This is a genomic window from Curvivirga sp. (genome assembly GCF_965219885.1).
Lineage (GTDB): Bacteria > Pseudomonadota > Alphaproteobacteria > UBA8366 > Aestuariispiraceae > Curvivirga.
Window position 1 is genome coordinate 62,672 of sequence record NZ_CBDCOT010000009.1, and the last position, 115,343, is coordinate 178,014.

109 protein-coding genes, 1 tRNA gene and 1 riboswitch (2 of these 111 running past the window's edge) are annotated in these 115,343 nt (G+C 41.0%); of the genes, 43 read left to right on the plus strand and 67 right to left on the minus strand.

What is annotated here, in order from left to right:
• On the plus strand, positions 1-2,220 hold the 3' portion of the coding sequence (locus ACOQOA_RS05835) for an NAD-glutamate dehydrogenase (protein WP_420547708.1). The gene continues 2,607 nt to the left of window position 1, outside the view; 2,220 of the gene's 4,827 nt are visible here — the last part of the coding sequence; its start codon lies beyond the left edge, outside the window; the stop codon is at positions 2,218-2,220.
• A gap of 58 nt (positions 2,221-2,278) precedes the next feature.
• Here the strand turns inward: ACOQOA_RS05835 and ACOQOA_RS05840 are convergent, their stop codons facing one another.
• Both ACOQOA_RS05840 and ACOQOA_RS05845 read right to left on the minus strand, forming a co-directional pair.
• On the minus strand, positions 2,279-2,959 hold the full coding sequence (locus ACOQOA_RS05840; protein ID WP_420547709.1) for a hypothetical protein: 681 nt from the start codon (positions 2,957-2,959) through the stop codon (positions 2,279-2,281).
• 113 nt (positions 2,960-3,072) lie between these two features.
• The gene (locus ACOQOA_RS05845; protein ID WP_420547710.1) at positions 3,073-4,728 is read right to left on the minus strand and encodes an electron transfer flavoprotein-ubiquinone oxidoreductase; all 1,656 of its coding nucleotides are present in this window, start codon (positions 4,726-4,728) and stop codon (positions 3,073-3,075) included.
• A gap of 295 nt (positions 4,729-5,023) precedes the next feature.
• On the opposite strand from ACOQOA_RS05845, the gene ACOQOA_RS05850 reads away from it, so the two are divergent.
• The 3 genes from ACOQOA_RS05850 to moaB all read left to right on the plus strand — a co-directional run bounded on the left by ACOQOA_RS05850 (position 5,024) and on the right by moaB (position 8,538).
• Positions 5,024-5,884 (plus strand): uracil-DNA glycosylase, encoded by an 861-nt coding sequence (locus ACOQOA_RS05850; RefSeq protein ID WP_420547711.1) that lies wholly within the window; start codon positions 5,024-5,026, stop codon positions 5,882-5,884.
• Positions 5,885-6,108: 224 nt separating this feature from the next.
• Entirely contained in the window at positions 6,109-7,971 is a 1,863-nt protein-coding gene (locus tag ACOQOA_RS05855) for a lytic transglycosylase domain-containing protein (protein ID WP_420547712.1), read from the plus strand.
• Positions 7,972-8,004: 33 nt separating this feature from the next.
• Complete coding sequence (moaB, locus tag ACOQOA_RS05860) at positions 8,005-8,538, plus strand: molybdenum cofactor biosynthesis protein B (RefSeq protein WP_420547713.1); 534 nt, start codon at positions 8,005-8,007, stop codon at positions 8,536-8,538.
• A 31-nt stretch (positions 8,539-8,569) separates the two neighbouring features.
• Here moaB and ACOQOA_RS05865 read toward each other — a convergent pair whose 3' ends face one another.
• The 4 genes from ACOQOA_RS05865 to ACOQOA_RS05880 form a co-directional block, all read right to left on the minus strand.
• Entirely contained in the window at positions 8,570-9,166 is a 597-nt protein-coding gene (locus tag ACOQOA_RS05865) for a hypothetical protein (RefSeq protein WP_420547714.1), read from the minus strand.
• A 4-nt stretch (positions 9,167-9,170) separates the two neighbouring features.
• Positions 9,171-10,142 (minus strand): zinc metalloprotease, encoded by a 972-nt coding sequence (locus ACOQOA_RS05870; RefSeq protein WP_420547715.1) that lies wholly within the window; start codon positions 10,140-10,142, stop codon positions 9,171-9,173.
• 88 nt (positions 10,143-10,230) lie between these two features.
• Positions 10,231-11,211 (minus strand): nickel/cobalt transporter, encoded by a 981-nt coding sequence (locus ACOQOA_RS05875; RefSeq protein WP_420547716.1) that lies wholly within the window; start codon positions 11,209-11,211, stop codon positions 10,231-10,233.
• Positions 11,202-11,786 (minus strand): DUF1007 family protein, encoded by a 585-nt coding sequence (locus tag ACOQOA_RS05880; RefSeq protein ID WP_420547717.1) that lies wholly within the window; start codon positions 11,784-11,786, stop codon positions 11,202-11,204. The genes ACOQOA_RS05875 and ACOQOA_RS05880 overlap by 10 nt, the downstream gene beginning before the upstream one ends.
• A gap of 173 nt (positions 11,787-11,959) precedes the next feature.
• Between ACOQOA_RS05880 and ACOQOA_RS05885 the strand changes: the two genes are divergently transcribed.
• Entirely contained in the window at positions 11,960-13,111 is a 1,152-nt protein-coding gene (locus tag ACOQOA_RS05885; protein ID WP_420547718.1) for a PA0069 family radical SAM protein, read from the plus strand.
• Positions 13,112-13,126: 15 nt separating this feature from the next.
• Here ACOQOA_RS05885 and ACOQOA_RS05890 read toward each other — a convergent pair whose 3' ends face one another.
• On the minus strand, positions 13,127-14,371 hold the full coding sequence (locus tag ACOQOA_RS05890) for an MFS transporter (RefSeq protein WP_420547719.1): 1,245 nt from the start codon (positions 14,369-14,371) through the stop codon (positions 13,127-13,129).
• Positions 14,372-14,773: 402 nt separating this feature from the next.
• Between ACOQOA_RS05890 and sdhC the strand changes: the two genes are divergently transcribed.
• The 4 genes from sdhC to ACOQOA_RS05910 are packed head-to-tail and all read left to right on the plus strand — an operon-like array spanning position 14,774 to position 18,184.
• The gene (sdhC, locus tag ACOQOA_RS05895) at positions 14,774-15,157 is read left to right on the plus strand and encodes a succinate dehydrogenase, cytochrome b556 subunit (RefSeq protein WP_420547720.1); all 384 of its coding nucleotides are present in this window, start codon (positions 14,774-14,776) and stop codon (positions 15,155-15,157) included.
• A gap of 11 nt (positions 15,158-15,168) precedes the next feature.
• Complete coding sequence (sdhD, locus tag ACOQOA_RS05900; protein WP_420547721.1) at positions 15,169-15,573, plus strand: succinate dehydrogenase, hydrophobic membrane anchor protein; 405 nt, start codon at positions 15,169-15,171, stop codon at positions 15,571-15,573.
• 12 nt (positions 15,574-15,585) lie between these two features.
• Positions 15,586-17,379 (plus strand): succinate dehydrogenase flavoprotein subunit, encoded by a 1,794-nt coding sequence (gene sdhA / locus ACOQOA_RS05905; protein WP_420547722.1) that lies wholly within the window; start codon positions 15,586-15,588, stop codon positions 17,377-17,379.
• A 22-nt stretch (positions 17,380-17,401) separates the two neighbouring features.
• Entirely contained in the window at positions 17,402-18,184 is a 783-nt protein-coding gene (locus tag ACOQOA_RS05910) for a succinate dehydrogenase iron-sulfur subunit (protein ID WP_420547723.1), read from the plus strand.
• 150 nt (positions 18,185-18,334) lie between these two features.
• Here the strand turns inward: ACOQOA_RS05910 and ACOQOA_RS05915 are convergent, their stop codons facing one another.
• Positions 18,335-18,505 carry a hypothetical protein gene (locus tag ACOQOA_RS05915; protein WP_420547724.1) on the minus strand — a complete coding sequence of 57 codons (171 nt, stop codon included), beginning with the start codon at positions 18,503-18,505 and terminating at the stop codon, positions 18,335-18,337.
• A gap of 49 nt (positions 18,506-18,554) precedes the next feature.
• Between ACOQOA_RS05915 and ACOQOA_RS05920 the strand changes: the two genes are divergently transcribed.
• Complete coding sequence (locus ACOQOA_RS05920; protein ID WP_420547725.1) at positions 18,555-19,679, plus strand: dihydroorotase; 1,125 nt, start codon at positions 18,555-18,557, stop codon at positions 19,677-19,679.
• Positions 19,680-19,989: 310 nt separating this feature from the next.
• Complete coding sequence (locus tag ACOQOA_RS05925) at positions 19,990-22,149, plus strand: methyl-accepting chemotaxis protein (RefSeq protein ID WP_420547726.1); 2,160 nt, start codon at positions 19,990-19,992, stop codon at positions 22,147-22,149.
• Between the two features lie 59 nt (positions 22,150-22,208).
• Here ACOQOA_RS05925 and ACOQOA_RS05930 read toward each other — a convergent pair whose 3' ends face one another.
• The 3 genes from ACOQOA_RS05930 to ACOQOA_RS05940 all read right to left on the minus strand — a co-directional run bounded on the left by ACOQOA_RS05930 (position 22,209) and on the right by ACOQOA_RS05940 (position 27,280).
• Positions 22,209-25,865 (minus strand): chromosome partitioning protein ParA, encoded by a 3,657-nt coding sequence (locus tag ACOQOA_RS05930; RefSeq protein WP_420547727.1) that lies wholly within the window; start codon positions 25,863-25,865, stop codon positions 22,209-22,211.
• Positions 25,866-25,932: 67 nt separating this feature from the next.
• Entirely contained in the window at positions 25,933-26,634 is a 702-nt protein-coding gene (locus ACOQOA_RS05935; RefSeq protein ID WP_420547728.1) for a DsbA family protein, read from the minus strand.
• Positions 26,635-26,737: 103 nt separating this feature from the next.
• Positions 26,738-27,280: a DUF721 domain-containing protein gene (locus tag ACOQOA_RS05940; RefSeq protein WP_420547729.1), complete on the minus strand. Its 543-nt coding sequence runs from the start codon at positions 27,278-27,280 to the stop codon at positions 26,738-26,740.
• 99 nt (positions 27,281-27,379) lie between these two features.
• On the opposite strand from ACOQOA_RS05940, the gene mutY reads away from it, so the two are divergent.
• Complete coding sequence (mutY, locus tag ACOQOA_RS05945; protein ID WP_420547730.1) at positions 27,380-28,459, plus strand: A/G-specific adenine glycosylase; 1,080 nt, start codon at positions 27,380-27,382, stop codon at positions 28,457-28,459.
• Between the two features lie 52 nt (positions 28,460-28,511).
• Positions 28,512-29,687 (plus strand): mechanosensitive ion channel family protein, encoded by a 1,176-nt coding sequence (locus tag ACOQOA_RS05950; protein ID WP_420547731.1) that lies wholly within the window; start codon positions 28,512-28,514, stop codon positions 29,685-29,687.
• An 11-nt stretch (positions 29,688-29,698) separates the two neighbouring features.
• On the opposite strand, the gene ACOQOA_RS05955 is transcribed toward ACOQOA_RS05950, so the two are convergent.
• Together ACOQOA_RS05955 and ACOQOA_RS05960 are read right to left on the minus strand one after the other, a co-directional pair.
• Positions 29,699-31,090 (minus strand): multicopper oxidase family protein, encoded by a 1,392-nt coding sequence (locus ACOQOA_RS05955; protein WP_420547732.1) that lies wholly within the window; start codon positions 31,088-31,090, stop codon positions 29,699-29,701.
• A gap of 192 nt (positions 31,091-31,282) precedes the next feature.
• Positions 31,283-32,464 (minus strand): site-specific DNA-methyltransferase, encoded by a 1,182-nt coding sequence (locus tag ACOQOA_RS05960; protein WP_420547733.1) that lies wholly within the window; start codon positions 32,462-32,464, stop codon positions 31,283-31,285.
• A 342-nt stretch (positions 32,465-32,806) separates the two neighbouring features.
• Here ACOQOA_RS05960 and ACOQOA_RS05965 point away from each other — a divergent pair, with 342 nt between their 5' ends.
• Together ACOQOA_RS05965 and ACOQOA_RS05970 are read left to right on the plus strand one after the other, a co-directional pair.
• Positions 32,807-33,820: a hypothetical protein gene (locus tag ACOQOA_RS05965; protein WP_420547734.1), complete on the plus strand. Its 1,014-nt coding sequence runs from the start codon at positions 32,807-32,809 to the stop codon at positions 33,818-33,820.
• A gap of 3 nt (positions 33,821-33,823) precedes the next feature.
• The gene (locus ACOQOA_RS05970; protein WP_420547735.1) at positions 33,824-34,132 is read left to right on the plus strand and encodes a transcriptional regulator; all 309 of its coding nucleotides are present in this window, start codon (positions 33,824-33,826) and stop codon (positions 34,130-34,132) included.
• Here ACOQOA_RS05970 and pdxY read toward each other — a convergent pair.
• A complete protein-coding gene (gene pdxY, locus ACOQOA_RS05975; RefSeq protein WP_420547736.1) occupies positions 34,111-34,974 on the minus strand; it encodes a pyridoxal kinase PdxY in 864 nt (287 codons plus the stop codon). The two genes, ACOQOA_RS05970 and pdxY, sit on opposite strands and share 22 nt — an antisense overlap.
• A gap of 150 nt (positions 34,975-35,124) precedes the next feature.
• On the opposite strand from pdxY, the gene ACOQOA_RS05980 reads away from it, so the two are divergent.
• A complete protein-coding gene (locus tag ACOQOA_RS05980; RefSeq protein ID WP_420547737.1) occupies positions 35,125-36,000 on the plus strand; it encodes an HpcH/HpaI aldolase/citrate lyase family protein in 876 nt (291 codons plus the stop codon).
• On the opposite strand, the gene ACOQOA_RS05985 is transcribed toward ACOQOA_RS05980, so the two are convergent.
• Complete coding sequence (locus ACOQOA_RS05985; RefSeq protein ID WP_420547738.1) at positions 35,989-36,438, minus strand: hypothetical protein; 450 nt, start codon at positions 36,436-36,438, stop codon at positions 35,989-35,991. The genes ACOQOA_RS05980 and ACOQOA_RS05985 overlap by 12 nt on opposite strands.
• Positions 36,439-36,443: 5 nt before the next feature.
• On the minus strand, positions 36,444-37,433 hold the full coding sequence (locus ACOQOA_RS05990; RefSeq protein ID WP_420547739.1) for an ABC transporter ATP-binding protein: 990 nt from the start codon (positions 37,431-37,433) through the stop codon (positions 36,444-36,446).
• A 230-nt stretch (positions 37,434-37,663) separates the two neighbouring features.
• Here ACOQOA_RS05990 and ACOQOA_RS05995 point away from each other — a divergent pair, with 230 nt between their 5' ends.
• From ACOQOA_RS05995 to ACOQOA_RS06005, 3 genes are all read left to right on the plus strand, one after another.
• Positions 37,664-37,864, plus strand: a complete 201-nt coding sequence (locus ACOQOA_RS05995; protein ID WP_155157170.1) for a zinc-finger domain-containing protein — start codon at positions 37,664-37,666, stop codon at positions 37,862-37,864.
• 145 nt (positions 37,865-38,009) lie between these two features.
• Positions 38,010-40,784: a DNA polymerase I gene (gene polA / locus ACOQOA_RS06000; RefSeq protein WP_420547740.1), complete on the plus strand. Its 2,775-nt coding sequence runs from the start codon at positions 38,010-38,012 to the stop codon at positions 40,782-40,784.
• Between the two features lies 1 nt (position 40,785).
• Entirely contained in the window at positions 40,786-41,424 is a 639-nt protein-coding gene (locus ACOQOA_RS06005) for a dimethylsulfonioproprionate lyase family protein (RefSeq protein WP_420547741.1), read from the plus strand.
• Positions 41,425-41,433: 9 nt separating this feature from the next.
• On the opposite strand, the gene ACOQOA_RS06010 is transcribed toward ACOQOA_RS06005, so the two are convergent.
• Complete coding sequence (locus tag ACOQOA_RS06010) at positions 41,434-42,360, minus strand: DUF805 domain-containing protein (protein WP_420547742.1); 927 nt, start codon at positions 42,358-42,360, stop codon at positions 41,434-41,436.
• A 146-nt stretch (positions 42,361-42,506) separates the two neighbouring features.
• Here ACOQOA_RS06010 and ACOQOA_RS06015 point away from each other — a divergent pair, with 146 nt between their 5' ends.
• A complete protein-coding gene (locus ACOQOA_RS06015; protein ID WP_420547743.1) occupies positions 42,507-43,535 on the plus strand; it encodes a helix-turn-helix domain-containing protein in 1,029 nt (342 codons plus the stop codon).
• Here the strand turns inward: ACOQOA_RS06015 and ACOQOA_RS06020 are convergent.
• The 4 genes from ACOQOA_RS06020 to ihfB form a co-directional block, all read right to left on the minus strand.
• On the minus strand, positions 43,514-44,224 hold the full coding sequence (locus tag ACOQOA_RS06020) for an NRDE family protein (RefSeq protein ID WP_420547744.1): 711 nt from the start codon (positions 44,222-44,224) through the stop codon (positions 43,514-43,516). The genes ACOQOA_RS06015 and ACOQOA_RS06020 overlap by 22 nt on opposite strands.
• A gap of 49 nt (positions 44,225-44,273) precedes the next feature.
• On the minus strand, positions 44,274-44,774 hold the full coding sequence (locus ACOQOA_RS06025) for a hypothetical protein (RefSeq protein WP_420547745.1): 501 nt from the start codon (positions 44,772-44,774) through the stop codon (positions 44,274-44,276).
• Positions 44,775-44,878: 104 nt separating this feature from the next.
• Positions 44,879-45,262, minus strand: coding sequence for a LapA family protein (locus ACOQOA_RS06030; protein ID WP_420547746.1), 384 nt, complete (start codon positions 45,260-45,262; stop codon positions 44,879-44,881).
• A 97-nt stretch (positions 45,263-45,359) separates the two neighbouring features.
• Positions 45,360-45,647, minus strand: coding sequence for an integration host factor subunit beta (gene ihfB, locus ACOQOA_RS06035; RefSeq protein WP_420547747.1), 288 nt, complete (start codon positions 45,645-45,647; stop codon positions 45,360-45,362).
• 314 nt (positions 45,648-45,961) lie between these two features.
• Positions 45,962-46,177, plus strand: a riboswitch (cobalamin riboswitch).
• A gap of 165 nt (positions 46,178-46,342) precedes the next feature.
• Between ihfB and ACOQOA_RS06040 the strand changes: the two genes are divergently transcribed.
• The 4 genes from ACOQOA_RS06040 to ACOQOA_RS06055 are packed head-to-tail and all read left to right on the plus strand — an operon-like array spanning position 46,343 to position 49,518.
• Entirely contained in the window at positions 46,343-46,708 is a 366-nt protein-coding gene (locus ACOQOA_RS06040; RefSeq protein WP_420547748.1) for a DUF1636 family protein, read from the plus strand.
• Positions 46,705-47,526 (plus strand): ABC transporter ATP-binding protein, encoded by an 822-nt coding sequence (locus ACOQOA_RS06045; RefSeq protein ID WP_420547749.1) that lies wholly within the window; start codon positions 46,705-46,707, stop codon positions 47,524-47,526. Before ACOQOA_RS06040 ends, ACOQOA_RS06045 begins: the two co-directional genes overlap by 4 nt.
• Positions 47,519-48,487 (plus strand): ABC transporter substrate-binding protein, encoded by a 969-nt coding sequence (locus ACOQOA_RS06050; RefSeq protein WP_420547750.1) that lies wholly within the window; start codon positions 47,519-47,521, stop codon positions 48,485-48,487. The genes ACOQOA_RS06045 and ACOQOA_RS06050 overlap by 8 nt, the downstream gene beginning before the upstream one ends.
• A complete protein-coding gene (locus ACOQOA_RS06055; RefSeq protein ID WP_420547751.1) occupies positions 48,487-49,518 on the plus strand; it encodes a FecCD family ABC transporter permease in 1,032 nt (343 codons plus the stop codon). The genes ACOQOA_RS06050 and ACOQOA_RS06055 overlap by 1 nt, the downstream gene beginning before the upstream one ends.
• Positions 49,519-49,621: 103 nt before the next feature.
• On the opposite strand, the gene rpsA is transcribed toward ACOQOA_RS06055, so the two are convergent.
• The 3 genes from rpsA to aroA form a co-directional block, all read right to left on the minus strand.
• Positions 49,622-51,301 (minus strand): 30S ribosomal protein S1, encoded by a 1,680-nt coding sequence (gene rpsA / locus ACOQOA_RS06060; protein ID WP_420547752.1) that lies wholly within the window; start codon positions 51,299-51,301, stop codon positions 49,622-49,624.
• A 153-nt stretch (positions 51,302-51,454) separates the two neighbouring features.
• Positions 51,455-52,096, minus strand: coding sequence for a (d)CMP kinase (gene cmk / locus ACOQOA_RS06065; RefSeq protein ID WP_420547753.1), 642 nt, complete (start codon positions 52,094-52,096; stop codon positions 51,455-51,457).
• Between the two features lie 23 nt (positions 52,097-52,119).
• Positions 52,120-53,457: a 3-phosphoshikimate 1-carboxyvinyltransferase gene (aroA, locus tag ACOQOA_RS06070; RefSeq protein ID WP_420547754.1), complete on the minus strand. Its 1,338-nt coding sequence runs from the start codon at positions 53,455-53,457 to the stop codon at positions 52,120-52,122.
• A 203-nt stretch (positions 53,458-53,660) separates the two neighbouring features.
• On the opposite strand from aroA, the gene ACOQOA_RS06075 reads away from it, so the two are divergent.
• The 6 genes from ACOQOA_RS06075 to ACOQOA_RS06100 all read left to right on the plus strand — a co-directional run bounded on the left by ACOQOA_RS06075 (position 53,661) and on the right by ACOQOA_RS06100 (position 59,421).
• Positions 53,661-54,362 (plus strand): hypothetical protein, encoded by a 702-nt coding sequence (locus ACOQOA_RS06075; protein WP_420547755.1) that lies wholly within the window; start codon positions 53,661-53,663, stop codon positions 54,360-54,362.
• A gap of 226 nt (positions 54,363-54,588) precedes the next feature.
• Entirely contained in the window at positions 54,589-54,939 is a 351-nt protein-coding gene (locus ACOQOA_RS06080) for a TIGR02300 family protein (RefSeq protein WP_420547756.1), read from the plus strand.
• Positions 54,940-55,069: 130 nt separating this feature from the next.
• Positions 55,070-55,846 (plus strand): substrate-binding periplasmic protein, encoded by a 777-nt coding sequence (locus ACOQOA_RS06085; protein WP_420547757.1) that lies wholly within the window; start codon positions 55,070-55,072, stop codon positions 55,844-55,846.
• 115 nt (positions 55,847-55,961) lie between these two features.
• Positions 55,962-56,037 (plus strand) — tRNA-Ala (locus ACOQOA_RS06090).
• 300 nt (positions 56,038-56,337) lie between these two features.
• Positions 56,338-57,198 carry a class I SAM-dependent methyltransferase gene (locus ACOQOA_RS06095; RefSeq protein WP_420547758.1) on the plus strand — a complete coding sequence of 287 codons (861 nt, stop codon included), beginning with the start codon at positions 56,338-56,340 and terminating at the stop codon, positions 57,196-57,198.
• Between the two features lie 291 nt (positions 57,199-57,489).
• Positions 57,490-59,421: an acyltransferase family protein gene (locus ACOQOA_RS06100; protein ID WP_420547759.1), complete on the plus strand. Its 1,932-nt coding sequence runs from the start codon at positions 57,490-57,492 to the stop codon at positions 59,419-59,421.
• An 80-nt stretch (positions 59,422-59,501) separates the two neighbouring features.
• Here the strand turns inward: ACOQOA_RS06100 and ACOQOA_RS06105 are convergent, their stop codons facing one another.
• The 35 genes from ACOQOA_RS06105 to ACOQOA_RS06275 form a co-directional block, all read right to left on the minus strand.
• Positions 59,502-60,656: a glycosyltransferase gene (locus ACOQOA_RS06105; protein ID WP_420547760.1), complete on the minus strand. Its 1,155-nt coding sequence runs from the start codon at positions 60,654-60,656 to the stop codon at positions 59,502-59,504.
• Complete coding sequence (locus ACOQOA_RS06110; protein WP_420547761.1) at positions 60,646-61,866, minus strand: glycosyltransferase; 1,221 nt, start codon at positions 61,864-61,866, stop codon at positions 60,646-60,648. Before ACOQOA_RS06110 ends, ACOQOA_RS06105 begins: the two co-directional genes overlap by 11 nt.
• The gene (locus ACOQOA_RS06115; protein WP_420547762.1) at positions 61,823-62,638 is read right to left on the minus strand and encodes a class I SAM-dependent methyltransferase; all 816 of its coding nucleotides are present in this window, start codon (positions 62,636-62,638) and stop codon (positions 61,823-61,825) included. The genes ACOQOA_RS06110 and ACOQOA_RS06115 overlap by 44 nt, the downstream gene beginning before the upstream one ends.
• Positions 62,639-62,671: 33 nt before the next feature.
• Entirely contained in the window at positions 62,672-63,580 is a 909-nt protein-coding gene (locus tag ACOQOA_RS06120) for a phytanoyl-CoA dioxygenase family protein (RefSeq protein ID WP_420547763.1), read from the minus strand.
• 18 nt (positions 63,581-63,598) lie between these two features.
• Positions 63,599-65,239 (minus strand): hypothetical protein, encoded by a 1,641-nt coding sequence (locus ACOQOA_RS06125; RefSeq protein ID WP_420547764.1) that lies wholly within the window; start codon positions 65,237-65,239, stop codon positions 63,599-63,601.
• 24 nt (positions 65,240-65,263) lie between these two features.
• A complete protein-coding gene (locus tag ACOQOA_RS06130) occupies positions 65,264-66,253 on the minus strand; it encodes a radical SAM/SPASM domain-containing protein (protein WP_420547765.1) in 990 nt (329 codons plus the stop codon).
• Positions 66,254-66,267: 14 nt separating this feature from the next.
• Complete coding sequence (gene pseI, locus ACOQOA_RS06135; protein ID WP_420547766.1) at positions 66,268-67,329, minus strand: pseudaminic acid synthase; 1,062 nt, start codon at positions 67,327-67,329, stop codon at positions 66,268-66,270.
• The gene (locus ACOQOA_RS06140) at positions 67,329-67,967 is read right to left on the minus strand and encodes a formyltransferase family protein (RefSeq protein WP_420547767.1); all 639 of its coding nucleotides are present in this window, start codon (positions 67,965-67,967) and stop codon (positions 67,329-67,331) included. Before ACOQOA_RS06140 ends, pseI begins: the two co-directional genes overlap by 1 nt.
• 4 nt (positions 67,968-67,971) lie before the next feature.
• Positions 67,972-69,003 carry a UDP-2,4-diacetamido-2,4,6-trideoxy-beta-L-altropyranose hydrolase gene (pseG, locus tag ACOQOA_RS06145; RefSeq protein ID WP_420547768.1) on the minus strand — a complete coding sequence of 344 codons (1,032 nt, stop codon included), beginning with the start codon at positions 69,001-69,003 and terminating at the stop codon, positions 67,972-67,974.
• 4 nt (positions 69,004-69,007) lie between these two features.
• Positions 69,008-69,787 carry an imidazole glycerol phosphate synthase subunit HisF gene (gene hisF, locus ACOQOA_RS06150; protein ID WP_420547769.1) on the minus strand — a complete coding sequence of 260 codons (780 nt, stop codon included), beginning with the start codon at positions 69,785-69,787 and terminating at the stop codon, positions 69,008-69,010.
• 12 nt (positions 69,788-69,799) lie between these two features.
• Entirely contained in the window at positions 69,800-70,426 is a 627-nt protein-coding gene (gene hisH / locus ACOQOA_RS06155; RefSeq protein ID WP_420547770.1) for an imidazole glycerol phosphate synthase subunit HisH, read from the minus strand.
• Between the two features lie 9 nt (positions 70,427-70,435).
• Positions 70,436-71,590: an N-acetyl sugar amidotransferase gene (locus ACOQOA_RS06160; RefSeq protein ID WP_420547771.1), complete on the minus strand. Its 1,155-nt coding sequence runs from the start codon at positions 71,588-71,590 to the stop codon at positions 70,436-70,438.
• Positions 71,591-71,598: 8 nt separating this feature from the next.
• Entirely contained in the window at positions 71,599-72,219 is a 621-nt protein-coding gene (locus tag ACOQOA_RS06165) for a pseudaminic acid biosynthesis-associated methylase (protein WP_420547772.1), read from the minus strand.
• Between the two features lie 23 nt (positions 72,220-72,242).
• Positions 72,243-73,001, minus strand: coding sequence for a cytidylyltransferase domain-containing protein (locus ACOQOA_RS06170; RefSeq protein ID WP_420547773.1), 759 nt, complete (start codon positions 72,999-73,001; stop codon positions 72,243-72,245).
• Positions 72,998-73,699, minus strand: coding sequence for a cytidylyltransferase domain-containing protein (locus tag ACOQOA_RS06175; protein WP_420547774.1), 702 nt, complete (start codon positions 73,697-73,699; stop codon positions 72,998-73,000). The genes ACOQOA_RS06170 and ACOQOA_RS06175 overlap by 4 nt, the downstream gene beginning before the upstream one ends.
• Positions 73,689-74,747, minus strand: coding sequence for an N-acetylneuraminate synthase family protein (locus tag ACOQOA_RS06180; protein ID WP_420547775.1), 1,059 nt, complete (start codon positions 74,745-74,747; stop codon positions 73,689-73,691). The genes ACOQOA_RS06175 and ACOQOA_RS06180 overlap by 11 nt, the downstream gene beginning before the upstream one ends.
• A 15-nt stretch (positions 74,748-74,762) precedes the next feature.
• Positions 74,763-75,593, minus strand: coding sequence for a sugar phosphate isomerase/epimerase family protein (locus tag ACOQOA_RS06185; protein ID WP_420547776.1), 831 nt, complete (start codon positions 75,591-75,593; stop codon positions 74,763-74,765).
• Positions 75,594-75,616: 23 nt separating this feature from the next.
• Positions 75,617-76,648, minus strand: a complete 1,032-nt coding sequence (gene pseB, locus ACOQOA_RS06190; protein WP_420547777.1) for a UDP-N-acetylglucosamine 4,6-dehydratase (inverting) — start codon at positions 76,646-76,648, stop codon at positions 75,617-75,619.
• A 54-nt stretch (positions 76,649-76,702) separates the two neighbouring features.
• The gene (locus tag ACOQOA_RS06195) at positions 76,703-78,391 is read right to left on the minus strand and encodes an ABC transporter ATP-binding protein (RefSeq protein WP_420547778.1); all 1,689 of its coding nucleotides are present in this window, start codon (positions 78,389-78,391) and stop codon (positions 76,703-76,705) included.
• Positions 78,392-78,534: 143 nt separating this feature from the next.
• Positions 78,535-79,764 (minus strand): hypothetical protein, encoded by a 1,230-nt coding sequence (locus ACOQOA_RS06200; RefSeq protein WP_420547779.1) that lies wholly within the window; start codon positions 79,762-79,764, stop codon positions 78,535-78,537.
• Entirely contained in the window at positions 79,740-81,626 is a 1,887-nt protein-coding gene (asnB, locus tag ACOQOA_RS06205) for an asparagine synthase (glutamine-hydrolyzing) (protein ID WP_420547780.1), read from the minus strand. The genes ACOQOA_RS06200 and asnB (ACOQOA_RS06205) overlap by 25 nt, the downstream gene beginning before the upstream one ends.
• Positions 81,627-81,659: 33 nt before the next feature.
• On the minus strand, positions 81,660-82,520 hold the full coding sequence (locus ACOQOA_RS06210) for a class I SAM-dependent methyltransferase (RefSeq protein ID WP_420547781.1): 861 nt from the start codon (positions 82,518-82,520) through the stop codon (positions 81,660-81,662).
• Positions 82,521-82,529: 9 nt separating this feature from the next.
• Positions 82,530-83,027: a hypothetical protein gene (locus tag ACOQOA_RS06215; RefSeq protein WP_420547782.1), complete on the minus strand. Its 498-nt coding sequence runs from the start codon at positions 83,025-83,027 to the stop codon at positions 82,530-82,532.
• 3 nt (positions 83,028-83,030) lie between these two features.
• Positions 83,031-83,915: a hypothetical protein gene (locus tag ACOQOA_RS06220; RefSeq protein WP_420547783.1), complete on the minus strand. Its 885-nt coding sequence runs from the start codon at positions 83,913-83,915 to the stop codon at positions 83,031-83,033.
• Positions 83,915-85,021 (minus strand): non-hydrolyzing UDP-N-acetylglucosamine 2-epimerase, encoded by a 1,107-nt coding sequence (wecB, locus tag ACOQOA_RS06225; RefSeq protein ID WP_420547784.1) that lies wholly within the window; start codon positions 85,019-85,021, stop codon positions 83,915-83,917. Before wecB ends, ACOQOA_RS06220 begins: the two co-directional genes overlap by 1 nt.
• Entirely contained in the window at positions 85,018-86,211 is a 1,194-nt protein-coding gene (locus ACOQOA_RS06230; RefSeq protein WP_420547785.1) for a glycosyltransferase family 4 protein, read from the minus strand. Before ACOQOA_RS06230 ends, wecB begins: the two co-directional genes overlap by 4 nt.
• Entirely contained in the window at positions 86,198-87,082 is an 885-nt protein-coding gene (locus ACOQOA_RS06235; RefSeq protein ID WP_420547786.1) for a class I SAM-dependent methyltransferase, read from the minus strand. The genes ACOQOA_RS06230 and ACOQOA_RS06235 overlap by 14 nt, the downstream gene beginning before the upstream one ends.
• A 74-nt stretch (positions 87,083-87,156) precedes the next feature.
• A complete protein-coding gene (locus tag ACOQOA_RS06240; RefSeq protein ID WP_420547787.1) occupies positions 87,157-88,302 on the minus strand; it encodes a glycosyltransferase family protein in 1,146 nt (381 codons plus the stop codon).
• Positions 88,303-88,511: 209 nt separating this feature from the next.
• A complete protein-coding gene (locus tag ACOQOA_RS06245; RefSeq protein WP_420547788.1) occupies positions 88,512-89,090 on the minus strand; it encodes an acyltransferase in 579 nt (192 codons plus the stop codon).
• 17 nt (positions 89,091-89,107) lie between these two features.
• Positions 89,108-90,976, minus strand: a complete 1,869-nt coding sequence (gene asnB, locus ACOQOA_RS06250; protein WP_420547789.1) for an asparagine synthase (glutamine-hydrolyzing) — start codon at positions 90,974-90,976, stop codon at positions 89,108-89,110.
• 9 nt (positions 90,977-90,985) lie between these two features.
• Positions 90,986-92,137, minus strand: a complete 1,152-nt coding sequence (locus ACOQOA_RS06255; RefSeq protein WP_420547790.1) for a DegT/DnrJ/EryC1/StrS family aminotransferase — start codon at positions 92,135-92,137, stop codon at positions 90,986-90,988.
• The gene (locus ACOQOA_RS06260; protein WP_420547791.1) at positions 92,138-93,136 is read right to left on the minus strand and encodes an NAD-dependent epimerase/dehydratase family protein; all 999 of its coding nucleotides are present in this window, start codon (positions 93,134-93,136) and stop codon (positions 92,138-92,140) included.
• 9 nt (positions 93,137-93,145) lie between these two features.
• A complete protein-coding gene (locus ACOQOA_RS06265) occupies positions 93,146-94,264 on the minus strand; it encodes a DegT/DnrJ/EryC1/StrS family aminotransferase (RefSeq protein ID WP_420547792.1) in 1,119 nt (372 codons plus the stop codon).
• Entirely contained in the window at positions 94,261-94,842 is a 582-nt protein-coding gene (locus ACOQOA_RS06270) for an acyltransferase (protein WP_420547793.1), read from the minus strand. The genes ACOQOA_RS06265 and ACOQOA_RS06270 overlap by 4 nt, the downstream gene beginning before the upstream one ends.
• A complete protein-coding gene (locus tag ACOQOA_RS06275; RefSeq protein ID WP_420547794.1) occupies positions 94,839-95,777 on the minus strand; it encodes a Gfo/Idh/MocA family oxidoreductase in 939 nt (312 codons plus the stop codon). Before ACOQOA_RS06275 ends, ACOQOA_RS06270 begins: the two co-directional genes overlap by 4 nt.
• 421 nt (positions 95,778-96,198) lie before the next feature.
• On the opposite strand from ACOQOA_RS06275, the gene asnB (ACOQOA_RS06280) reads away from it, so the two are divergent.
• Both asnB (ACOQOA_RS06280) and ACOQOA_RS06285 read left to right on the plus strand, forming a co-directional pair.
• Positions 96,199-98,145 carry an asparagine synthase (glutamine-hydrolyzing) gene (gene asnB, locus ACOQOA_RS06280; protein ID WP_420547795.1) on the plus strand — a complete coding sequence of 649 codons (1,947 nt, stop codon included), beginning with the start codon at positions 96,199-96,201 and terminating at the stop codon, positions 98,143-98,145.
• A gap of 66 nt (positions 98,146-98,211) precedes the next feature.
• The gene (locus tag ACOQOA_RS06285; protein ID WP_420547796.1) at positions 98,212-98,862 is read left to right on the plus strand and encodes a glutathione S-transferase family protein; all 651 of its coding nucleotides are present in this window, start codon (positions 98,212-98,214) and stop codon (positions 98,860-98,862) included.
• Here ACOQOA_RS06285 and ACOQOA_RS06290 read toward each other — a convergent pair.
• The 3 genes from ACOQOA_RS06290 to pseC are packed head-to-tail and all read right to left on the minus strand — an operon-like array spanning position 98,859 to position 101,832.
• Positions 98,859-99,170 (minus strand): HlyU family transcriptional regulator, encoded by a 312-nt coding sequence (locus ACOQOA_RS06290; RefSeq protein ID WP_420547797.1) that lies wholly within the window; start codon positions 99,168-99,170, stop codon positions 98,859-98,861. The genes ACOQOA_RS06285 and ACOQOA_RS06290 overlap by 4 nt on opposite strands.
• 14 nt (positions 99,171-99,184) lie before the next feature.
• On the minus strand, positions 99,185-100,615 hold the full coding sequence (locus ACOQOA_RS06295; protein WP_420547798.1) for a mannose-1-phosphate guanylyltransferase/mannose-6-phosphate isomerase: 1,431 nt from the start codon (positions 100,613-100,615) through the stop codon (positions 99,185-99,187).
• Positions 100,616-100,632: 17 nt separating this feature from the next.
• Complete coding sequence (gene pseC / locus ACOQOA_RS06300; protein ID WP_420547799.1) at positions 100,633-101,832, minus strand: UDP-4-amino-4,6-dideoxy-N-acetyl-beta-L-altrosamine transaminase; 1,200 nt, start codon at positions 101,830-101,832, stop codon at positions 100,633-100,635.
• Positions 101,833-102,006: 174 nt separating this feature from the next.
• Between pseC and ACOQOA_RS06305 the strand changes: the two genes are divergently transcribed.
• The 5 genes from ACOQOA_RS06305 to ACOQOA_RS06325 all read left to right on the plus strand — a co-directional run bounded on the left by ACOQOA_RS06305 (position 102,007) and on the right by ACOQOA_RS06325 (position 107,204).
• Positions 102,007-102,861 carry an OmpA family protein gene (locus ACOQOA_RS06305; protein ID WP_420547800.1) on the plus strand — a complete coding sequence of 285 codons (855 nt, stop codon included), beginning with the start codon at positions 102,007-102,009 and terminating at the stop codon, positions 102,859-102,861.
• Between the two features lie 190 nt (positions 102,862-103,051).
• On the plus strand, positions 103,052-103,444 hold the full coding sequence (apaG, locus tag ACOQOA_RS06310; protein ID WP_420550093.1) for a Co2+/Mg2+ efflux protein ApaG: 393 nt from the start codon (positions 103,052-103,054) through the stop codon (positions 103,442-103,444).
• A 195-nt stretch (positions 103,445-103,639) separates the two neighbouring features.
• Positions 103,640-104,257, plus strand: a complete 618-nt coding sequence (gene folE / locus ACOQOA_RS06315) for a GTP cyclohydrolase I FolE (protein WP_420547801.1) — start codon at positions 103,640-103,642, stop codon at positions 104,255-104,257.
• Positions 104,258-104,381: 124 nt separating this feature from the next.
• Positions 104,382-105,836, plus strand: a complete 1,455-nt coding sequence (locus ACOQOA_RS06320; protein ID WP_420547802.1) for a TrkH family potassium uptake protein — start codon at positions 104,382-104,384, stop codon at positions 105,834-105,836.
• Between the two features lie 24 nt (positions 105,837-105,860).
• Positions 105,861-107,204, plus strand: a complete 1,344-nt coding sequence (locus ACOQOA_RS06325; protein ID WP_420547803.1) for a deoxyguanosinetriphosphate triphosphohydrolase — start codon at positions 105,861-105,863, stop codon at positions 107,202-107,204.
• Positions 107,205-107,263: 59 nt separating this feature from the next.
• On the opposite strand, the gene ACOQOA_RS06330 is transcribed toward ACOQOA_RS06325, so the two are convergent.
• Together ACOQOA_RS06330 and ACOQOA_RS06335 are read right to left on the minus strand one after the other, a co-directional pair.
• Positions 107,264-108,628, minus strand: a complete 1,365-nt coding sequence (locus tag ACOQOA_RS06330) for a glutamate--cysteine ligase (RefSeq protein WP_420547804.1) — start codon at positions 108,626-108,628, stop codon at positions 107,264-107,266.
• 52 nt (positions 108,629-108,680) lie between these two features.
• Complete coding sequence (locus tag ACOQOA_RS06335) at positions 108,681-109,436, minus strand: 16S rRNA (uracil(1498)-N(3))-methyltransferase (protein ID WP_420547805.1); 756 nt, start codon at positions 109,434-109,436, stop codon at positions 108,681-108,683.
• A gap of 143 nt (positions 109,437-109,579) precedes the next feature.
• Between ACOQOA_RS06335 and ubiA the strand changes: the two genes are divergently transcribed.
• Together ubiA and ACOQOA_RS06345 are read left to right on the plus strand one after the other, a co-directional pair.
• Positions 109,580-110,533 (plus strand): 4-hydroxybenzoate octaprenyltransferase, encoded by a 954-nt coding sequence (ubiA, locus tag ACOQOA_RS06340; RefSeq protein ID WP_420547806.1) that lies wholly within the window; start codon positions 109,580-109,582, stop codon positions 110,531-110,533.
• Entirely contained in the window at positions 110,523-111,230 is a 708-nt protein-coding gene (locus ACOQOA_RS06345; RefSeq protein WP_420547807.1) for a class I SAM-dependent methyltransferase, read from the plus strand. The genes ubiA and ACOQOA_RS06345 overlap by 11 nt, the downstream gene beginning before the upstream one ends.
• Here the strand turns inward: ACOQOA_RS06345 and ACOQOA_RS06350 are convergent.
• Positions 111,227-111,979, minus strand: a complete 753-nt coding sequence (locus tag ACOQOA_RS06350) for a substrate-binding periplasmic protein (protein WP_420547808.1) — start codon at positions 111,977-111,979, stop codon at positions 111,227-111,229. The genes ACOQOA_RS06345 and ACOQOA_RS06350 overlap by 4 nt on opposite strands.
• Before the next feature lie 175 nt (positions 111,980-112,154).
• On the opposite strand from ACOQOA_RS06350, the gene ACOQOA_RS06355 reads away from it, so the two are divergent.
• A complete protein-coding gene (locus ACOQOA_RS06355; RefSeq protein WP_420547809.1) occupies positions 112,155-112,400 on the plus strand; it encodes a hypothetical protein in 246 nt (81 codons plus the stop codon).
• A 100-nt stretch (positions 112,401-112,500) separates the two neighbouring features.
• Here the strand turns inward: ACOQOA_RS06355 and ACOQOA_RS06360 are convergent, their stop codons facing one another.
• Positions 112,501-113,391, minus strand: coding sequence for a LysR family transcriptional regulator (locus ACOQOA_RS06360; RefSeq protein WP_420547810.1), 891 nt, complete (start codon positions 113,389-113,391; stop codon positions 112,501-112,503).
• A 122-nt stretch (positions 113,392-113,513) separates the two neighbouring features.
• Between ACOQOA_RS06360 and gstA the strand changes: the two genes are divergently transcribed.
• From gstA to ACOQOA_RS06375, 3 genes are read left to right on the plus strand one after another with little or no spacing between them, the layout of a single operon-like run.
• Complete coding sequence (gstA, locus tag ACOQOA_RS06365; RefSeq protein WP_420547811.1) at positions 113,514-114,125, plus strand: glutathione transferase GstA; 612 nt, start codon at positions 113,514-113,516, stop codon at positions 114,123-114,125.
• A complete protein-coding gene (locus tag ACOQOA_RS06370) occupies positions 114,122-114,517 on the plus strand; it encodes a nuclear transport factor 2 family protein (RefSeq protein ID WP_420547812.1) in 396 nt (131 codons plus the stop codon). Before gstA ends, ACOQOA_RS06370 begins: the two co-directional genes overlap by 4 nt.
• Positions 114,517-114,738: a tautomerase family protein gene (locus ACOQOA_RS06375; RefSeq protein ID WP_420547813.1), complete on the plus strand. Its 222-nt coding sequence runs from the start codon at positions 114,517-114,519 to the stop codon at positions 114,736-114,738. The genes ACOQOA_RS06370 and ACOQOA_RS06375 overlap by 1 nt, the downstream gene beginning before the upstream one ends.
• Positions 114,739-114,792: 54 nt before the next feature.
• Here the strand turns inward: ACOQOA_RS06375 and ACOQOA_RS06380 are convergent, their stop codons facing one another.
• Positions 114,793-115,343, minus strand: the 3' end of a protein-coding gene (locus ACOQOA_RS06380) for an ABC transporter substrate-binding protein (protein WP_420547814.1). The gene runs 1,030 nt beyond the window's last position; only the last 551 of its 1,581 coding nucleotides appear in the window; its start codon lies beyond the right edge, outside the window — the gene reads right to left on this strand; the stop codon is at positions 114,793-114,795.

The window sequence follows — 115,343 nt, forward strand, 5'->3', positions numbered from 1 at the left end:
ATGGAAGAAGGTATCACCTGCTATAAAACCTTTATTCAAGGAATGCTGGATATCACCGATAATCTAGAGGGGGATACAGTTGTGCCACCATTAAATGTGGTACGAAAAGATCAAGATGACCCTTACTTAGTGGTGGCTGCAGATAAAGGAACCGCAACCTTCTCTGATTATTCAAACGAAGTCTCCGTGAAAAATGGCTTCTGGTTAGGGGATGCCTTTGCATCTGGTGGATCAGCCGGCTATGACCATAAGAAAATGGGTATTACTGCCCGTGGTGCTTGGGAATCTGTAAAACGTCATTTCCGTGAAATGGGCCATGACACACAATCTCAAGATTTTTCCGTGATTGGTGTAGGTGATATGGGAGGTGATGTATTCGGTAACGGTATGTTGCTTTCTGAACATATATGTTTGAAAGCTGCGTTTAACCATCTCCATATCTTTATTGACCCAACCCCTGATTCAGCGAAAACGTTCAAAGAACGTAAGCGTTTGTTTGAAGACGTGAAAGGCTGGGATGCCTATGATCAAAGCTTAATTTCTAAAGGCGGTGGTATTTTTGATCGCAAAGCAAAATCCATCTCCCTTACCCCAGAAATTAAAAAAATGATTGGTATGGATGTCGATAGCTTGCCACCTAATCAATTAATCTCAGCTCTTTTAAAAGCTGAAATCGATCTTCTCTGGTTTGGTGGTATTGGTACCTATATTAAACATTCAGATGAAACCGATGCTGATGCGGGTGATCGTGCAAATGACTCCTTACGCGTCAACGCGAATGAGCTAAAATGTAAAGTTCTTGGTGAGGGTGCCAATCTTGGTGTTACTCATCGTGCGCGTATTCAGTTTGCTGAACATGGCGGCCGTGTAAATACAGATGCCATTGACAATTCCGCTGGTGTGGATTGTTCCGACCATGAAGTGAATATCAAAATTCTTCTGGGTGACGTTGTTGCACGCGGTGATATGACTGAAAAGCAACGCAATGTGTTATTAGAAGAAATGACTGATGAAGTGGCTGCATTGGTCTTACGTGATAATTATCAACAAACACAATCTGTCTCCATGGTTGAATTGATGGCTATTAAAGATCTGGATAGTCATCAACGTACAATCCGATCCATGGAACGAAGTGGCGATTTAGATCGCGGCCTAGAGTTCTTACCAGATGATGAAGAAATCTCTGATCGTTTAGCCTCTCAAAAAGGATTAAGCCGTCCAGAGCTTTCAGTAATTCTAGCTTATGCGAAAAACATCACTTATCAGAATTTATTGGAATCTGATTTACCTGATGATCCTTTATTGACTGAAGACTTGGAACGTTATTTCCCAACACCTTTACGGGATAAATATCTTTCCAATATTCACAAACACCGTCTACGTCGCGAAATTATTGCGACTGCGGTCACAAATTCTATGATTAACCGCACTGGTCCTGCATTTGTGAATGAGATGAATTTACGTACAGGTATGAGTGACCCGGATATTGCCCGTGCCTATACAATCACACGTGAGGTCTTTGGGTTACGTGAGCTCTGGAACCAAATTGAAGCTTTGGATAATAAGGCGGGTTCAAAAGTTCAATTACAAATGTTGCAAGAAACACGTCGCACCATCAATCGCATGACGGAGTGGTTCTTACGTAACGAAGAACATCCTCTCAACATTTCGGATAATATTGAAAGATATAAATCCGGCGTGGCCACACTTAAAGAAAATCTGAAAGACATCCTAGGACAAATTGCTTTAGATAATATTGATGCACGTTCCAAGCGCTTCGAACAGGACGGTGTTCCAGCGGATCTTGCACAAGCAATTGGTCAGTTAAAAATGCTGTCTTCTGCCTGTGATGTTGTGCGTCTTGCGGGTCAAGCGAACCAACCAGTTAAGGAAGTTGGGCAAACTTATGCCTCTATTGGCACAAAGTTTGGCTTGGATTGGTTACGTTCTGCTGCCAACCGCATCCCGGCGGACAGCCAATGGTATCGTTTGGCTTTAAGCGCCACGATCGACGATCTTTGGGGATTGCAGTCAGACATTACGTCTCGCGTTCTGAAAGATGGTGAAAATGGCGATAAAGCAATTGAAACATGGTCCAAGCGCCGACCAGAATTGGTTGAGCGCGTGGAAAGTCTTTTAAGTGAACTTAATAATTTACCACAAATTGACTTAGCTATGCTGGCTGTTGTCAGTCGAGAGCTAAGAAATTTGATTAACTAGAAATTGATCCATCAATTTAAAAGCCGGGACAAAATTTGTTCCGGCTTTTTCATGATCATTAATTACGGCACACAGCTGTATGTTTATTAAATCTGGCCAAAAAATCGGGATTACGTTTTAAAAAGATATGGCCAAAATATATTGCACCAGATATCGTTTTCACGGGATATGTCTTGAAGTTTTCAGCATTGGCACCTAGCTGCCGTAACGCTTGTTCATAGCTTTTTCCATTGGATAACAGAATATCAAATTTATCTTTACGTAACTCACTTATTCCTTGAGTGGCATTCGCAACAATCTCTACATCATTTTTGATGTTTTTTGCTTTCAATTCGTTCTGAAGCCACATCAAACGTCTAGTTCCACGGCTGGAGCCAAATCGTGCTTCATAGAAATATGCGTGATCAGGTGTCAATTCATTCTCTTTATGAAGGATGTAAATCCATTTGATTTCGCGTAATGCGTCCGAATAACTTGCATAGCTATCTCGTTCATCTGATCGCGCGGCAATGAAGAAACCATCGACTGACCCGTTTTGTGTTGCAATTTGTCCGCGCTTCCATGGCATCTCAACCACATCTAGTTCTTCCGGCAGATGTTCAAACACGCATTGCACCAATTTAACTTGAGCCTCAATATCTTCATTCACATCAACCACGAGCGATACTTTAGAATTCGCCGAGACTGTCGATATAGAATATCCAAGAAAAATAAATGCGAGATACAGGATACGATGCATTTCACCCTCAATAGAAATTAAATGTTGATGCACATATATCTGAATACAAAAATTTTGTGCATAAAAAAAGAGGCCCTTTCGGACCTCTTTTAAAATAATTACATGTGTTTCAATTACATGTTTGGATAATTTGGACCTTCACCACCTTGCGGTGTAACCCAGTTAATATTCTGGGTCGGGTCTTTAATATCACATGTTTTACAATGTACACAGTTTTGTGCGTTGATTTGCAAACGTGGATTAGATCCATCATCATCTGTCAAAATCTCATATACACCAGCTGGGCAGAAACGCTGTTCCGGCGCATCATAATCTTCCAAATTCACACTGATCGGCACAGTTTCATCTTTTAATTGCAAGTGACATGGTTGTTCTTCTTCATGTGCAGTTGCAGCAAAGGAAACGTTTGTCAAACGATCAAAACTGATAACACCATCTGGCTTCGGATAGTCAATTGGTGTGCATTCTGATTTCTTTTTCAAGCTCTCATGGTCGGTGCCATGATGCTTCAGTGTCCAAGGTGCTTTACCGCGGAACAGATATGTATCGATCGCAGAATAAGCCATACCAGCCCAGAAACCCCATTTGAAACTTGGACGGATGTTACGAACTTTATAAATTTCGTCCCATAGCCATGTTTTCTTCAACATTTCTGGATAAGATGTGATTTCACGTGGTGCTTCACCTTCGCCTGTCAACGCTTCAAACAATGCTTCCGCCGCAGTTGTACCGGACTTCATGGATGTATGCGTACCTTTAATTTTTGGTACATTTAAGAAACCAGCTTCACAACCGACAAACAAACCGCCCGGGAATGTCAAAGTTGGAATTGATTGATATCCACCTTCATTCAAAGCACGTGCGCCATAAGAAATACGACGACCACCTTCTAATACTTTCTTGATATCAGGGTGATGCTTGAAACGTTGGAATTCTTGGTAAGGAGATAGATATGGGTTGGAATAATCCAAACCAACAACCATACCAATAGAAACTTGATTACCCTCCAAATGATACAGGAACGTACCACCATAAGTATCGGACTTCATTGGCCAGCCGGCTGTGTGTGTGATTTTACCTGGTGTAGATTTTTCAGGCTCAATCTCCCATAATTCCTTGATACCGATACCGTAGGTTTGGAAATTACCTTCTTCACGAAGATTGTAATGTTCCATCAATTGTTTACCTAGATGACCACGGCAACCTTCTGAGAAAATTGTTTGTTTCGCATGGAGTTCCATACCAACTTGGTGCATAGGCCCCGGTGTACCGTCTTTATTCAAGCCCATATCACCTGTTGCAACACCTTTTACAGAACCATCTTCATGGAAAAGAACTTCTGCAGCCGCAAAACCTGGATAAATCTCAACACCCAAAGCTTCTGCTTGCTCACCTAACCAACGAACAAAGTTACCCAAGGAGATAATGTAGTTACCTTCGTTATGCATTTGTGGCGGCACAACTGGCAATTTGAAAGAACCAGTTTCAGAAAGAATCAAAAACTCATCATCTTTTGCTGGTGTGTCTAAAGGCGCGCCTTTGTCTTTCCAATCCGGAATCAATTCATCCAATGTGCGTGGTTCTAACACCGCACCAGAAAGTATATGGGCACCAACTTCGGAACCTTTTTCAAGAACACATACAGAAATTTCTTTACCAGTTTCCTGTTCCAATTGTTTAAGACGGATCGCAGCAGACAGACCGGATGGGCCTGCACCAACGATGACAACGTCATATTCCATAGATTCGCGTTCGACTGCTTCGCTCATGCGTCTCACTCCTCAATAATTATCCTGACCAACTTCACATGCCTTTTCCAAGCATCCCCTGAAAGTTGGGTCGTGTCTTTATCGTTTGTTGGTTATTGGAGACCCACCCCACCACACGATAATCATGTTAAACTTATTACCGACCGCCCTTGTCTTACCTAATCTGAGCCAAGGTTCCAAACAGATTCTGCGATTTTTGGTGCAAAATCTGTAGAAAAAAAAGCTCCGCTTTGATATGTTTCGAACAAATCAATAAATTTTAAGGCATGTTTAGCCTTGAAAGGCTTTCTTGAAAATGGATCAGCACGACATAGAGATGACCATAAGCGACGCGATCTCTGCCTTACAATGGCAAATTGAGATGGGCGCTGATGAAGCGTTGATCGACAGCCCTGTTGATCGATATGCCTCTGTTATTGCCCAACAAGAAGCAAAAGCCGCCGCCGCGCGCGCCGTGGTTGATCAAGCGCGAACCCAATCAAGTATAGCAAAACCAGCTGCACCTGCACCAATGCGACCTTCTCCATCTGCACCTCTAGGCGCAGCGGAAGCAATTGAGGCCGCAAGAAAACTTGTTGAAACATGCGATAGTTTAGATGCTCTAAAAACGGCGCTTGAGGGTTTCGAAGGTCTTGGTACATTGAAAACCAGTGCAAGTAATACTGTATTTGGTGATGGCAATCCAAATGCGGACATCATGATTATCGGTGAAATACCTGAAAAACAGGATGATGTCAGTGGGCGTGCTTTTTCTGATCGCGGTGGTTTATTATTGGATAAAATGTTCAACGCTATCCATCTAACTCGTGAAAATTTCTTCGCCTCCAATCTGGTATTTTGGCGCCCCGCCGGTGGCAGTAGCCCTACCGACGGCCAGCTCGCAGTTTGTAAGATTTTTATTGAAAAGCAGATAGAACTCATTCAGCCAAAAATGATTATCTGTCTTGGCGCAAAACCTGTGAATATTCTGCTTAATCAAACTGGTGGTATATCACGTATGCGAGGTAAATGGATTGAGCATAAATTTGAATATTTAAACAACTCCATTCATATTATGCCTATATTTGCGCCCTTATCCTTAATTAAAACGCCCGCACAAAAACGCCTTGCATGGCGCGATTTACTTGAGATACAGCAGAAATCGAAAGCATTTTAGCTAAAAGCGTGCTTCTTTTGCAACAATCCCCATAACAACGTCTTGATATCACCTCAAATAAGACTATTTCCCTTGCTAAAGCGTGCGACGCCCCACAAGATAAGATGTTTGAATCGATTATGACGAGCTCAATAGAGCCAAGATAGGAATTTCAGGATTTGTTTAAAAGTATAAGCTTTCTTGGATACTTAAAGCAAAAGCCAACCTCTCTCTTAAAGAGTGGAATGGCTTTTTGCGTGATCTCAACTTTTGCTATTACTTCTGTTTCTGCTCAAACTGTCACGCAAACTAAAGAAACAGCAAGTATACCAAATGCTGACAGCATCTATAAAGATGGCCAACTTAAACAAGTTGATGATTATCAGTTACCGCGGATTTTAGGTGCCAAAGATGCAAAGCTTTATAATGAAATCTTTGCTCTTCAGGAAAATGGTAAATGGAATGCAGCTCAAAAACTAATTAAACAACTTGATAATGATGTTTTAATGGGGCATGTCGATTTTCAGCGCTATATGCATCCCACTGCATATCGCTCCAAATATTTAGAACTTAAAGACTGGATGACGAAGTATTCCGACCATCCGGGTGCTGGTCGCGTCTACAAACTTGCCCTTCGTCGTCGCCCTAATAATTATAAGTACCCAGTACAACCACGTAATCCAGATTTGCCGGGTTTTGATGGAACCGAAGAAGAAGCAAAACAACCACAAGCTGTCTATAAAGTTCCCAAGATTAAGAAACCTTACCGTCAGAAATCTCATCGTCGCGAAATCAGACAAGTTCAATATCAGATCAAGCGTTGGGTTCAACGGGGAAATGTGACCAACTCCCTCAAAAAACTGGATACCAAACGCAATCGCAAGATATTCGACAATATCAGTTTTGCTGAAAGCTTAGGTGTCATTGCACGAGGATATTATCGTTACCATAAAGATAAAGAAGCGGTCAGAGTTGCTATCCGCGCAGCAGATCTTTCCCCGGAAGTTGCAGATAACGCACGCTGGTGGGGTGGGCTTGCTGCCTGGCGTATGCAGGATTATGAAACTGCAGCACATTTATTCTCTGGTTTGAGTGAAGGTAAATATACACCTCATGAAACGCGTTCAGCTGGTGCCTATTGGGCGTCACGTGCTTATCTGCAAGGTGGTTGGCCTGCATCTGTAAATACGATGCTTGAACGCGCTGCACAGTATAAACATAGTTTCTATGGATTGATTGCCTCTTATGCTTTGGGCCGAGACCCAGGTTTCAACTGGCAGATGGCACAATTAACAGATTTTGACATGGATTTGTTGATGCGAATCCCTGCAGCTCAACGTGCCTTAGCCTTAATTGAAGCCAATCAAGCCCATCGTGCAGAAACAGAATTACGTCGGTTTGTTGATAATCTACCACCGTCTTTAAGTAATGCTATTCTGGCTTTTGCTGATGCGGCAGGGCTCGCTGACTTATCCTATCGTCTTGGCGCCTCAATCCAACGCAAAGAAGGCCGTGCAATGGATGCGGCTATCTATCCAATTCCAAGTTGGGAACCAGAAGATGGGTTTGAAATTGACCGGGCCTTGATTTATGCATTTGTTCGTCAAGAATCCCGTTTCCGTCCGCGCGCAAAAAGTCGTGCAGGCGCACGTGGCTTAATGCAATTGATGCCAGCAACAGCAGGCTTTATGGCTGGAAAACGCTTTCGCGGAAATGAAAGAGATAAGCTATATAACCCTAGCTATAATTTAATGTTGGGTCAAAAATATCTGACACATCTACTGGAAAGTTATTCTGATGGCGGTAATCTTTTCCAGATGGCTGCGGCTTATAACGGCGGTCCAGGAAATCTACAAAAATGGATGAGAAAAGTCGATTATCAAGATGATCCATTATTGTTTATCGAAAGTTTGCCATCACGTGAGACTCGCCTTTATATTGAGCATGTTTTCAGTAATCTTTGGATTTATCGTAATCGTTTAGGTCAACCGGTACCGACATTGGAAGCGATTTTATCCGGCAATTGGCCAATTTATATAGGCCTTGATCGTCCAAGTAATATTGCTGAAACTTCTGTTGAACAAGTTGACACGATTATTATTCAATAATCTATTCTAAAGTATTCTTTTAGGAGTTCTCCGATGGCATTAGATCATGATCGTCCATTTATTCCCTTGAACATTGCCATCCTAACCGTGTCAGATACACGTGGTTTAGCAGAAGACAAATCAGGTCAAATTTTGGTAGATCGCCTTGAAAAAGACGGTCATCTACTTGCAGATCGCAAAATTTTAAAAGACGATATCCCTGACATTGTCACACAACTCAACGAATGGTGCGATAATCCAGAAATTGATGTGGTGATTTCAACTGGCGGCACGGGCCTTACAGGTCGCGATGGCACCCCGGAAGCTTTTGAACAAGTTTACGAAAAACCAATTCCGGGATTTGGTGAGCTCTTCCGTATGCTCAGTTATCAAAAGATTGGCAGTTCAACCATCCAAAGTCGTGCCACTGCCGGCGTTGCAAAAGGCACCTATTTATTTGCAGTTCCAGGGTCATCCGGTGCTTGTAAGGATGCATGGGATGATATCTTGCAAACCCAGCTGGATAACAGACATAGACCATGCAATTTTGTGGAAATTGCACCACGCCTAAGAGAGCATGAAAAGTAACATGGAAGGGATGATAAATATCATCCCTTTTTTATTTCCATTTCTGATTATTTGCGAGCTTGTTTTTAATGGCTTCTTCAATTTTGAAGGTCGCCTCATCGATAAAACGCCTACGCGCCTCCTCATTTACAAAACGACGTGAAGCCAGATCTTTATCTAATTGTATAAGTGACGTAACTGCGTCATAGCGCATTTGGTGATATTCACGTGTTTGAACCGCATTCCCCAAAGCAGCTTCGCTATATTCACGGCTGAGGAAACTAAATACGCCTAGCTCTTGCCAGATAAGTGAAGAGAGTTGCGCCAATTGCTTCCCATTCAATTCTTTCAAAAAAACATTTATTACAGCCTTATCGTGCTCATCTAACTCCAGAATATAATCATTCGTATTAACTTCATTCTTCAACGCACGGCGATCCAACATTTCAATCGCGGAATTAGTTTGTTGAAATGCATCATTATGTATCAGGCTAGCAACTTGTTTTTCCGATAATTCTAACTGTTCACTATGTTCTGATACCAAATCTATTAAGGTTGGAGAAAATAGTTTCATATCGCCAGCACGGGAAGATAGAGAAAAAACAAGAAGCGAGCACAGAGCCGGAATCAGAATAATTGCTTTTTTCATTTGATCACTCCGTAATTGCAAAAGTACCTTCTGATCCACCACCGATGACAGTATCTGAACTCCCTTCACCAGTAATGGATTGATACCCACTTTCAGATGCAACGGGCGAAGTTGTAGGAGCATCATTCCCAGCAACTAAAAATTCAGGACGATATTTACCCACCATCTCTTTAATACGTGCCATTTGTCCTTCGGAAAGCTCTGTTAAACATTGATCATCACTATAGTTCATAAAGTTATTCAAAGGCGAAAATGACTTTCCATCACAAGCCTGTTGTTTGCTTTGTGAAGGACAACCATAATCCGGCTGATCATGGGCAATAGTATCAGCCACCTCATCCCCATTTCCACTACATCCATCTTGGAAAGTATGAAACAACCCTAACCAATGTCCCACTTCATGCGTTGCTGTTCGACCAAGATTATAGGGCTCTTCTCCATTGGGGAATGTGGATGCGTTACACACAACACCATCCATAAGACCTAGATCTTTCTTATCCCAGGGAAAAGTCGCATATCCAAGCAACCCACTTTGCAAAAGACCTGAAGAATAAAAATTCAGGCAAGACGTCGGGTCTTTCCCAAGCTTTGCCTTCACATGATCAATCATGTCAGCTACATACCAATCTTCGTTGTCATAATAATCTACAGCCTTCTGGGTGAAAGTTATCCCATATGGCTGTAGATCTTTATTCAAAACATCTGTTTGTGCAGCGATATCCTTTTCAGATATTTTACCTTCCGATCCTGCATGGATGATATGATAATGAATAGGAATTACAATTTTCTTATTGGTTAGCATCGACATGCTATGCATCCGGAAAGCTTTTAATTGCCCTTCCACTTTACGCCGGACGTTAAGCGGCGGTGTCTTCACCCCACATTTTCGAGTTAAAGCTTTAGCACTACTAAATGGATGGATGCCTATTGCCGCAATAGTTGCACATCCAGCTTTAATAAATTGTCGTCGTTGCATGATATTCCCGTCCCTCATTCTTTAGAATATGTTATCTCGCAAATGAAATATTATCCATTCCTAATTATGAAAGGTTTTGACGGGTTTCCTAAAATAAGGGATGTGAATTCATTGATGCATCAATCATCAAACTTGAACCGAGCAATAAAATCACCAATCCACCAACAAAAGAGGCTAACATAGGTCCATAATGCATAAGGCGGCTTTCTTTACCTTGCATCAAGTATACAGCTAGGTTGCGAAAATAAACGGTCATCAATGCCAGCAGACTAACGGTTAGTGCCGTACCAAGCGAGATAAGCATAACCGACAAAACACCCGCCCATCCAAGGCCAAATAATTCTGCAAACGTTAATACGATGACCGATCCCGTACATGGGCGTATACCGATAGAGATGACGATGCCAATCGTGTCACGCCATCCCGATATTTGTGCGACCTGTTCCGGCCCGATAGCATGATTATGTCCACAACTTGAACAAGTTTCTGTACTTCCGTGAGCGTGCCCATGACTATGCGCATGGGAATGAGCATGGCCTATAGAGTGATTGTGAATCTCCTTGGGTTTACGTATTCGAATAAACTGACGTACTGCCCGAAACATCAAAAATAAACCGATCAACGCAACAAGCAAAAAACTGGTTTGTTCCATTATAGGCACGGTATCTTTAATGGCCCATTGTGAGAAAAAGATCAGACTAGATACCGCCTTGACCAATACGATTGCAGTAATCCCTTGTACGATCGCAGATGCCGCCGACAAGAATATACTGCGCTTTATATGACTTTTATGACTAAGAATATATGTACCGATCACGGCTTTACCATGACCTGGGCCTGCAGCATGAAAAGCCCCATATAAGAAACTCAGCACAAGCAAGCTAATCAAAGCCTGTTGCCCGCCATCTTGCACGGCTTGCAGGGCATTTGCCAATTCCATATGCAAGGCTTGCTGCTGCTCACGAATATAACCTGTGACATCCCCCCAAACAGACGCATGGGCCATATTTGGTATAAGTGATACCCCCGAACCAACAGTAAGTGTTGCTTTGGTTCTTTTTAAAAACATGTAACGGATACTTTCTCTGCAAAAAACTGCCCGACGCCATTGCCTGCTGTCTCTGTCTTATCAAGATCAGCCATTCTGGAAATTAACTCTTCTGTGGGTTCTGGGTCAGTAAAATCATAACTACAGTTTTCTTCAGCTGTTTGATTACCTTCAAATGCAATTAAACGATCTTTATGCAGGATTTCGATATAATATGTTGGGTCATAAACGGAATATGTGATGTCTTTTGGATCCAACGCTTCCGGTAAAGGCAGATTAAACTCTAACCATAAACGCCCATCGTCGATATCAGTTGAAAATTCTGTCACTGTTTCAAAATTTTGCTTTTCACCAGCAACATCCATAAAGGTAAAATAACTATAATCTTCCAAATTGGTCAGATTTTCTTTTGCCAATTCATTAATAAAGGTTTTGTCCAGGTTGCCATCCTCATCACGTTTCACCCCACTCAACGCAAATCCCGTATAAAGCGCATCGAAAGTCCAGCGCAGTTTCAGGCCCTCAACCTGCCCTTCATCGTTGAAAACAACACTACTTTGTAGATCAATCCAGGCATGAGGATGAGCATATGACATTTTTGGAAATTGCATCAAAAGAACAGTAAGTAAAAAAGTAAAATAGGTATTTTTTTTCATAATGTTATAATATAACATTTTCAAGTTTTCTTTCCAGTGGTGATAGGGATAAATTCCGTTCCTAAGAATATCTACTTAATGCGGCGAAATCTTGACAGATATATAATGCCTTTATGAGTAAATATACAAATCATAGTATCAATCATCGTTTTACAGATCACGCCTTAAAGGGCCGTGGCGCTGTTAGTAATCAGGTTGGGCGGTTTGAACGTTTCAATCGTGAAAGTTTCGATGACGGTTGGAACTCACCTGAAACTGATCAAATAGATGATCCATTTGCATCAGGCACACAAATCCCAACAAGCCTTATGGTGGATAACAGCAAGAAGATTATCACTTTTAATCAGTCACCTGATGTTCCCTTTGATCGCTCCATAAATCCTTATAAGGGATGTGAGCATGGTTGTGTTTATTGTTTTGCGCGTCCTTCTCATAGTTACTGGGGGTTGTCTGCTGGTTTAGATTTTGAAACCAAGCTTTTCTATAAACCGGATGCCGTTGATATTTTGGAGAAAGAATTAGCCCATCCCAAATATGAACCCGCCCCTATTGCTTTTGGAACCAATACCGATCCTTACCAGCCCGTCGAAGCAGAGAAGAAAATCACGCGCAATTTAATTACCAAACTGACCGAATGCCGCCACCCCTTCACTATTGTAACTAAAAATCAGATGGTCTTAAGGGATTTGGACATTTTAACGGAAGCAGCTAAATATAAGTTAGTGCGCGTTATGGTTTCCGTGACCACATTAGATCATAAATTAGCCAATAAACTTGAACCTCGTGCAACGACGCCCCAAAAGCGATTGCAAACCATACAGGCTTTATCAGAAAACAATATTCCTGTGGGAAGCTTAACAGCCCCCATCATTCCGGCAATAAATGATCATGAAATTGAAAACTTGATAGCTGCAGTTAAGGAAGCAGGCGCAGAAAGCGCAGGCTATATCCTTTTACGTCTACCGCTTGAAGTCAAAGACTTGATGAAGGAATGGTTAGATCATCATTATCCCAATAAAACCAATCGTGTTTTATCCTTAATCAGTCAAAGCAGAGATGGGAAGTTAAATCATAGCACATTTGGAAAACGTATGTCCGGCACAGGTGCCTATGCAGCAATGATCAGAAAAAGATATAATCTGGCGTTAAAGAAACATTTCGGATCACATTTCAATCCTGAAGACCGGGTTGAATTACAAAGGTCACTCACCACAGAATACTTCACTCCTCCGACGCCCAAAGGTGGGCAGTTTAACTTGCTTTGACTTAATAGGGGATTATTACTTTTTCCCATTCGCCAAATTAATCGCTTCAGGGTTGGAACGTAAACGCCACATTGCTATCGCCCCAGCAAACGGGCCAATCGCCAATATCATGAAAGCATAATTCCATCCTAAGGTATCAATAATTCCGGGCATGATATGGATAGCAATTAAAGTTAATGCAAAGCCCATAGCCGTTTGCATTGTTAATAAGATTCCGACACGTTCAGGCGGCGCTAGTTCAGTGATACTTGCTGAAAATTGTGCAGAATCAGCAATTATACTTACACCCCAGATAATACATATAATCGCGATGATAGAAGGAGATCCTCCAAAGAAGAAACCAATCACTGTGGCACATAGACCACTTACCAACATAGCTGATATAGTGACCGTTGTGCGCCCTATACGATCAGCATAATAACCAGCAATCAAACAACCAATTACGCCGCCCATACCTATAGCTGTAAAGCTTAGTAATCGGGCATAAAAGGCTGCAACTTCTGCATCTAGATAAACAAGCTTAAAACTTGCATCTAAAAACAAACCAAGCCATGCCCACATGGCATAAAGCTCCCACATATGCCCCAAATAACCCAAATTTGCTAACCTTAAGCTTGGTGACGTAATAGCCAGCATCATGGCTTTGGGATTCAAGGGTGGAGCTGGTTTTATATTTGGTCCAATTTGAACCAATAAAATTACTAATGAACCAAACATGGCGGCCAGTGAAGATACTTGAATCGTAAAGCGCCAATCGATGCCACCAAAAGCATTAAACAAATGGGGTGCAGCTGATCCTAATGTCAAAGCTGCGACCAAAACAGCAACTAACAATCCTGTATCGGAATAACGCCCTGCCTTATTGACCCAAGATACAGCTAACTTCATCCCGACCGGATAAACCCCAGCCATACAAACACCAGTAAGAAAGCGTAAAACGATCATCCAGAAAGAATCAATAGTCACAAATAAAATCGCAAAATTTGCGATACTTGCGATCCCGCCAGAAACAAGAATTATCCGTCTAGGATCATACCGATCCGCTAATCCCATTATTGCGCTCACAAGTGAACCAACTACAAACCCCGCCTGTACAGAACTGGTTAATAACGAGAGCTGATCATCCGTTAATGAAAACTCTTGTTTTAGAGAGGGCGCGATAGCCGACGCAGAAAACCAGACAGCCATTATCGCTACCTGCGACAAAGCAATAAAAAATACGGATGTTTTTTTTGAATCAATCATATTCTGTACAAGCATATAGAATACTTCGTTTCTGTTAACATTTTTCAATCACGCAAGATGGCTAATGCCTTAAAAATCTCTAACATGCCAGCATGCAAATAAAAAGTTTAGCTTATAAAAACTTACCGCGATGCAACATAAATGTTTTGACAGTTTGCGCAGTCTAGGTCATTTTGGGAACATGTAATAAGGGCGTCATAGAGTTTTCTATGTGCGTCCTGATCAGGAGCGTGTTTTTCTGCTTGATAAAATTAATATAATTTATGAACGATCATTCAGAAAACCGGAAAGCATATTTCGACGTATAAGAAACAGGGGAGCGGGATTCTTACCTGCTTCATGTTAAAACGTCAGGAGGAAGCGGATGTTTACTTCATTCGCATATGATAAAAAATTTAAACATCACGAGGGGTGGTCATGAGCGCTCAAAACAGACCTTTATCCCCGCATTTGCAGGTATATCGCTGGCAATGGAGTATGGCCTATTCAATTCTAAACCGGGCAACCGGAATAGCATTGGCAGGCGGGGCTCTTTTCCTTTTCTGCTGGTTAACAGCACTTGCAAGTGGCGCGGAAGAATTCACAGCCGTTCAAAATTTTGCAGGTTCCATTATTGGTCGTATCCTATTGCTAGGATGGACTTGGTCCCTATTTTATCATTTGGTGAATGGTATTCGTCATTTGGTTTGGGATTCAGGCCGTTGGCTTGATCTGAAATCTGCTGAGATCTCTGGCCATGTTAGTTTGGCATTATCTATCGTCCTTACCATTGCGGTTTGGGCTTTAGCATATATGGTTTAGGAGGTGCTATTATGAGTTTACGTACACCTCTTTCCGAAGTTCGCGGGCATGGTTCTGCGAAGGACGGTACACATCACTGGTGGGTTCAACGTTTATCTGGTGTTGCCCTTATTCCTTTGACCATTTGGTTTGTGTTTTCTGTAGCCTGCATGGTTGGAAGTGACGCTTCATTAGCCGCAACAGTTGTTGGTAGTGAATATGTGAAATTCAGCACTTGGGCCGCTCAGCCTTTTAATGCCACATGCCTAATCCTTTTGGTTGCAACCAGTTTCCATCATGCGCAGCTAGGTGTTCAAGTTGTCATCGAAGATTACATTCATGGCGCTTTACGCACACCGTTACTAGTCGCGATAAAGTTATTGGCAGTTGCATTTGCCGTTGGTGGCATTTTGGCAGTTTTGAAAATCGCCCTATAAGGAATAACGGACATGAGTACATCCAACTATAAAATCGTGGATCACACCTATGACGTTGTTGTTGTAGGTGCAGGTGGCGCAGGCTTACGCGCAACCTTTGGTCTTGCGGAAGCAGGTTTGAAAACAGCCTGTATTACAAAAGTATTCCCGACACGCTCCCATACAGTTGCAGCGCAAGGTGGTATTTCTGCCTCCCTTGGTAATATGGGACCAGATGACTGGCGCTGGCATATGTATGACACTGTAAAAGGGTCTGACTGGTTAGGCGATCAGGATGCGATCGAATATATGGTACGTGAGGCACCAGCTTCCATTATCGAATTGGAACATTATGGTGTGCCATTTTCGCGTACGGAAGAAGGTAAGATTTACCAACGTCCATTTGGTGGTATGACAACTGAATATGGTGAAGGCCCACCTGCGCAACGTACTTGTGCCGCGGCTGACCGTACAGGTCATGCGATCCTTCACACATTATACCAACAATCCTTGAAACATCAGGCCGAATTCTTCATTGAATATTTTGCGCTTGATTTGATCATGGAAGATGGCGAATGCCGTGGTGTTATGGCATGGAACCTTGATGACGGTACAATCCATCGTTTCCGCGCGAAGATGGTGATTTTGGCAACTGGTGGCTATGGTCGTGCATATTTCTCTGCGACATCTGCGCATACATGTACAGGTGATGGCGGTGGTATGGTGCTTCGTGCTGGTCTACCTATTCAGGATTCCGAATTCGTACAATTCCACCCGACAGGTATTTATGGCGCAGGTTGCCTGATTACCGAAGGTGTACGCGGTGAAGGTGGTTATCTCACCAACTCTGAAGGCGAACGTTTCATGGAACGTTATGCCCCATCTGCGAAAGACTTGGCGTCACGTGACGTTGTAAGTCGTTCCATGACAATGGAGATTAACGCAGGTCGCGGTGTTGGTCCAAAAGGCGATCATATCCATCTGCATATTGAACATCTTGATCCTGCTGTGATCGAAGAACGCCTACCGGGTATTGCGGAATCTGCACGTATCTTTGCTGGCGTTGATGTAAGTAAAGAACCAATTCCGGTAATCCCGACCTGTCACTATAATATGGGTGGTATTCCTGCCAACTATAATGGTGAAGTATTAACCATCAAAGATGGTAACCCTGACACAGTGGTTCCAGGTTTGATGGCCGCGGGTGAAGCAGCATGTGTATCTGTACATGGTGCGAACCGTTTGGGATCTAACTCCTTGCTTGACCTTGTTGTGTTTGGTCGTGCCGCAGCCCTTCATTGTGCGAAAATCGTGGATCGCGATGCACCGCATAAAGACTTGGCAGCCGATGCAGGTATGGAAACACTGGAACGTCTTGAAAAATTACGCACAGCTGATGGTACACATTCCACAGCCTCCATCCGTGCGGAAATGCAAGACATCATGCAGAAACATTGCGCGGTATTCCGTGAAGGCGACAGCCTATCAGAAGGTGTTGCGAAACTTAAAGAAACTTGGAAAAAACTTTCCGATATCAAAGTTTCCGATCGCACTATGGTTTGGAACTCCGATCTTGTTGAGACATGGGAATTGGACAACTTGATGCGTCAGGCGATGGCAACCATCGTTGGTGCGGAAACACGTAAAGAATCCCGTGGTGCACAAGCACGCGAAGATTATCCTGATCGTGATGATGAAAACTGGATGAAACATACAGTTGCCTGGATCGGTGATGATGGCGATGTGAAATTGGATTACCGTCCGGTTCACATGGAAACCATGACTGATGAAATTGACACTATCCCGCCTAAGGCGCGGGTATATTAAGCGGTAAGGAAGGAGACTGAAAATGGCTGAATTTTCTCTACCGGCGAATTCCAAAATCCGTGAAGGTCAACGTTGGAAAGCCCAATCCGGTGGCAAAAATATCAAGGAATTCCGCATCTATCGTTGGAATGAAGACAGTGGTCAAACACCACAAGTCGACACTTACGAAGTAGATCTGGACGAATGTGGCCCAATGGTATTGGACGCGTTGATCAAGATTAAAAACGAGATCGACCCGACTTTGACATTCCGTCGTTCTTGTCGTGAAGGTATTTGTGGTTCTTGCGCCATGAATATTGATGGCTTGAACACTTTGGCATGTACAAAATACATTTCCGAGATCAAAGGGAAGGCAAAAATTTATCCTTTACCACATATGAATGTTGTAAAAGATTTAGTTCCTGACCTTAAACATGCTTATGCGCAATTGGCATCTGTTGAGCCTTGGATCAAAACAGATACAGCAACACCTCCAGATGGTGAGCGCCTACAATCCCCAGAGGATCGTAAAAAGCTTGATGGTTTGTATGAATGTATCCTGTGCTTTAGCTGCACTACATCCTGCCCAAGTTACTGGTGGAATGGTGATCGCTATTTAGGCCCTGCAGTATTGCTTCAAGCATATCGCTGGATCGCAGATAGCCGTGATGAATATACAGGGGAACGTTTGGATGCGTTGGAAGACCCATTCCGTTTATTCCGTTGCCATACCATCATGAACTGCTCCAACACTTGCCCGAAAGGTTTGAACCCTGCCAAGGCAATTGCGGAAATCAAAAAGTTAATGATTGAACGTAAAGTTTAATCAATAAACTTTATCATTTATTTAAAGGCGGGATTATTCCCGCCTTTTTTGTAACTATATTAACCTTCTTCAACAAAAAACTTCGATGACTATCGAATAATCTATCATTCAAATTAAAAGTGATGTATCAAATCCTCAGTCAAAATTATTTTAGAGGGTTAAGAGTATTTCATGTTCGATATGATCATCAAGAACGGCACATGCATGACGCCGTCCGGTGCAATCAAGGCCGATATTGGTATAGTTGGCGACACCATTATGAAAATCGGTGAAATAGAGACCAAAGACAGCCGAACGATTATTGATGCTAAAGGTCTTCATGTTTTACCTGGTGTGATGGATACCCAAGTCCATTTTCGTGAACCTGGCAATGAACGAAGACTTGGAACATGGTACGCGCGGGGCCGTTTTAGGCGGCGTGACATCAGTATTTGAGATGCCAAACACCGCACCACCAACCACAAGTAAAGAAGCCCTAAATGATAAAATCAATCGTATGAAAGATCGCGCTTGGTGTGATTTTGCCTTTTACGTCGGCGGCACACCTGAAGATAATGTAAATTGGCATGAATTAGAAAGCCTGCCAGGATGTTGTGGGATAAAAATCTTTATGGGGTCATCCACGGGTAACCTGCTTGTTTCTCAAGATCATGCAATTGAGGCGATCTTGCGACAAAGTAAAAGGCGTATTGCTGTTCATTGTGAAGATGAAGAAATGCTAAAAGCAAGAAAACACATTGCCGATCAAGGTGCGCATCCGCGTTTTCATCCACAATGGCGTAATGAAGACACAGCATTAAATGCCACCAGACGATTACTTAATATTGCTAGAAAAGTTGGCAAGAACGTACACACCTTACATATCACAACACGACAGGAAGTTGAGTTAATCGCCAACTATAAAGATGTTGCAACCATGGAAGTCCTCCCACAACATCTAACCTTGGATGATAGCGCCTATGAAAGCCAGGGAAGCTATGTCCAGATGAACCCACCGATCCGATCAATTGAACATCAAAACGCATTATGGATAGCCGTCAACAATGGATTGGTTGATGTCTTAGGTTCTGATCACGCGCCACATACACATGAGGAGAAAGCGCAAACATACCCTAAAAGCCCTTCAGGTATGCCAGGGGTACAAACATTGGTTCCTATCATGCTCGATCATGTGAATAACAACAAACTCACGCTTGAGCGCTTTGTTGACCTTGTATGTCATGGGCCACAACGTGTATTCAACATTGCCCGTAAAGGAAGACTAGCTGTTGGCTATGATGCTGACTTTACGATTGTGGATATGAATAAAGAAAAGACTATTTCAAACGAACAAATGGCTAATGTTTCTGGTTGGACGCCTTTTCATGGTAAGAAAGTTAAGGGTTGGCCAACTTATACAATTATCCGTGGTAAGACCGTTATGGAAAATGATAAATTAGTAAGTAATCCCATCGGACAAACTATTAAGTTTCAAGACACGCTCAACACACGATAAGACTAATATCACTGGTTAGTGTTCAATCATAAATATCACATAAAAATTAAAAAGGACGAAGCAATCTTTGTCCTTTTTTGTATTTATGTCGGAAAATGTCATGCGATCGCATTATTTTCTTCATAGATTTAACAAATATTTACATATCGTAAACTATTTCGCCGTAGAATTACCTACAGCTAACAAACGAATTATATTCAGGTAAAGGGGTATTATTTTTTAGTTTTCAATAGACTAGATAAGAACTACCTTATTGCCCAATAATAAAAATACGAACGATTTTATTTGTGAAAGAACAGAAGGTTTCAAAATGTCCTTTTTAATGCGCATTTCCTTGGGGAAGCTTTTACCGACTATTATTATTTCGCTTGCCTTATTGTCTGCGATGGTTGTGGGTATTTCCAGTTTAATTTCTGCACAATCTGCCCTCACCCAAGGGGCTGAAGATAAACTTGCAGGCCAAGCGGTGGCTAAAACCAACACTATGAATATCCTTTTCAATCAAATTGAACAGGATATTAAGTTTTTAGCGGGTAATCCGGCGACAGCATCCGTGCTAAACGAATTCGTCACAGGATGGAACTTCCTGGATGGTGATAAATCTCAAACTTTGCAAAAGATGTTTATTACAGATAACCCCAATCCAGCTGGAGAACGAGATAAATATGAAAGCGTTGAGGGTGACCGCAGCATGTATAATGTTGCCCATTCCAAGCATCATAAATTCTATCGTGACTTTAGAAATAGCAAGGGTTATGCGGATTTATTCTTCTTTGATAAAAAAGGTAACCTCGTCTATTCGGTATTCAAAGAAACCGACTATGGTACAAACTTCCTAGAGGGCCAGTGGAAGGAAACTGGATTGGCAGACGCCTATCGCAAGGCATCTGAAATCACAGAACCGGGCCAGTTTGTCTTCACTGATTTTGAAGCCTATGCGCCAAGCAATGGTGCCGCAGCTAGCTTTATTGCCGCTCCTCTTCTTTCAAAACGTGGCCGCTTAATTGGTGTTGTCGCTTTGCAAACACCATTAAGTGCGATTAATGCAATTATGAACGAAGCAACCGGCCTTGGTGAAACAGGTGAAACTTATTTAGTCGGCCCGGATTTCACGATGCGAAGCGATTCTCGTTTCTCAGATGAAAGTACAGTTCTGACTGCTTCCAAAGAACATGATGGTGTTGCTTTGGCGTTGGCAGGTGAGATGGGTATTGATAGCTATACAAACCCACAAGGAAATGACGTAGTTTCCGCCTATGCTCCATTTACATTTGCAGGGGTTAACTGGGCAGTGATTGCAGATCAAGAACGTGACGAAGCTATTGAAGCTGCAAACGATCTACGTAATTTCATCTTAATTTTATTAGCATGCATTGTGGTTGTTGCGGCAATTATCGGTGTCGCAGTTGGCCGTAATATTGCCGGAAACATGATGTCACTCGTAGGTGCTATGGAAGGCTTGGCAGAAGATGCACGTGGCACAGAAATTCCAGAGATGGATTCTAAAACCGCATTTGGGCGTATTGCCTCTGTCCTAACTGGTTTCAAACAAAATATGATCCAAAGTGAAGAGCAAGCGTCTGAACGTGCACGTGAACAAGAAGCACGTACGCAAAAAGCACGTGAACTTGGAAATATGGTGAATGATTTCAGTGGTCAGGCAAACCAATCTTTAGGATCTGTAAATTCTGCAACCAGCGAAATGAGCTCAACGGCACAATCCATGTCCTCTTCCGTTGAACAGACCAAAGCGTTGGCAATGGATGCTGCTCGGGTTACAGAAAGTGCATCTAATAACGTGAATACAGTTGCGGCGGCTGCGGAAGAACTTGCAGCCTCCGTACAGGAAATTTCCGCACAAGTGCAACATTCCACCAGCATTTCTCAAAAAGCCGTGGATGAAACACAACGTGGTAATGATTTGGTGCGTGGTCTGGATGAATCTGCAAACCGTATCGGTGAGGTTATTACTTTAATTAACGATATCGCGGAACAAACAAACCTGTTGGCGCTGAATGCAACAATCGAAGCAGCACGTGCAGGTGAAGCAGGTAAAGGGTTTGCTGTTGTGGCGAATGAAGTGAAATCTTTGGCAACACAAACAGCAAATGCAACAGGTGAAATTTCTTCGCAAATCAGCCGCATTCAGGATGATACCAAAGAAACCGTTGGGGCAATTGAAAGCATCGATAATATCATTCAGGAAATGTCTCAAATCACGGCCTCTGTTTCTGCTGCAGTAGAAGAACAAGGTGCTTCAACACATGAGATTGCACGTAACACTCAGGAAGCTGCTGCTGGTACCAGTGAGTTATCTGCAAAAATTGCTGAAGTGAGCCAGATGTCAGAAGAAAGTAGTCATGCTACGCAATCTGTAATGGACGCGACAAATAATCTGGTAGAACAATCAGAAACATTAAAATCTGATATTGATAGTTTCCTTGATCGTGTTGCAAAACATCAAGGTTAAGTGAAACTTATCCAATTTAAAAAGGCGGGATATTTTCCCGCCTTTTCCTTTATGATTATTTAACCTGTTTCGCGCATCTGCGCGGCGCGACGTAAATCCACGGACACTAATTGTGAAACCCCACGTTCCGCCATCGTTACCCCAAATAAACGATCCACACGTGCCATGGTCATACGATGGTGAGTTACCACCAAGAAACGTGTTGTTCCAGCGTTGGACATTTCTTCCAACATCTTACAGAAACGATCCACATTGGCATCATCAAGCGGCGCATCCACCTCATCCAGAACACAGATAGGTGCAGGATTGGTCAGAAATACAGCAAATAGAAGAGAAAGCGCAGTCAATGCTTGCTCCCCACCTGACAACAGGGACATAATCTGCATACGCTTACCTGGCGGGGATGCCATAATCTCAAGACCAGCTTGAAGTGGGTCTTCAGCTTCGGTCAATTTTAATTCTGCTTCACCACCACCAAAGAGGCGAACAAATAACTCTTTGAAATGACCGTTCACTTCCTCAAAAGCAGCCAGCAGGCGTTCACGCCCTTCACGGTTCAGTGCAGAAATTCCCTGACGTAATTTAGCAATCGCCTCAATCAAGTCCTCATGTTCCACATTCATTTCATCAATACGGGTTTGCAGTTCTTTGGCTTCTTGTTCTGCACGTAAGTTAACTGCCCCCATATTTTCACGTTCACGGGTCAAACGCTCCAACCGGGTTTCAACTTCCGGACGTGGTGGTAATTCTTCATCTTCGCCAACACCACCTGTCGCAAGAACATCTTTTGGATAACATTCAAGTTTTTCCATGATTCGTTCAGCAACGTTATCAGATGCCAATTGCGCTTGTTCCACGCCCGCCTGCAAACGCACACGGGTTTCACGTACTTCTGCCAAAGCTTGCTCAGCATCTTTTAAAGCACGGTCTGCATCATACTGATATTTCTCTGCTTCCGCTAACTCATCAGCTGCAACATTGCGCTTCGCTTCAGAGAAATTAATTTGATCCAACAAAGCAACGCGTTGTTCGGCGATTTCTTCAGGGCGTGCTTCCAGAAGCATTTTTTCTTCTTCGGCTTGTTCCGCACGCATTTGCAATTCTTCCATCCGGGAAGATGTACCACTCATACGTTCTTGCCAGGATTGTTCCTCTGTTGCGATGGCACGCAGACGGTTCATCTTAACTTCGGCTTCACGATGCAAATTGTCATAAGAAGATTGTTTCTGAATAGCAATACTACGTAATTCCGCCAAATTGGCACGTAATTGATTTACCCGATCCCACGCTGTAGATGCATCTTCCAGTTCATCTAATTGGTTCTGAGATGAAGCCAATAGAATTTCTGCTTCTTCAATTTCATCTGCCACGCGTTTGGCATTGTCTTCGACATTCATTAAACGGGATTTTGCCGCAGCCGCACGACTTGCCAGTTGCGTGTGATGTTGGCGTGCTTCATTTAAACGGCCATAGGCAGCTTGCTGATTTTCGCGTGCTAAACGAGTTGCTTCTTCAGTGGAAGAAGAGGCCTCGACCGCATCTGCAAACGCTGTTTGCACGGCTTCCAATGTTTCTTCATTCAACAAGCGCATCTGTTCAAGCTTAGCTTCGCATTCAGCCTCCAGATGGTTTTTCTGAATATAGGATTGTTCCACCATTTCTTCAGCTTCAACACGTGCGTCTTTGACTAAACCTTCTAACTCTTCTAGTCGCTTCTTTTGTTCAAGTTTCTGTGCGGCCGACGATGGAACATCCGGCACAATGGTATATCCATCCCAGCGCCATAACCCACCTTCTTTGGTAACAATACGTTGTCCTTGCTTAAGCTCACCTTGCATCTTCGCTGCCGTATCAGCATTGTCTGCAACAGCCACTTGAGACAAACGTCGTGACAAAGCTTTGGGTGCTTTAACAAAATCCAGCAATGACTTCATACCGGATGGTAAGTCAAAACTCTCAGCCCCTGAAACTTCTTGCCAGCTAATAGGTTCACCAGCCTGAATAGATGCATCCAATTCGTCGCCTAAGGCCGAACCAAGCGCCATTTCATAACCTGCTTCGACAGTGATATGCTCCGCAAGAGGTTCTGCAATATCCGTCAAAGACGCCGCTAATACTTTCCCTAATGCTTCATATTCAGCTTTTAAATTCTGCAGTTTGGATTCAGCTTTATTTAACTTATCACGCCATGTTTTTTCTGTTTCCTGAAGTGCATGTCTGTTTTCAGCTTCGGTTGCATCGATGCGTTTACGCCCTTCGACTTCTTCCGATTGTAAACGATCACGTGCCTCACGCTCCGTTGCTACTGAATGTTGTAAACTTTCTTCCGCAACTTCAAGAGACTCTCGCATCACTTCCACAGCGGTTTCCGCCTCCATGACAGTTTCTTCTGCCATGTCCAATTCTTCCACCAACTCCATATCTTGTGCGAGATTCTCTTTTTCAATCGCCAATTCAGATGCACGTTCCTTCAAACGCTCAATACGGCTTGCAGCCTGCTCCCCTTGCTGCATCAACGCATTACGTTGTGCTTCAAGGCCCGCAACCTGTTCAGTTAACTGATTAAGAAGAGCTTCTTTTTCTGACACTTCTTCTTGTGCCACTTCCATCGCTTCTTTTAATTCTTCAACCATTTCCAATTGGTCAGAAGAACCATCATCCAGCATTTCTTTTTCCGACGCTAAACGTTCTAACGCCTGACGTGCATCCCCTTCCAATGCACGTTCCCGTTCCATATCCAAGGTTAATTGGCGAATACGGTTTTCCAAATCCATACGGGATTGTTGAAGACGACTTTCCTCATTTGTGAGTTCACGTTCTGCTAATTGCAGGCGTTGTAACTCTGCAGCAGCTTCCGCTTCTTTTTTACGTAATTCTGGTAGTTTTTCAGCTGCTTTTGCTTGTGAGGAAGCACCACTTGCAGCAAGTTGAGTTTTCTCATGAACAATTTCTTCAACTTCTGCCAATGCAGCACGTGCTTGAACCAATTGTTCTTCATTACTGGTCCATCGTAAATGTAAAAGAATGGCATCAAATCGGCGTATTTGTTCAGAGAGACGGCGATAACGATTTGCTTGTCGCGCCTGCTTCTGCAAGCCTTGGTTTTGTACATCTAAAGCTGCGATCACATCTTCTAATCGCTCAAGATTGCTTTCTGCTGCCTTCAGACGCAATTCAGCTTCATGGCGACGTGAATGGAGACCACGAATGCCAGCCGCTTCTTCTAAAAGTGTACGGCGTTCTGCTGGCTTTGCGCCAATGAGCGCCCCAATGCGTCCTTGGGAAACAATGGCGGTGGAATTCGCACCAGAAGCCAAATCCGCAAAGAGAAGCTGTACATCACGGGCACGGACTTCGCGTCCATTAATGCGATAGCCTGACCCCTTCCCGCGTTCAATACGGCGGGTGATTTCAAGTTCATCAGTATCGTTGAAAGCGGATGGTGCATTGCGGTCTTTGTTATCAAGTGTCAGGGTAACTTCGGCGATGTTACGTGGCGGGCGGTTGCCTGAACCACCAAAGATCACATCATCCATTTCTTTACCACGCATACGTTTGGCGGACGTTTCCCCCATCACCCAGCGCAAAGACTCAATTACATTGGATTTGCCGCAGCCGTTTGGACCGACCACACCCGTTAATCCTTCCTCAATCAGGACTTCCGTCTGATCAACGAAGGATTTGAAGCCGTGTAATCTCAGCTTCTTAAACTGCAAATCCCCTTACCCCTTTTCACAATAAAGATCGGCCCATAACCCCATTATGAGCCGATCTTGTGGTTACTTATTCAAAATAAGAATCAAGCACCTCTTCAAAATCTTCCAATGGAACGTTACCGGAAATTTTCTCATCTCCGTTCACAAAGAAAGTCGGTGTTGAATCAACTTTGTACTTTTGCATGCCTTCCTGGCGATCTTTTAAGACCGCATCAAGAACAGATTCGTCTTGCATGCATGCTTCAAATTTCTCTTCGGATAAACCTGCAAGTTTCGCAATCTTGCCAAGTTCCCCCATATAATCTTGTGCACGTGCCCATTTATCTTGTGTCTTAAACAAAGCACCAACAGCAGCAAAATATTTATCATCGGCAACACAACGCGCCATCATGGAGGCCCCTGCCGCACGTTGATCAAATGGGAAATCCTTAAATACGAATTTCACCATTCCTGTATCAACATATTTCTTTTTCAGTTCTGGCCATTTCTCATTGTGAAAAGCACCACAATGACCACATGTCATAGAGGCAAATTCCAATACAGTTACAGGTGCATTTGGATCACCAAAGATACGTGCATCATCACCATAATCGGTTGTATCAACTTCTTTCGCTTTGAAATTCGCGGCCTGTGCGGAGGAAATAAAAGATACAGATTCAAATTCCTTCAACGCAACCTCTTGTCCATTTTGAGAAGAGGAATATGCAAAATAACCACCCGCTGCGGTAACAGCAACAGCACCAACTGCCAATAGAGCCCGTAGGGACATCAAAATTCTCCTTAACCCGTGTGATACGGTTTTTATTATTTAAACCTAAATATACTGTGAGAATGGAAAAGCAAGCAACTGTCTCTTCCCACCCAACATCTATCTATGACGACTTTGTGGCAAGATTACGGCGCGCGACAGATTCCCCCAAACGCTGCAGTAATTCTCGCATTTCGGGGTTTTCCACATGGGAAAGCTGATCCTCAATTGCCTTTTTCTGGTCATCGTCCAGTTTCAGGCTTTTCTCTCGTTTTCGTGCTGTATCAGGTGCTTTTTTGCGAATCGCCTGCAAGGACCCAACCTGCTTTAATCTTATAGATGCGACAGCCCCATACCCAAAATATGTGTTAATCCGATCAATAAGCAAAGGCTCCATATGCTGTAATTCAAGCGCCATAGCACCAGTCACACGGATATGTAATACGCCTCCCATGCGTTGACCACGTTGAAATTGTAATTTCAGCGGTTGAGAAAATTGCGCTAAACGTTCTCCAACGACACGATGCCAATCCGTAATCAAGCTTACTTGACCAAACCCATATTTGCCCAAGGCACGTTTGGTTAGCCCAGGAATCATCTCACCGACAGGTCGTGTAATGGCTTTGCGTTTCGGTTTATAGGGACGTTTTTTATTGCTTTCACTCATTAGACTAATATCCCTCATCTCTTGCACAATTCCAAGGGCTAGTTTACCAATTTGGGAAACAAAAATTGACCTAAATAAAGATTGAAAAGACAGATCAGGATGGATCACGCAACTAAAACCGAAATTACACTCGGCCAGCAAATAGCCCCTCCGATGTTAGATTGGTATGATCAGCATCGACGCCATTTACCTTGGCGTCATGATCCGGACGTAAAAGCCAATCCATATTATGTCTGGATGTCCGAAATCATGTTGCAACAAACGACCGTTGCTACTGTAAAATCTTACTTTGAAAAATTCACCAATCTTTGGCCAGATATCAGCGATATGGCAAATGCCCCGCTGGAAGATATTTTACAAGAATGGGCAGGACTTGGTTATTATGCGCGTGCACGGAATTTGCACAAATGTGCACAAAGCATCATGCAGGACTTTAATGGCCAATTTCCCGAAACTGAAGCAGAGTTATTAACTCTTCCCGGCATTGGCCCTTACACGGCCGCAGCCATCGCATCAATCGCATTTAATCAACGTGCTGTCGTCGTTGATGGCAATATTGAGCGTGTTATGAGCCGCGTGTTTAAATCTTATGCGGAACTTCCAAAAGAAAGAGCTGAATTTTATCGCCTTGCAAATCTTGCAACACCGGATAGCCGCGTAGGCGATTATGCACAGTCCTTAATGGATTTAGGTGCAACCATTTGCACACCTAAATCCCCAAAATGTGCTATTTGCCCAATTCAGCCTCATTGCCTTGGCAAGTTAGAAGCCGAAGAGTTGCCACGAAAAGCACCAAAGAAAATCAAACCTACCAGAAAAGGGTTGAGCCTATGGATCACGACTTTGGATGGGTATTTACTATTGGAGCGTCGTCCAGAAAAAGGGTTGTTAGGCAAGATGCCGGGCTTACCGGGGACAGACTGGATTGAGGGGCAAGAGCCAGATATCGACGCTCTTATGCGAAAAATGCAATTCCTACCAAAACTGGAACATCAACTCGCAGAAGGTGAAGCCAAACATACCTTCACTCATTTCCATCTTTTTCTTTCCGTTGGTAAAGTCACGCTCCCCAATACTTGTGATTTACCAGATAATTACTTTTGGCTTTCGCTAGATCAATTAGATGAATTTGGATTGCCAACTGTCTTTAAAAAAGCAGTTTCCCTTGCACAGCGTTAAAATCTCCTTAAATTGAGAACAATATTGGCAAAGAACACATACAGGACTTCAAATGGACATCAATAGTTTCGGCGATTTCATGCGATTAGTTATCGAAGTTTGGCAGAATGGTTATGCCGGCGTTGATTTTGGTCGTTACATAAACGCCATTGGCATCTTTATAGGTTTCTTGTTGATTAGACGCGTTTTTACCCGCGTTGTTTTGTCACGTATTGAGGCCTTTGCCCATCGGACCAGTAACGATATTGATCGTAAGGTTCTAGAAGCCCTCAGAGGGCCATTAACATTTATCCCAATTGTAATGGGTTTCTTCTTTGCCACTCAATATCTGGATGTGAAAGGTGCTTTGGCGCCCATCTTTGAAAAAGCTACTCGATCTATGATCGTTTTCACTTTCTTCTGGGGCCTCTTCCGATTACTGGATCAATTTTCATACCTTGTTTTTGGCGCAACTAAACTAAACAAACGACTACATTCTGCGCTACTGAGCTGGATTTCCAATATTCTAAAAGTTTTAGTCGCAGCAATTGGGGCGGCTGCTATTTTAGAATTATGGGGCATTAATGTTGGAACATTGATTGCTGGCCTTGGTTTATTCGGTGTGGCTGTCGCGTTAGGTGCACAGGATCTATTTAAAAATCTGATTGCAGGTATTTTGATTTTGGCTGAAAGCCGTTTTAAAAATGGCGACTGGATTAAAGTTTCTGGTGTCACTGAGGGAACAGTCGAAAATATCGGTTTCAGATCAACGCGCATAAGACGTTTTGATAAAGCACCTGTTGTGGTGCCAAATACAGCCCTTTCCGATAACCCTGTAATCAATTTTTCTGAAATGACACACCGTCGTATCTATTGGATTTTAGGTGTTGAATATGGAACCTCCGTGGATCAGTTAAAAGAAATCCGTGATGGCATCGAAAAGCTTGTCTCCGATACGAATGTCTTTGTCTCTGCTGATGAAGCTTCCACTTTTGTACGCATCAACAGTTTTGGTGCGAGCTCTATCGATATTATGCTTTATTGCTTTACCCAAACCACCAATTGGGGAGAGTGGTTAAAAATTAAAGAACAGCTTGCATTTGACATCAAAGAAGTTGTTGAAAATGCAGGCACAGGTTTTGCCTTCCCAAGCACATCTCTTTATGTGGAGAAACTGCCAGAAGGACTTGGCAAACCTGAAGATACACCCAGCCAGTTAATTCCTGTCTTGGCAGAAGAAAAAGCGTAAGAGTTACGCCTTTATTCCACCCGCATGAATGCCGTCATTCCGCTTTTCTGATGTTCTAAGATATGACAATGGATTAACCAATCCCCTTCGGTATCCGGTTTTAAAGCAACTTGCATTTTCTCATCCGGCAAGACCAAGGCTGTATCCGTCCACCAAGGTGCAACTTCACGTTTGTTACTCTTTAATATCTGGAACGTCATACCATGAATATGGATCGGATGTGTGTGTGGCGTACGATTGATAAATTCAAAGACGTAAGATTTGTTTTTCTGCAAAACCTTAATAGGTTCATTAGGGTCACCTGCACCGTCTTTTTGCCAGACTGAGGTATTAATTGCCCAAAACTTAAAACCTAATCCCCCACAGATTGGATTAGGGACCGCTGCCTTCTCCGCGGCGGCGGAAAATTCCATTGGGATATATTCCGCATTAGATAAATCAGGACGTGGTACTGGATTATCAGGCAATGCACCAATCTCAGCCAAATCACGTTTAACAGACTGACCTTTGGCTTTGATCTTCACCACATCCCAAGGATTGTTTGAGGAATAATTTGTAATAGCAACTTCAGTACCTTCAACGTCAGGTACACGTACAGCAACATCAGCGCGTTGTCCCGGTCCCATAGCGAAATGCCTTAACGGAAATGGGTCACAAGGATGACCATCCACTGCAATGACTTTTGCCTCAGCATCTTTGGGTAAAGATAATTTATAAATCCGTGTCACATCTGTGACGCAAAGACGCAAACGTACAAGGCTTCCTGCTTGCGCTTCATAGGTCGGCTCACTCATCCAGTTTGTCGTGCGCATGGTGCCAAATGTACCTGCGCGCGCTGTTTTTCTGGGCTGATATAACTTAATAAATTGTCCATCACCACCTAATCGGAAATCCCGCAGATTAATCGGGATATCTTGATCAAAGCCCGGGTCTTCATCTTCTTCGACAATAATCATACCTGTCATACCGTAGGACAATTGATCCAAAGAATTACAATGTGGATGATACCAATAAGTCCCCGCATCATGCGGAACAAATTTATAATCAAAACTATCGCCCATATAGACATATGGCTGCGTTAGATAGGCAACCCCATCCATATTATTGGGAAGTCTAAAGCCATGCCAATGGATCGTTGTTGGTTCTTCCAGATTATTAATCAAACGACCATGAAATTCTTCACCGCGCTTCATTCGGATCGTCGGTGGGATCGTCGGACCAAAGCTATACATATTTTTTGTTTCAATATCATTCGCCCCTAATTTATGGGAAATATGTTGAGCCACAAAATCTACCCGAGGTGTCGATGCCATCAATTCTGATGTCAGAGGAATACCACTACCAACCGCTGCAGCCCCCATTCCATATAATGATCCTTTCAGGATTTGACGACGTGAATACATGATCTATGCCCCATCTAATTAAGAATGACTTGCAACTGTATACGCCTATTACTTGGAAAAGAAAATAATCTAGATCAATAGAAAAGAATTTTGACAAAGAAAAAGGGGCCCGCTTGATCAAAAGCAGACCCCATTTTAGATAACAGGTCATATTGGGCGCATCTCCCAAACCCGCTACCACTCTGGCAAGAGTTAGTTTACACGCATCTCCGATGTGACATCGGTTTTACGTGAAGCTCTTTTGCGTGACTTAGGCTCAAACTTCTCGGTCAGTGCTTGTTTCACTGCCTCACCCATGTCACTGCGAATTTTTTGACGAAGAACATCAATCGGAATTTTCTTACGACTGTCGGCTTTTACCTGCCAATATGTCCAACCATTGCAACTCGGCGCATCTTGAACTGCCGCACCTACTTTATGGATAGATCCTGTATGACTACCGGTTACAATTGTGCCATCAGCGCGAACCTTCGCCACATGTTTCTTACAAGGACTTTCAAGTTTATCCCCTGGATTTAGCAAACCTTCTTCAACCAAACGACCAAATGGGATACGAACCTCTTTGCGTTTCGGTTGGGTTACAGATACCGCTTCCAAGTCACTTGCAACCGCAACTTCGTTTAAGCGTTTCTGAGATACATCATAGTAGGATTGTTCACGTTCCAGCGCGATATATTGACGACCTAGACGCTTTGCAACAGCTGCTGTTGTGCCTGTACCAGAAAACGGATCAAGGATCACATCACCCGGATTTGTCGAAGCGATAATCACACGATGCAACAAGCTTTCAGGCTTTTGTGTCGGATGTGCTTTTTTACCATCTTCCCCTTTTAGGCGTTCACCACCACTGCAGATCGGTAATACCCAATCAGAACGCATTTGAAGGTCGTCATTCATTGCCTTCATCGCATCATAATTAAATGTATATTTAGATTTTTCGGATTTAGACGCCCAGATCATTGTTTCATGTGCATTTGTGAAACGACGACCTTTAAAGTTTGGCATTGGATTTGTTTTGACCCATACCACATCATTCAACATCCAGAAATCCAAGTCCTGCATGGTGGAACCAACGCGGAAGATATTATGATAACTACCAATCACCCAGATGGTGCCGTCTTTTTTCAAGACACGGCGCGCTTCTTTCATCCAGTCATTCGTAAATTTGTCATAGGATGCGAAACTGGAAAACTTATCCCAATCATCATCAACGGCGTCCACCTTCGAATTATTTGGACGATGTAATTCACCTTTTAACTGTAAGTTATAAGGTGGGTCTGCAAACACCATATCTACAGACTCATCAGGTAATGACTTAAGTAATTCTATACAATCACCAAGTAATACTTCGTTTAAGGGTAATTTATTCTTCATTTATTTGATCCTTACCTTGCCAGAGGAATTAAAAAGAATCATGATTCAAAGTAGAATCACCGTCAACTATCTTTTTTACTGATTCCATATATAGAATTTTTGAATCTATATTTTACTAGATATAGTTTTTACTCCATACAGTTACTTTTTACTCCCAGAACACCCACAAACTTTCCACAATTACTTGTGGATAACTTTTGGGGATAAGTTACTTATTTGAAGAGTCAGAGAAAAATCCCCAAACTTAAGCATGAGGCCAGATATTTTCATTTATATTTGACACTCTGAAAAACAGAGTTAAATTACTCTGAATTTCAGAGTAATGATTGATTGGCAGAAAGAATGGAAACTTTACACATTACAAACGGGGATGCGACAGCAAACTTAATAAAGGCAAGTAACCTTAAAGGTGACGTTTTACCTTGGCGCGATCCGATGCATCATGGCCCTTTTTCAGTTGAATCGGACCTAACGTCTGTCAGCCAAATACGCGCAAAATATTTATCCGGTTTTGGACTTAATATAGAAGATGTCATTCGTGATTTCCAATTGCGTGATGCTCATATACTTGCTGCTGATAAATATGAAGACATCATTCTTTGGTTTGAACATGATCTACTAGACCAGTTACAAATACTTCAAATACTTGATCAATTACATCAAATGCACATTGATCCATCCAAGTTATACATGATCTGTATCGATAAGCATAAAGAGATCAGTCATTTCCGCGGATTAGGGCAACTAAATACAGATCAAATTTCCAACCTATCTTCCACGAAATCAAATATTACAAATATGGATTTAGATATTGCCTCAAAAGGATGGAAAGCATTTACAAGTAATCATCCAAATGAATTACTAAGCTTTTCAAAATCTGACCACACTTCTTTCCCGTTGTTAAAAGCTGCACTATTCCGACATTTTGAAGAATACCCGAACGCACAAAACGGCTTAACACGCAGTGAATACCAACTCTTGAACCTTGTAAAAGAGGGCATAAACACACCTGTTGATATATTCCGTCAGAATATGGAGCTGGAAGACCGTCTATATATTGGGGATTGGTATAGCTATATATTAATCGAAAAATTATGTTCCGGCGAAACACCGCTTTTAACAACTCAATCTGATGAGGCTTTTTGGTTTGCCCCTAAATATGAAGCAGGACCCACACCATTTGAGGAGCAAGAACTCATCCCTACCACATATGGCAATCAGGTTTTAGAGGAGAGAGCAACAGCATTTGATAATCTGGATCGCGATGAATGGTTGGGAGGTGTTCATTTAAAATCAAGTTCCCCCTTATGGACATGGGATCAGCATAATCAAACATTTATCTTAAAGGATGTTTAGATTATGCCCCCATATCCTAAACTGGATCCCATATTCCACCAACCTGTCCGAACACGCATAGCCATATCACTCGTCATGGAGCCACGCAGCTTTAAACAGCTAAAGGCACTCTTAAACATTACAGATGGAAATCTTGATGCTCATCTGAAGAAACTAAGTAATGAAGGCTATCTACATAGCCAAATGATTACGGATGATGGACGCCCCTATACTCTCTATCAACTATCAGACAGTGGTCGTCGTGCATTTAATGACTATGAGAAAGCTTTAAGGCTTTGGCTGTCTCACCTTCAAGAAACCGACAATTCCTGAACATCAAATGTGAAACGCGGTTCTGAGATCATATCCTGCGCTTTAATAAGTGCTATTTCGTCGCTTTTCATCGCTAATGTTTCATGCAGCAAGCTATAAACAGATGCCACCATTTGTGCCAATGCCTGGTCCACTTTCTTACATTTTAAATAATGCGCAAGATATATGGCGGCAGACAAATCACCTGATCCACTAGGTTGAATATCAAAAGGAAGTTTTGGTGTTTGAACTTTAAAAACTTGATCTTTCGACACTGCAAGCATCGAGATCGTATCGGGATCATCCGAAGAGGTCTCAACACTTGTCACAATCACAACATCCGGGCCGACCTCTATCAACTTACGGGTTGCGGATATAATATCAGATATTGTTGTTAAGGAAGATCCACTTAATGTTTCCAACTCAAAATGATTGGGAATAAGAATATCGGCCTTTGGTAAAACCTCTCGACCAATGAAATCCGGGATATCCGGATGTACGTAAATGTCTTTACCTCTATCCCCCATCACAGGATCACAACAATATAGTGCAGAATTATTAGCTTCTTGAACTTGCTTTACTGCCGATAAAACAACCTCCCCTAATTCCACAGAACCCAGATATCCTGAAAGAATAGCCTCACAGGATGAAAACACCCCACGTTCCCCAATCCCTTGGATAACATCTGCAACATCTTGGGCAGGCAATACCGGCCCCTTTACGGTTGGGTAACCTGCATGATTTGAAAACAAAACTGTATTTACAGGCCAGACTTCATAGCCAAGGCGTTGTAGCGGAAAGACAGCTGCGGCATTTCCCACATGTCCATATGAGACATGACTTTGAATAGTAAGTATCGACATAAGGCGCAGCATAGCCAAAATCCAAGGCCTGTCGATTCTTATTTCAATTCCCAAATCTTGTTACTGATTGAAATAAAAGAGTAACTTGCCAGATAATAGAGCAGGTTTATACTCTCACTTCTAAGTCTATATTTATGATGAGGCCACGTTATGTCCATTGATAATCGTCCACGCCGTTCCATGCTTTATATGCCGGGCTCAAATGCCCGTGCACTTGATAAAGGACGTAATCTGAAAGTTGATACGATTATCATGGATCTGGAAGATGCGGTTGCACCTGAAGCCAAAATAGAGGCACGTCAGGAAATTCTAAATCATCTAAAAGAAGGTGGTTATGGCGATCGCGAAATTATCGTCCGGGTGAATGCCATTGATACCCCATGGGGGGAAGATGATTTACGCATCATGGCCCATTCGGGTGCCCATGCAATCATGTTGCCTAAAGTAAATACAGCAAAACGCGTTCAAAAATCGGTGGATATATTGGAACGGGCGGGCGCGCCAGATAATTTGAAAATCTGGTGTATGATGGAAACACCCAAAGGTATTCTAAATGCCAAAGATATCGCCAAATCACATAAACGTATGGCGGGCCTTTTATTAGGATTGGAAGATTTAGCAAAAGATTTACGGGTAAAACCTGATGCGGATCGTAGCCAGCTGCAATTTTCCATGCAACGCTGCATCCTTGCGGCACGTGCATATGGCCTTGCGGTAATTGATGGGGTTTATACGGATGTACATAATCTGGATGGATTGCGACAGTCTTGCGAACAAGCCTTAGCTATGGGTTTTGATGGCAAAAGCCTGATCCATCCTAAAAATCTGGATATCGCCAATGAAGTCTTTGCCCCAAGCGCAGAAGAAATAAGCCATGCAAAAGATGTCATTGAAGCTTTCGATGCCGCCAAAGCAGAGAAGAAAGCAGTTGCTTTGCTGAATGGAAAATTAATCGAAGGCCTTCATGCAAAAGAGGCCCAGCGTATACTGGACCTCTATCAAGCAATTCAAAATTCAGACAGCTAGAAACGCACCTGCATCAAGCTTTTCCTGCGCCTCTTTCGTAAATTCCGCCTTAATAAGACTATATTGTTCTTTACGTGCAAAATGACCTGAAAAATTTTCTAACGCTTCCAACAACACAGAGCAGATTTTCACCTGTTCCTCCTTTGATTTGAAAAAATATTCATCTGAAATTTTCTCATATCGCCACTTGCCAGATGCGCGACTATTCTTGCGTAATTCCTCCGCAACAACCCCAATTAACCAAACATATGTCCCATCATCTAATTTCAAACTTCCACTTTCACGCACTTCATGTGATGTTCTAAAACCTACTTTTATACCAAAGTAATTAACCACAAAACTCATGCCATGCATTCTGTCATAATCATACGCCTGAATGAAAATTTCAGGATCGTCTGTTTCAATACAGTAGGTTTCAGGATTATAGGTGAATTGCATATAACTTATGCAGCTGCCTGCGACGTTAATTGCAAGAAGATATCTTCCAAATCTGTTTCTTCGGTGGAAACATCAACGATGGATAGGTTTGCGCCTGTTGTCGCCGTAATAATATCACCAGCTGTTACCTCAGATGGCTTATAGCTGATGGTAATATAAGTCAGACCATCGCTTTCTTTTTTCAGGCTTGGTTTAAATTTCGCCAAAGCTTCTGGTGCTTCTGATAAATCTTCACGTACAGACAGTTTTAATGTTTTCGCATCCAAACGACCTAAAAGCTTTTTCTTATCATCATGGGCAACCACAGTGCCGTGATTGATGATGGCAATTTCATCACAAAGTTCTTCGGCTTCTTCCAGATAATGGGTGGTCAAAAGGATCGTGGTGCCACGCTTGTTAAGTTCCACCACATTTTCCCAAAGCTGTTGACGCAATTCAATATCCACACCTGCGGTTGGCTCATCTAAAACCAGAATAGGTGGATTATGTACCATCGCCTTACCAATCAACATACGGCGCCGCATACCGCCAGAAAGTGTACGGGCATAGGCATCGCGTTTATCCCAAAGGCCAACGGATTTCAAAATCTCTTCGGTGCGGCGATCTTTTTTACGCACCCCATACATGCCCGCATGAATATTCATTAATTCTTCTGGTGTGAAGAAAGGATCGATATTTAACTCTTGCGGCACAATACCAATAGATGCTTTTGCGTTACGGGGATGTTCATCAATATCCGTGCCCCAAATCTCAACACTGCCCGTTGTTTTTAAAACCAGACCCGCCATGATATTAATCATGGTGGACTTGCCCGCACCATTTGGGCCAAGCAATCCAAATAGGCTCCCTCTTGGGATTGCCAAATCAACATTATCCAGCGCCAGTTTACCCGGTGCTTTACCTTGTGGCTTATATTTTTTGGTCAGACCTTTAATGTTGATCGCATATTCCGGTGTCGGAACTGCAGCACCTTTTGAAATGGCTGAACTGCCCATTGAATTATTTCCTTAACTATACGTATTTCAAACCCGCATTGCCCCCCTATCATTTCCATCCATTATTCAGACATTAGACAAAATTTGGGCTGACATTATTGATTTATGGAGTTATGTATATTTTTACAAGCTGTCTTGCGAAGAAAAGCTCTCTAAAGACTTATTCTTATCAAGAAACAGATCAGGATTAAACCATAGTTTAAAGAACTAATAAACGGGGAGTTTCCTCCATGCAGGCACCAGATATTAACCAACCGGAAACAGTTGAAGTTGAAAGTTTAAAAGTTTCCTGTGACGGTGGTGGGGGCGCATTGGGCCATCCAAAAGTTTATCTAACCATTACACAAGATAAAGAGAACTTTGTTGACTGCCCTTATTGCGACAAACGTTTTGTGCTGAAAGAAGGCGCAAAAGTTGGTGGTCACCACTAAGTTTTATCTAGGCTAAGTATAGCTTCTCAGATAAATTAAGTTTCAATTTCGGGGTGGGTTTAACTCACCCCGAATCTGTTTAGACTATCTCCAAATTTAACGATAAATCTGCTGTATCTATTTCAGCCAGCATAAGGGAAATTCAATGTCCGATACCAATGCCGATAGCAACAAACCAAGACATGTCTATCTGATTGATGGATCGGGCTATATTTTCCGTGCTTATTTTGGATTGCCGCCAATGAGTAAAGCGGATGGCACACCAACTAATGCCGTATTTGGTTTTTCCACCATGATCCATAAATTGGTGGAAGATACTGATGCAGATTATGTCGGAGTTATGTTTGATCGCGCGCGCGCAGGTTTCCGCTCAGAAATTTATCCTGACTATAAAGCACATCGCCCGGAAGCACCGGATGACCTAAAACCGCAATTTTCTCTAATTCGTGAAGCCGCCGAAGCCTTTAATCTGCCCGCTGTTGATATGGAAGGTTTTGAGGCAGACGATCTGATCGCAACCTATGCCCGCCAAGCACGCGATCTTGGGGCAGAAGTCACCATTGTCTCATCAGATAAAGATTTGATGCAATTGGTGGGTGATGGAATTTCCATGTGGGATCCAATGAAAAACATCAAGATCGGCCCAGAACAAGTGGTTGAGAAATTTGGCGTTGGACCAGATCGCGTAGTAGATGTACAAGCATTGGCCGGAGATAGTGCCGATAACGTACCGGGTGTTGCAGGTATTGGCATCAAAACAGCCGCACAATTGATTGATGAATATGGTGATCTGGAAAGCCTGCTGGATCGTGCTGAGGAAATCAAACAGCCAAAGCGCCGTGAAAAATTGATGGAACAGGCCGATCTTGCGCGTATCTCCAAGGAGTTGGTGACATTAAAGCAAGATGTGGATGTAGAAGTTCCCCTATCTGACCTGAAACGCCGTCCATTAGATGAAAACAAGCTTCTTGATTTCTTACGTGAAATGGAATTCAAACGTTTAATTTCCAAATTTGAAAGCCATGACCATGGTAAATTCAATGAAGTAAAAAAAGCAGAAATCAAAGCAGAATACAGCTTGGTTCAAGATGAAGAAACGCTCCAAAAATGGATTGATGAAGCCTATTCCGTTGGACATGTGGCGGTTGATACAGAAACCACAAGTGTGAATCAAAATGTCGCTGAGTTGGTTGGTATTTCCCTTTGTTCTGTTGCAGGTAAAGCTTGCTATATCCCCGTAGATCATAAGGCGAAAGTTGTTCAGGGTGATTTACTTGGTGGTGGCTCGGAAGAAGAAGCCCCCAAACAAATCAATAAAGCCCGTGCGCTTGAGATATTAAAACCACTTCTGGAAGATGTTGGTGTTCTTAAAATTGGTCAGAATATCAAATATGATATGACCATTTTTGCCCGTAATGGGGTGAATGTCTCCCCTGTTGATGACACAATGTTGTTAAGTTTTGTGCTTGAAGGTGGAATACATGGTCATGGTATGGATGAATTGGCCGAACTTCACCTAGGTGTAAAACCTATTAAATTTGAAGAAGTCGCAGGTAAAGGCAAACAACAAGTTACCTTTGATTATGTGGAATTAGATAAAGCACGCGACTATGCCGCAGAAGATGCAGATGTAACCTTACGCTTATGGGAAATACTTAAACCGCAATTGTTACAGGAAAAGCTGACAACGCTTTACGAGACAATCGAACGCCCCTTAACCAAAATTCTTTCGGATATGGAACAAGAAGGCGTGTTGGTTGATCCAGCTCACCTCACTCAACTTTCCGCTGATTTTGCAGACCGTATTGCAGAGCTTGAAAAAGAAATTCATGAATTAGCAGGAGAAGAATTTAATATTGGTTCCCCTAAACAAATGGGTGAAATCCTGTTTGAAAAATTGGAACTTTCCGGTGGGAAGAAAACCAAAACCGGTAGCTATTCTACAAGCGCCGACGTCTTGGAGAGCTTGGCACATGAACATGCAATCGTTGCTAAAATCCTAGAATGGCGTGGATTAAGTAAACTGCGTTCTACCTATACCGAAGCTTTATTACGTGAGATTAACCCAGCCAGCAAACGTGTTCATACATCCTATATGATGACTGGGGCGCAAACTGGTCGCTTAAGCTCCACTGATCCAAATTTACAAAATATTCCAGTACGCACCGAAGAAGGCCGTAAAATCCGCGAAGCCTTTATTGCAAAACCAGGTCATAAATTGCTCGCACTTGATTATAGCCAAATTGAACTTCGTTTGATTGCAGAAATTGCAGGCCTTGAAACCATGCAAGCAGCTTTCCGTGATGGTATCGATATTCATGCCATGACAGCATCAGAGGTCTTTGGCGTCCCTGTCGAAGGCATGGATCCAATGATGCGCCGAAACGCCAAAGCTATTAACTTTGGTATTATCTATGGTGTGTCCGCCTTTGGTCTTGCGAACCAACTGGATGTTAGTCGTACGGAAGCCAAACAATTTATTGATAGCTATTTTGAACGTTTCCCGGGTATCCGCAAATTTATGGATAAAACCATCGAAGATTGCCGTGCGAATGGCTATGTAGAAACTATTTTTGGTCGTCGTATCCATATCAACAGTATCAATGATAAAAACCCGATGCGCCGTAATCATGGTGAGCGTCAGGCAATTAATGCCCCTATTCAGGGATCTGCAGCTGATGTCATTAAACGTGCCATGATCCGCATCCCGGGTATTTTGAAATCAAACGGGCATGATGATGTGAAGATGCTGTTGCAAGTGCATGATGAATTGATCTTTGAATGCCCGGAAGCAAAAGCAGAAGAGGTTGCAACACTCCTTAAATCCACGATGGAAAAGGCAGCAGAACCGGCATTGAGCTTAAGTTTACCGCTTGTCGTAGATGCAGGTATCGCCGATAACTGGCGGGAGGCACATTAAAATGAGTTTTCAAAAAGCTGTTATTGATCTTTATTCAAATGCGCGTCCCCAACATCAGGAGCTGGATATACACTTTGCCAATTATCTTGAAGGTTTAAAATCCGAAGGACAATTGGTTGAAAGTTACAAACCGCAATCCCATGATCTTCAAACCATGTTTGGGGAATTCTTACATAAAGAGACATTACCTCAACATAGCGCTTTGAAAGTGGCTTTATTGGAACTTGAAAATAAAATCAGATGGTATGATTTCGGTGACCTAGATAAACGTTTTCCAGATTACAGTAGGCATATTACCTTTGCCCAGATATTAGGCCCTGTTGGAGGTTTTGGTGATGCGATGTATGAGCATCCAAGCATCAATGCCGGGATATTCATTCAAGCACCCGGTTATTATTATGCACCACACTTCCACGATAGTGTAGAGTTATATCATGTCTTACATGGTACTGCTTATTGGAAACGTGGAGATGAAGATTGGATGCCGCATAAGCCGGGTGAGTTCATTTTACATGACCGTGAACAAGTGCATGCAATGCGAACAGGAGATGATCCAATCATTGCGCTTTGGGCGTGGTATGGTGGACCAAATGCACCTGTTCTCTTCACGGAAACCGATTTTCACGGGAACCCGCAATAGTTTCTACCTCTATATCTTTTCACATTCTGGAGAGATACGCGGCCCATGCAACCAACTGGTCCATGCACGCCGCGGATGGATAAGAAATCTATAGCCTCTTATATCGGTAAGTGACTTGATCTGTATGTCCGCCCCCTCCTTATATTGATCAGTGGCAATATTAAAATCACGGCTGTCTATTTGACTGCCTTTCTGCAATGCGTCGGATGCTTGGTTATCAAAAATGATCATCTCAATTGAAGTTGTTTCAGCATATCCAAACTGACTATACCCAAATTTGCCTGCAATCATTGGGATATTTCTCACAACACATTCATCCCCATTGTTATCTGTGGTGATGTATACGCCTTCTGCCTTTAACCCATGTAGTTTATTCAACGCACCGACTGATGGTTTGGGAAAATAAAGAATACCCTTCGCGTTGGCTGGGATTTCTATGGCCTTTAATTTAAAGTTCATATTTTTTGTTACAGCTAGTGCTGAATGATCCTCAAATCCTTTTAACAAATTATATGAGGAGTAAGGTGAAGGCAGGTTCATTGCATAGATCAGTGGGGTCAACCCAATAAGACAAAAAATGGCGAAAGTCGCCATAATACCAATAGGAAGCTGTCCTGATTTTTGATTTTTTTCCGCTGTTCGTTGGCACAAAAAATAAGCTAGCACTATAATACCTGCCGGAATCAGGATTATCATCATCCACCAACTTGAACGCCCGGTATCGCGTAAGCGTCTCACTGTCATGGATATGGATGGAAGTAAACTCGTAACACCATATCCAACTTCTAGCCATGTAAAGCCGACGACATTAATCTCCAACAAAATTAAGACAAATGATACGACAGCATTCACGAGAAAAAATCGCCAATAAAGAACACGAGATACGCGTCCGTCAAATTGCAAACAAGTTTTCCACGCATAAATAAATTCCTGCATTTTCTTACTCCTATCTCAGAATTTCCCCAAGATTAGAAGGAGTTGCAGAAATTAGCGTCCTAGATCACGATTTAGGACGTCCAACATATTGATTTAGGACGAGAAGCGGATAAGATCGATCCGACTTTATAATATTGGAATTTATTATGTTGGCCATACCTGTGCCATTCGTGGCTTCTATTTTATACATAATGTTAGCAGTTATTGTCTTAATTCTAAGACCAGATCAAAAACGTATGGCTATCGGATTTTTATGCCTATGTGCAATGATGACAACAATTGTGGGTATAAGATGGAGTTTTGACAGTTATATTCTTCAGTTTATTCAACCAGTGCTTGCTGCAAGTATACCGATTTCGGCATGGCACTATTTCTCGCAAGCAGAGAAAGACAGAGCATTCTCTAAACTACATTTCGTACCATTAGCAATTATTGCTTTTGCTTCAGCTACAAGCCTCTATTGGTTACCGCCCTTTGATTTTGCTTTATCGCTTCTATATTTAAGCTACGGAAGCGCTCTAATCTATTCGTCATTACAAACAAAACAAATTCCTGAAAATATACGCCTATCAGAATTGAACTGGGCTAGAAACTCAAAAAGAATAGCAGGATTCATGCTTATTTTCTCTGCAGGAATCGATCTAGCAATTGCGATAGACTTCTCAATAAACAATGGTAAATCAGTTCCATATATTCTTTCAGTCGGACATATTATCCTTCTTCCATGCCTCGCCTTAAGTGTGATCTTAATTTGTCATGCAACACAAAAATCACGCGAAAACAGTCAAACTATGGAAATCGCATCCGATAAGGCGGAAATTTCAGATAAAGAAATACATGAGGTGATTTCGAAATTTACCCACCTAATGAAGGACAAAAAAGTGTATCTTGACCCCGATCTGACTTTGGGGCGTTTATCCAGAAAACTTGGTATCCCCACACGTGATTTGTCAAATGCGATTAATCAATTTTACGGACAAAATATTTCCAAAGTCGTGAATGAGTATCGTATCAAAGATGCAATGACACTTCTGCGATCGGCCGATCAATCTGTGACTTCAATTTTTCTGCAAGTTGGTTTTAATACCAAGTCAAATTTTAACAGGGAATTTCAAAGAATTACTGGATCTAGTCCAAGCGATTACAGACAAAATCAAACAAGCCCTGCAAGTTGAGGGGCATTATCATAACTAAAGTCGAGTGCAAATGCTTCGTCGATACCATTCCCAACTTCGTTGAAACAGACTTCTGGCCAATAGCGCATAGCAGCTAGATTCGGCGCAATGCGAATTTGGGTTATACTTTTTGTATGTGCATTCCCACGACGCATCAGAATTGATCGTCCAGGATCATTTGCATCTTGAGAGAGATGTAAGGAGGACATTACGACTGCGGGCATATGAGGGTAGCCAAGATATTCGTCCTGATAGGCTTTAAATAATTCAGAACGATATTCAATAATTTCAGCTAAACGCTCACCAGATGATGTCAAAAAGAAGCCTTCATTTAAAGAAATCTGCTTTGAGAACGTCTCTTCCCCGCTCCAAGTAAAATGATAAACTTGGCTCTCTTTATAAACCACAAGATCAAATGGGTTAAAGTCCCTATGACTTAGTGACCCACAATAACTTGCGACTTCTTCCAAAGTATTTTTCTTTAAGATTTCTGGGATCAATATCCCCCGGGACTTTGCAACATCAGCGCGATGCTGACCTTGATAATGGTTAAGTAATCCAGCAGCCATCCCATCTTCATTCATACCAACCCAAGTCCCATTTGAGACAGGGTCCACCGGATAGCATAAACCGTGTCCTACTTGTAATCGATTAGCTTCATCACGAAAGCGGCCTTCGTCACGATTCATTGTTAACACAGCCCCATTCAGGGTTGGGAAGATGGTCAAAGTACACATATTAACTAGCAGCTCTTAAGAATGTTGCTGTTGCCGGCGCAAGGCCAATTGAGGCTGGCAACGTAACATTCCGGGTCTTAGCAAGCAAACTAATGTATGCGGTATGATGAATTGTATGATTGATAAGATATAGTACTTCGCGAGATACATTCGATTTAAAACTGCTGGTTTGGCAAGCTGAAACATCAATTTCCGAAATCACTTCAAGATCTTGCTCTCTAAAGGAAACTTGTTGGATATTGATGTAAAGCGCCTCTAGCATCTCACGGGCTGACACAACATTTTCTTCACAACTATGGCCACGACGACGGAGGTTATAATCAAGAACGCCACTCTCAACAGCAGGTATAAATGCTTGAAGATGGTCTGCAATATGGCGAATATGTCTCCCAATTCCGACTTCTACATATACTTCTTGTTGATGATCCTGCTCTAACCCCTCCACAATTGAAATAATATCCAGAACTTGATCCAGACATTTCAATAATGCGTCTTTTAGCATAGATGTGTCTCCGCCTAAAATTAATATTTATTTAGGAAGAGTATAGAGATACTTCGCCCTAAAAAGGCATAAACTCTGTCTCAACTTATTGTGAGGAAAGTACTTTAATTACTTGCAGACCATTTTGAATGCGCTGGCAGTTTTTCTGTATCAGAAGGAACAGGGAGAACAGCCTCATTGATTTCAGTCTCTAACTGTTTTTCAGTTTTTAATTCAGATCGTAAAGATTGGACTTCTTTATCTAAAGCGTTGGCTTTTTTACGGGTATCACGTGCTTCTTTACGTTTATTCTGCCCAGCCATCCAACTTGCGAAACCACCAGCTAGAAAACCAATTAACATCATAATAAAGCCGAATAACACCAATGGCATTTCAACGGAAAAAGGAAATGGCCAAAGCGTAAGTTCAGTCGCTCCGCGATTCGAAACCGCGAAGGATATTGCGATCAAAACCAATGGAAACAATAGAATCCAATTGATGATACGCATATACAGACATCCTTATGAGATATAATGAAAAACTAGGAAAGCTTCTTCCCCGACGAAAGAAGCTTATCACAGGACATAGAAGAGGAAAATCTTTAAGTTATTCGTCATCGCCATTTAGGCGTTCACGCAAAAGTTTACCTGTCTTAAAGAATGGAACCGCCTTTGCATCAACACTTACAGATTCACCTGTACGCGGATTACGACCAACACGCGCTTCACGATGTTTTACGGAAAAGGCACCAAATCCGCGTAACTCAACACGGTCGCCCTGACATAAGGCATCGGTAATTTCATCAAAGATGGTGGTGACAATGCGCTCAACATCGCGATGATACAAATGCGGATTTTGTTGAGCAATACGAGCGATCAGTTCTGAACGTGTCATGTCGGGCTCCAGTTGTATAATCCCATGTCAAAGGTGCAATGAGTGCAACGAATAATTTGCCTTCGACCCTGCTTCAAACGATTTTTCAATTACACCTTTAGCTCTATGGCACTGAAAAATCATCATAACTTTTAAAAGCTTAGCCAAAACAACCGCTTCAGGTCAAGTAGAGTCTGCGTAATTTCATGAAATATATCAGATTCCACGCATAAAACCGCAAGAAATCGTCTGAATATTGCAATTCGCGCATGAGTGTTACTTCTCCTCCTAGTTTAGAATGCGAATAATTTTCTTCTTGAGCTCATTTTCAATTTTCTGTAAGTAGGCTCTACGGTTCTCAATGAAGAAAACTGATTTGAGATTAAAAGGGAATACGGTGCGGTGTATTCATCAGAAGCCAAAGCCGAAGCTGCCCTCGCAACTGTAAGCAGAAAGTGAACCCTATAAACCACTGATCTATTTTGATTGGGAAGGATGGGGAAACGTCAGATCTGTCAGCCAGGAGACCTGCCGCATATATAACTTAATCCGGACGAGGTGTGCCGGGGAGGTCAATAAATGCGTTTCCTGCTTTTAGAGGCTGAGCATCAAAAACCCCATATCTGTTTGGGTAATGATGTAAGCCTTATTAGAAATTCCCAAAAGTTAAATGGGCAATGTCTATGTGCTAATTTACATCGGTATATGGTGATGTAATGATCATATCCGTTTGTTCACATTGTAAATCCAAAAACATTGAAAATTTAAGCCCAACCCAACTCGTTGAACGCTTACAAGCGGGACTGGATAATGATATCAAAATACAGCAAGTTAAATGCTTGGCTGCATGTGAGCACTCAATTTCTGTTGGCATCACGGATACTGGAAAAGCGAGCTATCTATTCGGACATATCTCTTCAGATGAAGATGTGAAAGCCTTAACTGAATTCACTATGCAATACAAAAATCGGCCGAATGGTTGGACGAATGCATCAGAACGCCCCAAAGCTCTCTATAAAAAAACAATTGCCCGAATTCCTGCCAGCATATTTGAGCTGAAAGACAAAGGTCATCAATCATGAAACCGCAAATGACTATACTCTCCTGCAATAAACTTGGCTTCAAAGATACAAAAGGCAAGATACTATTGGATAGCGTATCCCTTACTGTAAAAATAGGAGAGAAAATAGCCATTGTTGGTCCCAATGGCGCAGGTAAATCAATATTGCAAAAACATCTATCCGGCAGATTAAATCCAGCTATGGGTGAGATCAAATTGCATGATATGCCTTTATCCGCCATTCCACCTCTTAAGCGCGCGCAGTTAATGGCGGTCATGGCACAATCTGAACAAATTGAACCTCTACTATCTGTAGAAGAATATGTGTCTCTGGGTCGTATTCCTCATCAACATTCCTCAAAAGCCAAGGAAGACAGAGATCAAATTGATAGAGCCATTCAAATTTGTGGCTTAGAAAAGTTCAAAGATCAAACAATTCAAACATTATCTGGCGGAGAACGGCAACGTACCTCCCTAGCACGTGCTATTGCACAACAGCCAGAATTGTTGTTGCTGGACGAACCGACCAATCACCTTGATTTACGGGCTAGAGCAGACATCCTCAAATTGGTCAAAGGCTTACCTTCAACCGTCATCGCTGTATTACATGATTTATCTCTCGTACATGATTTTGCGGATCGTGTGATTGTTGTTCGACAAGGAAAAATTATATCTGATGGATCCCCATCAGAAAGCTTATCTCCTGCTATTGTACGGGATGTATTTGGAATGGAAACTCTTGATGTCCTCCATCCTGTTACCGGAAAGCCTCTCCGGGTTTATGAGGCTCCTCACTTAGAAACTGATATACAAACTGAAAAGGAATTTACATATGCGTAAGTCTTTTGCTCTTTCTGCATTATTAGCAGCACCTTTGCTCATTGGTGCACAAGTCGCTATGGCTGATAATATAACGGTCGATAGTTGTGGTCGTGAGGTGACCTTCGACACAGCGCCAAGCAAAGTTATCGTTCATGACTTAAATATGAATGAGATGGCGATGGCTCTTAATCTACAAGACAAAATGGTTGGTGTAACAGGCGTAACTGGCTGGTACAAAACTGAAGGCCCTGCCCTTCTTGAAAAATTAGGTGGCGTTCCTGAGCTTGCCCCTAAATATCCTTCATTGGAAAACTTATTGGCGGCTGAACCTGATTTGTTTGTTGCAGGTTGGTATTATGGCATGAAACCGGGCGGTGAAGTAACACCTGATATTCTATCTCAGCATGGTATTCAAACACTAGAACTCACAGAAAGCTGTGTTCATTTAGATAAAAACAAAAAAGCTGCGTCTATGGATTTGTTATTTGATGACATGCTACGCCTTGGTAAAGTTTTTGACAAAGAACAAGAAGCCGACGCTTTAGTTGATGGTTGGAAAAAAGAACTTGCAAGCATCAAAGAAGCTGTTGGTGAAAATGCTGGAACACGTGTGTTTCTATATGACAGTGGTGATGAAAAACCGTTTACAGCGGGCAAATACGCAATCCCCACAGCAATGATCGAAGCTGCAGGTGGTAAAAACATTTTAGACGATATGGACACAAGCTGGGGACGTGCAAACTGGGAAACCGTTGCTTCCAGAAATCCAGAATTTTTAGTTTTATTAGATTATAGCCAAGATGGTAGTGGTGCCGCTGGCTTGATGGATTTCTTAAAATCTCATCCAGTCATGAGTGAAACAGATGCCGTTAAAAACGGGCGTTTTGTTGCATTACGTTATGCCGAATTAACACCAGGACCTGCAAATATTGAAGCTATTCGCAAAATCGCTGCTGCGATGAATCCTGAAAGCTTCTGATGGTTATTCGCAGATTTCCATTTGCATTGGTATGTGTTGCGGCTGGGCTCGTCCTGGCCGTCGCCATGCCATATGGAATTGCAACAGGTAGTACAGCGATTACCTTTGAAACAGTTATAGCCGCTTTTTTAGGGCCTGATCTCGCTACTTTATTCGGTTTGGAGCCAGCCAATAAACCAATGACAAAGATCATTCTGGATTTAAGATTACCTCGTATGATACTTGCGGCTCTTGTCGGTGGTGGTCTCGCTGTTGTTGGTGGGCTCCTACAAACAGCCACGCGGAATGACCTTGCAGACCCATTCCTATTTGGTCTTTCTTCTGGCGCTGCGGCGGGGGCCGTCTTTGTTATCACCGTGACCGGTGATTTTCTGGGCATTTGGACCCTTCCCATTGCTGCCTTCCTAGGTGGGCTGCTCTCTGCTTCTGTTGTGTTAGTGCTTGTCACCAGAACCATACATACCGGACCAGAAAGATTAATCCTTGCAGGTCTTGCTGTTTCATTTCTATTTACAGCGATCACAAACTACCTGGTCTTCGCAGGCGATCAACGTGCAGCCCATTCCGTGGTCTTTTGGTCTCTTGGCGGTCTAGGCCTTGCGCGTTGGGAAACAATTGGCTTTGCCATAGCAAGCTTTACTTTATTAATGTCTTTCTTTGCTTTTAGAAGACGCGCTTTAGATGCTCTACTTGCCGGGGATGATACAGCTCACAGTCTTGGGGTTGATCCTAAAAAAATACGAGTCGAAATCTTTATCATCTGCGCAATCAGCACTGGCCTGTTTGTGGCTCTTGTCGGCGTAATCGGCTTTGTTGGGCTTATGATACCTCATCTGGCGCGTGCTGTTGTCGGTCCACTGCACGGGGCAATGTTGATAGTTTGCGCCCTTTTCGGCGCTGTCTTAGTTGTATTAAGTGATATTGTCAGCCGTTTACTACTTGCCCCACAGGAATTGCCGATCGGTGTTGTCACCGCTGCATTAGGTGCAATCTTTGTGATCTTCTTAGTAACACGAAAACGCGTTCGCTAATATTTCACTTCAGATAATCATTCTGACTACTAAAAAAGAAAGGGCCGCCCCAATGGGACGGCCCTAAACTTTTGATCTTCGGTTTGAAGAAAATCGCTAGCGATTATTCGCCAGATTTTTCTTTCAACGCTTTACCCAAGATGTCGCCCAAGGACGCACCAGAGTCAGAAGAACCGAAGTTAGCCATAGCTTCTTTTTCTACGTCAGACTCATGCGCCTTAATAGATAGTGTCAACTTACGGCTAGATTTATCAACAGCTGTTACTTTCGCATCAACTTTTTCGCCTTCAGCGAAGCGATCTGGACGTTGTTCGCCACGATCACGGCTAAGGTCAGCCTTACGGATAAAGCCTGGAGCACCTTCACCAGCTTCAACTTCAATGCCAGCTTCTGTTACTTTAACAACTGTACATGTAACAACGTCACCACGTTTGATGTCGCCCAACGCGTCTTCGAATGGATCACCAGCTAGTTGCTTGATGCCCAAGGAGATGCGTTCTTTGTCTGTATCAACATCCAATACTTTCGCTTTAACAACGTCACCTTTGTTGTAACCAGCCAAAGCGTCTTCAGCGGATTGATCCCAAGATAGGTCAGACATGTGAACCATGCCATCGATGTCGTCTGTCAAACCAATGAACAAGCCGAATTCGGTGATGTTTTTGATTTCGCCTTCAACTTCGGAACCAACTGGGTATTTATCCAAGAATGTATCCCATGGGTTGTCCATGCATTGCTTGATACCTAGGGAGATACGACGTTTGGAAGCATCCACGTCCAGAACCATAACTTCCACTTCTTGAGATGTGGAAACGATTTTGCCTGGATGTACGTTTTTCTTTGTCCAAGACATTTCGGAAACGTGTACCAAACCTTCGATACCGGATTCCAATTCAACGAATGCACCATAGTCAGTGATGTTTGTAACAGCACCTTTGAAACGACCGTTCAATGGGTATTTAGCGTCTACGCCTTCCCATGGATCAGCTTCAAGTTGTTTCATGCCCAAGGAGATACGTTGTGTCTCAGCGTTGAAGCGGATTACTTGAACTTTAACTGTCTCACCGATTGTCAAAGCTTCAGATGGGTGGTTGATACGACGCCAAGAGATATCTGTAACGTGCAACAAGCCGTCTACGCCGCCAAGATCAACGAAGGCACCGTAATCTGTGATGTTCTTAACAACACCCTCAAGTGTTTCACCTTCTTTAAGGTTTTTCATCAATTCAGCATGTTGTTCTGCACGGGACTCTTCCAATACAGCGCGGCGGGAAACAACGATGTTGCCACGTGTGCGGTCCATTTTAAGGATTTGGAATGGTTGTGCATTACCCATCAACGGTGTGATGTCACGTACTGGACGGATATCAACTTGGCTACCTGGCAAGAATGCAACAGCGCCGTTAAGATCAACTGTGAAGCCACCTTTAACACGACCAAAGATAACACCTTGTACGCGTTCGTTGTTGTTGAACTGAACTTCAAGAGCAGTCCAAGCTTCTTCACGTTTCGCTTTGTCACGGGAAAGAACGGATTCACCGTTTTTATCTTCCATGCGCTCAACGTATACTTCAACAGTGTCGCCAACATTTACATTCGCAGGTTCACCAGCAGCTGGTGCAAATTCTTTAAGTGCAACGCGGCCTTCAGATTTCAAACCAACATCGATCAATACCATGTCGTTGGATACGGATACAACTGTACCTTCTACAACTGTACCTTCTAGGCTATCGCGTTCGCCGAGGCTTTCCTCAAGCAGTGCCGCAAAACTTTCTGCAGTCATTTTCAAAGTTTCCTTCTAATTTTAAAACTATTCTGGCCGTATGGTTGGTTCCAACGGTCTCACCTCAAGGTTAAAAAATGATGCTTGTCGTGAGGCTCGGTCAAACATCGGGTAACAGATAAAAATTCTAGTCAGTTCGCTAAGCCTGTTAACTTAACTATTTGAAATTCCAACAGCATTTAAAGCGGCTTGAAAAGCCTCATCGATAGATAAATCAGATGTGTCGATAATTTCTGCATCATCAGCGGGCTTCAAAGGGGCCACTGCCCGGTTGCTATCTCGCTGATCTCTTTCTTTCAAATCTTCTAAAACGCGTGTGTATATAGAGCTTTCCCCGCGTTGAATCAACTCTTTATGTCGTCTTTCTGCACGAATTTCTACAGAAGCCGTCATGTAAATCTTGGAATCAGCATCCGGACAAACCACCGTCCCGATATCTCTACCATCCAAAATAGCGCCTTCAGTACCGACAGGCGGGTTAGAAGCAAAGTTCTGCTGAAACGCTAAAAGAGCCGCACGGACATCTGGCATTGCCGCCACTTTTGACGCTGCTTGTGCTGCCTCATCCGACTTTAACGCCGGGTCATCTAATTGCGTATAGTTCAAGCTATTTGCCGCGTCCAACGCTGCCTCAGGATCCTCTGCGTCACCACCAAATCGCACAACACCATAACCAACCGCACGATAAAGCTTGCCTGTATCCAGATACGCGTAATTCAAATGCTCTGCTAATTTTTTAGCGATAGTACCCTTACCGCTTGCCGCAGTGCCATCAACTGCAATTACTTTACCCATAACTTTTCGCACTTTCTTTAATTTTAGGCGTCTTCAATCTTCGCACCAAGACCAGTCATTAGGTCATGGAAAATCGGGAAACTTGTTTCAATTGGAGAACCATCTTCTACGGTTACAGGCTGTTCAGATACCAATCCCATGACCAAGAAAGACATGGCCATGCGATGATCATGGAAACATTCAACCATACCGCCACCAGGGATATTGCCCCCTGTGCCATGGACGACCATCCAATCCTCACCTTCTTCAACTTCAACGCCGTTCGCACGCAAACCGGCAACAACAGCGGAGAGACGGTCAGATTCTTTGACGCGTAATTCTTCCACGCCACGCATTTCTGTTTTGCCTTCCGCAAAAGCAGCCGCGACAGCCAAAACCGGATATTCATCAATCATACTTGGCGCGCGTTCCGGTGGCACGACAATACCCTTTAACTTAGAACTGCGTACAGTGATATCACCTACAGGCTCGCCACCTTCAATACGCTCATTCTCAATCACCACATCTCCGCCCATTTCTTGCAAGGTTGCGAACAGACCCGTACGAGTTTCATTTAAGCCAATATTCGGCATCTTGATTTCGGACCCTTCGGTCAACAAAGCCGCCACCATAGGGAAAGCAGAACTACTTGGATCAGATGGTACGATCAAATCAGCTGCCACCAATTCAGGTTGCCCTGTCACCGTGATACGATTACCGCCATTTTCCATAGGCTCAACCGCAATTTCACCACCGAAATGGGTGAGCATACGTTCTGTATGATCACGCGTTGGTTTATTTTCGATAACTGTTGTTTTGCCACGTGCATTAAGACCAGCAAGCAAGACGGCAGACTTCACCTGCGCAGACGCCATTGGTAATTCGTATTCAATCGGTAAAACATCTTCTGCACCTTTGACATAAAGTGGTAAACGCTCCCCACTACGGCAATGGAATTCTGCCCCCATTGCCCCAAGAGGATCAGTTACCCGCTTCATCGGGCGCTTTCGTAAACTGCCGTCTCCTGTCAGACATGCAGAAATATTATGGCTTGCCATAATACCAAGTATCAAACGCGCGGAAGTACCTGAATTCCCCATATCCAAAACATCTTCTGGTTCTTGCAGGCCGCCAAGCCCAACACCATCAACCGTCCAACTGCCATCGTCATGTTTTTCGATGGTTGCCCCCATTGCGCGAAAAGCAGCAGCGGTAGACAAAACATCTTCACCTTCCAACAAACCTTTCACCGTTGTACGGCCAACAGCCAAACTACCCAACATGATGGAACGGTGTGAAATAGATTTATCACCAGGAATCGTGATCTCGCCTTTCAGGCCAGAAGATTTAAAAGATTTCATTGGACGGGCAGAATTGCTCATGTGTCAGCTTTCCTTATAAGAAAGATAAGTCTTGTATTGTGAGAAGGTCAGTAACATGCAGATGTGTTTACGAACAAGCAAGATATTTATGACCATCAAAGCACGCAAATGTCGAAATTTTATAACGAATGGTCGACAATAATAATTTTTTATGTTTAAAAATTTCCTACAATGTATACTTTACTAAATCCACAATATTGACCATGCCCATTTATATTGATACGAACCTTCTCTTCTACCTAGCAACCATGATAGAAGTCCTGACTCTATTTGCAGCTCTTTTATTGCTCATAAAATACTGGTCAACTTTTCCAGCTGTAAGATGGTTTGCCTGTGGGAAGGTTTCTATTATTGCAGGGCTAATATGCCTGATTATGAGGGACTATATGCATATCGGTTTCTCAATAATGCTGACAACCACTTTTTTAGCATTAGGGCACGCTTTCTTCTGGTTTTTTGCACGCCAGGCACAAGAAAGAAGAATCTACGATAAACGGAAAACATTTTGGTTAATCATGATTAGTTATCTGCTGATCATAACTTATTATACATTTTACGAAATAAATATCCAAATGCGTATTATCAGCAGTGGGTTTGTCTATTTCCTTTTCTCCCTCTACGCCATATGTGAATTGCTACTGCCAACTACACATTATAAAAAGCTTAAGGCGCCTGTAATATTTCTTTCTCTATGTTTTACATCAGCTATCCTTCGCTGGGGATATTACGTATCTTCCGCACCAATGCTTGGCAGTTCAAAGGGAACATTTTTCCAAATTCAGGAAGTAAATCTAGATGTTACATATATCTTAACATCCGGCAGTGAGCTTTTGATTATAATTGGTGTTTTTATCTTTATAGCCGCAAAACAAAAATGCTTATTAAAAGAATCAACAATTCAATAAGTTTTCTTTTGACAATTCGTCAATAATTTGGCAATCGACCCGCTGAAATATTCTTCCGATGACAAAACCAGTCTTTTACATATGGTAACAATGCAGTTTCCTGTTGCCAGAAGGCACGACAAGTCATTAAAAGAAGATAGTAAAGTTTTTAATTGGTAGAGCTTATCGTGTAGTGCGATGGCTCCCGTCGGAATCCTGGTTTTCAGGAATAGTAAGGAGATATCCCATGGCGAAACCTGAATGGGGCATGAAGCGCGGTTGCTTGAACTGTGGTGCAAAATTCTACGATCTACAAAAAGATCCTATTGTCTGCCCAAAATGCGAAACCGAATTTGACCCAGAAGCGGCTACAAAATTAAAACGTAACCGTGGCGTTGCGCCAGACAAAGCATCTGAAAAAACAGCTGCACCTGTTGCAGATGACGATGCATTACTGGATACAGATGACTTAGATGCAGCATTGGATGATACAGCTGAAGATGTATTGGAAGATACAGATGATCTAGGCGGTGATGATGTGCCAGTTGTAGGTGGTGCTAATCCAACCAATACAAATGACAGCGGTGACGACGTATAAAAGTCACTTCTTAGAATTTGATTAAAAGCCCGATGTCTTCATCGGGCTTTTTTTATTTCTGCAGGAAGATTCGCTTTTTGATATTTTCTATAGTAAGCTTTGCATAGACTTCTCATTAGAGGGGAAAAACATGCTGATCAGAACCTTACTTCTATCTTTGCTCTTATTATTGCCGCTCACATCCATCGCCAAAGCGGCTGAGAAACTAACTGGCTGCTTCATTGTATGGCCTCCTTATACCCAACTCAAAGATGACAAACCTTATGGTATCACCGTCGATATCATGAATGAAGCTGCTAAGAGAGCTGATTATGATCTCACCTTATCATCCCTTCCATGGAACAGATGTTTAAAGAATGTTCAACGCGGCGATATTGATTTTGCGATGGAAGCCGTGGAACGCCCGGGCTTCATTCATGGCAAACATCCCAGCGCACTTTATATTGAAGCTTTCTGGCATCGGGCTAGCGATGATTATGGTCGATATAAATATGTGGGCCTACTAACAGACAAACGGTTAGCTTTAATGCTGGGATATAAATATTCAGACGAAATCTTGGATGCAGGATTTAAAGTCATTGATTGGGTTCAAAGCGAAGAAAACGCCGCTCAATTGATCGCTAATGGTCGATTAGACCTCGTTTATGCTGATGTTGTCGTCATGCAACATGTCATTGCACAAAAAGGATACGATCTAGTCCCTCTTCTACCAGTACATAATGTGCAGCCACTTTATCCTACATTTAATGTTTCACTCGTTGAAAAACGAAATCGGATTGATAAGGCTTTAGGGCAAATGCATGCCGATGGTAGCATCGACCAGATATATAAAAAGCATACAGGATTAAATTTCTCAGATTTTGTAGAAATTAGCCAAAATGCATCCGGTGATCAGGTGACTAATTAGACAAAATTCAGTTACCTCATTTTTTCCTTGCAACTGATGAAATCCTATTTATAAAAACGCTATCAGCATGAAGTATATATCTATGCTTCAACTTTCTATGCCAGATAAGATATGTGGGGCCTTAGCTCAGCTGGGAGAGCGTTTGGCTGGCAGCCAAAAGGTCAGGGGTTCGATCCCCCTAGGCTCCACCATTTTACGGATAAAATGGAAATAGTACCATTTCCGATCTTCCCCACACGCTATAATAAAAGCTGCTAACTCTGTCGTGGATTAGCGCCCCATCTCTTTCCGAATAATAAAAGTCATCATAAACTCAAAACCACGTGTCTAAATCATATTTTGATGCAAAGTCGGCTCATAAAACAATCAACATTTGACGAGCTGTAGTTCTTCGGCCATTAAATGTTCACGATGTAATTCCGTAAAAATGAAATATATTAAAAGCAGACTTACACTTGTATTAAAGGCCTGTAAGACAAAGGTATGAGTTAATGAGTAGATTAAAAAATATCGCGGACGATTGGGATTTTAGTAAAGACTTAAACATACTTGATAGAACTTCTTTAAAATACGGAATGAAGCGCGATATTTCACCGTTGTATATGTTTTATGTCCGGAATTGGAAAAAGTTAGGTATTACAGGATGTCACTCACTCGAACTGGGGTGTGGCAGCGGTACGCAATTATCAATTCTACTCGATGAAAATATTGCTCAATTGCCTGAAGGTTTTGATATTTCTGAAGGCGCAATAACGGGCTGTCAGAAATTGCTAGACCATTACGGGTACGAAGAACAATATCATGTCCAAGTAGCAGATTTCAAAAATTTTGTTGGGACGGCCCCTTATGATCTAGTTATCGCTACTCAATTCATTAATTACATGAGAACGCTTGATGAATTTTTCAAAGGGGTTGCCCCCTTATTGTCGCTCAACAGTTATCTTGTCGTATCAGATGGACAAAAGAAACGCCAAAAGTATTCTTTAATCCAACGTTTCAAAAGAAATACATTCATACGAAAACTTTTAAGACAAAAACCACTGGCTCCTGAAACTTCTGAAACGCTCATTACTGTGCGGAGCTTTCAGCAGATAAAAGATACCGCACAAGAATTTGGATATGAATTAGTCTCGGTGCAATACGGTAAACATTATTTATCCTCATTGCTTGATCAAGTCTGCTTCAAAATGAGCAAGCATAATTATAAGTCTGCGTTATCTCGTAACATCGCTAACAGAGTTTATCGTATCTTAACACAAATTTGTATTTTCGAAGAAAAACTACTGGCTAACTTTAACAGAGGAAATATCTATTTTGCCGTATTTAAGAAATCTTCAGAAATACATAATTAAGCCAAACCAGAAGCTCCACAGAGAGAATGTTGGCAAGCGATCATAACACCATCATTTTTCTATTGATTTTCAGCACGACTTTTGGACTGGGAGCTTCCTATTTTGCAGTATTTACAAAATCTTTTCTGTAGCGTAAAGATGCGAGAAGTATTTATAACTAGACTAGATTAAAAAACGTCAAATAGATGTGCAGTGTAATTTGTAATGCTCTCTGAGTGGTTGGCGATTTTTATTACAATCTGATAAGTTCTGTCACTTTCCGTCATTTATTCTCTTTGAAGGAATTTCCCCTTGAACTATCGTGCCGAGATTGATGGTTTACGAGCATTAGCTGTTGTACCAGTTATTTTGTTTCATGCTGGCTTTGATTTGTTTGAAGGCGGATTTGTTGGCGTTGATGTTTTCTTTGTGATCAGTGGTTATTTGATTACGACAATAATTCTTAATGAGATGGACCAGGGAAGGTTTCGCTTCGCTCAATTTTACGAACGGCGCGCCAAACGTATTCTTCCAGCCTTATTATTTGTTTCTTTATCCTGCATTCCTTTTGCTTGGTTCTGGTTAAGTCAACATGATCTATATGATTTTTCTAAAAGCTTAATTGCGACCGGTTTGTTTGGTTCTAACTTTTATTTTTGGTCTGGTAGCGGATATTTTGATACAGCAGCTGAATTAAAACCATTACTCCATACGTGGAGTTTAGCGGTTGAAGAACAATATTACATTTTATTCCCCATCGTCTTATGGGTATTTTGGAAATATGGGAAGTATGTAATTGTATCCATTCTAGGCTTAACCTTCCTCGGTAGCCTTATTCTAGGTCAATGGGGTGCCGTTAACCTTCCTCAAATGGCATTCTTCTTCTTACCTTCGAGAGGATGGGAAATTTTGCTAGGTGCGTTTTGCGCCTTTTTCACTATTAAACCACGCTTAAATCATTACGCCCACCAAGTTCTAAGTGTAATTGGCATTATCTTAATTGCTCTATCTATTCTAACATTTGATGCAGATACCCCTACTCCTGGATACTTCACACTTATCCCAACGCTAGGCGCCGCTTTAATAATAATGTTCTCTACACATAGTACTATCGGGGGGCAAATCCTATCTAATCGTTTATTTGTAGCCACTGGCCTAGTATCTTACAGTGCATATTTATGGCATCAACCGTTATTAGTATTCACCCGTTACGCTACGGGAGGAACAACAGATTTACCAGTTGAAACATTACCATTTTTATTGATTAGCCTTATTGTTTTAAGCGTATTGACATGGAAGTTTATTGAACGGCCTGCAAGGTCAGGAGATTTGAGTTTCTTCAAATTACTTACCGTTTTCTTTATTACTTTACCCCTTACAGGATTTATCAGCGGCTATTTTTCATCAAACGAAGGGCTTTATTGGTCAATTAAATCAACCATTTTTGACAAGGAATCTGTCAACGCTCAAAGAATATTAAGTGAATCACGTGAAGAACTTCGTGTGAACGATTTCTCATTATGTATACAAAATGGCGATTTGGAAAAAGCCTTCCCAACTCAATGCATTAATGGTTCTCCTACCATAGTATTAATTGGCGATTCACATGGAAGAGACATCTATAGTAGCCTTGGATATGCCTTCGAGAAGAAAGCAACGAGCTCTGTCAATATTTTGAACTTCACCAGAGGTGGTTGCCGATTACTAAACCCGCAATGTGAGGCTCATTATAATAGACTTCTTAACTGGATCTTAGAGAACAAAGCCAACATTTCAGCTGTAATATATGTCCAAGCTGCTAGAGATTTATTACTGAATAGCCGTACTCTAAAGGAAAAAGCCGTAGATAGACTTCTTCACGAATTCGATACACGTTTCATAGAGAATAATATTAAGTTTGCTTGGCTCGGCCCAAGAGTTAATCTTGGTATAAATCGCCATCAGGTCCTATATGCGAAATGCTCTTATTCCGCTCCTTTTCTATTCGACAAACAAGAAGTTTTGCAAAAATTAGAACATTCAGTTGCGGATAGTATTTTGATTGATCAACAAATACAGAATTATCTTACTGAGATAAAAAACAACATTCACTACATCTCACAAGTTAACTTATTAAATTTGAACCTCAATCAAGATATTACAAATTGTAATACACTATTCTGGAGCGATGAAGATCATTATTCAACAGCTGGTGAGAAGTATTTTGCAGCTAGGATGAAGAAGCTTATTAATGTTCTAAATTAGTATGTTTCAAGGAAGTTCGTTATGCCTATTACTTTAAGTGGCATACTCCAAGATCGGAATTCTTTGCATATTCTTAAGGCTCATTTTTGCGTTAGGGTCTTTTGATATAGTTTATGATATTGATATACACATTGTTCTAAACTGAATGAATTTTCTATTCTTTTCTTTGCGAAGGTTCCCATTCTATCCCGCATAGATTTATCAATGACAAGCTGTCTTAAACCGTCAAATATTCCATTAATATCTTTTGCCTCTACAACCAAGCCAGCATCACCATTTTGGACTGCTTCGGCATTTCCCCCCACGTCAGTCACCAACATTGGTAAACCAGCAGACATTGCCTCTAAAACAGCATTTGAGAACCCTTCCTCATGCGAAACTAAAACGCCAATATCAGATGCATTGTAAATATCTACGACATCATCGCGCGCACCTAGAAAAGTTATATTCCCAAGAATTCCTAGTTGGTTTGCTTCTTTTTGTAATTCTTTGGCAATACCATCATCCCTTCCAACAAGTAAAACATGCCAATCTTCTTCGACTGTCTTACTTAAGCGACCTAAAGCATGTATCAGATCCATATGCCCTTTATATGGTATTAAATTCGCGACCATTGTCATAACTACAGTTGACTCTGGTATTTGTAATTCTTTCCGCAAAGCCTTTCGCTCTTTGTTAACCTTGACATGCTCAATACCATTGTAAATCAGATCAACCTTATAAGAGGGTGCACCTTCTTGATGTAATTGTTCAACAACAGCCTTAGAATTTCCCAATACGTAATCCATCTTTTGATGAAGTTGACGCTCTAACGAAGTAATTATTTTCTTCCCCGCCATATAATGGTTCATACTCCGCCTGCTCATAACTTTCTTTAATCGAGGAAATAAAAGAGAAATCGTCCCTCCAATCCAATAACTTGCAGGTAGGAAAAAATGTATGATATCTGGCCGTCCCCTTATAATTGTTGTAACTAATTGAATACAAATCATAAGCAAGCGTAATGCACGACTAAATTTTGAAGTAGCTTTTGTAGAAAGCTTATACCAAGGCTCAATTAGAAAAACTCCTTGTTTTTCAAACTCATTAGCCAAGCTCCCTCTTTTGCTCAAAAGAAATATTGAGATATCATAACCATGCTCTTTTAAACGAGGTAAAATCTTCAATAAATGTGTCTCACATCCCCCGCGATCTAGGCTACCAATTACATACAAAATTTTCGTGCTATCTCGCATTTCCACTATCTCTATCTGGGGAATTATTAAGAACCATATCATACATGTCTCTATATTTCGCAAACATGCCAGTCAGTGAAAAATCAGTTTCAACTTTTTCTTTCGCAATACTTCCAAGCTGAAGACGCCTATCCGTATTAAGAATTAATTCAGACATATATGAGGTAAGTTTCTCCGTATCATTTTGCTCCACAAGATAACCCGTTTCATTAGGGATAACAGAATCTTTGTTACCGCCAACATTCGTTGCAATGACAGGAAGTGATGAAGCCATATACTCCAAAATTGAATTCGAGAACCCTTCATGCTTTGACAAAAGCATACCAACATCGGAAGCCTGAAGGATTTGTTCAATATTTGATTGATATCCTAAAAAGTCTACACAATTTTCCAATTCTAGATCTGTCACGAATGAAAGTAATTGATTTGTATACTCTTGATCTCCCTTACCCACAAAAACCAACTTCCATCTTTGAGGTAAATTTTTCGTTTTCAAATCAGCCGCGGCTCGCAACGCAAATTCATGTCCCTTATACGGAATTAAGTTTGCTACCAAGGTAAAAGTCACAGCTTCATCCCAGCTATGTTGCTCCCTGTAAGCGTTTCTTACGCTAAGATTTCTTAGAAAATTAGATCCCCTAATACCATTATGAATCAAAAGAGTATTTTTGCTAGAAACGCCTATTTCTATTAATTCCCTTTGTACTTCTGTTGAATGGGCCAAAACCAAATTGGCTTTTTTCAATGCCCATTTCTCAAAAACGCCTTCCTTCCAGAAAGAATCAGGCCTTGATAGCTGGTTTCTTTTGCTCGCAATAAATTTTATTTTTGGAAAAAAACGTGAAACGACGCCGGCAACTATAGTTGGGGCACCTAAAAAACTATGAATCGCTACGGGTTTATATTTTCGAAGAAGAAACAATACCGTTAAAATATTCCGTATTAACAGAGATACTCCTGCAATCTTTGGAATATTAAGCAAGGGGCGCTGAGTTAAGAAATGTATTAAAATACCTTTTTCTTTAATCTTTTTACTTAACGGCCCATCTTGCCCTAAACAAACAACAATAACGTCGAAGTCTTCTGATAATTCTGGGAGTATCTGAGATAAATGCCTTTCAGTCCCCCCCACATGGAATCCTCCAACAAGGTAAAGGATGCGTTTTTTATTCTGTAGTTTCTTTTCTAAATAAGAACTCATTACATCCATGCCCACCTGCACACGTATACATGCTCTCAAGACGGAACCCTCTTTCCATCAAGAAGCTCAAAATCTCCTCCGGCTTGGCTACTTCGAACGGATAACCGCCAACCCAATCAATGACATCATACCATACAGACATGCCGCGGCTTTCTTTACGTTTTTGCCAATCTGAAAAAGGTAGTGGATTTTGAAAACGAACCAACCTAATTAAAAACCCACGAAGTTCAAAATAGAAAAAGAACATCAGGGCAATCAAAAACTGAACAATCTTTGGGGATCGAACATATGTTTTCTTAACCTTTAGCCATCTACGACTAGCCCCCCCTTGATCATTGTAGATTGCTAATGCGAAGACGCCATCAGGTTTCACTGTTTTCGAAGCCAAATCAATTCCTGTCCACATATCTCCCGTATGGTGTAGAACTCCCCAAGAATAGACGATATCAAACTTTCCTAAACTTGACATAAATTCGGCATCTAAAGCAGAGCCCTGTGTAATTTCCCAATGCCCATCTTTGCAAAATCTATCCAAATTAGTTTTGCTAGCTTCTACCGAGTCCAGATCGTAATCAAAAGCACGTACAGACGCACCAAGTGCATTGGCGGCAACACTACTTAAGCCGCTACCACTACCAATATCCAGAAAAGTTTGGTCCTTCAAAGAATCCATCTTTAAAAGGCGTTTAATATTTACTTTTGATGCCTCAATTCTCTCAGCACCAAGTATACGGGAAAAATTCTTCCAATTTTTCCCAAATCTAAATTTTAACCCATCCATTATTATACTCTAGCTAGCTATTAATATTTTTAACTAATATCGTTTTGTACTTGTATCCACTGAAACTTCGGAGGTACTTGATTGTTGCGAAGCATATTCAGGATTCACATGTCTCCCGACAACTTTTACATTTTCTAAACGCCGGAAAACATTCAAACGACTTTTAGACCAACGCATAATCATACGTTCCTTGAAGTTATAGTCTCTAATTGCATGCGAATGTCCGCGAATAACTCTTCTTATTTTATTAGGCTCTATTCGGCCTCCGCGATGGAAACAATTTGTATCAAAGATGATCAAGTCTCCTGCCTGCGCGTTTAAGTTAACTGCATTAACAACTTGTTCTTCCGGAATCTTATTGTCAAAATATTCTAATCCCGACATTAAGCCACAATTTGACCTGCTGAAAGCTTCATGATGAGAACCTGGAATAATTTGTAACGCACCATTATCTTCATTGGTATCTTCTAAATACAGATAAAATTTCAAGCTATGTAATTGATCAAAATGCCAGTCTGTAATGTGTTTCTGATCAGGATTTGAAGTATCGTTAGTAACATATACAGTATTGTTTAGGCTAACTTTCAGAGGAGAAAAATACTTAGCAGCGATGGAACGCATGTATTCTGACCAAAATATTTTATGGAACGTCGGCAAATTCTCAGCTGTAACTTTATAATCAAGGACAGACATCACAGTAGAGCCTGGAAACTCAATCACAGCATTAACATACTTACTGCGATCTTTTTCCTCCGCATCAACAACAGTCCAATAATCTTGATCAAGACTTTTTAACTGTTCCTTAGGACAAAAGTCTTTAATTACTACTGCACCATATACTTGAATCCGTTTAAGCACTTCGTCATCAGATGCACCCGCGTCAACATATATGTTTGATAAGTCAGAATATTTGGTCGTGACACTAGTAATTTTTCTATTCATCAAAAATCTCTATACAAATTATTTCATAACAGCGTTAAATATAGGTTCAAAGATCTCTTCTTTTCTTTGACTTATATCACAGCCATAAAATTCCAGGTCAAACTTAGCTGAGAAGCTACCTTGGTAGTATTTTTTTAATAGCGTTTCAAGTTCCTCTTGAGTGGAAAATTTATTTTCTTCTGGTAACTTAACATGATTACCCTTGTGGGAATTTGAAGAGAACAAAATCGATTTTCCAAAGCTTGCAGCTTCTATGATTGTTGAAGAGAAATCATGAATACATAAGTCAGTAGCTTCAATAACATCATAAATATCATGAGCATCTTTAAGAAGGATATTCTCTTCATTCATATCAAAAGATGCCCAAATCCTTTTAAGCTGACTAATTGATTGATGTGGATGCGGTCTTACGAAAACATCCGCTTTAGACAATCCATATTTTTTTAACGCAGAAAGTACAAGTTCGAAAAAATCAACCTGACAGTAAGCATCATAGATACAAACAGGGTAGGATATAATATTGTCGGCAGTTTTTTGTTTTCTGGTGTGAAAATCTTTCAACTTCCAGTTTCCCACTATTTCGATATGCTCCTCCTTATAAGAGCCATATTGAGTAAGTGAGTCAGCTTGAAATTGTCCGTATACAAGTGTTTTTGTAGGAGGTGTAAAGCCTAAAGTATGGTTATTATCTTGAAGGACATGCGAGTAATCTGCATTCGGTTCAGCGAGTTTCATCCCATGCATAAAACCAAAAGTGTCTATACCCTCTTTATGAGCCGCGAGAATTAATGCTCTTGCATATGGTCCAACCTCATATGTCAAACAAACTTTATTTGGTCGCACGTCCCTTAAAATCTCATTCCCCACAGATGTTAAAAATTTAGCTTCGTAAGGAAGTAAAATACTTTCTCCCCACAGCAAAATCTTGTTAAAAATATATTGTAGAAATTCTGTACGCCCTACGGACTTAAACTCTTCCTTTGTCCGATGTTTTATTCGGAAAATTAAAGAACGTATAAAATGTGGGAGGCTCTCGTATTGATCAAAGAAATATACATCTTTCTTTCTAGAGTCACGTAATGCCTTCAAGGCGCTCCAATTCGCACCTTCAACTCTATTTGCATAATATGGAGGTTCTAAAATTGCAGACGAAATGCCTTTTTCATTAAAGAATTCAATAACCCCCTTAAATTCTGCATCTCCTTCTTTGCTCCAATTCTTAGGTTGGGTAAGAAACAACACCTCACTTTGCGGGCATTTGCGGATAGAAGGTCTAGTTTTTGCTCGGAGATAAAAGTTTCTTAAATGATCAATATCACCAACCCAATGTCGACGTATAACTCCTAAAAAAGCCCCTGCGTTTTCCGCAGCTATATGTATCGCCTCATTAGAAATTGATAGCTTATTGGCTTCCAATATATCATTAATTTTCAGAGCAAGCATAAATGAAGTAAACATATATGATGGCATAAACTGCCAATAATTTATGCCATCATATAAAAATCGTTTCTTTATTTTCTCATTCAAAGACAGCTCATTAATGATGTCTATTGTTTGAGTAATATATGAGGCCTCTTCCTCACGATATAGTTTCCCGTTATACTCAATTGCTATTGGGCTATCTATAGACTCAAAATGAAATTTAAGGCTCTCATCCATCTCTTCTATTGACCAACAAAAAACTTATCGTAGGATTTTTTCGGAAAACGAAACAGGCACTCCTTGATCACTATCATGCGTTTTAAAGTATAGATCTGGATTTAGCGGTTGGACAGGTGTCTGACAATTATATTGGCAGTTATAACAAAGGGTACCCTCTAGATTTTTATTCAAATGATCCCGACGTACCTTTCGCATTTCTTCACTATACACGGCTTCCTCAAGCGTCGTTTTATTCAAATCAACTACAGCCAGTAAATTCTCATAGTCATTGCAACATACACGAAGAAACCCTTCCCATGAAATATGAACTTTATTGAAAGGAATACCACATATGGCATCAACTGGTTCCGCCATATTCACTTCACTATCTGAAAGTTGACCACTCTGATTGGTTGCCGGAATCACAACAAATTCGTCCACGAGATGTCCAACTAATTTTCTAAGATTAGCAATCGAATGCGTATTGTTTTTGTTTTCGACAAATGAAACACCAAGGTATGGGCGCCCATCAACACGATTATTTGCTGTATAAATTAGGTTCTCAATGACACGATCAAAATGATCTTTACCATGAATATTCTTATACGTCTCTCTATCACCAGCATTAATCGAAAACTTTATACTATCAATACCGGCATCTAATATAGCCTGCATTCTGCGTGGAGACGCTAGTGAACCATTTGTTGAAATATAAACATACTCATAGCCAACATCTTTAGAAAACTTAATAAAATGCTCTAACAAAGGCGACGCAAGCGGTTCAGCACCAGAATGAAGGCCAATTTCACGACTCCCTAAACGATAAGCATCGGTTAGCCAACCTTCTAATTTTTCTTTCTGGATATTGCCAATCTCACGCTCCATCAAGCGATAAGCACAAAACTCACAACTATGATTGCAAACGTTATTTAGTTCAATATTTATGCTTTTTGGAAACGGTGGTGTTTCCGAGTAAACAGCGTTATGTATTTTACTAATTCTATCGCTGATTTTACCTTCAGTTTCATCCATCTTAACACTCATTTCTAGTCACCAAACATTTCACGCGTTAAAGCTGTTCCAAGTTTTATATCATATCTCGCCTTTTTGCCCAATATATTGGGGTATTCTTTTGGGGCTAAACCATAGCCAGGCCGGATAGATCGAACATTTTTTGAAGTAAAAACGTCACCTTCATTTATATCTTCGACCACATATAAAGAACGTCGGAAAACTAAACTCTTTTCTTCACTGGATTTCTTATCATAATGAACCCTACCGATTGCATCAGATACATTACGTATATCATCACAAAACGCTTTGAACTCTTCAGGTTCCATAGAAAATTCAGCATCGGGGCCACCTAATGACCGATCAAATGTCACATGTTTTTCAATAACACAAGCCCCTAATGCAACGGCACCAACAGCAACAGCAGATCCGATAGAATGATCCGACAATCCAATTGGCACACCATATCGCTGCTGCATATCTGTAATAGTGGCAATATTCGCGTCTGAAATCGGCGCCGGATACCCACTAATACAATGTAACAAAACAATATTTTCGGCACCCGCATTTCTAGCTGTATCTAATGACAGTTGGATTTCATCCGCATTTGCCATTCCAGTAGATATAATAATTGGTTTGCCCGTTTTTGCGACTTTGTTTATTAGCGCGACATCATTAGCTTCAAAAGATGCAATTTTGTATGCGGGTAAATCAAATTCTTCTAAAAAATCAACAGCGGTTTCATCAAAAGGAGAACTAAAAATATCCAACCCTTTTGCCCGTGCATGATTAATCAGTTCCTCATGCCATTCCCACGGTGTATGAGCTTCTTCATATAGGTCATATAAGGTGCGACCATCCCACAACCCGCCTTTGATCATAAAATCATCGTTGGAGCAATCAATGGTCAAGGTATCAGCAGTATATGTTTGCAACTTAACAGCATCAGCTCCCGCATCAGCAATTGCATCTATAATCTTGAAAGCCATGTCGATTGAACCATTATGGTTTCCCGATAATTCGCCAATAATATATGGCGATGCAGATGTGCCAATGACACGCTTATTAAGCATAATATGAGGTGCTAAGTTACTCATTAATCTTCTACTTCAGTTATCGATATTTTATATTTCATACCATTATAAACAAAAAAAGCCGGGTATTTTTCATTATCCACAATTCTTAACAAATTAAATTGTTCTTGGATGCTTTTTTTAACGTCTAACTCACTATCTTCGGGACCTCTTCTCACCAGAAAACTAGCCTCCCCTTTTTGGGGCATAGGTTCCATATTTTGGTGATTTTCAACAAAATGGAGGCAAAGTTGAACAGTCTTTTCTCCGAGCAATTGGCGTAATTTATCTACCAACTCGGTCCCAGTTAATGAGATTTTTTCCTTTATATAAATTGCCCCGCTATCAACTGGATGATCCATCGCAATCAAACATACCGTTAACTCATCTTTACCTGCGAGAACATCATACGCCCATGGTGAGAAACCTCGCCCCTTTGGCAAATCTGATGCATGAACAACTAAGTTATGTGTGTTTAGGCTCAATACTTCCTTGGGTGTAATATTTAAACATCCCAAATAGAAAGCTATGTCACCCTTTTCCACATCATTATAGTTAGAATAAAATCTGGCTTCATATCCCCTCACCACAAGCTCATCTACAATAAGCTCTGCATGCGGAATAATCCAGCTAGGATTATCAACAATTATGCTGATCTTCATTTTTTCACTCTGCAGTTAACATGGATCGAATAACCTCGACTACTAGCATGCAGCCATTTCCCTCACAAGCATTCAAGGAATTGTCTGAATACTGTTTTCGCAAATTGGTATCCAAGAACAATTTTTCAAGCATAACGTTCAGCTTTTTTGTCGACTTATCCAGCCTTACAAATGGAGATATATTCTTTTCTGCTAAGAAATGCGCTATTTTCTCTTGGTTTTTTGCAACAATCACTGAAACAGTTGGTAAGCCTAAACTACATCTTTCCCAACTGGAAGACCCCGCAGCCCCAACACATAAATCTGCTTTGGCGTATAGCTCTTCCATATATTCGCAATTCACATGCAGATGAATATTCTTTTCGTTTTTGATAGTCTCTTTAATTTTCTCTATATTAGGTGAATCTCTACCAATCGTTATTTGAATTTTCCCGTTATAGCCAATTTCAAATAATGTCTCCAAAACTATGGATGTCATATCTGCGGCATCTGATAGACCTGGTGAAATAACAATGTCATTTACATTTTTTTGTATCTGTCGGCTATGAATTATTTTTTTTCTAGTTTCATAGAAGACTGGTCGTAAAAGTGCAAAAGTGGGCCCCATCAGCAAACGTGCTGAAGGCTTTACAAGTCCCGAGTAATCTTCTTTTTCAATCCCCAGATTTTGATTTAAAACTACATCTGCTATCGTTTTTTTTTCTGGTAAATCATCTATTTTCATTAGCTTGGGAATGAACTTTACTGCATTCTTCTCATTCTCAAGCTCCCAGTCATAATGATCCAGAACTAAAAGATCAAATGACTGAACTCCATCGACAACATCATAAGGAAGGTCGCATAGTGGATCTAATGGATAAATTTTATAATTTGTCTTTTGTAATTTACTCACAAATCTCAATGTTTCATGCGAACATGCAAAACTAACATCTATCCCAATTGCACTCAACTGATCTGCCAAAGTCAAACATCTATAGATATGCCCTCCACCAATAATTGGAGAAGCATCAGCACGAAATAAAACTTTAAAAGGCAAAAAACTAAACCATTCCTAAAATATTGTTTGTTCGGACTTGAATGCCATTTTCAGCCATTGCGTTCTTTGCTTCTCGTGGCGTTTGTTCAGTAAACTGAAACATCGCACCTGCCGCCACAGCAGAAGCTTGCCCGACATTAACAGCATCAACAAAATCAGAATATTTTCCCGCACCACCAGAAGCGATAACAGGAATATTGACTAGATCAGTAATAGTTTCAATCAAGTTAATATCATAACCATTCATCGTACCATCTAGCTCAATAGAATTTATCAAGATTTCACCAGCACCATTTTCCTCAAGTTTCTTAACCCATTCAAATGGATTAAGGCCTGTATCTTTTTGACCATTATGACTATAACAGACATATTGCCCGTCAGGGTTTTTACGTACATCAACACTTGCAACAATACACTGAGCACCGAACCGATAAGCCGCTTCAGATAATAGATCTAAATTTGAATAAAGAGCACTATTTATAGCAACTTTATCTGCTCCACTATGTAGTAATCCTTTGATTGTCTCTACAGAAGATATTCCACCACCTACAGTAAAAGGCACACTGCAAACTTCTGCCGCATCTTTAACCGTTGATAAATCGACATCTTGGTTCGCATTGGTCGCATTAATATCTAACAACATCAGTTCATCTACATCACGCAGATTAAAAACACGAATAGCAGGTATCAAGGCGCCAACCGTACGCCAGCTATCAAAACCTTCACCTTTAACTAAACTATTCCCATTCCATAACAAAGTAGGAATCACACGTGTTTTAAGCATTACCGATCAACTTTACATTTCAATGAAGTTTTTTAAAAACATTAACCCGGCACCAGAACTAATTTCCGGATGAAACTGCGCCCCGAAAACATTCCCAGATCGAACAGTAACAACAGTATCTGAACAATAATCAGTTGTGGCTATAACATTCTGTTCATTGTCTGGAATGAAGCGATAACTATGAGCAAAGTAAAAATCTGTCTGATCAGGAATTCCGTCAAATAACTCACATGCATCAGAATAATTTACATTATTCCATCCCATATGAGGCACACGTTCGTTATTCTCTGACTTCAATTTCTGTACAACTCCAGGGATCAAATCCAATCCAGATGTTAGATGGCCATCATTATTGCCTTCCTCACCAAAAGTTGACAAAATCTGCATTCCTACACAAACGCCAAGAATTGGTTTATCACCTGTTGCGGCACATTCTTTCAATGTGTCAGCCCACCCAGTTCGTGATAACTTTTCCATTGCATCTTTATAGGCGCCAACACCTGGAACAATTATTTTCTCAGCATCTTCGATATCACCTGGCTGATTGGAGAAAGAAACCTCCCCACCAACTGTTCGCACAGCAGCCCTCAAAGAGGCTAAGTTACCACCTTCGTAATCGACAATAAGAATATTAGACAATAGACAACCCTATCTTAGTTTGACTTCAGGTAATTTCACCAAATTTCCCTCTTTGTCCTTAACAAACTCACCTTTGTTGTTTGTTTTAAAAATCTTCTTATTCGTGAACCTATCACACACCTTCATGAATTCATCTACAGTAATATCCAACGGTGCGAGGATATCTTCTAGGGGTTTACCCAAATATGTCCATGGGAACTTGCCATCGTATTTTTCTACAATTTGGATTGCTTCATCCCGCTGAAGACGTCCACGGCGAATATGTGTACACGCGATGTCAGTGGCCCGCCCAAAACCAAATTTCAAATATTTAAAATAATCGTGAATACCTGTTTGATAATTATCAAGGTTTTCATAGTCGACCATTGAACCTTCTACGACTTTCCCTAGCGACTTGAAGCCATGTGCCTGGGCAATAAGCGCATTACTAATACCATCCCATGGAATATAATGTCCCAAAAATATCCCTGTCACACCAGTTTGCTTTAACTGCTCATCTGTCGGATATAGATAATTAATACAATGTTTCCGCTCAATTCCATCAAACCCAATCAAATCAGAAACTCGTAAACCTAATAATCCCCCGAACTCTTCTAACCATCTACGGTCGAGCGTATTATTCTCCGCCGCAGCAGCTGGCCCACCATATTCATTCTGAGAGTTTTCCCCCCAAATAATCAGCGGCACATTAAACTGAACGGCTGCGCGCACAGGTGTGGTAAAAATAGTTACATGTTCAGGCCAAGAAATATCGCCAACTTGCGTCAAGCCAATTTTGTTGAATTTTCTTTTAATGACTGGATTGGAAGATATTTGCACATGATCAACTCCCAATTCCTTAATCGCATTGATATTTTCGCGACCAATTTCCGAAAGATCACAGGTTGTTCCTGTTACGCAAAGCGGGTTCATCCCCAATTCTAGCATTTTGATAACCTGGTAAGTACTGTCTTTTCCGCCGCTGACAGGTACAATACAATCCCATCGGCTCCCATCTTTCGAACGGAACCGATCCAAAACATCTAGCAATTCCTGTCTGCGCTGTGCCCAATCAACATGCTGCCGATTATCATAACTTTCACATGCGCTACACACACCGTCCGCGTTTAATTTAAGATCCGGTTTCGTATCTGGCATCACGCATTTTTTACAATACTGTATCATAGATTATCCTATTTTTTTTCTAGCAAAAACCATGTGAGATCATCTTGAGGAAAATTTACATCTCTATGATATTTAAAGCCGTAATCAATTAACTTAAGATCATTAAATCGATCTAATAAGTCACCAGCGAAATCCCTTTTAAAAAGCTTATCCTGATTGTTTCTATATGGTAAGGCAACTGGCGAAGGACTGTAGTATTCGCAAACCATTATATAACGTTTTGAACAGTTATATAAATGATCATAAACCACATCTAATTTTTCGGGCGCAATATGAATTAATACACCACGCGTAAATGTAAAATCCCACGTCTGTTCTGTAGAAAAATCGAGAATCGATTGTTCAAATACTTCATAATCACCTGTATCTTTCAGGTGTTGCGCAGCAGTAGAATTAATTTCCACAGCAGAGATTTTCGCGTTAGGCTTTAATGTTTTAATTGCTTCTAAGTTCAAACCTCTATTGGCACCTAACTCCAAAAATGAGCTTACATTCTCTGTACGAGAAATCACATCGCTAAAGAGGTTATGCGCCGCAGCAATCAAGGTTTCGCCGGAATTTCGCTCTGTATATTCATGACCGAAATCATTAGCCCAGAAATCTTCTTGCTCTGTATTATATTTATCCATGGATCACTTCCAGTTTCTCATATCTATTTCAAAGTTTTTTGTTGAATATGCGCATTAATCTCACGCCATGCAGGATTTAAAGATAGTAAGTCCAATACATCGCTATGGTCAAAAGTTTCTACCATATTTTTAGAGATGAAATGTTTTAACACCTTTTCAACAAAATGAAAGTCTTCGCTAGTATCCACCGTCCAACGGTAATCTTCAAAGTTATCACCTTCACATGTCACTTGATGGATCTTATACACCGCAGGGTTCTTATAAAAATAGGGAGTAACATGCTCTCTATCTTCACTGTCATCTGTAGTCTTGTTAATTTCAATCAAATCTGAAGCTTTAAACACTTCAAAATCTAATCCTCTCGCATAAGTTCGCTTAACCGTATTTGATACATAATCAGTATTCTCATAATGATTAATCAAATAATCAACTCCCATTCTAATCAGATCAGGATCAATTAAAGGGCAATCAGCTGTAATACGAACGACAATATCTGGACGATATAATTCGATAGCATCACAATAACGGCCAAGGACATCCTTCTCACTACCACGGCATACAGATATATCCTGCTCATGACAGTATTTCTCAATCGGATCATCAATGTCCTGAATAGTTGTTGCTACAATTATATTGTATTGATCAGGGTTTTTAGCCCTTAAGCGATCAACTAAAATACCAAGCAAAGGCAAGTCATCAATTTTTTTTAATACCTTACCAGGTAATCTACTGGACCCCATACGTGCCTGAATTATAATCGCAACGGATAAATTATCGCTCATTGTTCTTCATTTTTGTTTAATTTCTCATATACTGCTTGCATCAGCCAAAAATCTTCTGGCGTATCAATATCAATAGAAAAACGTCTATCCATATAATACAAAGCAGTATTGTTACCAAAAAACTCTCGTTGCTTCAAAAAAGCCTGCTTGTTACACCAATTAATAGCACCATTTTCTACTTTGAAATTTGGGATATCCTGTCCCTGAGCATACGCCATTTCTTTGAAAAAATGCTTACCTATACCGTCCTGATCAACTATGGCCGCATGTGGATAGAAAAAATAATCCGTTACTGAAGCAACAAAATCATGCCCTTTGACAAATAGTTGATGTGAATCCTTGATATGCTCCTCTGTTCTTAAAGCAGAGGTCGCTAACAACACACAAAAACTTTCAACATTCTGATACAAGTCGCGTTGCAATATCTCTTCGCATACATCACGAATACGAGCAGTATCTGTGGCTAAATGCGCAGGTCTAATATCTACTGTTATCCCTTCAATAACCGAAGCAAGAGAAGCAATTTCAGTATCTTCAGTAGAAACTATAACTTCATCAAAAATACCCGATTGGATGGCAGCTTCAATGGTATGATGGATCAGAGGCTTATTACCCAGCAAAGCAATATTCTTCCTGGGAAAACGTTTAGAACCTCCGCGAGCAGGAATTATTGCAATCTTTCTTGGATCAGATGGCATCCCAATCTAAAGCCTCCCCCACTGACATATCTTTACGAAGTACTTTTCCGACCAAATCAGAAACATACTCGGCTCTGATACCATACCCGGGACGTGCAACTTTTAAATCTGCTTCCTGTAAAACATGCCCTGCACTTAGATTTGCAGCCACCACAACTCCGTGACGATTCAATCTATTGGCGGCCATATCTTCCAGTGACCATAAACGACGTCCTTCACCACGAGCGATATCTATTTCACGCACTTCATGAATAAAATCAGCTAAATCTTCAAGATTCTCAGAGAATGCATATTCCACATACGGTCGCGTTTTATCAGGAGAGATTGGCTTTTCAATCACAAGAGCTCCCTTACCAATAGCTGCCATAATTGAATTACGTCCAGGAGAGTGATCTGTATATCCTTGTGGAATGTCCAGAGCAGCCTCTAGTCTAGAAATTCTATCCAAGTCGATTAAATCAGCAGGAGCAGGATATCCAGCAGGGTTCTGCATCACAATGACATCTTTACCACCAGCCAGCTCGTATTCTTCTACAGCCCGGATAACTTCCCACATATATGTTTTCGCGCTGTCAATGAAAGCCGGAATTTTGTTTTCGCCACAATAGCGAATTAAAGGGATATGATCTATTTCCCCAGAAGAAAGTTTTACACCACATGCGCCATTATCCATAAGAAATTTCGCACCGTCAATTGAGGTCACAGTTGCAAAATATGGTACATTCTTAGATCCAACAAAATTCATAATTTTTGCAGCATCTTTATATGAAATAAATCCGTCAACATAGGCTTGATACAGATTTTCCGTAACTTCTCCATCCTTCAAGGTACCGAATGAAATAGTATTGTCTTTTCTGTAAGGTTCTGTAATCACATTTTCCAGTTCATACATCTCAAATTTAACAAAATCTGCACCTGCTTCTGTTGCTGCAGCGGCCATATCAAGAGCCAATTCCACATCACCACGATGACAAATTCCAAGTTCTGCAACGACACGAACTGGATGCCCCTTACCAATCGTATAGCCACCGATTTTTACTTCTCGCATTTCTTTACCCTTCAATTAAACATTGAAACAATTCTGTTTTACCCAACATATTTCATCGTCAAGCATTCTCAATCCTTCATCACCAGTTGGAATAATTCCTTCCAGTACGATTAACTTATCTGAGAACCTACTCAACATTTCTCGAGGAAATGCCTCAACATCCGCTATACATAAAGTATGATTGGCCTCTGCAACGTCAACAAACCCTTTTTTCACGTACCAATTCTCAATCATATTTCTAGTATGATGGCTCAAATGTATGACGCGTATTTTATCTAATAACTTCGGATTATCAAAAAACGCTTCCCAAGAATAATCTTGGGCAAAGTCTTGCATATGAGCAATATCAGGTGTCAAAAAAACGCGATCTGAAGTTTTTAATATTTCTTCAAAATGTTCAGGATGCGTCCCAAAATTTGATTTATGATCAACAACTTCTAAATTAATTGGCGCTGCCGTAAAACAGCTCTCTAGAATTGATAATCTTTCCTTTATATCACCAACGAGAAAATCAGCATGTATAACAAATTCAGTCGCGTTAATGTATTTAGCAAGATCATTAAACTCAGAGATCACCTTAGAAAGTTCCGCACCAGACAGAGGCGCAGAAGCCCAATCACATAAATCAGCAAAGTCTGTGTGTAAAATACGGGCTTTAAAACCCGATAAGCATTCTAGATGCGTATCTGTGGCCTGGTCAAAAAATTCCTGAACTTTTGTTGGCGTTACATATACATCTATTGCATCTACAAGATCGTTACCATACTCAGCAGCAAGTTCAATTCCTTGATGCGGAGAATACCCATCCATCCAAAAATAGAAACTCGCACTTGAAATTGCTAACATAGTACCCTCAATGAAAAAATTGCTTAAACAACTTCAATAGGAACTTGAGTCAATAAGTCTCTAATCTCATCTGCATTCAACCATTCCACATTAAGGTCACTAACATAGGTAAACTCGTCCCCCATACCATCACCTTCAAAAGCGGAATTAGATCTAAAATCATGAGCCGGAAAAATAATATACCGATCATCCATTTCAACGGTCGTGCGAGCATCATCAATAGAAATCAATGTTTCGTGTAGTTTCTCACCTGGACGAATTCCGATAATATGTGTGTCGATACCTGGCGCCATTGCTTCTGCAATATCTACGATATTCACACTAGGAATCTTAGGTACAAATACTTCACATCCATTCATCGAAGACATGCAGGATAACACGAAATCTACGCCTTGCTGTAATGTGATGACGAAACGTGTCATTCGATCATCAGTAATCGGTAGAGAGCTTGTACCTCCAGCAATAATCTTTTTAAAGACAGGGATAATACTCCCTCTTGATCCGATTACATTGCCATAACGAACAACAGAAAAGCTTGTTCCCTTACTGCCACTTAAATTATTTGCCGCAATAAAAATCTTATCTGATGCTAGCTTACTAGCACCATAGAGGTTTACGGGATTTGCTGCCTTATCTGTTGATAAAGCCAATACCTTTTTCACCCCTGTTTGCAAGGATGCGTTTACAATATTTTCTGCACCAATAACATTAGTTTTAATACATTCAAAAGGATTATATTCTGCAACGGTGACATGTTTTAATGCAGCAGCATGAACCACGTAATCCACACCTCGCATCGCCATCACCAAGCGCTCATAGTCCCGAACGTCACCGATAAAATATCGCATGAATGGATATTTTTCTAGGCCAAAGCGAGTTTGCATTTCATGTTGCTTAGCTTCGTCTCTAGAAAAAATAATTAATCTATTTGGCTCATAACGATTAACAACGGTTTCGACAAATTTCTTACCAAAAGATCCTGTCCCACCAGTTAGTAAAATATCTTTACCATTTAAATCAATACTGCACTCATCAAAATCACGCAATAAACTCACAATATTCAACCTTCTTCGAGCTTTTAACAGTTCACCTGTATAACGATTACCACATTACTCTGCAATCAAATCTTGATGGCGAAGTAACTCTGAGTAAAGCCCCGCTTTTCGTTCAAGATCTTTATGTGCACCTTCTTCGACAATCTTACCTTTATTCATCACTAATATCCGGTCAGCATCTTTGACTGTACTTAAGCGATGAGCAATAACGATAAGGATCTTTTCACCTTTCAATTTCAACAAATTCTCCTGAATTGCCTTCTCAGCAAAACTGTCTAAATTGGCTGTTGCTTCATCAAAAATGATAATGTCAGGATTAGAGAGCAATGTACGTGCAATAGAAATTCGTTGTTGCTGTCCTCCTGATAGTTTAGCTCCTCGTTCACCTAAGATTGTGTCTAAACCATCTGGGAGTTGTTTAACAAATTCCATACATTCTGCTTGTTCTAAGGCGTGAATAATAGATTGTTCGTCCACATTCTCTAGCCCGAAAGTCAAGTTATTCCGCAGAGAATCATTCAATAAATATGTCTCTTGGCTAACGACTCCAATTCTCTTACGCCAAGAAGGAATATTCACATTAGATAAATCAACGTCATCCACCAAAATTCTTCCAGAGGTCGGCTTCATAATACCCGATAAAAGATCAACCAATGTTGACTTACCTGATCCAGATGCCCCAACTAAAGCAATCATTTCCCCGCTAAGAATTGTGATATTTATATCTTGCAAAGCTTTGTCAGCTTTATCTTGATACTGATAAGACAAATCAACGCAATTGACCTGGGAAATAGTATCTCCACATTCTTCACTGCCATACACGGAACGATTGGCAGTTAACTCTTGGCAAAAAACATCATAATCATTCATAGCAAAGCTATTGTTATCAATTATAGCACGCGCCTGATTTAGATTAATTGCCGGTGTTAAAAGGCGATATAAGCAAATAATAAATAAAAGAATCTGTCCAAAAGCAGCTGTTGTCTCTCCTTCGTCAGCGCTTAGAAAAAGAGACGCAATTATAAGAGCACCACAAACAACCGATCCAGCCAATGTTGTAAAACCAGGCCCAAAAGCAGCATTAATTAACTGAGACTTTTTAGAGGCTTGTAAGAAATTTTCATATGCACGATCAAACCATTGCAACATGTATCCTTCTGCATTTCGCAATTTGATTAGTTTGATCCCCTGAACAGTTTGATGAAAGGCATTATTCATTGATACACGTGCATCCGTAATTTCTTTACCTGCATTTTTTAGTGGATTTGAACTAAAAACCCGAACTAGCAGTAAAAGCAAAACTACGCATATGGAAGCAACCAATGTCATCAAAGGCGATATAAACAATATAAGTGCGAAATAAATTAGAATAAGACAGAGGTTTGTTACAATATTAGCCACATTATAAAGTACTGCAGCCTTTTTATTAGGATGTTCAATACACCGCGTCAGAAGTGTTCCCGCTCTATTTTCCTTATAGTAATTATAGGAAATATTGAGCAAACCTTTATACCCATCCAGAACTAGTTCTCTTTGAATATCTATAGGTAAAAGGATGCCAATAACGGCAACAAAAAACAACAGAATGCCGCGCAAAATCACCATAACAAGCATAAATGAAGCAGCAAAAAAAATTCGTTCACTCGTATCTAACTTATCTAAGTCAGTCAAAAATACGCCAAGCAGCGGAATATCACCAAACACATCAATGGCACCAGAAGAACTGATAATCGGCATCAGCATAGAGACACTCAATCCTTCGGAAATCGCAGCAAGAATTGATCCTATCCATAAGCACGCCAGCAAAAATGGCCGATCAGACATGCTTTTTAATGATGATAGAAAAATCTTTATCATACTATATTTGTTCCATTTCAGTTTTCTACTTAAGAAATATTGGTAATTTCTTTAAATCGTTTCGCAACATTCTCACCTTTAAATTTTGCACGAACTGATAAGTCCCCCCAAATATTGCGCCGATCCCAATCTTTACACTCTTCTAAGACTTTCTCTAACTCATTTGCTATTTCTACTGCATGGGAAGGATCAGCAACTCGACCTCCTAATTGCATTATAAGATTAGCAGCAGTTCCTTTAGGAGTTATTCCAAATATAGGCCGGCCCGCGCCTAAATAATCTATAAGTTTGCTTGGTAAAAAAACACTTAACGAAGCCGACGCATCAATGATCAACAATAAATTACTCTTAACCATCAACTCCAATGAAGCCTTTGTTGAAACCTCTTCCTTGAATTCAATATAGCTGCTAGCTAGAGGATACTTATCGTATAACGTCTGTGGCGAAACATCCATATGTTCAAAATTTCCATATAACTCAAACTTCCACATCTTTAAGATTTCTAAATTCTTTGCAGCCATTATTTCTATAGCATTAAAGAGTGGTTCTGGAGTGCGGTGCCCGTAAAAGTTCCCGATATATCTTGCAATAGACCTTTGTGTCACTTCCTCAGAAACGCAATCAATAGCATCCGGAAGAATATGAGGTAAGCTATAGGCTTTATCTTTTATTGAAGCATTCAAATTGCTTAAGCTAATGTCTCTAGCCTCATCTGAAGTAAAAATTATTTTATCCGCAATTTTGAAAAATGCTTCTTCTTTTCTTTTATGCCAGTTTAGCACTGCATCATCTGGAAATTTCATAAACGGGTTTTGTGTCCAAGGATCACTAAAATGCATAATCCAGTCACACCCAATCTTTTGCTTTAGCTTATAACCAATGAAATGATCACTTAAAGGCTGACTGAAAGTCACGAGAATATCTTCAGGACTCAGTAACTTCTTCTCAACAATATACCGCACCACTTCCTGAGCCCAGCAAACATGGATATCCGGTTTACTCAAATATTTAGGGAAAAACTTGCCTAATACTCTTTCTTTAATACGGGTAACTTTACTTCGCCCTACACGGTGTATGCGAACTTGTTCTCCATTTCCAAGCACCTCTGTATCAACAACTGTTTGTCCGTTAACATTTTCCCCACAACAAACAATATCCAAATCAACAGCTAAGTGTTTTACTAATCTAGATACTTGTACAGATCTCGGAGCTTTAATTGGTGGATAACAATAACTTATAAATATGATTCTTTTGCCCATCGCTTCATCCACTTATTAAGAATAATCAAAGACCAAATCTTGTGCTGAGCTTCCAAACTCCCTTTAAGAGCATTTTGTAACTCAAGAGAAATGACTTTCTTGTCAAACAAACCACCTAATTTGCTATCGCTATTCGTTAAATCATCAAGGATAGAAGCATTGAATTGGCTTTCTTCCAACCATCTATATACAGGGATAGAAAATCCTCTCTTAGGGCGCGTCAAAATTCTCTTAGGAACAATGTTTTCCAGATATTTTCGTAAAATATGCTTGGTGGTGGACGCCTCAGGGAAACCAAATTTTTGACTGTGAGATAACTTTGATGAAAACTCAACAAAGGTATGATCTAAGAAAGGAACACGAAGCTCTAAAGAAGCGGCCATGCTCATTTTATCAGCCTTCATCAATAAATCTTCGATTAACCAGCTCTTGCAATAACTTTCCATCAACGCATCAATGGGGTCAGAGGAACGACCACTTGCAATTAGATCTCTCATCTTGGGTTCAACATATCCAGTTGAGCAGCGTGACTGTTCCCATAACGCAGCTCGTTCATCAGGTCCCCAAAGTGATGATATGTGAGATGGCTTCATTGCAAACAGATTTTTAAAACCATATCTCGCAACATATTTTGACTGCTGGGCAACTCCATCAGGTAATAACGCCCCAACCACATTCAGTAAATTTTTATAAGGAAAGCGATCAAATTTTTCATACTTCTTTGATACTTCTAGCAGTTGATTAAAATCATAACCTCCAAGAAGTTCATCAGCCCCCTCACCAGACAAGATAACCTTTACATGTTTCTTTGCCTCTTTACATAATCGATAGAGTGGGATCGATGATAAATCAGCCATAGGCTCATCTTGATGATACACCATCAAATCAAGGTCATTTAGAAACTCATCACGCGTGATTTGTATATTATGATGTTTCGTGCCTAAATGCTCTGCAACTAGGTTTGCATATTCAAACTCGTTTTCTTTGTCTGCACCCTCAAACCCGACACAAAATGTATGAAAATCCTTGTGTCCCTGCTTCACAGCGCTTGCAGCAATCGCACTAGAATCGAGCCCCCCGCTTAGCATAACTCCGACAGGTACATCTGCAGACAAAATTCTACGTTGTACTGCCGCGTCAAAAAGTTCCGTGAACTTTTCAATATCAGATGAATCTGAATGTGGTCTCGAAATAATGGAAAAATCCCAAAATTTCTTCAGTTGAATGTCTTTACTTTCAAGATCTAGCTCTAAATGTTGACCTGGTTCTAATTTCTTAACATTTTGCCAGATTGATTGGCTCGGAGTAACGTATCTTAATGCTAAATAGTCATCAATCGCATTAAAATTTAAGTCTAAGGTCGCAACTTTGGCAATAGATTTCAATTCGCTCGCAAAATAAAAACCATCTTTCCCATCAAGATAATAAAGTGGTTTGATCCCCATGCGATCACGAAAAATATGTAACTTCTTTTTCTGGTGGTCTACGATACAAGCTGCAAACATGCCATTCGTTTTCTGAATCCCCTCAGGACCATAGACCTCAAATAACTTTAACAGAACTTCAGTATCACTATCCGTCTGAAAACTGACATTTTTTTGCAGCAAATCGCTGCGTAACTCTTTATAGTTATATATCTCGCCATTGAAAACGATACCGGTATGTTCACCACTCCAAATTGGCTGTTGACCATTTTTCAAGTCAATAATAGACAAGCGGCGCATACCAAAACCAAAACCATCGCATGCCCAAAAACCACTATCATCAGGCCCACGATGGATTATCGCATCACTCATTTTTTCGAGAAGCTCGTAATTGTCTGCTTCCCGTTTATTATTAACTACACCAACAATGCCACACATTTTTCCCTAAAAGCGGTATGCTTCCCTCAACACTTACTTCCGTGTCCCTGATGTCCATTGGCTCCATCCATATCTCCGAGCCCAACTTTTCTTTATAACAGTCGGCACATATCGCCCTATCAATGGCAAAATTCTTGGCAAGCTCGCCTCTAAATCAGTTCCCAAAATAGAAAACTCAATATTAGTGGCATATGGTTTCAAGTTAGAATAAGTTTCTGCTTCGGTAACCGGCCAAGTATATGGGTTCCCCTCTTCATCTCCGCCATCCGTGTATCTACTTGCTAAATCTAAAGGGCCGAGAAAATTCTGCTCATAATGTAAAAAGCCTTCCAGATAATCGATCATATACTTTTGCAAAAACGATTTACGTCGATACAACATAAGTCCAAATTCACCGCCTGGCTTCAATACACGCATCATCTCGTCCAAAGAGCGTTTCAGATCAGGCGAATGATGCAAGACTCCCCATGAATAGACATAATCAAACTCCCCGTCTTCAAATGGCAGTTTGTTTCCGTCAGCTTCAAAAACATTGCCTTCCAAATTATGCAATTCAAAACGACGCTTCGTTTGGGTTATGGAAGTGGGGTTCAAGTCAACTGCGGTTAATAATGCGCCGGCCTTAGCCCATTGCATGGCCATCCCCCCCATGCCACAGCCTATCTCAAGAACTTTTTTGCCTTTATATTTTTCGTATGGAAATATTTTATTAAAAGGTTTTTCACCATGCAACGGAGCATTCCACTCAAAGAATTTTGCATCTGCTGCAGCAAAAAAATCTTTGGAGCCAAATTCTATCGAAGCATCTTCATAATTGGTTTCACCATGTGTTAGACCATAAGTCATTGGGCTATCCGCCCACCAATTCTTAATATCTGACTTTTCTGTAATCATTTTTCTTTCCTATTTTCGTCCTTTAAGGAAATCAACTATTAAGAAGAACGGCGTAATTAGCACAAACGGTATCACAAATATAAACTCACCAACCATCCATTTTTCAAGAAACCTTCGAATGCATAATGCCCGTTGAGCTTTCTTATTATAATGAAATAATCGGCGCCGCCCATTTAAGACCAGCACATTTGTGCGTTCATCAATCAATGCACTTGTTTTAGCATAGATCTCAGTAAAACCATGTCCAATAGCATCGGGAAAGAGCAACACAACCGTGTCAATATTTCCAACCTTTTCCAACCATTGTTCATTTTCGTCAGTATCAATAAATTCACCATCAGGAAACTGTTCTTGAAACAGTTCTAACATATATTCCTTACCACGCCGCTTTGGGAGGCTCCAAGACGCCCTTTTAAATCTGGCTATCAGCCCACGCCCTTCTTGAGGCGGGATAGGCCAATTTCCAAATGCGCTATATAGCCCAACTACTGAACGATTTTTTTGCATAAGCTAAGATACTTCAATTAGATTTCGATATGATGTTGACTGAAATTTTTCAGCCAATAATTGGATTGCGGCAAAGAAGTTGTCTTGCCCCGCAATATGGCATGGATCAGCGTAGATGTTTATCAACCCTGTGCCATTTTGGCTATATATATCTGTCATTTTTTTAATTTCAGATAAATATTCTTTAGGAGAGGATTGCCGTGTTGGAGAGGCGAAAAAAGCCCAACTATCAAGAATTAATAGAGGATCATTGACACGCCCTGTCACAGGAAATTCATAAATACCTCTATCTAAATACATCGGACCATACTTAAATCCATTTTTAGGTAACGTTGAGCTGGAATAGCTCACGCCTAAATCACGCAATGTGCTATATAAAAACCCCAGCTCTTCTTTTTTTTGGAACGTCCCAAAATGCGGCGTTCTAAAACCTTTTGGCTCTTCCCCTAGAAACTGCGTTAAATACTGGTGCCCTTTAGTTATATCCTCAACAAGAAGTGCTCTATCTTGTTGGTCATAGAAAAAATTACTCTTATACTCTGCAGCTTTTTCATCCCAGTATGTATGACTACGATATCCATGATTTATAAATTCCGCGCCGGAATCACGAATTTCACTATATACATCTAATCCTTGCTGAATAAGTTCACAGGGAACTGCATAAACAGGCAACACGCCTATTTGTTTGAGTGTATTATGCACTTCAATTGCGACCTCGATATCTTCAGGGGTATCACAATCAAATGATAAAACAAATTTTACGTCGTCAAATCCCTGACGCGTTGCCAATTTGCTATTCTGTGCAAATAACTTCATCGGCTGACGGGCTAAATAATTATAATAACTCTCTTCTGGATTCGAGATAATTCTTTTAAGTCTATTATACATTAATGCACGCTAATACCGTATAATTTCATTATTGTTTCTTTAATTCTACGCGATGCATGACCATCCCAATATCTGATTTTACAGCTATCATATCCTTTAGAAGCCAAAACAACTCTCATATCCTGAATTACATTCTCCAAAGTGGTCAATTTATTCGTACCTTCATGGATTGTAACAGGTCGCTCTGTATTAGGTCGGACTGTCAAACAAGGAATACATAAATAACTTGCTTCTTCCTGTATACCACCAGAATCAGTTATAATTAATGATGCTCCAAATACCAGCTTCATAAATTGTAGATATCCCAGAGGCTCTAAAATATGAATGTTAGTGTTTTCCTCTAATACGGATAATAAATTGAACCTAATAAGATTATTCTTTGTTCTGGGATGTAAAGGTATAACGATATTAAATTCATCAGATAGATCAGTTAAGGTACTGATAATGGAGTCTAACCCTTGTTTAGCATCCACATTTGCCGGACGATGAAAAGTAGACACGATATATTTTTTATCCTCAAGCCCTGAGGGTAGAAATTCATAAAGGTCAGTCGCTTCGATTTTCTCACGCAGCATTTCCAGACAATCAATCATTACATTCCCGACAAGATGAATCTTCTCTCTATTATGTCCTTCATTAAGTAAATTTTCATCTGCATCAGAAGACGGCGTAAGAAAGATATCACTAATAGAATCTGTGATCAGACGGTTTATTTCCTCAGGCATTGTCCTGTCACCACTCCGTAAACCAGCTTCTACATGTGCTACCTGAATATCCAGTTTTTTTGCCACAACAGAACATGCCATCGTGGAATTAACATCTCCAACAACAACAACAAGGTCTGGCCGGCTTTTTCCACATATCTTCTCATAACCGGTCATAATACTTGCAGTTTGTTCAGCGTGACTCCCACCGCCCACATTCAACTGATAATCAGGGGTAGGTAAGCCAAGTTGCTGCAAGAACTTCTTAGACATGTTTTCATCATAATGCTGACCCGTATGTATTAACTCTAACTCACACCAAGCCTCATTTTTTAACTCATTGAAGATAGGAGCAACCTTCATAAAATTAGGTCGCGTACCTACAATTAAATGTATCTTCATTTCTTGCTAAACGCCTTTTGATCAATAAACTTTTCGTATACGTTCTTATATTCTTCTTCACATTTCTTAGGCGACCATCTTGATCGTGCTATTTTATATGCATTATTCCCCAACTGCTCGCGCATCTCGGCATTGTTCATTAACGTCGAAATAGCTGCTCCATATGAAATAGGATCATTTTCCACCATATAACAAATATCATTAGTAAATTCAGGAATTTCTATCTCAGAATTTCGATTAATGACGACTGGCAATCCTGTTAACAAAGCTTCTAAAACAGATTTGGAGATTTCCGCATAGTCCGAATGAACAACAAAAAGATCGTAGTCGGGCAATATAGCGCAAAGTTCATCATTTGGTAAAGGTGGGTGGAAATTCACTCGATCATCAAGGCCTAATTCCTTAACCTGCTCTTTGAGTTGTGGAATTAAGCTCCCATGCCCACTAACAAAATCAATTATAATGTTCTGGGGCAACCTAGTAAGAGCTGTAATAATATGTTCAGGATTTTTCCCTTGGATAAGACGGCCAACGGATACAATACGAAAAACATCTTTACTCTTATAACAGGTTTTTCTTTGAATACTCTCAGGGTTAATAACGTTATATTTTACAGATATATTTTTAACCTTATGCCGCTTAAGATATGGTATAGCAGGACTATAAACGGGCATAACTAGATCGGCATTCCGCATGGTATAACCGGCAAGCCTGTCCATTGCGTTCTCAATCAACCGCCATATTCCCTTATTTTTCCATCGTGTTGGATCTGCATCTGGATTTGTATGGATTGAGATTAACAAGGGAATTCCCAAACATCGCTTCAGTTCGGAGCCAAGAAATGCGTTTAAATCCGCGCCATGACACCTAACGAGATCCGGCTGAATATTTCTTACGAGCGCCACAAAATCCCTAGCCCAAAATCTCAGCAAGATTGGGTTAAATAAACATGAAAAAAGATATAATCCACCTCTTGGAATATAGTGGTGGATGAATAACTTGGCTTCTCCGACGGTACGTTGCATCAATTCTAGATTTGGACAATCATCATTTGTAACGACAAGATGAACTTCATCAAAAAGGTCACCCGGATTGTAATAGCGCCTGCAAAACTCTCCTTTTTCTAGTATTTCGCTAGGACGATCAGGGACGATAACCATCAGGATTCTTTTATCCTTATTGACAGTCATTACTATCTTTCTCACCCTTCAATGCGCTAAAACGAATAGTACTTGACATTGGATTCCATAACTTTAAATCACAATAGAGATATAAAAACCAACTAAGCCCAATTTGCTTGAGTATTTTGATCACTTTTCTAACGCTATTGCGACCAATTGCATCAGGGTTTTCAATTTTACTTCGGGTTTCATTTTCGATTTCTAATCCATGAGCCTTCAATTTTTTGCGAATACTTCCCTTTGATACATAATGAATATAGTTTTGTAAAAAACTAGGATCTCTACCACGTAATCTCAAATAAATCGAAGCTATCCCCTTTGGAAGATATGGTGCCCATTGCACATGATAGTGAGCCTCTTTTCTAAACGCCATATAATTTGGCGCAACAATTACAATTCGCCCGCCAGGCTTCAATACTCTACATGCCTCAGACAAAGCTTTATCAATACCATCAATATGCTCAATAACATGCCAAAAAGTTACCAAATCAAAGCTATTGCTTCTAAATGGTAATTTCAGAGCCGATCCAATATTATAAATTTCATTTGAATTGCAATCAGGTACTTCCTGCACGACACGATATCGGGCAAACTCAGCATCAAAATCGGACAGCTCCACTCCGAAAGCTTCATAATTTCTTTTACGCAGAGCACGGACAAATCCTCCAAAACCAGATCCAACATCCAGCACTTTAATTTCAGGAAACAAATAAGGTGAAACTTCTGCGAAATGTTCTTCACCAACCCAGTCTTCAATCTGATAATGAATAACTAGAGGAACAGCATCTTTCCCCACAATTGGGCTATATACTGTTTCAAAATGTTCATTGAGTCTATCTTGCCATTCTTTACTAATGTTATTTCTATATCCATATAGCATTTTATATATTATCTGTTTTTTAATGTTAAATTACCGTAACTTTATATTAGTTAAATTTTATACGCATAAATAACTCACAGAACTAACTCACCATTCATCCAATCTGCACCTTTATATTGAGATTGAACAAGCTGATCAAATATTTCCGATAACATCTTAGCGCGAGCGGATATCGTATGTGATCGCATAATTAGCTCCAAACCATTTCTTGCGATACTTTGCGCCTTGTCTTCATTTGTTGACAACCAGTAATCAATCTTTCGTATTTCGCTAGGTTCAGTAAAAATACAATTCTCCATATGCACATACCCCAACGCTTTTGCTGTTTTCGTCTCAGGCATTACTAAAACACAACCTTTCGCTGGAATCTCAAACATCTTTCGTAAAGGGAATTCCATAGCCGAATTACAAGTGAACGAATATTTTACCGTTTCTAATCTACGATTAAAAATGTAATTTTGAACAAATAATCCTTCGGCTCTTTGGTTTCCCAAGAATTTTCTAAACTTTTCATATATACTCGTCGGTGACCACTCTTTTAAGTTATATCCTGCTTTAGAAAGTTCCTCTCTTGCAACGATCCTTGCTGCATAGTTAGCCCCCTGAACACTCCATCTTTTTTTTCTATTACTTAAGCATTCAAAATAGAGCTCTGCTTCGCTGACAAAATGAGTAAATGGTATTATTTTGTCTTTATTCTTCTCACTGAAACGCTTCCAATTATCATTTACCAAATCAGCAAAGGTTTCATTCTCTAGGTTTTGCATTTCAGAACGCCATTTAAAAAGAGATCCTGACGGAGCAATAAAATGATATCCTCTATTATCAATTCGATCGATATGGAAGTCTGTCCACGCATAAAAATCTGTTTGTAATAAACTAATAACCTTCACAGCACTTAAGGCATTAAAGTCTTTCATAATTGGCACGAAATACCTCAAATCTTCGGGATGAAAATCATTAGCAGAATATTTTATAATAGCTGATTGATAAAAATCTGACCAATCATCACGAAAAAGACCAATTTCAGTGGCGATATACAGATCAAACTCACCATTTTTTGAAATAAAAGCATTTAGACCTTTTTTTAACTCTTCTTGCGAAGAGTAACCCGGGCCGAAACAAACCAGTTCACCTATTTGCCCCAACAAGCTAGGCACTAAATTTCTTGTTGGGTTCACATAACGTGTATTTGCGTCGATTAAAAGGATACGTAACATCAAAAATTTCCTATCTGATATAACGAAGAAATAGATATTGGAATTCTTCACATCAGTTTTAAATATTTGTAACTAAATAGATTGTTTAGCGATTTTTTTACTAGATGATAGAAATAACTTCTCTTAGAATGACACAGAACAGCTTATTCTTTTCTCTTTAGAAAGAGCATAAAATAATACTATGAAGTTCTTATAGTCATATTGCCATATCAAAGAATTTTTTTCTTGCCACTGTCATATAACAGTATAGGACTATCATCCACTATTTCTACGCTGCCTAGCCTTTGAACAGGAACTCCGCCATAGATTGAATTATCTGGCACATCTACATTCACCACACTACTTGCAGCAATCACACTACCACTTCCTATCTTTACTCCTGCAACTATAATAGATTGACTTCCAATATAAGTATTTGATCCTATTTCTACCGGAGCTTGTCGAGCTTTTCTTTTTCCACCCGTCAAAGCCCACGCGACCGTATCATGAGTATAAATCTGCACGCCTGCAGAAATCGAACAAGTATCACCAATACAGAGCTTCCCTCCGGACCCATCTAAAATACAATTCGGCCCAATCCAAGTTTTTTTTCCTACCTCAACTGAACCAAAGACGGCTGCGCTATTATAGATACTGGCTCCGTCCCCAAATCCAAGTTTGTTTGCACGTTCCCAACGATCAAAAAGAGCGTCCTGAAAAGATAAACTTCTATGGTATTCATCTATTAAATTACTATCAAGTCGGTTATAACTCTTATGCAATAGGCTTATAAATTCATCTTCTTTCATAACAATATCCCTTTAAGCTATCCGAAGGCTTCAAACCACTCTTCTAGATATAATAGAGACCAAACCAAAAGCCGTCTGTTATTCGTTCCCTCCAAATGTTGAAGTAACAATCCTCGACAAGCCCCTTGGTCTAAATATTGATAAATCTTAGCATTTGATGTCATTAGGCGTTCATTTACATATTCAATGCTTTCTCCACGGAACCAACTTTCATCCGGCGCAGAAAACCCCTGTTTTCTTGCCTCTAAAACTTCCGTAGGAATAAAATTCTTCATTGCTTTACGCAGCAACAATTTCCCATCATTTGTTTTCTCAAAATACTTTCGTGATTTCGGACCCGGTGTATTTTCATTCAGTTTTACAATCTCACCTAGGTTTCCCAATTTTTCACGGGCAGGAACTTGCATCGCAAAATCAACCAGATCATTATCTAAAAATGGTACTCGGCTCTCTAAACCATGTGCCATAGACAATTTATCTTCAACTACCAATAAACTTTGCAAAAATGTTTTAGCCTCAAAATACAGTGAATGATTTACGTATTCTTCAGGTGTATGAAGCTTCTCGCTATGTACTTTGAACACATCCCGGAAAATATCGCGTGTCCATACATCCTTAACTTCATCGGCAATAGGAGCAAAAACTTCATGTATGTTCTTATTTGGAATTAATCTTTGCCAAAATCCATAATATTTTTCCACATAATGATCGAAATCATCATTTACCACTGCCCGATAATACCGCCAAGGATATCCACCGAAAAGTTCATCTCCACCGGTTCCGGCTAATACAACTTTACCGAATTTACTCGCCAAGTGAGCAGCATAATAGTTTGGATAGCTTTGCCCAACTCTAGGCTCTTCTAGATGCCAAACTAGCTTCTTCAAACAGCGCTCCATATCCCCTGCCTTTAAAACCATTTCGTAGTGCTCTGTACGAAATTTATAAGACATAAATTCAGCTACATTTCTTTCATCAAAAGCCACTTCCAAACCGGATATAGAATTTAGATCAAAACCGACAGTAAATGTTTGCATTTCATTTAACTGCTTTGACGCAATAGCTGTAATAGAGCCGGAATCCATTCCACCAGATAGATAACTATTAACGGGCACATCCCCCATCAACTGGCGGTTAACAGCTTGCTCCATTAAATAAGATAACTGCTCTGTATATTCTTCGGTAGTTAATGTGTTTTCTGGCTCCGTAAAGTGATAATCCCAATATTGTTTCTGACAACACCGCCCATCACTCGTTACTTCCATCCAACTCCCAGCAGGTAACAATTCAACATCTTTAAACAGTGTTTGCTCAGAGAGGAAATTTTGAAAGGTCATATATTCCATTAAACCTTTCAAATTGGGTTGTTTCTGATAGTCAGGATGCGCAATGAACGTCTTTATTTCTGACCCAAAACCAAACCAATTATTTTGACGTGTAATATATAAAGGTTTAACACCATATCTATCCCGAGCGAGCAACAATACTTGTTCTGAGGCATCCCAAATTGCAAAAGCGAACATACCATTCAGCTTTTGTAAAATCTCTTTCCCCCAATAGACATATCCCTTTAGCAACACTTCAGTATCTGTTTGAGAAACGAATTGAACGCCAAGCGATATCAATTCTCTTCGAAGTTCAGAAAAGTTATAAATCTCTCCATTGTAGGATATTGTATAACGACCTGTATCATCGGACATAGGCTGTTGGCCTAATGAGGATAAATCAACAATAGACAGGCGACGATGCCCCAAAGCCAGGTTCCCATCGACAAACGTACCTTCGTCATCTGGACCCCGATGCCTTATCATATCAGCCATCTTTCTGACAATTATCTCAGAAGCTGGCTTTCCATTAAAGTTAATATATCCTGTAATACCGCACATATTTCTTAGTTACCCGATTTCATGGATAGCACGAACAACATACTTAAAATCTTCTAACTCCATTCGATTATGCAACGGAATTGCCATAGTATTCTCATCGCATAATTTTGCGCCGGGGAAGTCATTCACACTCAAATTATATTTGTTCGCATAATAATCCAACATATGTACAGCATGAGTTCCAGGACGTGTAGCTATGCCTTTTGTTTGCAATTTATCCATAATTTCATTACGCGAAAATGGTGCTTTGTCAGGGTCAACATAAGTGACAAACGCTTGCCACGCGTGTTTTCCATTTTCTGGCTCCTCAGGACAACGAAGCCATGAAACATCTTTTAATTCACTTCGATACCATTTTGCCCATTCGGCACGTTGTTCTATAAATCCATGAAGTTTATCTAACTGCACTAATCCAACCGCGCCTTGCAGATCCGTCATACGATAATTAAATCCTAACATATTGAAATCTGGGAGCAAATATGGACGAGGCCCAGCATGTCGTTGCTCCTCACTGATTTCAGCGCCATGATTCCTTAACTTTTCCGCAATATCAGAGAATGTTGTATCATTTGATGTCAACATCCCCCCTTCACCCGTAGTTATGGACTTTCTTGGATGAAAACTAAATGCAGCAGCATCACCTAATCCACCAGCGTATTGCTTTTTATATTGAGCCCCAGCTGCGCAAGCAGCATCCTCAATAATTTTTACATGCGTTGGTAACCCCGCCCGTAACGCATCAATATCTGCACATAAACCAAACAAATGGACAGGAATAATAGCTTTAGTTTTATCAGTAACACGACTAAGTGCATCATTTACATCTATGTTGAAAGTGATCGGATCAACATCTGCAAAAACTGGCGTAGCACCACAATATAGAACAACATTCGCAGTGGCCACCCAAGTAAATGCAGGTACAATCACTTCATCTCCTGGCCCAATCCCATATGCCGCTAAAGCTAAATGTAAGGCCGTGGTACATGATGTTGTTGCCAGCGCGTTTTGAACCTGATGCATTTCCGAAAAACGCTTCTCAAAGGCAGCTACTTTCGGTCCCTGCGTCAACCAACCCGACATAATAGGATCCCGCACAGCTTCCCATTCAGGTTCTCCGGTTGATGGCAGCGCAATATGCACAATTCGTTTATCTTCAGTCATTTATTTCAATCCAACCGCTTTTTGTCGTGCTTCAACTGCTGCTTTATGTGTATTGCGCCACTCAATTAGCTTTACTAAACCTGCATCCAAATCCGTTTCAGCCGTAAAATTAATTTCCTCAGCCGCGCGTTTAGGACATCCTACTCTGTTCGTCACAAGAGTAGCTTGCGAACGATCTTGATATTGTATCGGTTGATTACAACCAGTTAAATTCACTAACTTTTCTGCAAGTTCTTTAAGTGAAGTACGAAGGCCGGTCCCCACATTATAGTATCGATCAGTAGTGTCCGATTTCATCGCACAAATATTTGCGCGACCACAATCCCCAACATAAACAAAGTCAAAAGCTTCTGAGCCATCACCAAAAATTGTAGGTGCTTCACCGCGGTCGATAGCATCTAACATTTTCATAATAACTGCAATATAAGCACCATGATAATCCTGACGGGGTCCATATACATTCATATATCTCATACCTACCTGCTTTAACCCATAACGATGGGCAAAAGCTGTCGCCATCGCCTCACCAGCAATTTTGGTAGCCCCATAAAAATTCTTATTATTAAAAGGATGACTTTCTGTCATTGGGTCCTCAACAGCATCCCCATATACAGAAGCAGATGAAGACCATACGAGGCGTTCCACATTATTTTCCACACATGCCTCTAAAATATTAAACATACCCTCTACATTTACCTTAAATGCAGAACGCGGAAACTCATGACATTGTAACAACCATAATGCAGCGAACTGAAACACCCCATCTGCACCTTTCAATGCTGCAGATAAAATATCAGGTTGAGTGATATCACCGCCAGCTTCAAAAATTCTAACTCGCGGATCAGATAAAACATTCTCTAAATTCTCTTCAGACCCTCTCGTGAAGTTATCATAAATCACTAACTCTTTAATATCTTCTTTAAGAAGCTCTTCCATCGCATGAGACCCAATAAGGCCAGCTCCACCAATAGAAACGATATTTTTACCACGCAAGTCCATAAAATTTACCTACTTTTGAATTTGATTGATCAAATTTGTTGTTATTTTTACCAATTCATCTTCTTCCATATAAGGATGCATTGGTAAGCTCATCACTGTTTCTGCAAGCTCTTCAGATTTTTTTAATCCTGTACTAACAGTTAAATATGATTGATAGCCAATTTGTTTATGAAGTGGAATTGGATAATAAACCACGGCTGGGATATTATTTTCTGATAACCCTTTTACAACCTCATCACGGTTATCCAACCTAATAGTATATTGTGCCCATGAGGATGTTTTATCCTCATTCAGTTCCGGTGTTATACAATAATCGGACAAAATATGATTATACTTCGCAGCAAGCGCAACACGTTGTTCTAATTCACGAGGAAAAATCTCAAGTTTTTCTAGCAAAACTGCAGCCTGGATTGTATCCAAACGACTATTCAATCCAATACGAACATTGTCATATTTATAGCCCCCTTTTCCGTGAAATCTAAGAGAGAGCAAACATTCCGCACGGTCTTTTTTATTTGTAAAAACAGCACCACCATCACCGTAGCAACCCAATGGTTTTGCGGGAAAAAAACTTACCGTAGTATAATCCGCCAACTGCCCGACAGATTTACCCTTATATATCGCACCAAAGCTTTGGGCTGCATCTGCAATCAGGATTAACCCTTCAGCATCGGCGATCTTTCTAAGTTCTTCATAATCAGCAGGCAATCCAAACAAATCAACAGCGATTATCGCTTTAGGATTGCCTCCCATTTGTCTAGCATCTTTAATCGCCTGACGTAGACTTTCAGGACAAATGTTAAAACTAGTTGCCGCCACATCAACAAAAAAGGGTGTTGCGCCTAATTGTGCTGGGGCTTCTGCTGTTGCAACGAATGAAAAACTTGGGACAAATACAATATCCCCTGCCCCAATATTTTCAGCCATCAATACCAAAGTTATTGCATCTGTACCATTGGCACAGGTAACCGTATGTTCAGCACCACAAAAACTGGATAAACGCTCTTCCAGTTCCGCTACTTCAGGGCCAAGAATATACTTTCCATGATCAAGAACGCCTTTTATTCGTTGGTCTATTTTCTCACGAATCAAATCTTGTTGTGCTTTTAAATCAATAAAGGGAATCATGTCTGACGCTCTTTTAAATACCCATCTTGTAATTCATATTCTGTCCCATCAACAGGACATATAAGATCATCTTTCAAACGTCCACCAGCCTTGCTCATCCACCCCATTTGCTTTGCGGGTAGACCTGACATAAGTGCATAGGGTTTCACATCTTTTGTCACTACAGCCCCAGCGGCAATAAAACAATATTCCCCTAATACAGAACCGCACACAATTGTTGCATTTGCACCAATTGTCGCGCCTTTCTTAACTATGGTAGGTAAAAACTCAGATTTACGCTCTATTTCAGCACGGGGATTATTTACGTTTGTAAAAACACAAGACGGTCCGCAAAACACGCCGTCTTCTAATTCGACCCCCTTATACAAACTTACATTATTTTGAACCTTACAATCGTCGCCAACCTTAACATCTGGCCCAACCACGACATTTTGGCCGAAACTACAATTCGATCCGATCTCAACATTCCCTAATATATGACTAAAATGCCAAATTTTGGTATTCGCCCCAATACGCACAGGATCGTCGACATAAGAGCTTTCATGAATAAAAGCCTCAGGATGAATAAAACTTGTCATTTAACATATTCCTGGGTGAAGGGATGCTTCTCTCCCTTGGTCAGTTCAATCTTTGCTGTACGAATATTTGAGACTAATTCGATCGACGGTCTCACATCAGATAGACCATACCCCTCGCCAGATATAATTTTTTGATAGCTTTGCGTATGTAAATCAGTAAATCCACCAGAAAACTCAATTTCCTCACCATCAACTGTAATTGAACGATAAGTTGGTTGCTTTCCGATAACTGCGGCTGGCAAGTCTCTTTTATCAACCGACAAAAACCAACGAACCTTAGCTTTTTTAAACTCAAGGTAACCTGCAGATCGTTCAGCCTCATGCAAATGGACTACAGATCGTTGCAATGGCCCGAAAACAAAACTCAGCATATCATAAAAATGCACACCGATATTTGTTGCAACCCCTCCAGATTTCTTTTCATCTCCCTTCCACGACACATGATACCATTTGCCGCGCGAAGTAATATAGGTCAAATCCACATCGTGAATTTTATCAGGTTGTGCCGCAACCTTTTCCCGCAATGCGATAATTGCCGGATGCAACCGTAATTGCAAAATGGAGTTAATCTTTCGTCCTGATGTATTTTCAATTTCTTCTAATGCATCTACATTCCAAGGGTTCAAAACCAAAGGTTTCTCGCAAATTGCATCTGCGCCAGACCTCAACGCAAATCTAATATGAGCATCATGAAGATAATTTGGTGAACATATTCCGACATAATCCACGCCATCTCCACGGCGATTGATCTTGTCCAAATGTCGATCAAATCTTTCAAACTCTACAAAAAATCGGGCATTAGGAAAGAAACTATCAATGACTCCAACAGAATCATTTGGATCAAATGCGGCAACTAAATCTCCATCAGTTTCCTGGATAGCTTTCATATGTCGTGGCGCTATATATCCAGCAGCACCAATTAATGCAAAACGCATAAACCTTATCCCCAACCTATCAAATTAAATTTCAAACCCAATTGAGTGTTAAAAAGTAAACATCCAATCCAACACTTTCGCTACACCCCATACCAATATCAAATTGGCATGTAGAGCTCGACAGATTAAGTCAGAGGAGATAACAATTTTAACTCGTACTAGCAACCAATTAACAGAAAAAGAAGAAACTATATACTAAGCAGGTTCCCTTCAACATGCCTCAACAACTGATCGTAAAATCATTTTAAACTCTTACTTTCAAATAGACATAAGAGTTTATTGCCCCGTAAGAGCAAAACATGTATGTATGGTGACATCCAAATCCCAACCGATTTTACTCTTCTTGATATATCTCCTTATACAAGAAGAAGACATATATTTACTAGCATATTCAATTCTAAATCACTTTGAGGTCGATTACATGTGCGGCATTACCGGATTTATTGATACAAGTCTTTCACAATCCTCTCAGTCATTGGAAGGAATTGCATTAACTATGGCTGAAGCAATCGACTATCGCGGCCCTGACGCTGCAGATGCTTGGTCAAATGCACAACACGGTATAGCCTTTGCCCATCGTCGCCTTTCCATTATTGATCTTTCGCCTGCTGGAAATCAACCAATGGCATCTTCCTGCGGGCGCTTTATGGCGGTTTATAATGGTGAAGTTTATAACGCTGAGGATATTCGCAAAGAACTTATTACCCTAGGTCGCACCGAATATCGTGGACATTCTGACACCGAGGTCATTCTTGAAGGTTTTTCCGTTTGGGGGATTAAAGCCACTATTGAAAAGCTGATCGGGATGTTTGCCTTCGCCATTTGGGATAGACAAACCGAGGAAATCACTCTGATTCGTGATCGTCTTGGTATCAAGCCACTCTATTGGTCTATTCAAAATGGGAAATTACTATTTGGCTCTGAAATGAAAGCCTTATATGCCCATCCGGATTGGCAGGGTGATCTACATCGTGATGCTATGGCTGCTTTCCTACGCCATAATTACGTTCCTGGTCCTTATTCTGTACATAAAAACGTACAAAAACTTCAACCAGGTCATATACTCACTATCGATGGCAAACTAACAAAAGATCCTCGCATAGAAACTTTCTGGTCTATGGAAAATGTGATCCGTAATGGACATGCCAATCCATTCCAAGGGTCTGATGAAGATATGGTTGATACATTGGAAGAGTTACTTTCCGATGCTATTAAACGCCGCATGGTCGCCGATGTACCCTTGGGAGCATTCCTGTCGGGTGGTATTGATTCATCTGCGGTCGTCGCGTTAATGCAGAAACAATCCGAACGTCCTGTAAAAACTTTTTCAATTGGCTTCAATGAAGAAGGTTATAATGAAGCGCAACATGCTGCAATAGTCGCAAAACATTTAGGTACGGAACATACCGAACTATACGTTTCTCCTGAAGAAGCACGCAATGTAATTCCAAAACTGGCCCATATGTATGATGAGCCATTTTCTGATTCCTCCCAAATTCCGACCTACCTTGTTTCTGCCATGACAAAGGAACATGTTACTGTTGCACTCAGCGGCGATGGCGGAGATGAGTTATTTGCGGGCTATAACCGTTACTTCCAGTCTATGAAGATAGGGGGCAGCATTGGTCGATTACCAATGTTTATGCGTAAAGGTAGCGCAAGTTTAATTAAAAGCTTCTCCCCTAATTTTTGGGACAGCGTCTTTAATTTGGTGCCAAAGTCCAAACGTCCACCTCAAGCAGGTGATAAGATGCACAAACTTGCCAATGTTCTTTGCGAAGATGAGGATGGTTTTTATCGCCGTTTGATCAGTCATTGGACTGATCCAGAGGAAATCGTAAAAGATGCTAATGAGCCAAAAGGCTTAATTTGGGATCCAAAGGTTAAAAACCTTACACCGAATTTTGTGGAACGCATGCGCTATCTGGATATTTGCACTTATTTACCTGATGATATTTTAACTAAAGTAGATCGGGCTAGCATGGCTGTCTCTTTAGAGGCCCGTGTTCCAATCCTAGATCATCGTGTCGTCGAATTTGCTTGGAGCCTAACACCTGATCGCCTCATCAAAAACGGACAGGGTAAATGGCCATTAAGGCAGGTTTTATATCGCCACGTGCCTCAATCCATTATTGATCGTCCTAAAATGGGGTTTGGTGTCCCAATTGATAGTTGGTTACGTGGCCCTTTAAAAGAATGGGCAGAAGACTTATTAAATCCAACCGCTATCAATAAAACAGGCCTGTTAAACGCAGAACCAATTTGGCAAAAATGGCAAGAACATCAATCTGGTGAGCGAAACTGGCAATATTATCTGTGGGATATTTTAATGCTACAAGCGTGGTGTGAAGAATATCAAACTTCGTAAGGTTAATTTATTTATCCCTGCCAGTAATTGCTGGCAGGGATAAATAATTCAAGATAAACTACGCATATGCTAAAACTATATGCTATTCCAGAAAGCCTCTATTGCGCCAAAACGCGTATTTTACTTCGTCATAAAAATCTCGAATGGGAAGAAATTTTACCTCCCGGTGGATATGGTTCTGACGAATATAAAACGTATATTCCATCTGGCAATTTACCCGCCCTTAAGGTCGATGATTTCACTCTCGCGGATAGTGAAGCTATTGCTGAATATTTGGAGCAGCAATACCCTTCCCCTGCCTGCTTACCTTCTCATATCAGAAACCAAGCAAAAGTAAGAGAGTTATCTCGCTTTCATGACACCCGACTAGAACCCTGCGTCAGAGAATTTTTTGGTATATTTAACGGAGAGAAATTGGAAATCCCTAAAATCCAACAGATAACACAGAAATTAAATTTGTTGGTACACCAGCTAGACCAGCTCCTCAATGAATATATGAGTTTCCATAATGGATCACTCACGCTTGCAGATTGTGGCTTTCCAATTACATTTTTGTGGGTCAAAAAATTGGAACCATATCTTGGAATTAGGGTACCACTTCCACCGTCCATTCAAAATTATCTAAGCATGGCTTACTCAATTCCAGCAGTACAGGCTGAGTTAAATAGTTACCAACCAATCTTAGAGCAATTTTTGGCAGAAGAGTTTCAATCTTAACAACGGCCGGTTTTTGCACCATCAGCAAAAATACGATCACCTTGTTGATCTATCACCTGCTTGCCTTTGCTAAGCGCAAATTCAATAGCTTCTTCGCGAGAATAGAAAACATCAGCGCGGATATATTCCCTTTCAAGATCACCATCATCTGTCGTTTTAACGATTACTCCTGCAAGACGCCACTGTTTATTCTCAGCAGGTATTGGAGCTGCAATAATTTTATATCCCTCATAGATTTCAGGCTCTTCACGTTTTGCCGCCTCTGGTTCCTTTTCACCGCCACCAAATAACTTAGAGAAAAATGACATTTTCGTTATCCTTTTTATTTGCTCTCATCTCGTCCATATACATCATCAAGCCGCACGATGTCATCTTCTTCAAGGAAATCACCTGTTTGCACTTCAACCATGATTAATGGATGTTCTGTCTTATTTTCAAGGCGATGATGTTGGCCAATCGCGATATAAGTAGATTCATTTGCATTTAGCTCAAACACATCGTCTCCGCGCGTCACCAAAGCCTGACCTTGTACGACAACCCAATGCTCTGCTCTTTTATTATGATACTGCAAAGATAAACTACAACCAGCATACACTGTAATTATCTTTGCTAAAAACTTATCACCTGTACCAATGTTGCGATAATTACCCCATGGACGATACACTGTCGCATGAAGTTCAGCTGAATTATGACCTTTTCGATTTAGCGTAGATACTAGATCTTTTACATTCTGCGCATAATCCATGCTGGCAACCAACAAGGCATCTGTATCGTTAACAACAATAACATCGTTCAGCCCCATAACTGCTGTAATACTTTCATCTGTTGTGTGAACGATTGAATCTTTGACATCTTCTAGAATTGGTTTTCCTCGAAGCGCATTACCATTTTTATCTTTAGCGGATGCTTCCCACAACCCTGTCCAACTTCCAATATCACTCCAACCGGCGTCAAGAGGTACCATAGCCGCTTTCGAAGTTTTCTCCATTAACGCTTTATCAATAGGATGCTTGGGAATAGCTTCAAAGTCTCTGATAGACAAACGTTGAAAATCTAAATCCTTTTGTAAGCCTGCCACAGCAATTTTCGCTGGCAGAATGATGTCTTCAGCATGTTCAACCATCTCTAGAAGAAAAGTTTCTGCCTTAAACATAAACATGCCGGAATTCCAATAAAACTCCCCACTATCTATATACGCTTTCGCCGTTTGGGCATCTGGTTTTTCAACAAATTTATCAACTAGACATCCAGTAGATATATGCGTTTTTCCATCTGTCTTAATATATCCAAACGCTGTTTCAGGAGAGTTTGCCACGATCCCAAAAGTCGTTAAATACCCCTCTTGAGCGACGAGCGCTGCCCCCTCTATAGCACGTGAAAAAGCATTCTGATTTTCTATAATATGGTCAGAAGGTAAAACAAAGATAATAGCCTCAGGATCTTCTTGGTGGATATGTAAACTCGCGACTGAAATCGCGGCAGCTGTATCACGACCAACAGGCTCTAATAGAATTGCTCTGTAATCTAGTTTTGCCTCTTGTAAAGATTGGGCAACCAAAAAGCGATGATCTTCACTACACACGATTGTTGGTTTGGCAAATTCCTTCCCCAATACACGTTCCACGGTATCAATCAACATAGGCTGGTCGGAATATAAAGGTAAAAACTGCTTAGGGCGCATACGACGAGAGGTGGGCCACAAGCGACTACCCGCTCCGCCAGAAAGAATAACCGGATAGATTTTCTTATCCATAGTTTTTCCTATATCAATCAGTTTTGCAAAATACTTAACAATGTTTCTGCCACATATTGCGCATCATCAGTGGTTAGTTGCGAATATAATGGTAACGATAATTCTGACAAATAATATTGCTCTGCGCCATTGAAACGCTCACCTTTTACTCTATCCTGCCAATAAGGGTGATGTGGCACCGGAGTATAGTGGATTTGAGTACCAATATTCTTATCTTTAAGCAGTCTAACCACTTCTTCGCGTGATTTTCCAAGCCCCTTAAAATCAATTAAAACCGGATATAAATGCCATCCAACAGATTGACCTACAGAGCGCTTAATGGGCACAAGTAAATTACTATGTCCATCAAACATGGCGTCATAAGCGGCTGTCAAATCACAGCGTTTTTGCTTAAATTGGGTAAGTTTTTTTAACTGACTAATCCCTAAAGCGCATAGGATATCTGGTGCCCGGTAATTATATCCTAAAACATTCATTTCACGATGCCATACGGGAGCATTTGAAACAGCATCTTCCGGTAAAGCCGTAAAATTTTCAGGTTCAAATTCCAATCCATGACTTCTGAGCTTCTTCATCAAAGATGCATCAACTGCAGAGCGACAGGTCACGGCTCCTCCTTCTCCCATCGCTACGGTTTTAACAGGATGGAAAGAAAAACAACAATAGTCAGAATGAGCGCATTGCCCAACTTTATACTCTTGTTCTTCTACCTCATAACTTGTCCCCAAAGCATGACACGCATCTTCAACTATTTTCACATTATGAGATTGAGCAATTTGATAAAGAGCTGGCATATCGGCCATTTGACCATTCATATGCACAATTGTTATCGCTTTTAACTGATCAGGGTCAGTTTTGCTTATTGCTTTAAGCAAGGTCTCAACTGTTACCAATCCAGACGTAGGATCAACATCGGCAAAAATAACTTCTGCACCACACATTGCTGCTGCATTTGCTGTTGCACAAAAAGTCATAGCGGGAACAATAATTTGATCTCCTGCCTGTAATCCTAATGCCATATAAGCCAAATGAAGCGCCGCTGTCCCACTATTACAAACAACTGCATGATCCGCAGAAACCGACTGACAAAGCTGTTCCTCAAATTCCTGAACCAAGGGTCCAGTCGTCAAAAAGTCACTCTGCAACACTTTGACGACTTCAGCGATATCTGCATCGTCTAGGTCAGGCTTTCCATAAGGAAGAAATTTGTCACTCATGCTTTGGTCCACTTTATTCTTTTAACGTCTATAAATTCGCAGATTCTTGACCATGTGCCAATAGAACATTCATCTCAAAAATACGATGCCCCGAAATCGCCCAATTTGAGCCCAGAATTCGCCCTCTCCCTTCTTCATTACTAAATCAGCATTCACGTTGAAAAGGAAATCGTTATGAAACTAAAGAGCAAATTTATCACCCACCCCATAATCGCGCTAGCAGGCCTATTAACTCTAAATGCTTGTTTATATACTGATATTGCAAATGTGGAAAATCTGCGTACCACACAGGTTAGCCAAAGTAATAACCTTGCTTTTGAAAAAGCACTCGCCCAAGAATACAAACGTCTTGCACTTTATGAAGCTGATGAAATGTATGACACCACAGATGCTGGTATTTTTGCTGCAAAAGGCCTAGCCGCCAATGAAGGAAAACGCCCGTTACCTGAGAAACCTGAAAACTGGGATTTGAACTTTGGAGTAGAACGTTTGGAAAATGCGCGTATGCGCTTAACTGCCCTGATGGCACGTGATGCCGCATATCGTGCACCAAATCTAGCTGCCCAAGCTCAAGCTAGCTTTGATTGCTGGATAGAGCAAATGGAAGAAGGGTGGCAATGGGATCATATTGAATATTGCCAAACGAACTTCCAACAGGCCGTGATCAAACTGGAAAGAAAACTTGCCGATCCACACCGCGTTTCTTTCGATGTGAACGACACACGCCTTAATCATCTAAAAACTTCACAAATCATGCAAATCGCTGAAGAGGCAAAACGCCTAAATGCGCCATTAGCGTCCATCGTTGGTTATGCAGATAGTACTGGCAGTAAAGCTTATAATATGGAACTTTCCCTGGCACGCGCTGATGAAGTTGCCTCCCTTCTCGTAATGGCAGGATATCCGGCAGATCGAATTGCAATTTCTGCATATGGTGAAGATCGACCTTTGATTAAAACAGCGGACGAAACATCAAAGGCCGCCAATCGGCGCGTGGAAATCACTTTTTACACAAATCAACAATTATAACTCAAATAGAGCCTTTTCGTTGTGCGGGGACGGGCCGTCTCCCAAAAGCCGGCCCATTTCTTTAGCACAATATTTTACGTCTAAATTAATTTCATGAGATAAGTCAGCATTCTTGTCTGGTAAGGATTTCTATTTTTGCTATACTCATCATGATAAAAGCAAAAATAAGAGATGACCTATGCAACATGATATTTATGAAGCAGTTACCCAAGACATTAAAGTTTCAGTAGAACCGATTTATTTGGAAGATCAATCCTCACCAGAAAACGGCCACTATGTCTGGGCCTATAGCGTCAAAATAGAAAACAATGGGCAGAATCAGGTGCAACTCATTAATCGTCACTGGAAAATTACAGACGCTATGGGCCGTTCACAAGAAGTACGTGGCGCAGGTGTTGTTGGTGAACAACCTGTGTTGGACCCAGGTGAAAGTTACGAATATACAAGCGGCACGCCACTTCCAACACCATCTGGTTTTATGCATGGAGCCTATGAAATGGAAACACCGACTGGCGACATGCTGGAAATCAAAATCCCAGCTTTCTCACTTGATAGTCCATATGAACCGCGTCAGGTACATTAAAATTTTATTCCTCTGATCTGAGTAAGTTTCTTAGACGTAAGAAGGCGTGTTCAGTCAATTCAACTTCGCAGATAAGTAAGTTGAAAAAATAAATTATGGAATCATTGGAATTCGCTTGAATTCTGCCATTCACAACGCTATATGGCCTTTGGTTAACCGTTGGGTGGAGCCAATTTGGATTAAGGAATAAAAATCATGTCTGTTGCAGCAAATACAAACGCTATTCGTAATGCATATGAAGAAGTAACCCGTGAAGAAGCCGAAGCGGCGGTAAAAGTTTTACTTCGTTGGGCTGGCGATGATCCAGAACGCGAAGGTTTATTGGGTACGCCTGATCGTGTTGTACGCGCATTTGAAGAATATTTTGTAGGTTACTCCGAAGATCCTGCAAAAGTACTTGGTCGTACATTCGAAGAAACAGACGGCTATGACGAAATGGTTTTGTTGCGCGATATTCCATTTGAATCCCATTGTGAACATCACCTCGCGCCGATCTTGGGCAAAGCCCATGTTGCTTACCTACCGAAGAACCGTGTTGTTGGTATTTCTAAATTAGCACGTGTGGTGGACATCTATGCAAAACGTCTTCAAATTCAAGAAACAATGACTGCGCAAATCGCAAATGTCATCACAGAAGTTCTTGATCCAAAAGGCGTTGCGGTTGTGATCCAAGCAAACCACCAGTGCATGAGCACACGTGGCGTTCACAAAAAAGGCGTGGATATGGTTACAAGCCGTATGACAGGTTTATTCCGTACAGATGCCCGTACACGCACAGAATTTCTTGATCTTGCTGGCGTTAACCGCCTTTAAGAAAGCGTCTTTTTAAACAGGCCTAGATGTTTTTCAACATCGACTGATCTGTTTTTACATGATAAAACCCAAACCGACCTTTGTGAAAGCAAGGTCGGTTTTGTGTTTCTAAGGGGTTTTCACATTGCTTCTGGATTTTAGGCCTATCGTCTTTGTAACAGGCGTATTGTTAAGCATGATTGCTATAGCCATGCTGGTACCAACCATGGTTGATCTGTATGTTGGTAATCAGGATTGGCAGGTTTTTCTTCTGTCTAGTGGTTTTACAATGTTCACAGCAGGATTGATGATTCTGACCACAAGACAGGAAAGCAAGAATTTAAATATCCGCCAAGCCTTTGTAATGACCACAATGGTCTGGATTATCTTACCTGCTTTTTCTGCCTTACCATTTCTAGCAGCAAACGCGCTAAACCTTTCTTATACAGATGCTTTTTTTGAAGCCATGTCCGGGTTGACCACCACAGGATCAACTGTTGTATCTGGTCTTGAATCGGCCCCTCCCGGCATTTTAATGTGGCGATCCATCCTGCAATGGATGGGAGGCGTCGGGATTGTTGTCATGGCGATCTCTATTTTACCAATGTTACAAATTGGTGGTATGCAGCTTTTCCGTATGGAATTTTCTGATCGTATTGAAAAGGCCTTACCACGCGCTGCGCAAATCGGCACTTGGATTTTTGGTATCTATATTGGCTTAAGCGGTATTTGTGCTTATCTATTCTGGCTTGCTGGTATGAGTACATTCGATGCGATCAACCATGCTATGACCACTGTAGCAACAGGTGGCTTTTCCACCCATGATGCATCCTTCGGTTATTTTGACAGTGCACAGATTGAAGCGATCACGACAATCTTTATGATCTTGGGTTCCTTACCCTTCCTTTTGTATCTACAATTACTACGCAAGGATTGGAAACCATTCTTTGAAGACACACAGGTAAGATGGTTCTTTGGTATTTTGGGAACTGCTGTTGGCTTAATGACAGGTTATCTGATGGTGCAACAAGGATATACATTCTTTGAATCCTTACGTCATACATCCTTTAATGTGGTTAGTATTATGACCGGAACGGGTTTTGCCTCAACCGACTATAGTCTTTGGGGTGCCTTCGCGATGCCTTTATTCTTCCTGATTATGTTTATTGGAGGATGTGCGGGATCAACCACCTGTGGCATCAAGATCTTCCGCTTTCAGGTTTTATTTGAAACTGCTCGAACACAGATGCGCAGCTTGTTACAACCGAATGGCGTTTTCATTTCATATTATAACGGTAAACCCATCTCTGAGCAGGTCTCAACATCTGTGATGGCTTTCTTCTTTATGTTTGCTGCTATTTTTGCCCTGCTTGCAATGGCATTAGGGTTATTGGGGATGGACTTTGTTACGGCAACCAGTGCCGCAGGCACCGCGCTTGCAAATGTGGGACCTGGTCTTGGTGAAATGATTGGTCCTTCCGGTAACTTCTCCCAACTACCTGACGCGGCAAAGTGGCTGCTTTCCTTAGGTATGCTTTTAGGGCGTTTGGAAATCTTCACAGTCTTAATTATGTTTACCAGTCATTTCTGGAAAGATTAAGAAATACAAAAAGGATAGAATGTGATGGTAATGTCTTGGGAAAAGCTGCTTTGCGGTGATCGTCTGACAAAAGGCAAAACGACTGTAGAAGCCGGACGCTCCCCCTTTCAAATCGACATTGATCGTATTTCTTTTTCTTCACCATTTCGTCGTCTCGCCAATAAAACGCAAGTTCATCCTTTGGCAGATGATGATCATACCCATAATCGCCTGACTCATAGTATCGAGGTTTCGTTAGTCGGGCGTTCGCTCGGCACGGTTATCGGGGAAAAGATATTAGAAAGACACCCTGAACTCAATCTTAGCCGTGACGAGATTGGTTATATTATCCAAGCAGCATGTCTAGCACATGACATAGGAAACCCGCCCTATGGACATGCGGGGGAAAGCGCGATTGGTGAATGGTTCGCAAAATATTTTAACGCAAACCAAGACATTGCCCAACAACTTACGGAAGCCCAAATGACGGACTTGACCTTGTTTGAAGGTAACGCCCAAGGCTTTCGTATCCTTACTCATTTAGAGATGTATAAAACAGGCGGTGGCATGCGCCTCACGAATGCTGTTCTGGCAACTTTTTCTAAATATACCTGTGCCTCTCATATCAAGAGAGAAGAAGCGAACGGTTATATCGGCGCAAAGAAATTTGGGTTCAATCAAGCAGAACTCCCCTTCTTTACTGAGGTAGCTGAAAAAACAGGCCTCCCTCGTGTCAAAGAAGATATGGATGCTTGGAAGCGCCATCCGTTCGCCTATCTAGTAGAAGCTGCGGATGACATTTGTTATCGCATTATTGACTTGGAAGATGGCTTTCAATTAGGCGATCTTGAGTTTGAAGAAGTGAAAGAAATTCTTTATCCAATGGCTGCGAACAATCCCTATTTCAAACTGAATGAGGATCAAACGCATCTTGAACAGGTTGGCCATATGCGCGCTATGGCCATTGGTGAATGTACAAAAGAAATACCACAAGTCTTTATGAAATTTGAAGATGACTTGTTAGCGGGTACATTCGAAGGTGATCTAATCGGAAATTCAATCTTCGCAGAAGCCTTTGAAGCTGCAGGTAAACTCTGCAAAGAAAAACTATTTAAAACCGAAAGCAAGGCAACCCGTGAATTAGGTGGATATGCTGTGATTGAATCTTTGCTTAATAAAACAGTCCCCGCTGCTATTGCCGTTGCACAAGGCGATAAGATTTCACACTATAATCAGCAAGTCTGTACCTTAATCGCATCCAACTTTATTGATCGAAACAAAGACGCCAGCCTCTATGAAATCCTACTGCAAGTTACAGATTTTATTTCTGGCATGACCGATCGATATGCCTTTAGCTTACACAAGAAGTTAAACGGGACAGATATCTAAATCAAAAAAGCCGGATCAATTTAATCCGGCTTTTCTTTTATTTTGTCTCATAGGACGACTTAGTATGCATGCTCTTCATAAAGCTTACTTAGATCGCCATTCCAATCGCCATTATATTGATCTAGCAACCGCTCAGCATGGGTTTTACCATACTCCACGACTTCCTCCAAAGCAGATAGGAAATGCTCTTCGCTTTCGCCTGACCAGTTTGCTTCGTTACGATTACGAAGGCCTTTCTTGGCAATTTTTAAGACATCGCGTGCGACATCACGTAATTTGCGGCCATTCACAGTGGCATTCAACGCATGCATCGGCACATCGTCACGCATCTTGGCGATATCAGCGACTGACCATTCTTTGATTAATGCTTCTGCTTCGTTCAAAGCTTCACCATCATAAAGCAACCCAACCCAGAAAGCAGGTAGGGCACAAATATTACGCCATGGTCCACCATCTGCGCCGCGCATCTCAATAAACTGTTTCAAGCGCACTTCCGGGAACGCAGTTGTTAAGTGATCATCCCAATCTTGTTGTGTTGGAACTTTTCCTTCCCAACCGGCTAAATTGCCTGCCATATAATCTTTGAAAGACAAACCGGACACATCATTATAAACACCATTGCGATAGATGAAATACATTGGTACATCCAACATATAATCCACCCAGCGCTCGAACCCAAAACCATCTTCGAAGATGAAATCCAGCATACCGCAACGGTCATTATCCGTATCCGTCCACGTATGTGAACGATAACTTAGATATCCGTTTGGTTTGCCTTCTTTAAATGGAGAATTCGCAAATAGAGCTGTCGCAAGAGGTTGAAGCGCAAAAGAAACACGCATCTTACGCACCATGTCAGCTTCGTCTGCGAAATCCAGATTTACTTGCACGGTGGATGTACGGATCATCATATCCAATCCCATGGTGCCTTTTTTAGGCATATATTCACGCATGATCTTGTAGCGTCCTTTCGGCATCCAGCTTACATCTTCGCGTTTCCATTGAGGATCAAAACCAAGTCCAAGTGCAACTGCCCCCATCTCGCCACAGATTTCCTTTACCTGCGTCAAATGGCGATTGGTTTCAGAACAAGTTTGATGAATTGTTTGTAACGGTGCACCGGACAATTCAAACTGCCCGCCGGGCTCCAGAGACACAGACGCGCCAGTATCATCCGTTAGGGCAATAACATGATCACCTTCATATACAGGTTTCCAGTCATAACGCTGCAACCCTTCAAGTAAAGCACGGATACCAGGTGTACCTTCATAGGGAAGACGTCTATGCGTCTTGGCGTCGAAGATGAACTTTTCATGTTCTGTCCCGATGCGCCAATCTTCGATCGGTTTGCACCCTTTGGATAAAGTCGTGATCAGTTGGTCCTTACTTTCCAGCGGAACCATTTTCTTATTATCTACGGCCATAAGCTTGCCCTCTGCTACCGGTTTTATCCTGAGTATCTTTATATAGTTTTAATCACTCTCTATGAGGCGGACGTGATTGCCAATCCCCACAAAAAGCCTGCCAACAGGATAATGCACTTAAAACCGCCGTTTCCGCGCGTAAAACCCGTGGCCCCAAACCAACCATGCTTATAAAAGGTTGATTGGAAAGGAATTCAAGCTCTGATACGGCAAAACCGCCCTCGGGTCCAATTAAAATTGCTGCCTTTTCCCCTTGGTGAGCGACAAACACTTTTTCCGCAGCGTTAGCAGGTCCAGCCTCCGCACATACAAACAAATGACGATCTTCCGGCCATTCCGCAAGGATAGCTTCAAGTTTAGAAGGATTCTGAACCTCAGGCACATCCAGTCTTTCGCATTGTTCTGCGGCTTCGATCACAATTGCTTGAGCACGCTCCAACTTCATGCGTTCCGTATTACTATGTTTGGTAATAACAGGCTTGATGGCGGAGACTCCAAGCTCAGTCGCTTTTTGAAATACCAGATCTGTTGCCGTTTTTTTCAATGGGGCAAATAACAACCAAACATCTGGGGAGAATTCTTGTTCTCTTAATTTATCGATAACTTGAGCGGATCCGTTTTTCTTACCTAAATCTGTGATCTCTGCAATCCATTCCCCATCTTGCCCATTAAACAGAATCAACTTTGCCCCAATTTGCAAACGTAATACTGAACGTAGATAATGTGCCTGCCCTTGATCGAGCGAAACAGATGCTGCCTCAAACAAGGGGGTATCAATGAACAAACGAGTTTCTGCTTTCGGAGTCATTTATAATTCTCTCACTAAATTTGATAACCATCATAGATAAGATATCGCCAGTCATACAGGCGTTTTTATCTTGGCGAAACAGTCTTTATCCGCTACATGCTTCCAAATACAAGGAAAGTTTAATCTTAGGATGCCAAGAGATCATGAGCCAAGACAAAAACTCATCTTCAGCTGCAAGCGATATTCCCAAAAAGGGATGGATTTATTGGCTGCCTCTTTCTTGGCAACCATATGCCAAACTTGCGCGTCTGGACCGTCCGATCGGGACCTGGTTACTTCTACTACCCACATGGTGGGGATTAGCTTTGGCAACCGCTGTCAATCCTGACATAACATCTTCGGAAACAGGCTTTAATTTCCCTGATATTACTTATACAGTCCTCTTTGGTATTGGTGCGCTTGTGATGCGGGGTGCGGGATGTACATGGAATGACATCTCTGATCAGGATTTTGATAAAAAAGTTGCCCGCACAGCAGATCGCCCGTTACCGTCTGGCGAAGTGACAACGAAACAAGCCGTAATCTTTTTAATCGCCCAATGCCTGATTGGTTTAATTATCCTGCTTCAGTTTAACCTACCAACCCAGATTATTGGTGCATCAGCTTTGTTTTTAGTGATTGCCTATCCGTTTATGAAACGAATTACATACTGGCCACAAGCTTGGTTAGGACTAACCTTTAACTGGGGCATTCTAGTCGGCTGGGCTTCTATTTATGGCGATTTGCACACGGCGGTCTTTACTTTATATGCCGCTGGTATTTTTTGGACTTTGGGATATGACACGATCTACGCCCATCAGGATAAAGAAGATGACGCATTGGTAGGCGTTAAATCAACAGCATTACGACTTGGTGAAAACACGCGTATGGCTGTCATTTTCTTCTACGCTGCTACAGTAGGACTTATTGGCATATCAGGATATTTATTAGCGCTCCCGGTGTACTTCTGGATTGCGCTTGGATTGGGCGTCTTACATATGATTTGGCAAATTTATCGTCTAGACATTAACGATCCAGATCGTTGCCTTTCTCTCTTTAAAGCAAACAAGAATTTTGGCTTCATTATTTTATTAGGATTTATTGTCAGTGGACTATGATTACTATCACGATGACCAAGATGCATTGCGTCAATTAATTCGTGAAAATACCAACCTTGAATCTCCACGCTTATTACCGGAAATCCTATTGCATCTGGCTGTAGAAGATTTACCACTATGGCGTATGGGTGAAATGGAGCTGCAAGAAATCGGTTTAGGGACACCATTTTGGGCCTTTGCTTGGGCAGGCGGTCAAGCACTAAGTCGCCACCTTCTAGATAATCCTTCACTTGTTGCGGGTAAAAGAGTTCTGGATTTCGGAAGTGGGTCCGGCATGGTCGCAATGGCGGCCACAATGGCCGGTGCATTTGAAGTCACTGCGACAGATATTGATCCTGTTGCCGCCGTTGCCATGCAAATGAACGCAGAAGAAAATAATTGTTACTTTGATATTTCTACTGAAGATGTCGTCGGTGAGCACGGGGATTGGGATGTCATCCTAGTAGGTGATGTATGCTATGATGCGGATATTGCGCGCGCTGTTATTCCATGGATTAAAGCTTTGGCCCAAGAAGGACGCGAAGTGTTAATTGGTGATCCTGGACGCTTTTATTTACCAAAACTCGGCCTCAAAAAGATTGCAAAATATGCATCAGAAACGACAAGTTTGATGGAAGATACAGATTTACGAAATGCACAAGTATGGTCAATCGACCTAGATAAAATCGGTTGCAGCAGTAACGCAGAAGATTATTAGTTCAAGTATTTTTTAACTATTCTTCGTATCTCACCACTTTCGCGCATCTTGATGACAACATTTTGCAAGACCTGTAACCGCGGATCCTTTTCCAACTCGGTTCTACACACATAAAATAATTCAATATTCTGAAAGAGAATAGGATCTGATAAACTTGCGGCAAAGTCCTGATCAATATTCTTTGCAAGATAAGACAAACTTTCAATAACACCTGTCATGACGTTTATTCGATCACGATATAGCATGATCATTCCTTGCTGATAATTGGTCACTTCGGTCTTTCGAAGCACGGTATCATTATCAAATTTTTCCCATAGCTTTGTGCCGATCGCCACACCGACATTCAAATCATATAAATCATCATAGCTACGCGCCCCTATGGTCTTTTTTCCGATAGCACCTATTCTTAGTTCCTTACCTAAAGGTTCAAGAAGTAGATAATTTTTACGTACATAATCTGTATTACCTAGGATCGCACAATCCTGGGTACCAATCGTCAATCCCCGCATCAATCGTTTCAAAGGTAACAGTTCAATCTTGCCAGCGATGTTCCCTTCTTGAAGTATTGCGTGATTAACTTCATGAAATAGACCTGATATTTGTCCATCATCTTTCACAAAACCATAAGGGGGCATCTCCATGGTTGTTAATCGCAATTTTGCTTCTTCAGCCCCTACACTTTTTATAAATGCCACAGCAACAGAAGAAATAATAAGTAGCTTTGCAATATTGAAAAAAATAAACTTCATGAATGTCATCATATTACTAATCGCTTCTATATAACAGAGACATCTATAATAATATGCAAAAATTTCCTCCTATTACATGAAAGGCTACTTACCATACCAACAGATCCTTCTTGACTCTAATTTTAATTAATTCCATATTTCTAGAATATTCAAATTAATAGAGAGGAAAGATAAAATGTCTATCTCAACATTATCACAATCAGCAGCACAAGAAATTGCAAACGCTGTCGATTTAAATGAAACTCAAATTAGAGAAATTATCGAAACATCTATGATCAAATTGCTCACAGAGTTTAATACAGAATGCAAATCCGCCATTAACCTTTGCTGCAGTGCAGATCAGGATACGGCCCATAAATTGGAAGAGGAAATACAGAAACGCCGTCAAAACTTAATCGCAAACTTATCGAGTTTACGCTAATGATGATGCGCATAGTTAACTGAAGCGCCCAGTGTAATACACTGGGCTTCTTATTGATACGGAGATAGAAGCTCTGCCCGCTTTTAAAGACTTAATATCTTCACGAATATTTTTCAGAGACAGAAAGTAATTTATTCCATATATCTTGCGCTACGAAACCGATTTCACTATCACGCAATCGCATCATATATAACTGAGATTTCCTAGGCGGATATCCTTCCACATTAAGTTCAATAAGCTGACCTTTATTTAATTCTTCATCCACGAGATGCTTTGGCATGCCCCCCCATCCCATTTTTGACAACAAGATTTCTTTCTTTGCTGCAAAATCTGAAACAGTCCAACGTAATCCGCCTGGTAATAAATCGCGGCTCTGTTCAAAATGGCCACTGCTGCTATCAGACACAACGACCTGAGTATAACTTTGCATTTCAGTTATCGTTTTCAAATTAGCAGAAATAGCAGGCGGATATTCTGGATGTGCCACAGGCAGAATTGTAATCTCAGCAAATGGGACAGCTTCTACTCTATCAACAGGCACATCATCGAGGGTAGCAATAATGATATTTGCTTCCTTATTAAGAAGTCGTTCCAAAGGCCCTCCCATTGTTTCGCGTGTCAAACGAACGGAGGTCATCGAAAACTCTTCCTTCACTTCAGCGATAATATCCAGAAAAGGCTTAATTGGATATGTGGCTGTCACAGTCAAGCATACAGAAGCTTCTTGCTTGGCATTTAGGCGCTTCGCTAAATGTCCAAGTTCTTGCATTTGCTGTATCACACGTGTTGATTGACGATAAAAGATTTCCCCAGCAGGCGTTAATTTTGGCCTATACCCTTCCCTAGACAACAATGTGATATCAATCTCCTCCTCTAATTTCTTAATCATATGGCTAATCGCGGATTGAGATTTATACAATCGCTCAGCAGCACCTCGAAAAGTGCCCTCGGTCACGATTGCATGTAAAACGACCAATTGTTCATACGTCATAATGCACCATCATAATGATCTAAATAATTAATCATTATGATGAAATAACGATATTATCAATTGATTATTATATTCATTAAAGTGCTCTCATTGAAAAACACTTACTTAAAGGAGTATCTAAAATGAAATTATTTTATAAAACTGGTGCATGTTCACTTGCATCCCGTATCGCCTTAATTGAAACAGGATTAAGCTTTACGGCAGAAGAAGTAGATACAGATACAGGTCTTTCAAAATCAGGCCTGAATTATAAGCAGATCAATCCAAAAGGATATGTCCCAGCTCTTGAACTAGAAAATGGCGAGGTTTTAACGGAGGGTGCTTCAGTCTTACAATTTATCGCTTCACAAGCCCCCGACCAGCAGTTAGTGCCAACGAATGATCCAATAGGGCAGGCGCGCCTTCAGGAATATTTAAATTATACCAGCTCTGAATTACACAAAGCCTTTTCACCCTTATTCTCTGACAATTCCACAGCTTCGGAACAAGAAAAAGCAAAACAAAATGTAGCTCAAAAATTTGATTATCTGGAAAATCTGCTCTCGGACAATCGAACATTTCTAGTCAACAATACATTCAGCGTTGCCGATGCATATTTATTTGTTGTGCTGAATTGGTCCAACTTTGTGGGTATTGATTTATCCTCTTGGAAAAATATCTCCACCTATTTCCAAGGTATTTTCAATCGCAAATCCGTGCAACAGGCGCTAATTGCGGAAGGGCTGACTTCATGACACCTGACTTCCTTCCTCATCAGAAAGATTTATTCCCTGTGCTAAAGAATTATTTCGACGGGTTATATCATGCGGATAGCCAACTACTTTCCAAAGTATTTCATCCGGATGCACGTTATGTGAACATGACCAATAATGATTATATGAACTTATCCATACCGGAATATCTTCACATTATTGATCAACGCACACCGCCTGCCACTAACCAAGAACCACGAAATGACCAAATTCTTGCGATTGATTTTAGCAATAATTCCCTTGCTTTTGTGAAAGGTAAAATGACGATGATGGGCCGGGAATATTTAGACTTGTTAACTTGTACATTCGACAAAAATGAATGGCGTATCATGTCTAAAATTTTCACTTATCAGACTATTCAGGAAGAAAAATAATGCCTTATGTAAATATCAAAATCACCCGCGAAGGCGGCCCCGATGGCAATGGCCCCTCTCCAGAACAAAAAGCCGAACTTATTCATGGTACCTCAGACCTTCTATATAAGGTCTTGGGTAAAGACCCTTCTATTACATTTGTTGTCATAGATGAAGTTGAACTGGAAGATTGGGGATTTGGCGGTCTCCCCGTAAACGAATATCGGAAAACACTAAAATAGAAAAAGCCCCGTGATTGACACGGGGCTTTCTTTTTAGTGATAAAGTCGTTGGGCTTATGAATCCAACCAAACTTTATGTGAGCAGTTGAAGAAGCCACCCATCGCACCAACAGAATGAGGTTCGAAGCCTTTCACACGCTCTGATGTTGCTTCCAACGCGTTGGAGAATACAGGGTTTACAAAACCACCTTCTTCATTCAATTGAGAAAGCAGATCATGATACATTTCTGCACGTTTTGCTTCGTCTAGCTCAGCACGTGCTGCAATGATCTTCGCATCATATTCCGGGCTACCCCAAACGGTTTCGTTCCAACCGCCACCATCCATATGGGCAATGGTCAAGAAGGCATCAACTGTTGGACGCGCGTTCCAACCAGACATACAGATTGGCTGTTGCATCCATGTATGAGACCAATAACCATCCGCTGGTGTTTTTGTTACAGTCACATCCAATGCACCTTGCGCACCTTGTTGATATGTATAAGCCACGTCATTCGCTGCAGAACCAGCTTCTTCAGAAGTAAAGATTTCCATAGAAGACACACCAGCTTTCTTGAAATAATGCTTCGCTTTATCCAAGTCATATTCAAGAGGCTTAACTTCCG

Bases quoted from the DNA above. Each gene is read 5' to 3' on its own strand.
- ACOQOA_RS05870 (WP_420547715.1), bottom strand. From the start codon at position 10,142: ATGCAACGACGACAATTTATTAAAGCTGGATGTGCAACTATTGCGGCA.
- ACOQOA_RS05840 (WP_420547709.1), bottom strand. From the start codon at position 2,959: ATGCATCGTATCCTGTATCTCGCATTTATTTTTCTTGGATATTCTATA.
- ACOQOA_RS05855 (WP_420547712.1), top strand. From the start codon at position 6,109: ATGGCTTTTTGCGTGATCTCAACTTTTGCTATTACTTCTGTTTCTGCT.
- ACOQOA_RS05865 (WP_420547714.1), bottom strand. From the start codon at position 9,166: ATGAAAAAAGCAATTATTCTGATTCCGGCTCTGTGCTCGCTTCTTGTT.
- ACOQOA_RS06080 (WP_420547756.1), top strand. From the start codon at position 54,589: ATGGCGAAACCTGAATGGGGCATGAAGCGCGGTTGCTTGAACTGTGGT.
- mutY (WP_420547730.1), top strand. From the start codon at position 27,380: ATGGATCACGCAACTAAAACCGAAATTACACTCGGCCAGCAAATAGCC.
- ACOQOA_RS06125 (WP_420547764.1), bottom strand. From the start codon at position 65,239: ATGGATGAGAGCCTTAAATTTCATTTTGAGTCTATAGATAGCCCAATA.
- pdxY (WP_420547736.1), bottom strand. From the start codon at position 34,974: ATGTCGATACTTACTATTCAAAGTCATGTCTCATATGGACATGTGGGA.
- ACOQOA_RS06110 (WP_420547761.1), bottom strand. From the start codon at position 61,866: ATGGATGTAATGAGTTCTTATTTAGAAAAGAAACTACAGAATAAAAAA.
- ACOQOA_RS06305 (WP_420547800.1), top strand. From the start codon at position 102,007: ATGAAACTAAAGAGCAAATTTATCACCCACCCCATAATCGCGCTAGCA.
- ACOQOA_RS06045 (WP_420547749.1), top strand. From the start codon at position 46,705: ATGAAACCGCAAATGACTATACTCTCCTGCAATAAACTTGGCTTCAAA.
- ACOQOA_RS06335 (WP_420547805.1), bottom strand. From the start codon at position 109,436: ATGACTCCGAAAGCAGAAACTCGTTTGTTCATTGATACCCCCTTGTTT.
- ACOQOA_RS05920 (WP_420547725.1), top strand. From the start codon at position 18,555: ATGAACGAAGACTTGGAACATGGTACGCGCGGGGCCGTTTTAGGCGGC.
- sdhD (WP_420547721.1), top strand. From the start codon at position 15,169: ATGAGTTTACGTACACCTCTTTCCGAAGTTCGCGGGCATGGTTCTGCG.
- pseC (WP_420547799.1), bottom strand. From the start codon at position 101,832: ATGAGTGACAAATTTCTTCCTTATGGAAAGCCTGACCTAGACGATGCA.
- ACOQOA_RS05970 (WP_420547735.1), top strand. From the start codon at position 33,824: ATGCCCCCATATCCTAAACTGGATCCCATATTCCACCAACCTGTCCGA.
- ACOQOA_RS06160 (WP_420547771.1), bottom strand. From the start codon at position 71,590: ATGATACAGTATTGTAAAAAATGCGTGATGCCAGATACGAAACCGGAT.
- ACOQOA_RS06215 (WP_420547782.1), bottom strand. From the start codon at position 83,027: ATGCAAAAAAATCGTTCAGTAGTTGGGCTATATAGCGCATTTGGAAAT.
- ACOQOA_RS06290 (WP_420547797.1), bottom strand. From the start codon at position 99,170: ATGTCATTTTTCTCTAAGTTATTTGGTGGCGGTGAAAAGGAACCAGAG.
- hisF (WP_420547769.1), bottom strand. From the start codon at position 69,787: ATGCTTAAAACACGTGTGATTCCTACTTTGTTATGGAATGGGAATAGT.
- ACOQOA_RS05965 (WP_420547734.1), top strand. From the start codon at position 32,807: ATGGAAACTTTACACATTACAAACGGGGATGCGACAGCAAACTTAATA.
- ACOQOA_RS06325 (WP_420547803.1), top strand. From the start codon at position 105,861: ATGGTAATGTCTTGGGAAAAGCTGCTTTGCGGTGATCGTCTGACAAAA.
- ACOQOA_RS06275 (WP_420547794.1), bottom strand. From the start codon at position 95,777: ATGCGTTTTGCATTAATTGGTGCTGCTGGATATATAGCGCCACGACAT.
- ACOQOA_RS06330 (WP_420547804.1), bottom strand. From the start codon at position 108,628: ATGGCCGTAGATAATAAGAAAATGGTTCCGCTGGAAAGTAAGGACCAA.
- ACOQOA_RS06360 (WP_420547810.1), bottom strand. From the start codon at position 113,391: ATGACGTATGAACAATTGGTCGTTTTACATGCAATCGTGACCGAGGGC.
- ACOQOA_RS06140 (WP_420547767.1), bottom strand. From the start codon at position 67,967: ATGAAGATCAGCATAATTGTTGATAATCCTAGCTGGATTATTCCGCAT.
- pseI (WP_420547766.1), bottom strand. From the start codon at position 67,329: ATGAGTAACTTAGCACCTCATATTATGCTTAATAAGCGTGTCATTGGC.
- ACOQOA_RS06220 (WP_420547783.1), bottom strand. From the start codon at position 83,915: ATGTATAATAGACTTAAAAGAATTATCTCGAATCCAGAAGAGAGTTAT.
- ACOQOA_RS05845 (WP_420547710.1), bottom strand. From the start codon at position 4,728: ATGAGCGAAGCAGTCGAACGCGAATCTATGGAATATGACGTTGTCATC.
- aroA (WP_420547754.1), bottom strand. From the start codon at position 53,457: ATGAGCAATTCTGCCCGTCCAATGAAATCTTTTAAATCTTCTGGCCTG.
- ACOQOA_RS06295 (WP_420547798.1), bottom strand. From the start codon at position 100,615: ATGGATAAGAAAATCTATCCGGTTATTCTTTCTGGCGGAGCGGGTAGT.
- ACOQOA_RS06095 (WP_420547758.1), top strand. From the start codon at position 56,338: ATGAGTAGATTAAAAAATATCGCGGACGATTGGGATTTTAGTAAAGAC.
- ACOQOA_RS05890 (WP_420547719.1), bottom strand. From the start codon at position 14,371: ATGCTTGTACAGAATATGATTGATTCAAAAAAAACATCCGTATTTTTT.
- ACOQOA_RS06370 (WP_420547812.1), top strand. From the start codon at position 114,122: ATGACACCTGACTTCCTTCCTCATCAGAAAGATTTATTCCCTGTGCTA.
- wecB (WP_420547784.1), bottom strand. From the start codon at position 85,021: ATGAAGATACATTTAATTGTAGGTACGCGACCTAATTTTATGAAGGTT.
- ACOQOA_RS05950 (WP_420547731.1), top strand. From the start codon at position 28,512: ATGGACATCAATAGTTTCGGCGATTTCATGCGATTAGTTATCGAAGTT.
- ACOQOA_RS06230 (WP_420547785.1), bottom strand. From the start codon at position 86,211: ATGACTGTCAATAAGGATAAAAGAATCCTGATGGTTATCGTCCCTGAT.
- ACOQOA_RS06185 (WP_420547776.1), bottom strand. From the start codon at position 75,593: ATGTTAGCAATTTCAAGTGCGAGTTTCTATTTTTGGATGGATGGGTAT.
- ACOQOA_RS05985 (WP_420547738.1), bottom strand. From the start codon at position 36,438: ATGCAATTCACCTATAATCCTGAAACCTACTGTATTGAAACAGACGAT.
- ACOQOA_RS06355 (WP_420547809.1), top strand. From the start codon at position 112,155: ATGTCTATCTCAACATTATCACAATCAGCAGCACAAGAAATTGCAAAC.
- ACOQOA_RS06260 (WP_420547791.1), bottom strand. From the start codon at position 93,136: ATGGACTTGCGTGGTAAAAATATCGTTTCTATTGGTGGAGCTGGCCTT.
- polA (WP_420547740.1), top strand. From the start codon at position 38,010: ATGTCCGATACCAATGCCGATAGCAACAAACCAAGACATGTCTATCTG.
- ACOQOA_RS06010 (WP_420547742.1), bottom strand. From the start codon at position 42,360: ATGCAGGAATTTATTTATGCGTGGAAAACTTGTTTGCAATTTGACGGA.
- ACOQOA_RS06005 (WP_420547741.1), top strand. From the start codon at position 40,786: ATGAGTTTTCAAAAAGCTGTTATTGATCTTTATTCAAATGCGCGTCCC.
- ACOQOA_RS06165 (WP_420547772.1), bottom strand. From the start codon at position 72,219: ATGGATAAATATAATACAGAGCAAGAAGATTTCTGGGCTAATGATTTC.
- ACOQOA_RS06240 (WP_420547787.1), bottom strand. From the start codon at position 88,302: ATGTTACGTATCCTTTTAATCGACGCAAATACACGTTATGTGAACCCA.
- sdhC (WP_420547720.1), top strand. From the start codon at position 14,774: ATGAGCGCTCAAAACAGACCTTTATCCCCGCATTTGCAGGTATATCGC.
- ACOQOA_RS05850 (WP_420547711.1), top strand. From the start codon at position 5,024: ATGGATCAGCACGACATAGAGATGACCATAAGCGACGCGATCTCTGCC.
- ACOQOA_RS06255 (WP_420547790.1), bottom strand. From the start codon at position 92,137: ATGACTGAAGATAAACGAATTGTGCATATTGCGCTGCCATCAACCGGA.
- ACOQOA_RS06265 (WP_420547792.1), bottom strand. From the start codon at position 94,264: ATGATTCCCTTTATTGATTTAAAAGCACAACAAGATTTGATTCGTGAG.
- ACOQOA_RS05880 (WP_420547717.1), bottom strand. From the start codon at position 11,786: ATGTCATATGCTCATCCTCATGCCTGGATTGATCTACAAAGTAGTGTT.
- ihfB (WP_420547747.1), bottom strand. From the start codon at position 45,647: ATGACACGTTCAGAACTGATCGCTCGTATTGCTCAACAAAATCCGCAT.
- cmk (WP_420547753.1), bottom strand. From the start codon at position 52,096: ATGGGTAAAGTAATTGCAGTTGATGGCACTGCGGCAAGCGGTAAGGGT.
- ACOQOA_RS06375 (WP_420547813.1), top strand. From the start codon at position 114,517: ATGCCTTATGTAAATATCAAAATCACCCGCGAAGGCGGCCCCGATGGC.
- rpsA (WP_420547752.1), bottom strand. From the start codon at position 51,301: ATGACTGCAGAAAGTTTTGCGGCACTGCTTGAGGAAAGCCTCGGCGAA.
- ACOQOA_RS06105 (WP_420547760.1), bottom strand. From the start codon at position 60,656: ATGCGAGATAGCACGAAAATTTTGTATGTAATTGGTAGCCTAGATCGC.
- ACOQOA_RS06200 (WP_420547779.1), bottom strand. From the start codon at position 79,764: ATGGGCAAAAGAATCATATTTATAAGTTATTGTTATCCACCAATTAAA.
- moaB (WP_420547713.1), top strand. From the start codon at position 8,005: ATGGCATTAGATCATGATCGTCCATTTATTCCCTTGAACATTGCCATC.
- sdhA (WP_420547722.1), top strand. From the start codon at position 15,586: ATGAGTACATCCAACTATAAAATCGTGGATCACACCTATGACGTTGTT.
- ACOQOA_RS05915 (WP_420547724.1), bottom strand. From the start codon at position 18,505: ATGAAGACCTTTAGCATCAATAATCGTTCGGCTGTCTTTGGTCTCTAT.
- ACOQOA_RS06245 (WP_420547788.1), bottom strand. From the start codon at position 89,090: ATGAAAGAAGATGAATTTATAAGCCTATTGCATAAGAGTTATAACCGA.
- ACOQOA_RS06020 (WP_420547744.1), bottom strand. From the start codon at position 44,224: ATGAATCGTGACGAAGGCCGCTTTCGTGATGAAGCTAATCGATTACAA.
- ACOQOA_RS05875 (WP_420547716.1), bottom strand. From the start codon at position 11,211: ATGTTTTTAAAAAGAACCAAAGCAACACTTACTGTTGGTTCGGGGGTA.
- ACOQOA_RS05955 (WP_420547732.1), bottom strand. From the start codon at position 31,090: ATGTATTCACGTCGTCAAATCCTGAAAGGATCATTATATGGAATGGGG.
- ACOQOA_RS06115 (WP_420547762.1), bottom strand. From the start codon at position 62,638: ATGGATGGGTTAAAATTTAGATTTGGGAAAAATTGGAAGAATTTTTCC.
- ACOQOA_RS06270 (WP_420547793.1), bottom strand. From the start codon at position 94,842: ATGACAAGTTTTATTCATCCTGAGGCTTTTATTCATGAAAGCTCTTAT.
- asnB (WP_420547795.1), top strand. From the start codon at position 96,199: ATGTGCGGCATTACCGGATTTATTGATACAAGTCTTTCACAATCCTCT.
- gstA (WP_420547811.1), top strand. From the start codon at position 113,514: ATGAAATTATTTTATAAAACTGGTGCATGTTCACTTGCATCCCGTATC.
- ACOQOA_RS06350 (WP_420547808.1), bottom strand. From the start codon at position 111,979: ATGAAGTTTATTTTTTTCAATATTGCAAAGCTACTTATTATTTCTTCT.
- ACOQOA_RS06120 (WP_420547763.1), bottom strand. From the start codon at position 63,580: ATGAATAGAAAAATTACTAGTGTCACGACCAAATATTCTGACTTATCA.
- ACOQOA_RS06015 (WP_420547743.1), top strand. From the start codon at position 42,507: ATGTTGGCCATACCTGTGCCATTCGTGGCTTCTATTTTATACATAATG.
- ACOQOA_RS06075 (WP_420547755.1), top strand. From the start codon at position 53,661: ATGCCCATTTATATTGATACGAACCTTCTCTTCTACCTAGCAACCATG.
- ACOQOA_RS06055 (WP_420547751.1), top strand. From the start codon at position 48,487: ATGGTTATTCGCAGATTTCCATTTGCATTGGTATGTGTTGCGGCTGGG.
- ACOQOA_RS06085 (WP_420547757.1), top strand. From the start codon at position 55,070: ATGCTGATCAGAACCTTACTTCTATCTTTGCTCTTATTATTGCCGCTC.
- ACOQOA_RS05925 (WP_420547726.1), top strand. From the start codon at position 19,990: ATGTCCTTTTTAATGCGCATTTCCTTGGGGAAGCTTTTACCGACTATT.
- ACOQOA_RS06175 (WP_420547774.1), bottom strand. From the start codon at position 73,699: ATGCCATCTGATCCAAGAAAGATTGCAATAATTCCTGCTCGCGGAGGT.
- ACOQOA_RS05995 (WP_155157170.1), top strand. From the start codon at position 37,664: ATGCAGGCACCAGATATTAACCAACCGGAAACAGTTGAAGTTGAAAGT.
- ACOQOA_RS06170 (WP_420547773.1), bottom strand. From the start codon at position 73,001: ATGAGCGATAATTTATCCGTTGCGATTATAATTCAGGCACGTATGGGG.
- ACOQOA_RS05960 (WP_420547733.1), bottom strand. From the start codon at position 32,464: ATGAAGAATAAATTACCCTTAAACGAAGTATTACTTGGTGATTGTATA.
- ACOQOA_RS05990 (WP_420547739.1), bottom strand. From the start codon at position 37,433: ATGGGCAGTTCAGCCATTTCAAAAGGTGCTGCAGTTCCGACACCGGAA.
- asnB (WP_420547789.1), bottom strand. From the start codon at position 90,976: ATGTGCGGTATTACAGGATATATTAACTTTAATGGAAAGCCAGCTTCT.
- ACOQOA_RS06210 (WP_420547781.1), bottom strand. From the start codon at position 82,520: ATGATTACAGAAAAGTCAGATATTAAGAATTGGTGGGCGGATAGCCCA.
- ACOQOA_RS06050 (WP_420547750.1), top strand. From the start codon at position 47,519: ATGCGTAAGTCTTTTGCTCTTTCTGCATTATTAGCAGCACCTTTGCTC.
- folE (WP_420547801.1), top strand. From the start codon at position 103,640: ATGTCTGTTGCAGCAAATACAAACGCTATTCGTAATGCATATGAAGAA.
- ACOQOA_RS06285 (WP_420547796.1), top strand. From the start codon at position 98,212: ATGCTAAAACTATATGCTATTCCAGAAAGCCTCTATTGCGCCAAAACG.
- asnB (WP_420547780.1), bottom strand. From the start codon at position 81,626: ATGTGTGGCATTGTTGGTGTAGTTAATAATAAACGGGAAGCAGACAAT.
- ACOQOA_RS05940 (WP_420547729.1), bottom strand. From the start codon at position 27,280: ATGAGTGAAAGCAATAAAAAACGTCCCTATAAACCGAAACGCAAAGCC.
- ACOQOA_RS06030 (WP_420547746.1), bottom strand. From the start codon at position 45,262: ATGCGTATCATCAATTGGATTCTATTGTTTCCATTGGTTTTGATCGCA.
- ACOQOA_RS06235 (WP_420547786.1), bottom strand. From the start codon at position 87,082: ATGCTATATGGATATAGAAATAACATTAGTAAAGAATGGCAAGATAGA.
- ACOQOA_RS05935 (WP_420547728.1), bottom strand. From the start codon at position 26,634: ATGTCCCTACGGGCTCTATTGGCAGTTGGTGCTGTTGCTGTTACCGCA.
- ACOQOA_RS06180 (WP_420547775.1), bottom strand. From the start codon at position 74,747: ATGCGAGAAGTAAAAATCGGTGGCTATACGATTGGTAAGGGGCATCCA.
- ACOQOA_RS06195 (WP_420547778.1), bottom strand. From the start codon at position 78,391: ATGCTGATGCCGATTATCAGTTCTTCTGGTGCCATTGATGTGTTTGGT.
- ACOQOA_RS06040 (WP_420547748.1), top strand. From the start codon at position 46,343: ATGATCATATCCGTTTGTTCACATTGTAAATCCAAAAACATTGAAAAT.
- ACOQOA_RS05885 (WP_420547718.1), top strand. From the start codon at position 11,960: ATGAGTAAATATACAAATCATAGTATCAATCATCGTTTTACAGATCAC.
- ACOQOA_RS06025 (WP_420547745.1), bottom strand. From the start codon at position 44,774: ATGCTAAAAGACGCATTATTGAAATGTCTGGATCAAGTTCTGGATATT.
- ACOQOA_RS05980 (WP_420547737.1), top strand. From the start codon at position 35,125: ATGTCCATTGATAATCGTCCACGCCGTTCCATGCTTTATATGCCGGGC.
- ACOQOA_RS05910 (WP_420547723.1), top strand. From the start codon at position 17,402: ATGGCTGAATTTTCTCTACCGGCGAATTCCAAAATCCGTGAAGGTCAA.
- ACOQOA_RS06130 (WP_420547765.1), bottom strand. From the start codon at position 66,253: ATGGATGAAACTGAAGGTAAAATCAGCGATAGAATTAGTAAAATACAT.
- ubiA (WP_420547806.1), top strand. From the start codon at position 109,580: ATGAGCCAAGACAAAAACTCATCTTCAGCTGCAAGCGATATTCCCAAA.